Origin of the sequence: Bacteroides sp. AM37-9 (genome assembly GCF_003603455.1) — a bacterium.
Lineage (GTDB): Bacteria > Bacteroidota > Bacteroidia > Bacteroidales > Bacteroidaceae > Bacteroides > Bacteroides xylanisolvens.
Genome location: NZ_QTNF01000016.1, coordinates 1 through 115,343 on the forward strand (window position 1 = coordinate 1; position 115,343 = coordinate 115,343).

Below are 115,343 nucleotides of genomic sequence, written 5' to 3' on the forward strand. Positions count from 1 at the left end.
TGGAAAGCACGTTTTCGCAATCTTTTGCATGCTCCCGGCCATATCCAGTGTAACCAAACTCCAGTCACGACTATATGTCTGCCCAGTGGATGGATCTTCCCAGTGACGACGCTTGATACGTAAATAAACGGCTTTACCACGGATAGGGAAGTCCTGAACTTCAATCTCAGGGAGGAAACCTTTTGAGTGAAGATGTAGATCTGAGTACTCAGAAGGAATAGTGGCTTTCTCCTCTAAATAAAGAATAAAGCAAGTATCCTGAGAAACATGATTGACTAGGGTAAAGTAATCAAGGATTCCTGAAGGCAAGAACAAGCTTAAAGAAGCAACAGGATCAATCGTTTGGGAAGAGGATGTTTTCATGATGCAAAAATAAGAATTTTAACGCAATCCCCCAAGGTTTCAGACTGAGCCTTGCCTACTTGATATTTTTTCACGTACCGGTTACAATCCCATCGGTATTTTCAACAAATACCAGGCAATAAACATCAATGTCCAGGCAACCAGGATACCTAATGAATATCTCCAGGTATATTTAAGCAATGAGCCATACGTAATCTGTTTATCATACTGCCGCATATAAGTCAGTACCAAAGGCATATAAAATAAGAAAGGAGTAATGGCATTCGTCGAACTATCTCCGATACGGAAAGCACATTGTGCTACATCCGGAGCAATTCCCATCTGTGCAAACATCGGAATAAAGATAAAAGACATAAAAGCCCATTTGGAGGTAGCAGATACCATAATCAGGTTTATCAATGCCGTAAATAGAATAAACAGGATGAGAGCAGACAAAGGAGCCGGCTCAAACGAAGAGAGCAAATCAGCTCCCATGATGGCTAAACACTTATCCAGATGGGAATATTCAAAACAGGCAAACATCTGTGCAGCAAAGAAAGCGATAACGAAATACACTCCAAGAAGTTTCATTGGCTGTGTAAGTCCTTCAATCACATCATTGTCAGTGCGATACCGTCCGGAACTGAATCCATAAGCCATCCCCGTAATACCTGCTCCCAAAGAAAGTAAGAACAAAATACCGGCAATAAAAGGCGAATGCATCAAACCTCCGTTCACCCCTCGCAAAATTCCATAAGAAGAAAAAGTAAGCCACAAGATAAGAGCGACATAAACAGCTGCTACAACAATGGAAATCATAATGGCACGCCGCTCTTTGCGAGACAAAGGATGATAAGCCACCACTTTCACACTGCCTTCATACTTTCCTAACGTGGGAAGAAGCCATTTTTGAGTAATCCAATACACAATAGCTGTAATGACTACTGTTGAAGCACTCATAAAGAAGTAGTTACAAAGAGGTTCCGTGTTCCCCTGATAACCCGTTTGCGCCAGTGCCGCCTCTTGGGTGGTATGTGCCAATAACGGGTCCATCGTACTCAATACAATATTGGCACTATACCCGCACGCAACAGAGACATAAGCTGTAACAATCCCTGCAATCGGGTGAAGTCCCACCCACTGGAACAGCATAGCGGCAATAGGCAATAAAATAATATATCCACCATCCCCAATGGCATTCGACAACAAACCGAGCACAATCACCCACAAGATGATTTTCCTCTTTTCCTGCCGGTTCCCTACTCCCATGCGGATGCACGCATCAATAAAACCGGAATGTTGTGCTACTCCCAGTCCGAACATAGCGATAATCACCATGCCCAACGGAGCAAAGCCCGTGAAATTCTTAATAGCGTTCCGCAACCACCAACGGATCCCTTCCGGACTTAACAGACTTTGTACACGGATGTCTTCGCCTGTCTGCGGTAGTGTCACTTTCAACCCATAGATATCACATATCCATGAAAGAAAGACCACTGCCATTGTCAGCAGAAGGAACATCGTAGCGGGATGGGGCATACGCCATTTATTCTTCATTACTTTCCAGAGGTATTACTTGCCATTAATTACTCTTCATCAGGCTCCAGATTATCCAAATCGATAATACGCAATTCCAGTGCACGTACTGCCAATCGGGTAGCATTCACTCCCACCCGTTCTCCATTCGGGAAAAGGCGTCCGATAAGATCATTCTGTCGTTTCTCCAATGATTTTACGCCGAAAGGCATCCCTTTCAGATTGGCAATCATCTCCTTCGTATATCCTAAGGCCAAATGGCGGAGAAAACGTTCGTCATATTCATCAATGTCATAACTGATGACTGCTTCCTGACGCTTGGCATCGTTGGCTACAGATTTCTTGAAACGATCTACAATCTTTTCCAAAATCGGATAGTTGAATACCAGTTTCTTTCCGTCCATCACAGCCTGCACATCTGTTTTCGTCAGTAGTTCTCCCGTTTTGAGGATAATTCCGTCGGCACCGGCATTCAATACATCCACCCACAACTTTTCATTCAGAATCTCACCTGTGAAGATCAGTACCCGGACTCCTTTGTAGCGTTTGAATATATTCCGACAAATGTCAACACCAATGGTCGTAGAACCTCCCAGTCCTAAGTCCAACAATACCAAATCGGGGAGTTGCGCCTCCATCAACGGCCAGAACTCACTTTCCGTCATTGCCGTACCGATCACTTCCGCATTCGGTATTTCATGACGGAATATTTCTTCTGTCCCTTTCAACTCCAGTTTTACATCCTCTACGATAATAACTTTAAACTTCTGTTCTTCCATGTTTCTTATCTAATAACTTTTATGTGTTCTCCTTTTATCGGCGCGGAATGGTGAAATAAACCATAAATCCTCCGCCTTCAGCCGGCTCGGCATTGATACGACATCCTCTACGTCCCGCAAATTCGTCATGATCGCGGATAATCTGCTTGCATACCAGATATTCCGTTCCTCTCAACTCCCCTTTCTCACCGGAAGTCATACGTGCCAGATTCGGATAAAATAATTGGTTCAATTCTTCCACACTCTTTTCACGTCTCGTATCCGTAAAGAGAAAACGAATATATTCATTATCCTGACGTGCTTGCAGACGTATCACCCCATCTTCATGCACAGTCAATGCTTCATCAATCAAATTTTCCAATAGAAAACGCAACTGGCTCACGTCTCCTATCACCTTCGCTTCCATCGGTTTTATCTCCAGTTCTATCCTCTCCGAACGGTTCTTCATTGATTTCTTGAAGTATTTTCCGGCAGCGTCCAAAAGCTCCTGCACCGGAATCACAGTACGCCGGAAAGTGACTTCCTCCAATTGCCGGGAAGCACACGAGCTCAAAATCGTAAAGATTCCCTTATAATATTCAATCAATTCCGTCATGGTCTCCACCGCTTCACGCTCCTCCGTTTCCGAAAGCTTCTGCGTATTCAGCCGTCCTACAATCTGTTTGATTTTATTCGGATAATAGATCGTCTCATGTTTAATCGTCGACAAGCAGTTGTCAAGTACCATATTCTGTACATGCAACATACTGTCTTCCCAGGAAGCTCTGCGTGTTTCTTCATGCGCCGACTCAATATCCCGGTATTTAGTAGCCAGTTTCACCACTGCATTAAATACGACAATAGCCACATAGCGCGCTACCAGTTCAAAAAGGAGCCGGTCTGTTTCCTGTTCTGTTCCCTCCCTGCGTTCCAGATAAAGCACACCGACACATTGATGTTCACCTCCTGCTTCCACCATCAGCGGAATTGCCTGAAGATGCTGTTCAGAAAGATATTCTCCGGAACTAAAACACTGTTCTACCATCTCCGGCATTTCCTGCCCGGGGCGAGAAGCGTATTCCAGCCGATGTGTCGTTTCGTTATAAACGGCAATTCCCATCCGGTCAATTGTCAGTAGTTCATTCACCGAACCGAATGCTTCATCCACAATACGTTGCGGGATTTCTTTAAGCGTACTTTCCTCCCGTTGGAGTGCCTCTGCATTTTCTTGTTCCTGCGGTCTGACCAAAGATGCCGCAAATACCTTTTGATTAATCTCAAGTACCTGTTCGAGATTCAAACGATTCTGCAAACGTTTTCTCATATACAGGAAATAGTATCCGACCAAAGAAACAATCAGTAGAACAAAACATAAAATAATTCCTACTGTCTTATTCGTATTCGACCGTTCCAACTGTCGGCAATATGCTTCAAGAGTCTGATCTTCTCCTTGCAACTTATACAAATCCGTAAATGCCGAATTATTATAACTGTATGCATCCAACTGTTTCAAAGCCAAAAAAGCAACTGCCGCCTCATTCCTGATATCCAGAATCACATGATAATCCGAATCAAACAATTCATTCCACCAACTGATTTCGGCAGGCGTTCCTTCACCCACCAGCTTCATATACCGATGTGGACGATCCGGACGCGCATATTTCTCATAATGCTCGTTCAACAAGAGTATAGCAGAATCTATATATTGCAAAGCAAATTCATAATTTTCATCCACATTAGCAAAATAGGCGGCATTCGCATAATCCGACGCTGCATCCAGCAAATCCTCATAGGCAGAATCCGTAACCACCACTATCGAATCGCCCTCCTGCAACATAGGAGGAATCGGATCATGCAGACAAGAACTCACCCCAAACGGAAGCAACAAGCAAAGCAACAAGACTCCCATCGCTTTACGCACTCCCGAAGGCAAACGGAAATAGAAACGACTCCCTTTCCCCAATTCACTCTCTACATCAAAGACACATCCCCGGAACAATTCATTCGTTTTCTTATATTTCTCAATGATTCCCTTACAATTCATCAGTCCGAAACCACTGCCCTTATTCTCCTTCAGAACTTCCGGGTCGGCTGCATTCTTCATTCCGATGACACGGGAATCATATACTTTCTCACCGATGATACGAGCCACATCTTCTTCGGAAATCCCCCCTCCGTTGTCTTCTACGGAAATCTCGACATACGCATCCGTAGTACGGGCATACACTTTGATTGTTCCTCCTTCCGGAGTATATTTTCGGGCGTTTTCCGCCAACGTGTTAATCATAAACAAAGTCAATGCCCGGTCAGCCTTCACCATAACCGTAGTCGGTTCTATTTCCAACTTCTGATTTTTCATTTCAAAAGCACGTCTCCCTTTGCCTAACAGTTCAAAGAGCTCATTGAGATCGAACGTTTCAATATTCAAGCTAAGCGTCCCCTGCTTCATCTTAATCCAAAGAGCCAAAATATCATTGTATTCATTAATTGTAGTTACGAGCTCGTCAATGTATTGATACTTCTCTTTCTTTATCTTTTCATGATCGATATATCCTCGTTCCGTCAACTTATGCACTTCATTCAAGATACGGTCGATATAAGGATTTATCCCATTCACAATGGCCAGACAAGCCTTCTTAATCAGATTTTGGCGTTTATTTCCCGCGATATGTTGTTCGTAAACATATCGTTGCTTTTCCAATTGCATCCGCTCGTCACTCAACGCTTCTACCATCTGCTCATTGTCCGCAGCCCAAACGATATACGGTTCGAGCACGTGCACCAAAGCTTTTTCATCACGGTTCAACCGATGCAAAGGAACCAGTGCCGCTTTTCCTTCCTCCGGAATTTCCAGTTGAAGACGCCCTTTTCCGAACAGTTGGTCGATGCCTTGTTGAATTAACGGAACATTCATTGGTATAGAAGAAGTGATGTCCCGGCAAAGAGCCAGTATCCGCTGCAGACGTTCCACATCTACTTGATTCCTTATTTTAGATCGCTTATTGAAGAACCACCAAAGAATAACCACCAGTACAAGTCCGGCAATAACCAAAGAAAGTACAAGCGTCATTTGTCGTGAATCGGATTCCAACGAAAGATAACGACTCTCCAACTCTTTATCCTGACGGGTATAATTCAGAATATCCAGATATATATTTCGGTTGTAATCAGAAGCATACTTCATTCCAAGCCCGGCATACGATACACTCAATTGTTCCCGAATCCTCGAAATCCATTCGGGCACCGTCCTTACGTCTTCCTCCATAATCCACGGTACTCCAGTATATGTCGTATCTCCTTCCGCATAAATACGCAGCTTGTCCAACGTATCCACTGCATGATGATAATAAAGCATATGGTGTTGGTTCACACAATCTAACGCTTTTGTAAGCGTATCTAATGCTTCCGAATAACGTCCGTGCTCATTCATATACTTACCGATAGACACATACGCACCGGCAATCTGATACAAATCATTATACTCCCGGAACTTTTCAAGCGCAAGCTGTGCCATTCGCAAAGGCAAAAGCGAATCTACAGGAAAACCAAACTGATCCAGCGCGTATCCCCTCCTTGTTCGAAAGAGTTCGAAGTTGTTGGGAGAAACCATCAGATTAGCCAGCCCTTGCAGACCATTTCCTTCGAAATAAGGATGATTAGTCTGAACCGCAGTCCTCCAGGTTATATATAGTTGGTCGAACTCACGCATTTTCCTATCCTCCGGCTTGGTGGCTTCCACCAATGAAGCCGATCCTTTGATATAATGATAATAAAGCAACTGATTCGTATCTGCCAATACTTCATCTTCCGGGATCTGATTGAGAGATGCGATGGCTTCCTGCCTTTGCTGAAGATAATAGTAATAAATAGAAGAAACAATGAAAAATTCGGTGAAAGCATAATCCAGTCGAAGTGCCTCGTGGCGGTCAGCAAACAAATCACTCTCTTCCCGAATACGTTTCATACGCCGGAGCGCACTGTTACGATAATCATAAAATTCTTTGTTCATAGCTGTCCGCTGACAAATCTTCATCAGTCCGATATCAGCAATCAACAGTTCAAGCTCATTTTTAGTCAGTTTATATACTTCCTTATGTAACGCTTCCGCCCGGTCAAAATCCATCGCCATAAAAGCACAGAATCCGAGATTATTGGATGCTTCCGCTTTCCCCGACTTATAAAAATTTACCTGTTGATAAGCTTCATTGGCATACTTATAAGAAGAATCCAGGCTTCGATAACGATAAGTATACGCTTTCCCGTTTAAAGAATCAATCAGGCGCACCTCTTTGGTCGGCACCATATCAGTGCACGAAAAAAAAGAGGTAAACAACACTATACCTATTATATATAAAGGAAAACGTAAACTCATTTTTGACTATTAACTGTTTTCAGAAAGCAAATCTACAAATATTTCCGATAAGTTGGAGAGAAAAATATTTTTTATACAATAAGTCCTTCTAAATAATAAGAGAAATTCCTACCTTTGCAGGCAAATTAACAAATAGGTAACATCTATTACAAAATGAGCGAAAAAGCACCCTTTATGGTATTCTCGGGAACGAACTCGAGATATCTTGCAGAAAAAATCTGCGCGAGCCTGGATTGTCCTCTGGGAAATATGAACATTACCCATTTTGCCGATGGCGAATTTGCGGTTTCATACGAGGAGTCAATTCGTGGCGCACATGTATTCCTGGTTCAATCCACTTTCCCTAACTCAGACAACTTAATGGAACTTCTCCTGATGATTGATGCTGCTAAACGTGCATCAGCAAAGAGTGTTGTGGCTGTAATCCCCTATTTCGGATGGGCTCGTCAGGATAGAAAAGACAAACCTCGTGTATCTATCGGGGCTAAGTTGGTAGCTGATCTGCTGTCTGTTGCAGGTATCGACCGACTGATTACGATGGATTTGCATGCTGACCAGATCCAGGGATTCTTCAATATCCCGGTAGATCACTTGTACGCATCAGCTGTATTCCTCCCTTACATCCAGTCATTGCAATTGGAAAATCTGGTTATTGCTACACCGGACGTAGGAGGTTCAAAGCGTGCCAGCACTTTCTCCAAATACCTTGGCGTACCATTGGTACTCTGCAACAAATCACGTGAAAAAGCCAATGAAGTAGCATCTATGCAAATCATCGGTGACGTGGAAGGTAAAAACGTTGTCTTGATTGATGATATCGTAGACACAGCAGGAACAATCACTAAAGCAGCCAACATCATGTTGGAAGCCGGTGCCCAATCTGTACGCGCTATCGCCAGTCATTGCGTAATGTCTGATCCGGCTTCTTTCCGTGTGCAAGAGTCTGCCCTGACAGAAATGGTATTTACTGACAGTATCCCTTACGCTAAGAAATGCCCGAAAGTGAAACAGTTGAGCATTGCTGATATGTTTGCTGAAACAATCAAACGAGTGATGAATAACGAATCTATCAGTTCACAATATATCATTTGATTTATGATTTATGAATAAGAGAGCCAGCTAAACTTAAAATTAGCTGGCTCTCTTATTTATCTCAACACACTGAATTTGAATGGGTAATAGTAAGCAACTAAATCATAATTCATAAATCATAAATCTATTGGAGTCTTCCGAATTTATAGGTTCCTTTTTTAATCACTTTTCCATCTTTATCCGTTTCTACAAAAGGACCATCCTTCTTTCCTTGTTTGAAAAAGCCATCGAAGCGATTACCGTCTTTGTCGATTTGTACGCCTTGCCCCTCTTCCAATCCATCAACAAACCCACCTTTATATTGCATACCAGCAACAGTTTTCAGAGTACCCTGTCCATTGGGACGGTTATCTTTCCAGTCACCGTCATAAACATCGCCATTGCTCCATTTATAAACTCCCTTGCCGTCACGCTTATTGTTTTTCCAGCTTCCTTCATACACAGCACCATTCGCCCAGGTAAAAGTACCTTTTCCGTCTTGCATGCCGTTCTTGAAATTACCTACATATTTATCACCGTTAGCATGGTAATAAACTCCTGGACCGGTTCGCTCACCTAAGAGATACGAGCCCTCATAACGGTCGCCCGTGTGAAAGTAATAAGTACCTTTTCCATGTTGAATATCATCCGCCCAGTCACCATCATATTTATCTCCATTGGTATATTCAAAGACCCCTTTTCCGTGACGAACATCATCTTTCCAGTCTCCATCGTATTTACAGCCGTCATCCCAGTTCATGATACCTTTACCGTTCTTCTTATCATTTTTCCAGTGACCGGTATATTTGGCACCGTTTGCCCAAGTATATGTACCTTCGCCTTCACGCTTATCATTTACCCAATGACCTACATACAAATCACCGTTATGATAATACATAGTTCCTTCACCATGCTGATAATCCTGATACCACATACCGTCGTAACGGTTATTATTCATAAAATAATAGATACCTTTTCCGTGCTGCTGGTCCTGGAACCACTGTCCTTCATACTTTTCTCCGTCGGGGAACATATAAATTCCATATCCTTCACGTTTCCCTTTCACATATTCACCTTCAAAGACATCACCGTTTTTAAAAACCGTTTTTCCTTTTCCGTTCGGTTTTCGGCCTTTCATTTCTCCCGTATAGACACTGCCATCCTTAAAAGTATAGTTGCCAATCTTTATTTCAGTGGAGAATGTATCTTTAATTTTTCCGAAAAATCCGCCTTTCTTTCCTTCATTTTCTTGTGCCATTACTCCCTCTTGTGCGAGGAGAGCCAATAAAAGTGTAGTATATAGATATTTCCTCATTGGTTTTAGTCGTTACTCATTTTAGAATTACAATTTGGACAAAGATACAATTTCTATCCCAAACAGCCCACTTTCGGAAAGCAATTTATGACAACTTTTTACCTGCAATGACCTCTTTTAATGTCTCTTTGCACAAATAGCGCTGTGCCAAATCTTGTATTTCCGCAGGAGTAACCTCGTTTACAGCCAGCAGAGAACGTGAAAAGTAGTCATCATCCAGACCGGAAGTAGCAATAAAGATCCATGCATCCGAAAGTGAGAAAGGAGACTCATAACTACGGCACATTTCGCCCAACATATAGTTGCGTACGATAGTCAATTCTTCCATCGACACAGGTTCCTGATGCAGACGGTCAATTTCATGATATACTTCCTGTATCAACGGTTCCACATATTCATTATCCGTTTCTGTCGAGATAGCCAGCAATCCGCTATCCGGATAAAACATGATTCCTGCTGAAATGCCATAAGTATACCCCTTTTCTTCACGGATATTAGACATCAGACGACTGCCGAAATAGCCTCCGAATAAAGTCATCAATACCCGGAGTTTCAGATAATCAGGATGGTTACGAGTGATGGTTGTATATCCCATCTTTACAGCACTCTGCATAGCATCCTCACGTTCTATAAAAATCCTCTTTTCGGGAACGGCAGTAAAAGGAAAACTTAATTTCGATGCCGGCTGTTGATGTTTACCAAAAGAAGTGCCGAATGTATCCGTCACTCGGCTGATAATATCCTCCGTCACCTTGCCGGATAAGAAAATAGAGCAATTGCCCGAATGGTAATACCGTTCATAAAATTCACGAAGCACTTCCGGAGTGATGGCATGATAATCTTCCTCCACCACTATTTTACCACATGGATGCTGTTCGCCATAAAGCGACTTCAACAGACTGCGATGTGCCAGGAAATCAACTTTGGAAGTATTGACCAGATATTGTTGGATATTGGTATCAAGGATAGTATGCAATTCTTTTTCCGGAAAAAGTGGTTCTTTAATCATGGATTCTACCACTTCCAATGTTTTCGCCAAATACTTATTCAACGAATAAACAGTGATGTATGCATACTCCGACGAGCTGGACAGTTCGAGCCACGAACCGTAGTAATCCAGTTTCTCGGCAATGGTAGCAGCCGTATATTTTGTAGTACCTTCGCGCAACATCCGGTTTGTAAACAAGGCTTGCAGTTTCTGCGACTGCTGCCAACGGGCTCCAGCGAAAAGCACATCTATGCGTACTACTTCCTGTTCACCCGCATTAATAACAGTCAATGGAATACCATTTGGCAATGTCATTCGGACGGGAGGAAGTATACGAAAATTTTTCAGGGTTTGTATTTCAGGTTGTATTTTACGATCCATACGATTAGATTCTATTCTTCAAAAACTCTTCTGCCCGTTCCAAATCTTGCGGGGTATCGATTCCGATAGTTTCTACTTCACTAATGCCTACCTTTATCTTATATCCGTTCTCCAGCCAACGGAGCTGCTCCAAAGATTCAGCCAGTTCCAGAGAAGACTGCGGAAGCATGGTTATCTCTTTCAGCACATCTGTACGATAGGCATACAGTCCGATATGCTTGTAGTAGGTATGTCCCTTCAGCCAGTCCTGTTTCTCGGCATTACGTTGATAAGGAATAATGGAACGGCTAAAATAAAGCGCGTTCCAGTTCGTATTGACTACCACTTTCGGTGAATTTACGTTTTCCAGTACAGCAAACGGTTCATCTGCAGTAAAAGGTTTCACCAGCGTGGCAATCTGCGTAGTTACATCTTCGAAACAAGCCTTTACCGCATCCAATTGTGAAGGCTGAATAAAAGGTTCATCTCCTTGTATATTAACCACGACATTAAAGTCACCTCCAATCTTTGTACAAGCTTCATAACAGCGATCCGTACCGCTTTTGTGATGAACAGAAGTCATCACAACCTTACCTCCGAACGCCTTGACAGCAGCTTCAATACGCTCATCGTCCGTGGCTACATAAGCATCATCCAAAACGCCAGCCACTTGCTCATACACACGTTGTATAACAGTTTTTCCACCCAACATAGCCAACGGTTTTGCAGGAAAACGAGTGGATGCATAGCGGGCAGGTATAATTCCAAGAAATTTCATCTACTTAATAAATAATGAAGAATGGAAAGCTGATAATGACTGTTGTATATATCCCCTTTGCCAATCCTCCGGTTTTACTATTTTGTTATCATATAAAAGCATGTCAATGTCCAGACAAACTTTCTCCTCTTTTTTATCTTCCGGACGACGTCCGGACCTTTGTTCTATATCTTTCAGCATTTTCCTCACTACCTCTTCATCCTTATCGGAAAAGAACATAACCACTTGGTTGGAAAACAAGGCCGGATTCTTAAAAAATAAAGGTTCAGTTTCCAATTCGGGCGCAAAACATATAAAAGAGAACGATTCAGTCAGTTCCTGTCTGGCAAAAGTCAAATTCTCTTTCCTGTTGTAATTACTCCCTATGCAAACAATATACCTATGCATTAAAAAATAAGTATTTAAGTATTAGGTATTAAGTATTAAACATTAGATATTAGAGATATTACACCTACAGTTCAGTGCCCCAAACGCCACGGGTTAATACTTAATACTTTATACTTAATACTTATTTCAGACTTAGTTAAAAAGATCGTCCAATCCTCCCTCTTCTATCACCTCTCCGTCCGGAGTTTCCGAACCGGCACACGGATCAAATCCTTCAGGAAGTTTGAATTTCTCCTGCTGGTCATATCCCAAAGTCGGATCATCATACACTTTCTTCATATACAATGCCCAAATAGGCAAAGCAGCGGCAGCTCCCTGTCCATAGGTCATTTTACCGAAGTGGATGTCACGTTCGTCACCACCTACCCAACAACCGGATACCAGCGAAGGAGTGAATCCCATAAACCAGGCATCAGAGTTATCATTGGTTGTACCTGTTTTCCCACCCATATCGGCGGTAATTCCATAACGACGAACACGCCCACCTGTTCCTTCATTAATAACAGCGCGCAGCATAACCAGCATTTTATATGCACTTGAAATACTTATCACCTCCTCCATTTGCGGTGCAAAGGTAGAAAGCACATTACCGTCACTATCTTCAATGCGTGTAACAAACAATGGAGCCACACGAATTCCTTTATTGGCAAAAGCTGTATATGCACTTACCATCTCACCGACAGAAATTTCACAAGGTCCCAGACAAAGCGAAACCACCGGGTCGATTGCTTTATTACGAACCCCAAAACTATGGATCAAACGTACAAGATTATACGGATTCAATTTGCCCATCAGATAAGCAGAAATCCAGTTATCAGAATTAGCCAATCCCCACTTTAGAGTCACCATTTCCCCATAACGTTTATTATTTGCATTACGAGGCGTCCAAGGAGTTCCGTTCTCATCAATCAACGTTTGCTCTACGTGGCGTGTCTGGTCGCAAGGAGAAAATCCATTTTCCATTGCTAATGTATACAAATACGGTTTGATAGTAGATCCCACCTGACGACGTCCCACCATTGCCATATCATACTGGAAATATACATAATTCGGTCCGCCTACATAAGCCTTCACATGCCCTCTTACCGGATCCATCGACATGAATCCTGTTCGCAGGAAAGATTTGTAGTAACGGATGGAATCCATCGGTGTCATAATTGTATCTTTATCTCCCTTCCAGGAAAAGACAGTCATTTCTTCCGGGGTATCGAACGCTTTACGAATCTGCTGTTCCGAAGCTCCCGCCTCTTTCATAAGACGATAACGATCCGTCTGCTTCATAGCTTTTGTCAGCAACTCCTCCACTCGTTTTTCCGGCAGTGATCTTGCGTATGGAGCATTTTTGCTTCCCTCTTTTTCTTTGAAAAACACAGGTTGCAAATAATCACCTAAATGCTCTTTTACTGCATCCTCTGCATATTGCTGCATACGCGAATTGATCGTCGTATAAATCTTCAATCCATCTGTATAGATGTTATAATTCGTACCGTCTTTCTTTTTATTTTTTGCACACCAACCATACAACGGGTTAGTTTCCCACGCGATAGAATCTTCGTAGAATTTCTGCATTTGCCAACCACGATAATCACTTTTTACCGGTTTCGGTGCTGTCATCACACCACGGAGATATTCGCGGAAATAAGTAGCCAATCCCTCTTTGTGGTCAACGCGGTTATATTTTAGTTTCAACGGAAGAGCCTGCAAAGAATCACATTCTGCATCTGTGATATAACCAGCTTTACGCATCTGCTCAAGCACTACATTACGACGGCCACGGGAACGTTCGTTGAAACGGACCGGATTGTAAAGCGACGGATTCTTACACATACCAACCAGCGTAGCCGCTTCTTCAATCTTCAAATCCTTCGGTTCGCATGCGAAGTATGTATGTGCAGCAGTTTTAATACCAACCGCATTATTCAGGAAATCAAACTTATTGAGATACATACTCAATATTTCCTCTTTGGTGTAGTAACGCTCAAGCTTCACCGCAATCACCCATTCAATCGGTTTCTGGAAAAGACGTTGCAGTGTATTTCTCGCCACTTTTTCCGTAAACAACTGTTTGGCAAGCTGTTGCGACAAAGTACTACCTCCACCTGCATTTTTCTGAAACATCAAACCACGTTTCACAAACGCACGGAACAATGCTTTGGCATCAATTCCAGAATGTTTAACAAAACGGACATCTTCCGTCGCAATAAGAGCATTGATAATACTGGGAGACAAATCCTTGTAAGCTGTATACACCCGGTTTTCCTTACTATAAGACCACGTACCAAGCACTTTTTCATCTTCAGAAAAAATCTCCGTTGCAAATTTATAGCTCGGATTCTCAAGTTCCTCCACAGGAGGCATATAGCCAATCCACCCCTTTGAGATAGAGACAAAGATGACAACAATAGCCAACACAATGACTGCCAGAAATATCCAAAGAGCCTTTATTATTTTTCGAATCATGTTTTTTCTTGCTTAAAATGACGCATTAAATTAAGGTGCAAAGGTAGATAAAATCCGCTATTCAGCCAACGAGTTTGATTATAATTTCTATTTTGTTAAAATATGGAGCGGCACTCATAACAAATAGCACGAAACAAAACAAAAAAGAGCATTTTTCAAGAAAGTAATCCTCTATTATATCTAAAACACAAACAGGCGGGATTTTTCCCGCCTGTTATTCATTCATAAATATACCTATTTATAAGATAATCAATTACAAGTTTGCTGCCTGTACACCGACCACTCCGGCAATTGCACCAGCAACAGCAATAATCACTTTCAAAATAATACTCCACGTTTTTTTCATAGACATTTTTCTTTTTTTATTAAACACTAAATAAACACCCTAACCATCAATCGTTAATTGACAATTCATTATGCGGCAGGATCCGGTGCTTCTCCGCTACCGCCACCTTCATTTCCTCCGCCTTCTTCTCCGCCATCATCCGGTTTTTCAGGATCATTAGGAGAAATTGTCATATTAAGCTTCTTCAGATATTCATCCAAGCTAATCAAATCCAACTTCTCATCTGCACGGGTGGCAGTCTTTGTAACGCGCAGCTCTTTATTCGCCTGAAAAAAGATACGAACGCTCTCTACACTTTTTGCATTAATATCCTTCGCCAGTTCGGCACCTTTCGAACGGGCAGTCAACATAAAGACGCCCAGACCTTCAATATTCACAGACTTACCTTCCAACAACTGTTCCTTCATCTTTTCCACAAAATTCTGGATCACACTCTTGATATCACCAACAGACAGCGAAGAACGATCCTGCATTTTCTGTGCAATATATTTCAGGTTGACAGACTGACCTAAAGTGATCAGATGCGGATAATATCTCTTGGGAGAATTGGGAACACGCGGATCTGTTGGGCGCGTAATGACTTTGTAAATTACACTCATACTACGTTTTTTTAAAGATTTAAATTCAAATTATTTATTCACGTTTTGTTGATCAACACTGCAAAGGTGAAGCTTTTATTCCGGATAGAAAAGAAAAAAGCCCCTTGCGGAGCTCTTTATATTTAGACACTATAATAAATCATTATTAATCAATACTTTATTCCCATACCCCACAAACCTTTAAATGTCTTAGAAACCAACAAAACAGTTCCTCCATGTTAGTACAAAAAAAATATCAACGATCTTCACAGACAGTTGATATTATAGAAATCACATCGGATTTACACCGACATGAGGGCGTTGATCAGGAATACACCGCTGTATATTTCCTGACCACAAAATGTAGGGTTCTTCATGTGTGTAGCATAAAGTTAGGGACCTACATGTTTCATCTCACTTTTATGTAAAGTATTATAAACCACTCTATGACATTATTAATTTTAAAATATCTTGGTTATCAATGGATTTATTCTTCCTTACCAGATTGTTCTCCATATCCATAACCATAGCCGTATCGTTTACCATAACCATAATACTTGCCATATTTACCATAGCCGTAATAATAACCGTACTTTCTTTTCTTCAAATCCAAACCATTTATTACTGTACATAGGTTAGGCAACTTATTTCCATCAATAAGTTCATTAATCAAAGTATACTCATTTTTACGGGTATAATCCGCACGACATACATAAACAGATAAATCAGCCACACGTCCTATTAATAAGGTATCAGTTACCATACCGACAGGAGCGGTATCGAGAATCACATATTCAAAATTCTTTTTGAGAGTCTCAATCGCTTTATCCAATCCATCACGTGCTAACAATTCTGTCGGGTTAGGAGGAACTGTTCCACCAGGAAGAATATAGAGATTCTTACTGACATCAGAGAGCTGTACCAAATCCATCAAATTCTTTTCCGGATTAGCCAAATATTGAGTTATACCTTGTTCTCTTTTTGATATATTGAATACCTTATTCAAACCTGGCTTGCGGATATCAAGACCAACTATTACTACTTTCTTCCCTAATAAAGAAAGACTGATAGCAAGATTACCAGAGATAAAAGATTTACCTTCACCACTGACTGTGGAAGTAACTAAAATCACCTTCTTTCCATTTCCAAGCATAAACTGAAGATTCGTTCGGACATTGCGGAAGGTTTCACTCATCAGGTTGTTTTGATTCTCAAATACAGCAATAGCTCCCTGCTTTTCATCTGTCAACGGGATATCACCGACAATAGGTGCACTAGTAAGTTTTTCTACATCTGCACGACCTTCAATCTTAAATTTGGTTAATTCAAGCAAATATATAACCCCTACCGGAATTCCGACTCCTAGTATCAAAGCGATCAAATAAGTAATTTTACTTCTAGGAGCCACAGGAGCATCATCTGCTATAGCTTCATCTATAATCTTCGCATTATTGGCTGTAGCAGCCAGAGTTATAGCATTTTCCTCACGTTTCTGAAGAAGCATCAAATAGAGTCCGGCCTTAATTTCCTGCTGACGCGCAATACTCACAAATTCGCGCTCCTGCCCAGGTGCCTCACTAATGCGACGGGAATAACGGCTCGCTTCACGATCCAGATCTGCCTTTGTGATAAACAATCCACGCAACACCCTGTCTAAAGAAACTTGCACATTCTCTTTCATTGCACTAATGCTGGTATCCAGGTTTATAATGGTAGGATTATTCTCTGTTGACGTACGCAGCAAACGTTTTCTCTCAACAAGCACATCATTATAACGATTAATGGCAGCCGCAAGATTCAAATCCTGCAATCCGATATTACTGGGCAGAACCTCATAACCTTCATTCTGCATATATTTCTGAAGATCCTGCAGCAAATTAATCTGGGTTTGATTCTCTACACGCTTCTTTTCATATTCAGCACTACCAGTTAAAGCGATCTGAGCATCACTGGTCAAATCCGTAATACCTGCCCCACGTTTAAAACTCTCCAAATCCTTTTCCGTGCTACCGAGTTCTTTTGAAATAATTCCAATACGTTCATTGATAAATTCTGCAGTTTTCTGTGCCACTTCATTCTTATCATTATTCGTATTGATATTATACATCTCCAATAATTTATTGATAAAATCTTTGCCTCGCTGCACATTTGAGTTTTTCAATGATATGACAGCTACAGAAGTAGTTTTGGAAGTGGGTTCGATAGTCATATTCTTGCAACACCATTTCGCTACCGTCAAAGGCTTATTAATTGTTGCTGTAATATTACGTGTAGTCTTTTCCAAATTTGTAGTTTCTTCCGATGTTCTTTTAGAAGATAATACCGAGTCCGGCGTCAGGAAAAAAGCCAATGTCCCTTTATCGGTAGGAAAAACCGCCGGCAATTTCTCAAAATGTTTCTGATATTCATCATCGTCAATCTTCACAGTCACATCCATACTTCCCTGTGGTTGTAATGCCATCTTCACTATCATCGGCTCCTCCAACAAATCAGCCTCCTGCGGAGTCAGACTCACTTGTACAGGTGAAGTCTTATACATGTTCCTGGAAGGAAACTCATCCTCATCTGTATAAGAAATATAGAGTCCCAAATCTTCAACCACCTCTTTGACGATAGTCTTTGAACGGAGAACTTCAATCTCGTTATCAATATTCTGCGAAGAAGAGATCATACCATCCAATCCCAGACTCTCCAACCCGGAAAGCATTCCGGCACTCCCCCCTTTCTTATCATCCTTTATTAAAACCGTAGCGGAAATATTATATACGGGAGTGGATACATACAAATAGACCCATGCCGCAATCAAACACGCCACAACCGCCCCCACAAACCAAGGCCAGTGGATCAAATATTTAAACAATAGTTCCTTAACGTCTATATTTTCTTCCTTAGATTCTTGTGCTTCGTTGAAATCTGTTTCTTTCATTACAAATCATTATTTTAAAATATTTACTAATAGACTGACGATGGATACCAAGATAGAGGTGGCAGAGAACCAAAGACTGGTACTGTTACCTACATCTGAATTTCGAGCCTTTGCTTTATTGGGAGTTACATAAACAATATCATTCTGTTGCAACCAATAGTAAGGTGAAAGAATGGTTTCGGCCTTGTTCAAATCCAAAGTTACAATTTGCTGTTTGCCGTTTGCATCTTCACGAATCAACTTTACATTATCACGAAGACCGTATACTGTCATATCACCTGCCATGGCCAATGCCTCCAACAAATTTACCTTCTCATTGGAAATAGTAAAAGTTCCGGGACGGGTAACCTCACCGATAACAGATATCTTATAATTTACCATACGCACCGTTACAATGGGAGTTTCCTTCATGTAAGGCTTCAATTTATCTATAATCAGCTGTTCTGCTTCCCTTTTCGTTAAGCCTCCTAACTTCAATTCTCCTAACACCGGAAAATTTATGTTTCCTTCATTATCTACCAAATAAGGCTGTAATACAGGTTGAGTAGTCACATAAGACGAAGTACTCACCGCTATTCCGGCATTGCTGGCAACTGTCAGATTAAAAGGTATCGCAAGTTCAGGATTAGTACACGATACCACAATAGTCAACAAATCCTTGGGCATGATCTTGGCATCATACAATTTTTCCTGTTGTTCTACTTCGTTCACAACTTCCACATTCTGGAAATAGGGAACCTTTTTATAAGACTGACAGGCAGCCAATAGGAATGGCAACAATAATAGCCACAAATTTCTCTTTTTTAGTCTTCTCATCATAATTCTTAAATTCATAATTAAACGCCCTTTAATTCCTAAGTTTTATTTTTTAATATGCTTCTTTTTCTCCATGTATGGCATTATACACCGTCTTATACATAATATATAAGTCCAATAAAAAAGTCCAATGCTCTATATACCAGATATCACGTTGCACACGTCCCTCCATCTGCCAGAGCTCTTTCGTCTCACCACGAAAGCCCGTCACCTGAGCCCAACCAGTTATTCCAGGTTTAACGAAGTGACGAACCATAAACTTGTTTATCAGATTAGAATATTCCTCCGTATGCTTTAACATGTGAGGACGGGGACCTACAATAGACATATCCCCTTTCAATACATTGATAAATTGAGGCAATTCGTCCACACTCGTCTTTCTCATTATCTCTCCGATACGTGTTTTACGAGGATCATTTTCCGTAGCCTGAAGAGTATCACATTGCGCATTAACCTTCATTGAACGAAACTTGTAACACCAGAATTCACGACCATCCTCACCACTGCGTTTTTGTTTGAAAAAAACAGGACCGGGAGAACTTAACTTGATCGCAATTCCGAAGAATATATAGACGAACGGAAAAACCGTAATAAGAAATAACCCTGAACAAACAACATCAAAAGCACGCTTGATAATACGGTTCTCCAGTGATTCCAATGGCTCACAACGAATGGAAAGTACAGGAACATTCCCCAATAATTCAAAATGCATTCTACGCTTCAAATAATTACGGACATTAGGAACACTAAAAAAACGAACCAAATGGTTTTCACAGTAATTAATGATAGCAACAATCTCCGCACTGCGTACAGAAGGAAGGCTACAATAAAGCTGATTGATCTCTCCCGCATGTTTTTCTAAAAAAAGACTTACTTCATTGGGTTGTCCCAAGTATGGAACATCCTGCGGATATCGGTCCGAAGGAAAATCCTCGAAATAACCCAGTACACGATAACCGGACGTAGGATCATCCGTCATCGCATGATAAAGTTCCTGCATATTCTCATGGCTCCCAACTAATACTACCTTGCGAACATTTCCTCCCTTTTTTCGATAAAGCTCCAAAAAGTGACGGGAAATTAAACGATAGCTGACAATAACAATTATTAAAGCAACATAAAACAGTCCGAAATATCGGGAATGAGAAAAATGAAAATGAAAAACAAGCAATGTACAAACCGAAAAAAAGACAAAAGGAACCATGTTACGTAAGACACGGATCATGATCTGTTCAGGACGCACCACAGGACGATGAAGAATAACACCTGAATGCATGTTACAAAGTAAATAGCATAGAGTGATGAGAGTCATACCCTGAAAGATAGAACCGCAATGGATACACCAGAAACGGGTACCCAGAAACAAATTAAATCCCCATAAAAGCAGGTTCAGCAAAATAAGATCCCCCAAAAGGACCAAAGACTTTAGGACTTTGTTAAAACGTTGAACTTCCTGCATAACAACAAACTTAAATATATAAAAATTAAAACATATTTTTGTATACAGAAACAACCTGTTCTGCTATTCTATCCCAGTTATATTCATCCATTAAATAATGGACAGGACAAAAATCCTGCACTAAATTCTTTTGTAGTTTTTCTTGTAGTTGCTTCTCATTCCCCGTCTGAAAATAGCAATCAAAAGCTAGCCCTACTTCCAGGTTTGCAGGGATATCACTCACAATCACAGGAAGATCATAGCTCATCGCCTCTAATAAAGCAATAGGTAAACCCTCATGAGAAGACGGCAACACAAAACAACGGGCATGAGTTAGCAGTTCATGCAACTTAGCACCTTTAATAAAACCAGTCAGAATTACCCCATTCTCTTTTGCCAAAGACTTCAGTTTCTTTGAATAATCATCCTCAAAATCTGTATCACCTGCAAGCACCAGTTTATAGCTCTGTTGTTTCAGAGCTGCAAAAGCACGAATCAACTGATGAAAGTTCTTTTCTGGAACAAAACGTCCCATGGCAAAAACATACTTCTGCGGTTCTATCCCCAGTTCCGCCAAATAATCTGTATCCTTCACCTTGTCCGATGTCGGCACTCCATTGTATATCAGATGACAATTCTTTCGGTTATACTTACGTACTAAAATATCATTGATAACCTCCGAAATAACGATTACCTCATTGGCAAACATACATCCCATGCGTTCACCCGTTTTCAACATAAATTTGGCAGCCTTCCCCCATTTGTCCCGGTCATAGTCTGGACCATGATGTGTGAATACAACTTTCATACCCAGCAAACGTGCCAAAGGAGTCAATAACGCTGGACCGATAGCATGAATATGTACAATATCCGCATGTAGACTTTTAGCTTTCATAATTGCTTTAAATGTATGGATGATAGCTTCGAATGACTTCTTTTTGGGAGTCTCTATATCTACTAGCTCCACACCTTTATATCTTGTAAGCGAATCATGAACGTAACTTTTACGGCGAATAATAGTTATATCAATGCCTTTTTGTGCAATACGAGGAAAAAGTTCCTCACAGTGTGTTTCGACACCACCAAGAATATTAGGGATTCCACGAGTACCGGTTACTACGATTTTCATTTATAATTCTTTTTGCAGATTACAAACCAAAAAGTATTCTTGTTATCTTATATTTTTTTAAGACCCATCGATGAAGTATCATCGGAATTATTACTCCCATCAGTACAACAGTAATAGATTCGAATACAAACACATACCATAAACCACTATTAAAAGGAATCCTATGAAGCATGGCTTTGGTGATTCCTTCAAAGGTCGTATGAAAAAGATAGATGATATAAGAAGATGCTGACACCAACATCAACCAACTATTCTTATTCACCTCACCCCATCTTTTACTAATACTTTTTGAAGCTTCAATGATAAACCATATTCCAATGAAAGGAAGTACAATGTTTATATTTTCATCCATGTTCAGAAAGTATATAACTTCCATTGATATAAAAAGCAGTACAGCACACACCAACTTACTCCATTTAAAATTTACGATAAAGTAATATAACCACCGATTTTCAAAAGCAAATATACCGAACATGAAGTACACCAACATTCCTCTAAATTGCTCCAAACAAAATAGCGATGTTACCTCTAAAGGAATGAAATGTAATAAAACACTCACTAAGAAGAGTACATCACGGCTCGTCTTTGTTTTGAAGAAAGGAAGAATAACAAACATCCACCACAAAGCCCAAATAAACCAAAGGAAATAGCCTGCTACCGGCAAATACAATATTTCAAAAAAAGATAAAAGGGTTACAGGGTGCTCTACAAGCATAAAATCTTGTGTAAGTAGTTTTATGGTGATTACTATTACTGACGTTGTGAAATAAGGTATCATCAGTCTCTTCACTTTCTTCATTAAAAAAGAACCATAACTTATATCTTTTTTAGTAGCAATGTAGACATATCCACTGACAAACATAAAAAGTGGCATGTGAAATGTATAAATCACCTTATTGAGCATCACATACCACATTGGCGAATTATCAGGCATATAATGTCCGACAACAACCAATATAATACAGATTGCTTTCGCTATATCAAGAAATATTATTCTATTCATTTTTTTAGAACTTATTTCTTAAATCCCCCTGACAAGGATCTTGTCCCACATTATACCAACATTTGTCCAGACACGCAGGCTTACCTTGTATACTCAAGAATTTATTCTTCAATGCCCATTTCAACGGATGCTTAATATATTTATGCATCACCGGAGAAGCAGTACCCACCATCCAGCAGTTTTTCGGACATTTACGTACCATATCACGCACCTGCTGTGCTTGTTCACTTTCCCAAATAGTCATAAAGTTCGGAGTCTCACGGATATTACCCATTTTCTTCATCCAGTATTTTTCTTCCAAACCATTACATGGATACACATCGCCATAAGGCTCAATAAAAAAATTGGCAGAACCGGCTTCGCAAGGCAGCATACGGCGACCTCCTTCTATATAATTGATTAGTCCCATATTGAAGAAAGCACGGAACCAGCTTTTCGGATGATTCTCTTTCAATTGCCATTCTATCAGCTGTTCAAAATTTTTACAAACTTCGTCTTTATTCGTTATCACATTATCATCTTTATGAAAATAATACGAATTATGAAAAGCGGCTGTAGCAAACTCCATTCCCAATGACTTACTCAATTGATAAAGCGAAAGCATGTCTTTTGAGTTATTATTGGATACTGTACATCCAAAACCGATGTCTTTCAGTCCCATACCTTTCAGCGTCAATAACGTACGCAACCCTTTATCAAAGCCACCCGCATGACCACGCAACTCATCATTCTTGCAACTTAATCCCTCGATAGAAATACGAATACCGATATTAGGGAATTTCTTAGCCAATGCTACCACACGGTCTTCAAACCATCCGGAAGTGGAAATCACAATACGATCCGTATGTTTATAGCATTCTTCAACAATCTTATCCAAATCCTCACGAATGAAAGGCTCGCCACCTGTCAGATTTATAAATTTCAGCTTCGGAAGTGTACGTAACTCCTCTGGCTGTATTTCTTTACTCTTTTCTGTGGGATACTGCCACACATTACACATCTTGCAACGCATCGGGCAACGATACGTCAGAATAATGCTCGCGTCCGTAGGACACGGGATATTATTTGTAGTCATAATATAATAAGATTTTAAATATATACGAAAGAAATATGTTTCCTCATCACTTGGTGTAAATCTTCATCAGCTGTTTATAGTAAGTATCAGCAGAGTATCTTTCTTGTGATTTTTTGGCCAATGATTCGTAATCAAACGTATATGTGAACATCATCTCAATTTTCTTTTTTAAGTCCACTATATCTTTTGATTTGAACAACATTCCACTTTTTCCCTCTTCTACCAATTCGGGAATACCTCCAATGCACGCTCCCAAAACTGGAGTTCCTAAACATTGTGCTTCAATCACTGAAAGTGGATTATTTTCATTACATTCCGATGAAATAACACTAAAACGAGCGCATCCTAATAGTTCTTTTATTTCCGGCCATTGTTTATAGCCTACAAGTTCGATATTTGTTCCTTTGCACAGTATTTTCAACTCTTCCATCAGGGGGCCTTCACCAATAATTTTCAATTTATATGGCAACTGACGAGCTGCTTTTACCAATGTAACCACCCCTTTTTCATTAGATAGACGACCTATAAAACAATAATAATCCAACTTATTATACTCTTGCTTCCTTGTTTTTTCTATATCTATAAAATTACAGAGTGTACACATTTTTGTTTTATCAAAGCCTCCTTGTATCATCTTATTCGCTATAAATAAACTTGGGCAAATAAATATATCTGTACATTTCTCCAAACGCTCACGATTCCATGATACTGCTTCCTTATAAGCTAAGAAACTAGCAACAATAGAGTTCTTCATACATTTATACTCAAGCACCTTACGTTTATCCATAAAACATTCTTCACAGGCTATTTTTCCATTACGAAGACAATCATAACGAGGACAAAGAAGCTTCAAATCATGTAGAGTCCATACAACTTTAATTCCTCTTTCATGTGCTAGTTCAGCAATTATGGGAGAAAGTTGCGTATGAATATTATTCAAATGTACTACGTCAGGTTTGAATTCATCTAATAATGCACAGAAATTTCTTTTTACTTCATTTGTTCCCAATGGACGCAGAAAAGCTTCCAACATTCCTAATCCGGGTTTAAACTTCACTTCACTCGGAAAATATTTTCTCCATGGAGTTTCCAAATTATCAGGATAATCCATTGCAAATATCGCTACCTCATGTCCATACTCTCGTAGCAATAACTCCAGGTTAAGCATATAGATACAATCACCGCCACGACGGTAATAAAACTTGTTTGCCAATAATATTTTCATAAGAAATAATTGAGTATTTTTCTAATCATACAATTTAGTTATCTAAACCTCTCCCATTCTTTACTTTCAAAATTGTACCTTTTAAGCACTTTTGCAGGACTACCTGCTGCTACACAATAATCCGGTATATCCTTGGTCACTACAGAGTTTGCCCCTATTACGCATTGCTTGCCAATATGGACATTGCCCACTACGACTACATTTGTTCCAAGCCAAGTGCCATCATCTATCAGTACACGATCATCCTTACCAGCCCTACATCCTTGTTTATAAATATAAACATCCGGATTTCTATATTCATGATTATGGTCTGCTATAAATACATGAGGACCGGTTAGCACTCCTTTTCCTATTATCACAATGTTATGTGCTGATATTGTGGAATGATTGCCTATCTCTGTGTGGTCTCCTATAGACAAAAGAGCATTCCGACTTATATAAACATCCGACGAAGGCCGGAACTTTACATTATCTCTCAATTTAAAATTCCCCTTATTGATTATATTTAAATTAATCCCAAGATAACAGCAATCTCCACACTCGATGTGATTAAATCTGCATTTAAGCCATCCAATCAGATACTTGACTAATAATTTGATTCGCATAAGTCCACGATTTCTTGAATGCCAGAATCAAAATTATCTCTTCCACAAACATCTTTTAGAAACTTGTGGAGCTTGAGTGCCTTATCATTACGTTCTTTCTCATTCAATAAATAATAACGAATAGCACCTTTCCATTGCTTCACATCACGTTCCAAAGCACACCCCCGATCAGAAGTAATATATGCTCTCGTTGTGGCGGTTGAGGTGGTAATAACAAATCTCTTACTTCCCGCTGCTTGAAACAACACCAATAATCCTGCCGGAGCTTCGGTTGTCAGTGGCATTGCTACTATGGCGGAATTAGCCATCTCTTGTAGAAACTGATTAAAGGGCAGATTACATTTCACCTTAATGTTCTCTGTTATATATTCTTTATACATATGATAGTCTAAGCTATTCATTACAAATAAAAATTTCACATCAGACATTTGTTTTGCCACTTCTAGCATAAAAGACCAATCTCTTGAATTTCCTCCACCTACAAATATATCATGATTCAACGATTCACATTTTCTTTCCCATTTTTCATGATAAGGGTCATGAATTACAGTATAATTAAAATCAAGACACAACCACTCTTTCAACAATTCTCCATAATGAGAAGAAGTTACACTGGCATGGAAATATTTCGACATTAAAGCTTTGCGATACATTTTCGACACAATGCGATTTTGTATAGTATCTTTCTTTTTTAAAAGAATATTGAGACAACCAATATTTCTACGCTGGAAAGTCAAAAGACACATCCAATAAAGTAATACAGCTTGAAAATCATACCAACAAAACACTGTTTCCCCCTTTCGGGAACAACATAGAGCTCGAAAACAGCCTATCGTCCAACCCACGATACGTTTCTTAGTACGAGGCGATTCAATATAGTGCACCTCTTGTCGCAAATTTCGGGGCTTAAACTCACTATCCACATTAGAAAAGCCATGTAATATGTGTATCATCTTACTATCCTTATTTTAAAACATTACGCAAAAAGTCAATTGACCGTTCTCTATAAATAGCCAATATACTGTCTACCCTCTCATAATCAATCGGACGCTGAAGCACCTCCATGTTCTTTTCCAACTCCTCCTGTGAAGTAAACACATGATTTTCTAGTCCTACTAAATCAAGCAAATCAAGCAGACGGCTCGATAATCCATTCGCTATAGGAATCACAGCAAACTGACGATGATAAAGCAAGCTAAACACTAATCCATGGAAGGAATCTGTCACTACAACCTCCGCTCCACCAATCTGCTCTATCCATCCTTTTATAGCAGGAGGATAACAATATTCAAACCCTCTCAAAGGATATCCATTAAATATCATACGAGCCGGTATACCCATCTTGTATGAAAGATAACGTGCCATATCAAGCTGACAATCATTACGATTCAAGAGATAACAGACAATGCGATGATTGGGAGTAATAGATGAAGTAATTTCCACATAAGAAGAATGTAACATTGTAGGATCAAGCACTAAGCTACTATCAAGGCTAAATTGCTGCTTTAATATATTTTGGCCCGTAACTTCTCTCACAGATATGCCCGAAAAACGATGAAGAAGTTTATCTATAGTAGGCAGTAGCTCTTTATGGCTCTCCGGCCACATATTCACCCCAAAGCTCGAAGCAAACGACACTCTGCGAACCTGCTCCCCTCCAAAATCAAGAAAATAGGCTAAACATTGTTCACGACTAATTAAAGGATTCCATGTTTGGTCACTTCCTACCAATAAACAATCATAATCCAACTTTGCCTTTTTAAGCTCCTCCACTGTCTTATAATGCCGTGTAAGCGATGGGTAAAACTTTTTGCAAAACCTATAAAATTTAATAAAGCGAGGAATAAAAATCAATTGTCTCAACTTTATAGGTTCTGGCTGCCTAAGGTCTATCAACTCTACTTCATGTCCCAATTCCTTAAGAAGCCGACATGTGGCATAAGTTTGCAACACTGCTCCACAATTATACGACTTATGATATGTTAATAATCCGATTTTCATTGCTTATGTCCTATTCTATCTATAATATTTACTACTATTCCGTAAACTTTCCGAATCACTTTCAACAGTATCCATGGACTTTTATTTGAAAATGTATTTGCATATATTTTTGAAAATGTGCTGTCACTTAATTGTGAAGAAAGGAAAGCCAACAACTTTCGTTCTAAAAAATATTGCTGAATCGAATGTCCTGTTACCAATCTATGATTATGAGATATGGCTAAGTTCATATCAGCCTTATCATAAAATAAAGAATCTCTTAATGACGAAAGGAACTGCCTCGCTTTATCAGTATGAGCTATAATCAACGATATACCATCAAAATGTTCTTCATCATATTTAATACATCCCCAATAATCCCCTATGGTAAAGTCTGATTTGCGATTTTTTCCAACGAAAGGACAGTCATAACAAGAATACCTGTTCGTTAATTCGAGACTAAACCCAGTAGTAATTAAATTATTTTTATTTGCATAATCATAAATTTTACCATTTTCATCTTCGACTTTCAAATTATAACGAAATCCTCTAGGTTTCCATCCTATTTCCTTTGTACGAAATGACAAAACACGCCTCACTTTATACGGTGCCTGACTAATAAATTTATCAATTAAAATTCTAGAAGGAATTCCACCACAAATTAAATCCACCGTAACCAGATTCCCTTTATAGGTTCTATCTTTCAAAAAAGATAATAGTCCAGCAATTTGACAACCTGTGCCCGAGAAAAGAACCATTCGACCTTCCTTCAAATATTTCAAAGCAAGTTTATAATTTCCAGATGCATTGCTATGTGTATATTTTGATCCCTGCAAACAACTCAATTCTTCCTTAGTCTCAATCGCCTGATGATGAACGTAACAAGGTTCTTCTATTTTTGCTCCAAACACAACACCCCCTTGTTCTATTACAGAAGATGCCATTGCATAAAAAGCACCACCTGAAGCACTAGTCTTTCGATGTGTTCTATTTTTTGCCCAAGCTGCATAGAAATCAGAATATTCACTTTGCTGATATTCGAAATTCGAGACGACCGGACAGATTTGTTCACACATGCCACAACCAACACATTTACTTTTATCTATCTCTACATACCGATGCCCATCATAATGTTCAACTATATTTATAGCATTTTTATTGCACACATCTATACAAGCAAAACAGCCTGTACATTGTTTATCTATAGCAAGTCGAGGTACAAAACTCATAAATTTACAATTTAGAAAAGAAGTCTTTATATTTCGCAACAATACTGGTTAGTGAAAGCTCCTTTTCTACAAAATTCTTTTGATTAACAGAAAATTCTTTTAAAAGCACATCCCTGTTTTCTATACACCACTGCATTTTATCCGCTAAATCACCTGCATTTCCAGATTGGAATGCTAATCCCGTCACTCCATCTTCTACAAACTCTTTAAATTGAGGAATGTCAGAGACCAATGTAACGACATTATATCTAAATGCTACCGTTATAGCCCCACTTTGGGCTATATCTTGATAAGGCATAACAAAAACATGACTATCTGCAAACATATTAGCTACATCCTCGTTAGGAATTCGTCTAATCATTAGTTCAAACACATCTGGACACTTTATAAACGATGCATAGTTTTGTTCCCAATTACAATTACAGCTACCAGCAATCCTTACTTTGAAGTTTTCAATACCTCTATCATGCAAAATATTTGCAGCTTCAATCAATAAATCAACCCGCTTATATGCAACAATATTTCCAAAAAATAAAAATCTAAAAGTCCGTTCTTCCTTTTTATTTACTTCAATAGTAGATTCTCCATAATCCTTTAAAGCCAAATGTGCCATTAGAATATTCTTTCCATGAACTTTCTCTTTGAGAATTACTTCCTGACTTCTTGAGAATACCTGAATATTCTTAAAACTACGAATCCACATATTAGTTAGTTTTTTAGCCCATTTTTCCGAATTAGCTCCTCTTGGAGTAGAAACATTGTGACATGCGATAACGACATTTCTTTTAGGAAGCATTAAACGATACATCATAGTGCCATAAGGATGCATAGCTGCTGAAATATAATACAAATTTGGAAGGAATGCTCTAGCTCTTTTAATGATACGTATTAAATCAATTATATTATGAGGGCTCCTAAATCGATGCGTTAAATAGAAAAAATAAACCAGAACATTAGGATTGTCTTTCAGTACAGATTTTACATATAACTCATAATCGATCTCCTGATTATTTTCCACCACTATTTGCCAGTCAATAAAATAATCTTTGGCTAAAAGATTTATAATTGGCAAATCTACATCAATGAAACAACTTGGAGTTATCCAAGATATTTTTTTCTTATTCATATAAAAAAGGGATATATCGTAAGTATCCAACCCCTATAACAATAATCCTTAGATCCAGTATTCCTGGGGTTTTGGAGCTATAGCTTACATTATTTCTCAAATTCTTCACTACTTGACCGTTATTTTTTAAACCATGCGAAGGTTGAACAACCGCCAACTTTTGACAAAACGTGAAACTCATATTTCTTCTATTTTCATTTAGTCTCAATCAATCTCTATATTTTTTTAATATTGGTAACCAACCAATATATATTCGACAGCCACAAACTCTAATATAGGTATAACGATGATAACCTAAAATCATGGGTTTAACCACCAAATTCCAGAATTCACCTACAGAATTTTTCTTCTTTTTTATCCCTTTATAAGGTGTAAGCCGCAAGTATTTATCAAATTCACACACAAACGGATGTATACATAATCTCTCCCAAGGTTTGGGGCGTGAAGCAAAGTGAATTATTGTAGGGTCGATCACATTCGTTTGTTCTTCTTTTTGATATATCTTCAAAACTCTATCCTGTGATAATTGAAAATTTTTCATAAAAAAATAGTTCATAGTATTCCAAGTGTATGACAACATCTTAGTTTTCTTTCCACATACGACATTCAATACATCTTGATCGTGATTAACGATACTCTCACTATTATTCCTTAGAAATTCAATACTTTTTTCATAAATATGCTCCTCTCGCCATTTCTTAAGGTTAATCAGTAGAACCCCCGCATTAAAATAGCCTTGTTCAACCGGTATATGAAGACGCTTGAAAGCACCATTATTCACAGATAGTTTATCATTGTGATAAACTGCTCCCAGCAGATAATCTTCAATGTCAGTATCATATAACTCAGCTATACTATGACGTACTATAATATCACAATCTAAGTAAATTAACTTTTCTACGGATAAAGGAAGAAGTAACGGTATAAAAAGTCGAAAATAAGTGGCCAGACTTATATGGGATAAGCCTGGAGATGACGGCATAGGAAAATCTCCAAACAATCTAGAGTCTACATATATAATCTGAAGAGAACTACCCATATCCTCAGTCATATTTTTAAGTTTTACCGCATTGTCATTGCTAAGATTATCCGTTAACAAATAAAAACAGGTTCCTATATTATGATCTGCAACAGAAGCTATTGTTGTAGCACAATAAGGTGCAAAATTATTATCACAAGCTAATACAATATCCATGAGTTTTCTTTTCCAAATTTGAATTATAAACATATCTCATAAACAACCCCAACCAAGGAAATAGCACTTCCCATGAGTGGGCAGGTTGTGAGGTCATTACAAATAATATTTCAGCAAAAAGCAATGCTATAGCGATAGAACGATGAATATTCAAATTCCGATAAAAATACAAAGCAACTCTAGCCATAAAAGAAATTACAAGTGTAATATAAATAACTCCATAATCTATCAATAAATAAAATGGATAACCTTCTGCTCCTGCCAACAACGAATTATAACGATTATAAAAAAGTCCATCTTCATTAATTAGGTTCATCGTATAATATATACCATGCCCCACCAAAGGAGCTTCCGCAAAATACATTAAGGCCGTCGCCATTTGATAGTTCCTAAGTTCTACAGAACTACCTCCTGTATTTTCACCACCTGTCAACAAAATATCAAGTACACCTTCAACATATGATTGGACAATTGGTATATCTCTCAAAAAATATATAAATACAACCAGAAAAGGCAATCCCAAACACAAAGACTTTAACATTTGCTTTTTATTAATGAGGAATCCATACACAATTAATGAAAGGAGCAATACAACAAAAGGAGCTCGTGTTCCACAAAAGAATATATTCATCAGTAACAAACCTGTGCCTATCAGTTTTACATAATTTTTTCTCTCAAAATGAAAAAGCAATAATATAAGAGTTACATTAATCAAGCCAAAAATATTAGGAGAAAACTGTGTACCTGTACTTCTAAATCCCCTTTCAGATAAAGCTCTCTCAGAACTCCATAATATTTCACCCGATGCTGAATGAGCAAGAGTAACAAAATTCTCTGTCATAAAATAACTCATATAACCAACAAGTACTACGACAAGAAGAATAATATATATATATTTTTTTATATTCTTCCAGATATTCACATTGGATGGAAGAGATGCAAAACCCAAAAAGAAAAGAAAATAGGTTGACAAGAAATCCTGAATTGCCCAATTTACACCTTTAATGCCTGACCATCCCGTAAAAAGAGGTTGAATAAGCAGAAATACAAACATTAGAAGCAACTCTATTTTAAGAGGAAATCTATTTATAACTGAAGAAAATGTATGATCTTTTAACAGTCTTGCTATAAAAGCAAAAATAAGTACTAATCTTGATCCAGCATAAGACATACGAAAAAGTTCCGCGTTCGGATGTATCAAGTACATACCAAGCATAAACCACATAAAGCAATGCAGATAATTTTTGCTATTATATATCTTATAAACACATAGCAATATTAGTGCAATAGAAAGAACCTTAATTATAAGCATAGAATATCATCTATAAACTTTTTCGAACTTTTTATACAGTTTCCCATTTTCAGATTAATTTTTGTCCAATCTATTTCCATTTCAAAAGATGTAGCATTCAACCGCTCTTGAAGAGCAACTAAATTCAACACATCGGAAATTCGTGAAGAAGTTACATTTTTGATGAACACATAAAAAGGAACATTAAATTTTAATGAAAAAGCCGTCGCATGAAATGAATTCGTTACAACATACCTCGCTGCTTTAATGTACCTCACAAATTCTATAGGCCCCGCATTTTCTACAATTTTATCTGCATATTTAATTTTATTACTATCTTCTATGGATAGAATAGACAAATTATGTTTCCGTGCTAATTCTTGTGCACAACTTTTAATAGACTCATCAACTTGCCCTAGATTGTATACTAAAATGTAAGCCGGAACACGTGAATTTCTATCTTGGATTAATATGTCCCAATCCTTTGGAGATAGTAGAAAAACGGGATCAACAACATGTTGGCCTTCTAATATCCCTATATTGGATAATAGCCTTAATCCAGTAGTTTCTCTTACCGATATGGCCGAGAAGCTCTTTAGCCACTCTTTCATTCTTTTTACATCTTGCTCTTCTAAAGTTGATACCCCAAAACTCGCAGCATACGCCACTCTTTTGGTTTCCAAACTACCAAACTGCAAAAAATAAGAAGGATCTCTTCCGTTATTAAATAAAGGATTCCACACTTGATCACTTCCAACAATAAAAACATCAGCCACCCATTGTACATCCTTCAAATCCTTATATTCTACATAATGATCCGTAAGATGCAAATAAGCATGCTTAAACCTGTCAAAAGCCTGCTTCCGCCCTTTCTGCCGTACAATTTTACATAATTGTGGCAAATATTTCCTTATAGCATAAACAATTCTAAAGAATGCATTATCCTTATATTTGTACAAAGGAGACATTTTAGGAATTGACATATATCTATTAAAGTTCGAACTATAAGCTTTATCCATATATGCTGGCAAATAGTCTATAATTTCAACATCGTGTCCCTTTTGTTTCAAATAGGTTTGCAAAGCATACGCTTGCAATGATGCTCCATAATTATAAACGTCATGACATGTTATAATCTTAATATTCATATACTGTTATTTTAAAGTTGGCGCGGTGCATTCAGTTTATTAGAACGCGAACTTGAAAATCTATTAAAAAGATTCACTATTGATTGTTTAGGGTTACCCATCCTTCGAGTCAACTTTTTCAGTTTATTATACAACAACTGTATAGCATACACATCATCGATTGTTGAACTTTCTTTTTTAAGTTCTTTCATCAATATTTTTGTTATCAACGTTCTCTTAGAAGCCTTTTTTATCTGCAATTCCGCTACAACATCAAAAGGTTTTTGTTCTATATGCAAATTAGCCTTTTTGATCCATTCATTTCCTTTTGCAGTAAATGCAATAACAGCACTCACTCCATCCTCATCTTTCTTATAACATGTACCCCAAGCGTCACCGATACGAATATCAGCGGAAGAATGGTCGTATTTATATTTACAATGATCATAACAAGCCTTTCCCAAACAGCCATCACCTAAGAAAAGAGCGTAAAATTTATCACCTTGTGACAATCTAGAATTTACAAATGTTTTTCTGTCCTTTATTAATGAATTATATGGATCACGCCAATTCACCTTTTCGCCATGCTCTTCACCATCTATTCCTATAGCCCAAGAATCATGCCAACCCCACCACTTGTTACGCCAAGAAGCATAAATAACTTTACCTACTACTTTTTCCACATCTTTGATATACTTTTGCCATACAAACATAGAAGGAACACCGTGGCAAAAGAAGTCCATCAGTACAAAATTATCCTCTACTTTAAATCTGCGAATGTATCTTCTGAAAGAACCAATTTGGCAGGGGGTCCCCGTTACCAAATATTTTTCCTTCCGATTAATCCCCTTAAAGCCGTCAACAGTATAACTTTGGATATACTTACTCCCTATGCTTTGGATGAGTTCCTCAAGAGTGGTAGCAATGTAATGCTCTGCACGTGCAACTTCCGCATTATATCGCACTCCGCACACTTTATACCCTTCAGATAACATCACGCGCCCTAATTCAAATCCAGCACCTCCACTGCTACACTTTCGTCGAACCGCATGATCATTACTCCATGCGGCATAACTGTGAATCTCTAAATTTTGAAGACTAATTTCTTCATGTGAATAAGCACACACGTCAAAGCATAAACCACAATCTGTACATTTATTCACATCACTTATCCTAGGCTCATAAAAACCGTTATCGTTTAGCTCTATGCTGATAATATTCTTTGTACAAGAGATAGCACAAACGCCGCAACCATAGCAATTATGTATTTTTGATATGTTCATTGGATATATTTGTCTAAAAACAGACGAGACTTCTCCTGCTCACATTGAAAGATTTTAGAAATTATTTCTTTGCTGGGGATATTTGATGATAACTGCTGATAACTCTCCTCTAAAGATGAACTAAGCAAATGATCACTTAACTCAAAAGTATCTAATAAGTCGGTAATACGTGCCCCCCTCTTATTGGTAGGAGCAATATATGAATAAAAATTGTGAGAACTTAACAAAATAGAAAATACTGTTCCATGAAAAGAATCTGTCAATACTAAATCAGCGTTAGCTATAAGTCCGAGCCATTCGCAAGGACCAGCATCCTTTATCAGAACATAACTTCCTTCTACATTTTTTTTTTGGTCCACAACCACTAACTTTTTTCCACTTTCATGTGCCATACGAATAGCGAACTTAAGCAAGTAAACATCATGCATCAATGGAAAAAGTAAAATGTAAGGCTCTCTATTAGCTGGAACAATTGCCATTTTTTTCCAAAAGTCTCTATCCAACAAAAATGTAGGATCAGAAACCTGAAATACATTCTTCCCTATCAATATTTCATTGAGCATTTTTTGAGCTTGTTTCTCTCTTACAGAAATCGCATTATAGCTCGGCAACCATCTTTTAAAGTCATTCTTCTCTCTATTGGTCAATGAAGAAATCCCGATGCTTGACGCATAAGATATTTTCACAGCATCATTAGGAGCAAAAGTCAAGAAAAAAGGCTCTAAGCAGAATCGCTGAGTTGGATTCCATAATTGATCACTACCTGTTATATAAACATCATACACAGGGGGATCTGCATATATAGCGTCCACACTTTTATATGGTTTTGACATCTTAATTGCAGAATTAAAAACTTTAAATTTCATAAGAGCATCATCATAATACCCCATTGTAAATGCCTTTTTTTTCCCATAAACAATTGTATACAGTAACTTCTTTACCATTATTTTTAGTTGGTTGGCACCACTTTTCTTCTGTAATCGATAGGGTAGATACTTCTTACTTTGAATATAATCAGCATGGGCATTAGGTCTATAAAGATCAATAATTTCCACTTTAGCACCTTGTTGACGAATGTATTCATATAAAGCAAAAGCCTGCAAACTAGCTCCATAATTCGGAGAATTATGAATAGTAATAATACCTATTTTCTTCATCTTTCGATTTTATATATGGATTACTTTTAATAGTTTACGAACAATCCGTTTAGGATAAGATATCATTTTTTTTATTTTTTCATCATGAATATATTGATTTTGAGCCTTCTGAATTGCAATCTCAAAATTTCCTCTAAAGACTTGTATATCCCTCTCGAAATATAGTCTATATTTACTTTTGGTGGAAGGACGGCGTAGTTGTTCATCACCTTGAACAGGCTCATCAACAGGCCTTTCCTCTGCCTTTATTTTTCCAGTAGCTATGAGTGATTCGATAAAGGTTTTGCCTCTATCGGTATTAATTAAAACACTTGATACTTTTTGAGCACTGAAAGTACATGGCGCCATCGTTCCCAATCCTTTATAATCACTCAATGTAACATCTGAAATTCGTTCACTTTTGGCAAACTTACAGTAATAGCAATTTTCTCTATAACTCACCATCCGATGATAACCGAATTGATAAGTATCACCATCCTTTGTCCGCTGCGCATAAAAACGTTTATTATCGGCATTATATAAAGTGAAAGTGAAAGTATAAGTATATAGAGACGGATCACGAAATGACATTCGTTTCGCCACTTCACCATATTTCTTTTCCAACATAGCAATATGTTGCTTTAGGTAGCTGTACGGTGTAGTTCCATGACATACAACATCTATCAACAAAAGATTCTCATTGTCTTTAAAAAGCTTCCGTATAGCAGCTATTTGACAGGGTAAGCCTATAATTACCGCCTTTTTTGCTTCTTTCAGAAGAATACGAAGTTTTGGATAAAGCTCTATTGCACTGCTAAATACGTATTTCGAATTTTTAAAGAGTCCCACATCTTCCATAGAATCTGTCAACTGCATCGATACATAAAAATCATTATTAATGACCGCCCCAGCTGCAAGATAACCGTTCGCAATGGCCATCTTGTATATTTCAGAAGCAATACCTCCAGAGGCACTGGTAGCTCGTTCATTCTCATTACTACTCCATGCTGCATAAGCAGTTAAAGATTTTCGAGAATCCACATTCTCAATTATAGGACAAACTTTTTGGCAACGTTCACATTGTACGCAATTAGACATTTCCAATTCCGGATAAACAATGCCTACTTCATTCTCTTTCATCACAATACAGTTCTTACCACAGACAAAAGCACATGCGCCACATCCCGTACATAGATTTTTAGGGGCGAGTTGAATCATCTTTTTATTTTTTTCTTTACTATAGTCAACAATTGAGACCGTTCAGTAGCATTTAATCCGATGAACCAGATAGTTAAGCCACTTGAGAATAAGGACACGATAGATACCAAGCAAAAAGATAAGAAAGTAGTACCTAATCTAGAAGCTAATAATACTGGAATAATTGCACCCAACAGAGAACAAAGAGTACAACGTCCAAAAACGTCTTTCATATAATCGATAACCGGAAAATCCAAAAGTCTGTTTACAATCCATAATCGAAGAAAAAGACTAATGATAGAAATAACCAGTGATATATAAAACACGGAAACTGCAGAATATCCTAATTCAAGGGCTACATAAGAAATAGGTATATTAAACATTACCAATGTACCAACTACAGATTGATAGAGCTTGATATTTCCAGTTGCGTGCGCCGTGGTCATTAACGGAGTAGCCATTGCGTCCACCGCTGTAATCAAAATAATGAGACGCATAAAAGGTATCACATATTCAGGTATTTGTCCCAACCACAATTTAATAACAAAAGGAGCTTCCACTATAAGTGGCAGCGAAATAAACATGATCAAGAAAAATGAAAATTTTGAGCTACGAAAGACAAGTTTCGTCATATTCTCTATATCGTCTTGTGCATAATACTTTGTAATTTGTGGGCGTACTGCCGTATAAAAATTTGTAAAGAACTGGCTGACAGCAGAATTGATTTGAAAAGCGATGCCCCGTGCCGCATTCACAGAAGGATTAAAAAACAGATTAAGCAAGATATTCAAACCCTGCCCTTTGACTAAACTAGCAATAGAGCCAAACATATTCCATCCTGAATAAGACAATAACTGATTAAATAATTCTTTCTCCCAATAAAACGTATATCTAGCCTCTTCGAATGATCGTACCGAATAAATGAAATAAGTTAGAGTAACCATAAACGATGCTATCAAGAGAAAAAGTCCATAATAAAACAGTCGGTCATCCGCAAGAAACTGGATTAATAGGGCTACAGTCAGCTTCAATATAGCTTCATAAACGCTCACATAAGCATAAATTTTCATTCGTTCGTGAGCTACAATCATTGCATTATAAGGGTTATATAAAAGGGTTATGACAGCTGAAATAATTGAAAACTGATAAACCCAATTTGCTGCTTCCATTTTTTCGGAAGGAATCACCAAATATGTGTTAAGAAACCAAAGACCAATGGTTTCAGCTAAAAGGAGTAATATGATTGCAAATAATATGTATATACTCATAGACATACTAAATACTTGCTTCAGCCGTATCTTATCATTTTTCCCTAATTCAAAAGTGAGAAAACGTTGAGTAGAAACAGACATTGCTCCATTAAGAATCCCCATCATAGCTACCACACCACCAACCACATTATAAATACCAAAATCTTCAACACCCAATGCTGCCAAAACAACTCTACTTGTATAGAGTGTAATCGCCATCATGAAAAACATACGAAAATACAGAAGAAGTGTATTCTTGGCTATACGTTTGTTATTAATTGAGGTATCTGACATAAATTTAAAGATGCGCACATATAAAATCACTAACTTTATTCACAACTCTTGATATAGGAATGAGAAGAACAAATGTGATGGCAAGCACTATGATTACATTCATCTGTACAGTATAAGGTGATATACTTTTAACTAATTTCATAAGCATCAAATGGATAACATACAACTCTAATGAATACTTACCAAACCATACTAAGACCGATTTAATCTTTAAAAAGTATTTTTTAGTTGAAATTAACTCACAAATAATGCACACAAGCGGAATAGAAAGAAGCACCCTAATCATAGCAAAATAATCGTATAAGAAAAAATCATAAAATACCCCCATGAAAATAATGCTACATAGACACAGAATAAGAAAATATTTTAAAGTAGGAACTCTAACTCCTAGCTTTGAAAAGCTACCAATTAAAACGCCAATGATAAAAGAAGGAAATTGCGTAAATGCCGGTTTCACCCCAGAATAGTAGTTTGGCATTGCTATTTTTATATAATATCACACACATTGCCACTCAAGTCACAGATTTCTTTTGCAAAGTCATACCATGAACATACACCTTCCTTACTGAAATAGTAAATACCCTCTTTATAGAATTGATTCTCCTCAATCACTTGATAGATAACATATGGTTGTCATTAACCATTCTACGGATAGCATTACGACTGGTTATATCCAGCTCTGCCACATCGGTAAAAATATAATGGTTGGAGCTGACTGATGAAACACGGCGCATCTCATTACCAAGCTGACCGTTAGCTCCTGTCACTAGAATATTCATTGAACCTAATACAGATTTTCGTTATAATCAAATAACCAGCTAGCTTCTTCCAGACATTCGTGATGTTTGTCTTTCTCGGAAAGAATTATTTTATCAGCAGGAACCTTCCAGTCAATTTTCAATGCAGGATCATCCCAAGCCAGGGCACCTTCACATTGGGGAGCATAGAAGTTGTCACATTTATACTGAAAAATAACCTCTTCCGTCAGGACAACAAAGCCATGGGCAAATCCGCGCGGAATAAAGAACTGACGGTGATTTTCTTCAGTCAATTCCACTGATACATGCTCTCCAAATGTTGGTGAATCTTTACGGATATCGACAGCCACATCAAGGACAGAGCCTTTAATGACACGTACCAGTTTACTCTGCGCATAAGGTGGCTTCTGAAAATGAAGACCACGCAAAACACCATAGCTGGATTTACTTTCATTATCCTGGACAAAATCTACCTTACGGACCTTTTCTGCAAATTCACGTTGAGAGAAAGATTCGAAAAAGTAACCACGGTCATCTTTAAAAAGGCGGGGCTCAATAATTACAACGCCTTCTATAGTAGTTTTGATTATTTCCACTGTGATTAGTGTTAGTTATTAAATTACCGGAAAGAAATATGATATTATTCCAGTCCCAGTTCATTTATTACTTTTAAAAGGTACTGACCATATTGGTTCTTTAACATGGGTTTTGCCAGTTCACGCATTTTATCAGCTGTTATCCAGCCATGACGTAGGGCAATACCTTCAAGACAGGCTACTTTCAATCCCTGACGTTTTTCAATCACTTCAATAAAAGTGCTGGCTTCGGAAAGGGAATCGTGTGTGCCGGTATCAAGCCAGGCAAAACCACGGCCTAATAGTTGAACTTTTAATTGGTGGTTATCAAGAAACTCCTGATTGACAGTCGTGATTTCTAGTTCCCCACGAGAAGAAGGCTTTATATGTTTAGCTACATCTACCACTTTATTGGGATAGAAATAGAGTCCTACTACAGCATAATTGGATTTTGGGTTTGCAGGTTTCTCTTCAATGCTCAAAACATTTCCATCCTTGTCAAAGTCAGCAACTCCATAACGTTCGGGATCAGCAACCCAATAACCGAATACAGTTGCTTTCTGCTCCTCCTCGACTGTACGAACAGCTTCCTGTAACATACGGGTAAAACTTTGACCATAGAAAATATTATCACCTAATACCAGGCAGACGGAATCATTGCCGATGAAGTCTTCACCGATAATAAAGGCTTGTGCCAGACCGTCCGGAGAGGGTTGTTCTGCATATTCAAACCGTACTCCATAGTCGGAGCCATCACCTAAAAGACGCTTGAAGCCCGGAAGATCATAAGGAGTGGAAATAATCAGGATCTCACGAATTCCAGCCAACATAAGGACTGAAATCGGATAATAAATCATAGGCTTGTCAAAGACAGGAAGCAACTGCTTACTCACTCCTTTGGTGATAGGATACAGACGAGTGCCTGAACCACCAGCTAAAACTATTCCTTTCATAAAAGCTTATTTCAATTTCAAAATAAGTAAACTGTTTTGAGATGGACACAAAGTAGCTTTTATTCTGTGCCTATTTAAATGATTCCACATATCCCACCGGCATATCTGCACAAGCACACCCCAGCATATTCAACCGAACAGCAATTTTGCTTCTACCATCTATCGTAACAAGTTCTCCTACAAGACCAGTCAAAGGACCTTTAATAACACGTACTTTTTCACCACGTGCCAAAGGAGCACTATTCATACAGATTGCCTCTTCGGAATAGTCAAGCATAAAACGGAAACGAGCCATTTGTTCATCAGGAATGATAGTCGGACTGCTCTCACCACGCATTACCATATACCGACTAACGGTAGAAAAGGAAAGAACCTCTTTACGTTCTTTAGGATCAGCATGTACAAAAACCATCATAGGAAGCAATACGGATTCAACCACTTTACGGCGGTCGCTCCATTGATGTACTTCTTGCTGGACTGGTACAAAATTTTCAATCCCCATTTTGTCTAAACGTTCGGCTACTTTCTTCTCATGATGCATACGAACCAGAGCAACATACCAGCGTTTAGAGTGTGCTACGCCTTCCCCTGTCCCAATATTAGGCCCAGCACTTAAAGTTTCTTTCGTTAGAATCATACTTTTTTACCCCTTATGTTTCCGTTACTTCTTAGGTAACGGATAAGGTACTCATTCACAGAAAAACAGATGAAAGCAGAAAAACATGGACAGGAGCTGCCTACAAAGATGTTTTTCTAACCTACGCGAAGGGAAAAGCATCTTTGGAAACAGAGTACAAGAATTTCAGGCATGATCAAACAGAATCATCATGTCCTGATATATTTTTGTTGCATATTTCAACAAATCAGAAAAAAAAGAAGATTTTACTTGTTTACTATTTGTATTTTTGCATATCTTTGCACCGAATAATTATCCGTTACCTAAGAAGTAACAGACACATTTCGCCCTTGATTTCTAATACTTTATCGTTAGTTTTCAACCTAAACGATAGTTCTTAATGTAAGATAAATTCCCTTTATTTACCTCTGTGCGTTCTCTTAGCTCAAAACCCTTCAAATAGATTTGCGTGGTTTTTATAGATTTATGTCCCAATGATTCACTAATCATTTCAATTGGCACTCCACGATACTTGGCTGTAGTCGCCCATGAATGACGAAGTGTGTAAGAAGAAACGGGAGATTTCAACCGCAGAGCTCTTGCCAACTCCTTCAAACTATTATTAAAATTCCGAAGAGCAGACTGATATTCACGGTATGCCCTTTCATCTCTCCGTTTTTTGTTACTGCAAAGTATATCAAACAGATAGTCCGGACAATCGGGAATGGGTTCCTGATTACTCCGGAGTTGATTAATCATTCCTCTGGCAGTATCAAGCACTTCGACGCTCATAGGAGTTTTCGTCTTGATTCGATTATAGCGCAACACACTCTGATCTAAAGCTGATTTTTCCAAATGTGCTAAATCAGCAAATGACATTCCACAAAACTGGAACATCAGGGCGGCAATAATTTGTGTGCGACGTAAACGCTCTGATTTGGGATCTTCATACAGGAGTTTGTGTAATTCACCGGCAGGCAAAGCTTTCTTTTGCCGGACATCCACACCTGTATAGACATCATGAAATAATCGGGGAACATAAGGAGCACTTCCCGATTCCACTCCCCGATTGTAAATACTACGAAGCATACGCATATACGTAGAAATCGTATTAGGCTTCAAACCACAATCATAAAGATACTGACCATAACGTCGTAAACGTTCTTTGGTGACTTGTCTGAACGATATATTCAACGTACCACAAAACTTACCGAAAGAATAAAGGGCGTTCTTATAAACGTGCGCCGTAGAATAACGCCCTTCCTTTCGTAAACGATTGATGTAGTTCTCACCACATCGACTAAATCCATTTTTATTCATCATTTGCATCACTAGTTATTTTATATATATACTATTTGGCAAGCGACAAAAGAACAAATCTTTTTGCACGTTCAATTTCACTTTCCAGATATTATTTTTAGAATTAACACATATTTAACCAACATTAAAATTAGTAAATTATGAAAAGTAAAAATGCTAAAAAAGGTAGTAAAAACGACAAGGTAAAAAGAAATGTTCAAACAATGAAAAAAGCCCCCGGAAGACAGTCAAAGGAAGAAATCATCACTGAAGAAGAGCTGGAAAACAGAATAGCAATCACTGGAGATATTCGCCTTTATCTCACCACGCATCTGAAAATCTTTATCGATGGATATTTCCACCATCCTAAGAAAAAAAAGCTGATAAATCTGGCCCAATATATCCATAACCAAAAAGTATTGTACATTCACAAACACAATGGATATAAACTAATGGAACTTAGCAGCATACATGCTGAATTGGGGGCATTGAGAAAGTCTGTCGAAGAAGAGTATATGAGAGAAAAAAAGGAAAAAAGAGAACAAGCTGAAAAGGTCAAAAGCAAGTACTAAGAAAAAATAATGGGACAGTTGAAATATAAGGCTTACCTTCGCCGCCGTTTTCAACCGGTCGAAAACTAACTGATTTTCCCTTAAAAAAATAGTGACGGTATGTTGTTGTCATAGCGTCACTATCCTTTCATTATAGTGACGCTATGACAACAACATACCGTCACTATCTATAAGGGAAGATTTACGCTTAAACAGAAATTTATTTTTCAACAAAAAAAAGAAATAAAATGAGACGAAAAATCAGAAAGGCAAGTTGGAAGCTTGCAAATTAGTATGGAAAAAACGTATTACTGCCGAAAAGGGGATTTCGGATAAATGTGCAGAGAGAATTGTACAGGAGTGCATTAAACTAATAGAACACATGTTGTATGGAAATGCAATGATAGCTTTTCATAAGCAGGATGGTACGTTCTGCCTGGAAAGAGGAACACTGGTAGGATATGAAAAATTCTTTCATAGAGAATTTAATATCACAGCACAACAAGAGTCTATTATCTATTGGAGTGAAGAACAAAAAGGATGGAGAAGATTCATGATCGGAAACCTGATGGAATGGAAAGCTATTGTATAGTTTTTAATAAAAAATACTGAATAATGAATATGATTAATAAAGGGATACCTTACTTCCCGACACCAGCAAACTTTTTTGACGAAGAGGTTATGGAGTTATTAGAAGCAAAATTCGGAGTGTTAGCTTCTTACATGGTCATGAGATTGCTTTGCAAAATCTATAAAGAGGGATATTACATCTCTTGGGGGAAAGAACAAAATCTTATTTTCGTCCGCAAAGTAGGTGGCGGGATCAAAGAGGACATGATGGAAAAGATTGTCGATCTGTTATTGGAAAAAGGATTTTTCCATAAAGAAACCTACGAGAAACACGGTATACTCACTTCGGAACAGATTCAAAGAGTGTGGTTCGAAGCTACGACACGAAGAAAAATAGATTTCTCACAACTACCTTATTTATTAGAGACCAAACAGAGAAAAAGGATACACAAGGATGAGTTGAACAAGGAAAATGCTAACATTTTTCCAACTCAAGAGGAGGTGAGTTCAGAAAATGCAGACATTTCTCGACAAACTAAACTAAAGGAAACTAAACTAAATACTGAAGAAGAAGAAATAAGCGATGCTTCGTTTGAAATTCCGGGGTATGCATACAATCAGGCCACACACAACATGAACGGACTGATAGAAAGCCTGGAACGCCACAAAGTGACTAATTTGAAAGAGAGGCAGACGATTCTCCGGTTATCAGACTATGGTAGGAAAGGCACCCAAGTATGGAAACTACTCTCCAATACGGCCTGGAGCAAAATCGGAGCACCGGGGAAATATATCATTGCAGCACTAGCCAGCGGACGGAAATAAACCGACTGATTAAAAGCTGATAAAAAAGGTACGAAAAATCTGTGCTTTTCACAAATTCTTCGTACCTTTACGCTCCGGTAAAACAAGTTCTATCCACATAAAAGATAACAAAATGGAAAACAGAAGTTTAGTAACCATTGCCGAACATTCTAAAGAAAAAATCCTCTACATGCTCGAAATGGCGAAGCAGTTTGAAATGAACCCCAATCGCCGGTTATTACAAGGAAAGGTAGTAGCAACCCTGTTCTTCGAACCTTCCACCCGTACCCGCTTGAGTTTTGAAACAGCTGCCAACCGTCTCGGTGCACGAGTAATCGGATTCTCTGACCCCAAGGCCACCAGCTCTTCCAAAGGGGAAACACTTAAAGACACGATCATGATGGTGAGTAACTATGCAGATATTATCGTCATGCGACACTATCTCGAAGGAGCTGCACGATATGCCAGCGAAGTAGCCCCGGTGCCCATTGTCAATGCAGGTGACGGAGCTAACCAGCACCCGTCGCAGACGATGCTCGATCTTTACTCTATCTACAAGACGCAAGGAACGCTGGAAAATCTGAATATTTTCCTAGTGGGTGACTTGAAATACGGCCGCACCGTACATTCTTTGCTGATGGCGATGCGACACTTTAATCCGACTTTCCATTTTATCGCTCCTGAAGAATTGAAAATGCCGGAAGAATACAAACTTTACTGCAAAACGCACCAAATAAAATACGTTGAACATACAGACTTTTCCGAAGAGATTATCGCCGACGCCGATATTCTGTATATGACCCGTGTGCAACGCGAACGTTTCACCGACCTGATGGAATATGAACGGGTGAAGAATGTATATATTCTCCGTAACAAAATGTTGGAAAACACACGTCCGAACCTGCGTATCCTGCACCCGCTTCCCCGTGTCAACGAAATTGCTTACGATGTGGATGACAACCCGAAAGCATATTATTTCCAACAGGCACAAAACGGTCTGTATGCCCGCGAAGCAATCCTTTGCGATGTATTAGGTATCACATTAGAGGACGTTAAAAACGATATTTTATTATGAGCGAAAATAAACAAGCATTGCAAGTAGCTGCCCTGAAAAACGGAACAGTGATTGACCATATCCCATCTGAAAAGCTCTTCACCGTAGTGCAACTGCTCGGTGTGGAACAAATGACAAGCAATATCACGATCGGATTCAACCTCGACAGTAAAAAACTAGGCAAAAAAGGGATCATCAAAATTGCAGATAAATTCTTTTGTGACGAAGAGATCAACCGTATTTCGGTAGTAGCACCGCACGTCAAACTGAACATTATCCGCGATTACGAGGTAGTAGAAAAGAAAGAGGTAAAAATGCCGGATGAGCTTCGTGGCATCGTGAAATGTGCCAATCCGAAATGTATTACCAACAATGAACCGATGAGCACCATCTTTCATGTGATAGATAAGGATAATTGCATCGTGAAATGCCATTATTGCGAAAAAGAACAGAAACGAGAAGAAATAACAATCCTCTAACTTCAGCTCACCACAGATTACACGGATTCACACAGATTTTTATTTTATGGAATAATAATATCTATATCTGTGTGAATCTGTGTAATCTGTGGTAAAAAATGACAACTATGAAACAGGACTGGAAACCAGGAACGATGATTTATCCGCTGCCGGCTGTACTAGTCAGTTGCGGAAAAGAGGAAAGCGAATATAATATGTTCACAGTAGCATGGACGGGTACGATTTGCACGAACCCGCCCATGTGTTACATATCCGTACGTCCGGAACGCCATTCATACGATATTATCAAAAAAAATATGGAGTTTGTCATCAACCTGACAACTAAAGATATGGCTTTTGCCACCGACTGGTGCGGAGTTCGTTCGGGACGTGATTATCATAAATTCGAAGAGATGAAACTGACACCCGGACAGTGTACGGTAGTCAGTGCCCCGCTGATTGAAGAATCACCTCTTTGCATTGAATGTCGTGTAAAAGAAATCATCTCTCTTGGTTCACATGATATGTTTATTGCCGACGTGGTAAATGTGCGTGCCGATGAACGGAACCTGAACCCCGAAACCGGAAAGCTGGAACTGGCGGAAGCTAATCCGCTGGTATATGTGCACGGAGGATATTACAATTTGGGAGAGAAAATCGGTAAGTTCGGTTGGAGTGTAGAAAAGAAAAAATCATAAAAGGAACGATACTGTCATGGATATGCTGCGTAAATTCATTTTTTTAGGTTTATTAGTTGCAGCCGGCAGCCCGGTTGTCGGACAGAATTATAACGCAGACAGAGTAGACCGTCCCAACACAAAAAAAATAAATATCGGTATCAAAGCGGGCTTCAACTCTTCCATGTTCATGGTGTCTGAACTGAAAATTAAAGATGTAACTATCGATGAGGTGCAGAATAACTATAAGATTGGTTATTTCGGTGCTCTCTTCATGCGCATCAATATGAAAAAGCATTTCATTCAGCCTGAAGTGTCGTATAATGTAAGCAAATGTGAGATTACGTTCGACAAACTCGGTTCCCAGCATCCTGCCATCGAGCCTGATTACGCATCGGTGCAATCGGTGTTGCACAGTGTCGATTTTCCCGTTCTATATGGCTATAATGTGGTGAAAAAAGGACCTTACGGAATGTCTATCTTCGCAGGTCCCAAGCTTCGCTACCTATGGGGAAAGCACAATGAAATCACTTTTAAAAATTTCGACCAAAAGGGTATTCACGAAAAGTTGTATCCGTTCAATGTCAGCGCAGTGATTGGCGTAGGTGTCAACATCTCACGTATCTTCTTCGATTTCCGCTACGAACAAGGTATAGGAAACATCTCCAAGTCTATCATTTATGACAATATCAACTCCGACGGCAGTACGGGTGTGAGCAACATTATTTTCCGTCGCCGTGACAGCGCGTTAAGTTTTTCATTGGGATTCATTCTTTAAGAATAAAATATCATTAAATCCCGCTTTTTACTAACATTTTTCTTACTGTTCCTTCATTCTTTATTTATTTTCATTAACTTTGTGCGCTTAAAATAGGTATCTCGAATTAGAAATTTAATCTTACTTATAAAAGAATGAAAAGAGACGACATCATTTTCGACATCATCGAAAAAGAGCATCAACGTCAGTTGAAAGGAATCGAGCTGATTGCATCAGAAAACTTTGTGAGTGACCAGGTAATGCAGGCAATGGGTTCTTGCCTGACTAACAAGTACGCAGAAGGTTATCCCGGCAAACGTTACTACGGAGGTTGCGAAGTAGTAGACCAAAGCGAACAAATCGCTATCGACCGCCTGAAAGAAATTTTCGGCGCTGAATGGGCAAACGTACAGCCACACTCGGGAGCACAAGCTAATGCGGCTGTTTTCCTTGCTGTTCTGAATCCGGGCGACAAATTCATGGGATTAAATCTGGCACACGGCGGACACCTGTCTCACGGTTCATTAGTGAACACTTCCGGTATCATCTATACTCCTTGCGAATATAACTTGAATCAGGAAACAGGACGCGTTGATTACGACCAGATGGAAGAAGTCGCTCTTCGTGAGAAACCAAAAATGATTATCGGTGGTGGTTCTGCATACTCTCGTGAATGGGATTACAAACGTATGCGTGAAATCGCTGACAAAGTAGGCGCTATCCTGATGATCGACATGGCTCATCCTGCCGGTCTGATTGCTGCCGGAGTGCTCGAAAATCCGGTTAAATATGCACATATCGTCACTTCTACTACACATAAAACACTTCGCGGACCTCGTGGTGGTGTCATCATGATGGGTAAGGATTTCCCCAATCCATGGGGTAAGAAAACTCCGAAAGGTGAGATCAAGATGATGTCTCAATTACTGGATTCTGCCGTTTTCCCGGGTATCCAAGGCGGACCGTTGGAACATGTAATTGCTGCTAAAGCAGTTGCTTTCGGTGAAATCCTGCAACCTGAATTTAAGGAATATGCTAAACAAGTACAGAAGAATGCTGCCGTACTTGCACAGGCTTTGATCGACCGTGGCTTTACCATCGTTTCCGGTGGTACAGACAATCACTCTATGTTGGTCGACCTGCGTAGCAAATATCCTGATCTGACAGGTAAAGTGGCAGAAAAAGCATTGGTTTCTGCTGATATTACCGTTAACAAGAACATGGTTCCGTTCGACAGCCGTTCGGCTTTCCAGACTTCCGGTATCCGTTTAGGTACTCCTGCTATCACAACTCGTGGTGCAAAAGAAGACTTGATGCTCGAAATTGCAGAAATGATCGAAACTGTATTGTCTAACGTAGAAAATGAGGAAGTTATTGCACAAGTACGTGCACGCGTCAATGAGACAATGAAAAAATATCCTCTTTTCGCTTACTAAAACACAATTTTAAAGCTAGTAATTGTAAACTGTTATTAGCTTAATCCCATTTAAGGTCTGCTCTTTACGAAAGGAGCAGGCCTTTTTTTATTTATTAACGGTCCCGTTCGAACCATCTTTCCGGAATTTCGTTTTTCTTACTATAAAAGAAATATATGATGTCATATATCACCCACAACAAGTACGAATTCAACCGTACAGTGTGCATGAAGAGAAAAGAGAAGCACACTGGACTCTATATACAGTCATCCCCGTCTTTCCACATTCATTTTATAGGGAAAGACGGGGATTTATTTTTACCGGCATAGCGCCAGAACAAGTGTTCTTTAAGTGTATATCAGCTCAATCCTTCTATTTCTCCATCCACAATATCGATATGCAATGCTTGCGGTTCTTTAGGCAATCCCGGCATACGAAGAATTTCTCCGGCAATGGCTACAATCATTTCAGCTCCGTTATTGATTACAATATCTTTAATATGGAACTCGAAGTTGTTCACCGCACCATAAATCTTAGGGTCGGCAGAGAATGAATACTGTGTTTTAGCAATACAAACCGGGTAATGAGTGATGCCCATTTTCTCGATCAGTTTGATACGGTTGCGTGCAATACTGCTGTAAGTAATTACACTGGCTCCGTAAATATTAGTAGCCACCTTTTCAATCTTCTGCTGTATATTATCTTCTTCCTTATATGTATAACGCAAAGGTTCGGACGGATTATTTTCGATTGTATCTACCACCAGGCGGGCCATGTCTACTGCCCCCTCTCCTCCTTCACTGAACGCATTGTTGATAGCAAAACCGACTCCCAACTGTTCGCAATGCTCACGCAGCAATTCCATTTCTTCATCGGTGTCGGACGCAAACTTATTGAAAGCTACAATAACCGTCTGACCGAATGAACGAAGATTACGAACATGTTTGTCCAGATTACGCAATCCTTCTTTCAGTCCTTCCATATTCGGTTCTTTGATACGGTCGAGACTGACACCTCCGTGCATCTTCAATCCTTGTGCCGTAGCGACAATCACCGTGAGACGCGGTTGGAGTCCACTCTTGCGGCACTTGATATTGTAGAACTTCTCTGCACCAAGATCAGCACCGAATCCGGCTTCTGTGATTACATAATCGCCGAAAGACATTGCCAATTTAGTGGCCAGAATAGAGTTACAACCATGCGCAATATTAGCGAACGGACCGCCGTGTACAAAAGCAGCGGTTCCTTCCGTAGTCTGCACCAGATTAGGATGGATGGCATCTTTCAGCAACACAGTGATAGCTCCTGCCACTCCCAGATCTTTTACGGTAAAAGGCTGGTCATCATAAGTGAAGCCCAACAGGATGTTTTCGATACGACGACGCAAATCACTCACATCTTTGGAAAGACAAAGAATCGCCATAATTTCCGAAGCAGGAGTAATATCGAAACCGGACTCTTGGGTAATCCCATTGGATTTAGGTCCGAGACCGACAACGATGCTGCGCAACGAACGGTCGTTCACATCAAGCACTCTCCGCCAAAGGATTTCTTTCAATCCGAAACCTTTTGCCTGGTTCTGATAGAGATAATTGTCGAGCAAAGCCGAAATCATGTTATGAGCAGAGGTGATGGCGTGAAAATCCCCTGTGAAATGAAGGTTAATCTTATCCATCGGAAGCACTTGTGCATATCCTCCACCGGCCGCTCCTCCCTTCATTCCGAAACAAGGACCGAGAGACGGTTCACGAAGAGCGACAATCGCATTCTTTCCAATTTTATTCAGTCCCAAAGCAAGACCGATAGATACGGTAGTTTTGCCAATGCCCGCTTTGGTTGCCGTGATAGCAGTGACCAGGATGAGATTGCTTTTCTTCACTTTCTCTTCATCAATCAGTTGTTCAGGGATCTTTGCGATGTAGCGGCCATAATTCTCCACTTCCTCGCGAGGAATTCCGACACTTTCGGCAACTTGCTTAATCTTCTTCAGCTCAATGCTGCGAGCAATTTCTATGTCTGATTTCATACAGAATATGATTAGTTTTATTTTTGAAAGAACAAAAGTATAACAAAAAAGCGAAATAGAGAAATTTAAAGTTCATCGGATATTTATATATCTATTTATCATAAACACTATAAACTCTTTTCACGCAATAACTGTTGTAAATGACATAACCTAAAACAACAACTTAATTATGGAATGGATTATTAATCAACTAAGGGTACACCCTGAACTTGCTATTTTCCTGACGCTCTTTGCCGGATTCTGGCTGGGCAGACTCAAAATAGGGAAATTCTCATTGGGGACAGTCACCAGTGTTCTGCTAGTCGGAGTGTTGGTCGGGCAACTGAATATCACTGTGGATGGCCCGATGAAAGCTGTGTTCTTTCTGCTTTTCCTGTTTGCCGTCGGCTATAAGGTAGGTCCGCAGTTTTTCCGCGGATTGAAAAAGGATGGGCTGCCACAGGTGGGATTCGCTGTACTGATGTGTATTGTCAGCCTGGTGGCACCGTGGATACTCGCCAAAATCATGGGATACCATGTAGGGGAAGCTGCCGGACTTTTGGCAGGCTCACAGACCATATCCGCCGTGATCGGCGTGGCAAGCGATACAATCAACCAATTGGGAATCAGCGATGAGCAAAAAGCAACATTCATCAATGCGATTCCGGTAGCTTACGCTGTAACTTATATCTTCGGTACAGCCGGTTCTGCATGGATTCTGGCTTCTCTCGGCCCTAAAATGCTGGGCGGACTGGATAAGGTGAAAGCTGACTGCAAAGAACTGGAGGCTCAAATGGGAACATCGGAAGCTGATGAACCCGGATTTTCCCCGGCTCTTCGTCCGGTGGTATTCCGTGCCTATAAAATCACCAATGAATGGTTCGGCAAAGGAAAGAAAGTCAGTGAACTCGAAACATATTTATGCAAGAATGATAAACGGCTGTTTGTAGAGCGGATTCGTCAAAGAGGAGTGGTGAAAGATGTTGATCCGAACCTGATTCTTCGCAAAAACGACGAAGTGGTACTAAGCGGACGCCGTGAGTTTGTAATCGGAGAAGAAGACTGGATCGGTCCGGAAGTGATCGACGCACAATTATTGGATTTTCCGGCGGAAACTCTTCCCGTAATGGTGACTCACCGGACGTTTGCCGGGGAAACGGTAGCCAAAATCCGGGCACAGAAATTTATGCACGGAGTCAGTATCCGTAACATCAAGCGTGCCGGAATCAATGTTCCGGTATTATCCAAAACAGTTGTGGATTCGGGAGATATTCTCGAGCTCACCGGTCTTAAACATGAAGTGGAAGGCGCTGCCAAACAAATGGGTTACATTGACCGTCCGACCAATCAGACGGATATGATTTTCGTCGGCCTGGGCATTTTGCTCGGTGGTCTTTTCGGCGCACTGGCTATCCATCTGGGAGGTGTTCCTATCAGTCTTTCTACCAGTGGCGGCGCATTGATTGCCGGACTTCTGTTCGGTTGGTTACGCAGCAAGCATCCTACTTTCGGAGGTATCCCCGAACCCTCTTTATGGGTATTGAATAATGTAGGACTGAATATGTTTATCGCAGTGGTCGGCATTGCTGCAGGCCCCAGTTTTATAGCCGGATTCAAGGAAGTCGGAGTCAGTCTGTTTATTGTCGGTGCACTGGCAACTGCCATCCCTCTTCTCGCAGGATTGCTGATGGCGAGATACCTGTTCAAATTCCACCCTGCCCTTTCATTGGGATGCACGGCAGGAGCACGTACCACAACAGCGGCACTGGGAGCTATTCAGGATGCAGTGGAAAGTGATACACCCGCATTAGGGTATACAGTGACGTATGCAGTCGGCAATACGCTACTGATTATCTGGGGAGTCGTCATCGTGTTACTTATGTAAAACTATAAAATAAATATCATTATGGAAAAGAAAACAAATAACCCTGCCATTACGAAAAGTTATGCCAAGAAAATGGAAACGATCAGCCCGTTCGAGCTGAAAAACAAACTGATCGATATGGCAGATGAAAGCATTAAGAAAATAGCACATACCATGCTGAATGCGGGAAGAGGTAATCCGAACTGGATTGCTACCGAACCACGCGAAGCATTTTTTCTGTTGGGACAATTCGGACTTTGCGAATGTCGCCATGCGTTTTCACTGGAAGAAGGAATAGCAGGTATTCCGCAAAAGGCTGGATAGCCGCCCGTTTCGAGGCTTTCCTGAAAGAGAATGAAAAAGCTCCGGGGGCTAATCTGCTGAAAGAGGGCTACAATTATATGTTGATGGAGCATGCTGCCGATCCAGATACGCTGATTCACGAATGGGCGGAATCGGTCATCGGCGACCAGTATCCTGTGCCCGACCGTATTTTACATTTTACAGAGTTAATCGTGCAGGATTACTTGGCACAAGAGATGTGTGACCGCCGTCCGCCGAAAGGGACTTTTGATCTTTTCGCCACCGAAGGAGGTACAGCAGCCATGTGTTATCTGTTCGATTCTTTGCAAGAGAATTTCCTGTTGAATCAGGGAGATGCCATTGCTTTGATGATTCCCGTGTTCACTCCTTATATAGAAATCCCGGAATTGCGACGCTATCAGTTTGACGTTACCGAAATTTCCGCCGACCAGATGACTCCTGACGGATTGCACACCTGGCAGTATAAGGATGAAGATATAGACAAGTTGAAAGACCCGCGGATCAAAGCGTTATTTATCACCAATCCGAGTAATCCGCCCAGTTACGCACTTAGCAGGGAGACTACCGAACGTATCATCAACATTGTGAAGAATGACAATCCGAACCTGATGATTATTACGGATGATGTGTATGGAACGTTTATCCCTCATTTCCGTTCATTGATGGCAGAATTGCCACACAATACGCTTTGCGTTTATTCGTTCTCCAAATATTTCGGAGCTACGGGATGGAGAACCGCAGTGATTGCTTTACACGAAGACAACATCTACGACAAAATGATTGCCCGCCTGTCGGAGGAGCAGAAATCAATATTGAACAAACGTTATTCCAGTCTTAGCCTGCAACCGGAAAAGATGAAATTTATCGACCGCATGGTGGCTGACAGCCGGCAGATTGCGCTGAATCATACCGCAGGGCTTTCTCTGCCTCAACAAATGCAAATGAGTTTGTTTGCCATCTTCTCGCTTCTGGATAAAGAAGACAGTTATAAAACCAAGATGCAGGAAATTATTCATCGACGCCTGCATGCGTTGTGGGATAACACGGGGTTCACACTGGTAGAGGATCCGCTGCGTGCCGGATATTATTCGGAGATTGATATGCTGGTATGGGCGAAGAAATTCTACGGAGATGACTTCGTTGCTTATCTGCAAAAGACATACAATCCGCTGGATGTGGTTTTCCGTCTGGCAAACGAAACTTCACTCGTGCTGTTGAATGGCGGTGGCTTTGCCGGACCGAAATGGAGCGTGCGTGTGTCACTAGCTAATCTGAATGAAGCCGATTATGTGAAAATCGGGCAAAGCATCAAGTGTGTGTTGGAAGAATATGCCCAAACATGGAAAGCATCAAAATAATTAACTGATTAGACGATTTACGATCGTATGATTGAGGATAGTAACCTCAATCGTACATTGTAAATCGCCTAATCGTAAATAACTGAAAAGATAGTTTTTTTCTAAGAAAACATAACGGAAGCGAATAGTCAGGTTGAAAATCTCTATCTTTGTGGTAAATCAACCTTTACGAAGATGAAAAAACTGATTCTATTTCTTTCGCTGATATTATCGGTCGGTTTTGCATCCGCACAGTCGGAAATTCCTTCCGATAGTATTCGTCGTGCTCCATCCACCAATATTAAAGAGTTTGGTGGCTTTCTGCTGGATATGGGGTTAATGAATGTAGCGACTCCCGAACTTCCCAAGTTTAATTTAGAGATGCCTAATATGACGAAAGATTATAATCAGCTCTTTCGTTTAAATACAGACGTTACTTATTCGCAAGGATTCACTGACTCTTTTTCTTCGTCTTCTTTCTCTGGTTTTTCTGGCTTTGGCTACGGATATGGTTGGGGATTGTCCTCTTCTCCACAGTTTATACAGATGGGGTCTTTCAAACTGAAAAACGGAATGAGAATCAATACCTACGGAGATTATGATAAGGATGGCTGGCGGGTGCCTAACCGCAGCGCTATGCCTTGGGAAAGAAATAATTTCCGGGGAGCATTCGAACTGAAATCGGCAAATGGTAATTTCGGAATACGAATCGAAGTACAACAAGGACGAAACGCGCCTTATTAAATAAGGTACTTCAATATACAACCCCGGAAGTCTGAAATAAAACCAAGTAGTCCTATAGATTAGATCAGACAGTCCGGAATTAAATTAAGTAAGTTCGGCACAGAATTAGGAAAGCTCGAAGGCCTTATCTGCCGCACTTATTGCGTTGGCAATACGATCACACCATGAATCAAATTCCGGATCGGGTATTTGTGATTCCGGATGGGAAAGCATATAGTGTACGGCTTGTCGTAATCCGTCTGCCATGGAAGTATTGCATATAAAATCAGGAACCAACCGCTTTATCTTCGAGTTATCAAAGACTACCGTAGCTGCTTTATCTCCTAACAGTTCACCTCTGAAATCATAATGATCGCTATGCTTGGCAAGGAAATCGGAGGCTACGTGTAATGCATTCAGAGGTTTACCCAACGCGTCGGCAATGGTTTGATAAATCTGATTCCAGGTCATGCTTTCATCGATAGTGATATGAAAAGCGTTCCCAATGGCATGAGGGTTCGCCATCAGTCCTACATAACCTTTGGCAAAATCTTTAGAGTGAGTCAATGTCCACAAAGAAGAACCGTCGCCGGGGATAATAACAGGTTTACCTTCAAGGATTCGTTTTAGGATCTGCCAGTTTCCCTTATCGCCATGTACAGATACGGGAGGTTTTGTTCCGTTGTAGGTATGGCTGGGACGAACGATTGTAACGGGGAAACCGTTTGTGCGATAGGCTGCCATCAGCACTTCTTCCGCTTCTATCTTGTTACGGGAATACTGCCAATAGGGATTGACCAAAGGGGTGCTTTCGGTTATGCGGTAATCGGCCAATGGCTTTTGGTAGGCAGAGGCACTGCTGATAAAGATATATTGCCGCGTTTTATTCTGGAACAGGCGGATATCACGCTTCACGTCTTCTGCCGTATATCCGATGAACTGCGCAACCACATCGTAATGTTCGGACACGATGGCTTTTGCCACAGCTTCTTCATCATTAATATCCGCAATGATACTGTGAATTCCCTCCGGCATCTTTTTCGAACCACGATTTAGGAGAGTAATCTCCCACCCTTTTTGTTGCGCCAATGCCACTACATCTGTACTAATCGTACCTGTTCCTCCAATAAATAATGCTTTCATAAAACCTGTTTTTTATATTCTCCGGAACAAATATATCAATTCCATCACTTACTTCCAGCAATCATTGCCATTTATTTTTCTGCCCGAAAGTTTATGTAGTATACAGATTACTGATTCTTATACCCATATTACTGATTTGCTGAATGAAATTAAAAAGATACCTTCAAATGTTTTATCTTTGTATCAGATTAATAACAGAAGCATATGGATGAAATAACAAAAATTGAAACCGTCGATCAGTATGACCAATTGTTTGGACTGGAAACATTGCACCCTTTGGTGAATGTAATCGACTTCTCAAAAGCCACCAGGTCAGTTGAATATATCCGTATGAATATCGGATTCTACTGCTTGTTCCTGAAGGATGCAAAATGTGGCGACCTCACTTATGGACGTAAGAATTACGATTATCAGGAAGGAACGGTTGTTTGTATGGCACCGGGACAAGTGAGCGGAATAGACAACCGCAACAGGCCTGCTCCCCGCACCAAGTCAATCGGCGTTTTGTTTCATCCCGATTTAATCCGCGGAACTTCATTAGGACAGCATATCAAGAACTATACTTTTTTCTCTTACGAGGTAAATGAAGCATTGCATCTTTCAGACCAGGAAAGAGAAATCGTAACTGATTGCATACATAAAATCAGGATCGAGCTGGAACACCCTATCGACAAACACAGCAAGCAACTCATCGTGCGAAACATCGAACTGCTGCTGGATTACTGTATGCGTTTCTACGAACGGCAGTTTATTACACGTAATCAGGCGAACAAAGATATTATCGTAAAATTCGAGCAATTGCTGGACGAATACTTCCAGAATCAGGTGGCAATAACCGAAGGACTGCCATCCGTGAAATATTTTGCAGACAAGGCATGTCTCTCTCCTAATTATTTCGGAGACTTGATAAAGAAGGAAACAGGAAAAACTGCACAGGAATATATCCAGTGCCGGATTATCGAACTGGCAAAAGAAAGAATACTGGAAGGTGTTCAAACTGTCAGCCAGGTGGCTTATGAACTGGGATTTCAATATCCACAACACTTCAGCCGATTGTTTAAAAAGCATGTCGGTTGCACCCCGAACGAATATAAACAAAGAAACTAAGCATTTTTTAGCTACAGGAGTCTCAACATCATGGGAGATAAAGTACTCAAAATAGGAACCGTGCATCAATGCAATTGTTGTCTGGGAAGCAAAACACTACATCCACTAGTGAGTGTCATTGATCTCTCAAAGGCTGACTTGTCGCCTCATACGGACATCAAGTTCGACTTTTATACGATTCTATTGAGTGAGTGTAAATGTGAGGCCTATGTGTATGGTCACCAGTATTATGATTTCTCGGACGGTACTTTGATCTGCCTGACTCCCGGAGAGTCTATCAGCATGAAAGAAAAGAATAAAAGATTTCCTTCCAAAGGATGGATATTGGCTTTTCATCCCGATCTGATTTGTGGTACTCCGCTCGGGCTTAATATAGATAACTATACTTTCTTCTCTTATCAGCCTGAAGAGGCACTGCATATATCATTGCGCGAGAAACAGATCATTCTGGAATTTATGGACAGAATCAACCAGGAACTCGAACGTTGTATTGATCGCCACAGCAAAAAAATAGTTTCCAAATATATAGAGCTATTGCTGGATTACTGTGTACGTTTCTACGAACGCCAATTCATTACACGTAACGAAGTGAATAAAAAGATTATCAAGCAATTTGATAAAATCATAAATAACCATTTCGAAACGAAGCCGGTACCGGGTGTCGATGTGCTTTCAAATGAGTATTGCGCTAACGTGCTTCATTTATCTCCTGAATATTTCAACGACTTGCTGAAGCACGAAACGGGGAAATCTTTTAAAGAATACATCGAGTTCAAACGTTTCGAGATTGCCAAAGACTGGTTGCTGAATACTGATAAAACAGTTAATCAGATAACACGAGAACTGGGTTTCCAGAATCCGCAGTATTTCAGCCGGCTATTCAAGAAAGTTACCGGTTGCTCTCCGAATGATTTCAGAGTACCTAACTAGAAATGAAATCTAAAAGGATTGGAGGACGATAAAGCAACAAAAAAGTCTTAATAAAATTTGAATTGAAATATCCAATTCTTAATCTATGTTATGAAACATACTTTTTTGCTTGGATTATTTGCTAATTTCCCAAGAGTCCGTATCTTTGCAATGTGTTTTTCATAGTATTAGATTTAAGGTTAACAAAGGTTGGAGCAAGGCGTTGCTCCTTTTTTTATGTCCATACGTCAACTCTCCTCTTTAACTTCCTAAGTTACCATTTCCCGGACAGCTGTTCTTTCTTATGAATGACGGTATTGGAATTACGCTATTTTTCAGTAACTTTGCAAAGAGAGATGTATCAATTATGTCCCGGTAAAGCAAATCAAAAAGTTCTCTTTTTACGTTATATATAAAAAGAAAATTTAATCCTTAGTAGAATAATGGAAACAATGCAACAATATTATCGTCTGATGAAATCAATCCTCTTCGTATTATTTCTTTCTTTCGGCATGATTTCGTGTGAGAAAGAAGATCCGGTTTCTACATCTCCCAACACAAGGCAGACGGACAACACTGATCCGACAGATCCTGATCCTACCGACCCGGTGGTTCGTTCGGATAATGAACAAACTGTATTTATGTATCTGCCTTGGTCGACTGACCTGACTTCCTTTTTCTATCAAAATATTGCTGATCTGAAAAGTATTATCGGACAGAATATATTGAAAAACGAGCGGGTTCTCGTATTTATGTGCACAACGGCTACAAAAGCCACTCTCTATGAGCTTTCTTACGAAAAAGGCGCAGCTGTGCAGAAGGCTTTAAAAAGCTATAATTATCCGACTCCCAGCTATACAACGGCCGAGGGTATCACTTCTATCCTGAATGATGTACAGACCTACTCTCCCGCCAAACGATATGCAATGATTATCGGATGCCACGGGATGGGATGGATCCCCGTATCAAGAACGCAATCACGCAGTAGCCTGCAAACAGTTAAAAAACATTGGGAATATGGGAATACACCTATGACACGTCTCTTCGGAGGCAGAGAATCCAAGTATCAGACAGATATTACTACACTTGCCGAAGGAATATCGAGCGCAGGATTGAAAATGGAGTATATCCTTTTCGACGACTGCTATATGTCGACAGTAGAGGTTGCTTATGACCTTAAAAACGTAACAAGTCACCTGATAGCATCCACAAGTGAAATCATGGCTTATGGCATGCCATACGACAAGATCGGCCAGTACTTAATCGGAAACATAGATTATGAAAAGATTTGTGATGTTTTTTATTCTTTTTATTCAAATTATGTCACTCCCTGCGGAACAATCAGTGTCACAGATTGCTCGGAAGTGGATAATCTGGCGGCCATTATGAAAGAAATAAATCAACGTTATACGTTTAACGAAGAATTAATTTCTTCTTTGCAGAGTTTAGACGGATATAAACCTTCCATATTCTTTGATTGTGGTGATTATGTTGCAAAGCTATGCTCCGATCCTGATTTATTGGAGCAATTCAACGAACAACTGAAACGCACAGTTCCATATAAAAGGAATACGGAGTATTATTTTACAGCAATATCCTCCTATTATGGAGAACGAAAAAAAATCAATACTTTCTCCGGTATCACTATTTCTGATCCAAGCACTAGTGCAGCTGCTTTGAAAAAGAACGAAACAGCGTGGTATGTTGCCACTCATTAAGGCTACTAAAAGAAATAGTACGATAATGGAGCTTTACTCTTGTCTGTGATCGGTCAAATCTCTTAATAAAAATAGATTCGAGAATACAAATTCTTAATCAATGTTATAAAACATACTTTTTTTCTTGGATTATTTGCTAATTTCCCAAGAGTCCGTATCTTTGCAATGTGTTTTTCATAGTATTAGATTTAAGGTTAACAAAGGTTGGAGCAAGGCGTTGCTCCTTTTTTTATGCCTATACTCCAAATTGCCTTTGTTTTCCTCTTCTTGGTACATCTGTCGATCACCCTTTAATAACTGCCATTGGAGCAAGTTCCACCAATGGTTTCACCAAATCCCGCTCATTCGCTATCACTTGCGCAATATCTTTATAAGCTCCCGGCGCTTCATCCAGTTCATCCTGCGAACGGAGTCCGTGAATGATTCCTTGCTGGTTCATTCGCTCTTTCTCTTCATCCAGTGACAAACGGCGACAGGCATCTTTTCTTCCCATCAATCGGCCGGCACCATGCGAACAGCTTTTGAAGCTCTCCGGATTACCCAGTCCTTCAACGATATAGGATTTAGTACCCATAGATCCGGGGATAATACCAATCTCACCTTCATAGGCACGCGTAGCTCCTTTTCGGTGCACAATCACATCCTGATCGAAATGGTTCTCCCAGGCTGCATAGTTGTGGGCAATATTAATCATAGGCTCAAAGTCCGCTTCAGGTTTCACTGCCTGAATGGCTTCACAGATACGGGTCATCATCAACTGACGGTTGGCAAAGGCAAAGGCCACACAGTAGTTCATTTCACGGAAATAATCCTTTGCCATCTGCGTCTCCATTGGCAGGTAAGCCAGTCCCGATACCATTTCAGAATACCATTTCTCATTCCAATATTGCGCAATCTTATTATAGTGATTGGCAACCTTCAAACCAATGTTACGGCTTCCGGAGTGAATCATCACCCACACATCAGACGTTTCGGTATCTTTCTGAATCTCAATAAAGTGGTTTCCTCCTCCCAAGGTTCCTATCTGCTTCAAACAAGCCTCGTACTGATTCTTCAATATAGGCATCTCCTCAAGGTCGAATCCTTGTGGAAGTAACTCCTGGTCTTGCTTTTTAGTATGATGATCGAATCCCAAGGGAATGGCCGCACGAATCTTCGACATGATGGAAGTCAAATCCGTATAACTAAAATCTTCCGCTTTTCGATTGGTCTTAATCGCACACATTCCACAACCGATATCTACTCCCACAGCATTGGGAACAATCACACCCTTCGTAGCCAACACACCGCCAATTGGCATTCCTTTTCCTGCATGGGCATCAGGCATGATGGCGATATGTTTAAATGCAAAAGGAAGTGAAGTCAAATCCATAATCTGCGACATACAAGAGTCTTCTACTTCATTCAACCAAAGCTTAGCGGGCAAACGTGTTCCCATAATTACTTTTTCCATACTTCTTTTCTTTTATCCATTCATATAAATCTCGTTATCGGGAGCAAAGTAAGATGGGAAGTACGAAATCTATTTGCGCAATGGATATTATTTTCTATTTTTGTAGAAATATGTGCAAAAAAGTCGTGTCTCCGCAATGATTGTATCATCAAAAAGTCCGGATATGGCGCCTTGATATCTATAACACTATATATAAATAGAACCTAATGAAGAAGATATTGATTATCGGCGCCAATGGATTCACCGGACGCCAAATATTGAATGATTTGTCTGTTCATGCACAATATAAGGTAACGGGGTGCTTCTCTGCATCCGGATATTCTTCCGAATGATGCAGGGAAATATCGTTTCATTGAAACAGATATACGGAATGAAGCGGACATTAAGCGTCTTTTTGAGGAGGTTCAGCCTGATGTGGTCATTAATTGTTCCGCCCTGTCCGTACCGGATTATTGCGAGACGCATCATGAAGAGGCTTATCTTACTAATGTGACCGCAGTGAGCCGACTGGCTGTTTTTTGCGAAGAATATAAAAGCCGGTTCATTCATCTATCGACGGACTTTGTTTTCGAGGGAAAGATGTTTGTTTTCGATGAAAAGATAAATGAAGATGCCGGACTGTTGTACACAGAAGAAGACATCCCCACTCCCGTCAACTATTACGGATATACCAAGTGGAAAGGAGAAGAGAAAGTGGCAGAAACTTGCAGCAGTTTTGCCATTATCCGTGTAGCAATCGTTTATGGCAGAGCGCTGCCGGGACAACACGGTAATATTGTCCAGTTGGTAATGAAGCGTTTGAAAGCCGGGCAAGAAATCCGTGTCGTATCCGATCAATGGAGGACACCGACTTATGTTGGAGACGTATCGGATGGTGTACAACGTTTGATAGCACATACAACGAACGGTATCTTTCACATTTGCGGCGATGAGTGTATGAGCATTGCGGAGATTGCTTATCAGGTAGCAGATTATATGGGACTGGATCATTCTCTTATCCATCCTGTCACGACAGAGGAAATGAATGAAACCACTCCCCGTCCCCGTTTTAGTGGAATGAGTATCGATAAAGCACGGACAATGCTTGGATACGAGCCACAGAAGCTAAAAGAGGTTCTTGCGAACTGGGAACATTTATAAGGAAGAGGACAGATTACCAATTATTCAAGGATTATCCATCATTTTACGTAAACAGAAAACTACAAGAGGAATTCTGTGGTTTCTATTTATATAATAAGAGAATCCTCAAATGGTGAACAGTGGCTATTTACACAAAATGCGGGATAGTGCCCAAATTGAAGACAGTGGCAGAATTGGAGACAATACTACTTTTTACAACAATCTATTTCATTCCGAATAATTCTTTCGCTTTATTTATTGCATATTTATTTTGAAAATATGCAATAAGTTATTATCTTTGCACCAAAATCAAAAAAGACCAATGATGAATCAAACATTACAACTACATAACGCTAATCTTTTTCTTGCAGGAATACCGACTTTCTGTAAGTCTTGCTGCGTGCATGTACATTGGTTCAGTGGATTCATCTAAATTACCCTATTATTTCTTAACTGGAACTATCTGCTGACTTGTTTCACTATTCACAGCAGTATTCCTTTCCGATTTTCAAGCAGATGTATCATCTTCTTTGAAAATTCTCTTGTGTGTTGTCAATAATCAGTTTAACCTAACCAAAAATATATACATTATGTTCTCTATTATATCTACTATGTTTTTAGGAATCGGCATCGGTTATGTATTACGTAACTGGAGTATCTTGCAAAAAACAGAAAAGACAATTTCTCTTACAATATTCTTGTTGCTCTTCATTCTCGGTGTGTCTATCGGTTCTAATAGCCTGATTGTAAACAATCTCGGTAAATTCGGATGGCAGGCAATTGTTCTTGCCGTGTCCGGTGTATTGGGAAGCCTGATCGCTGCCCGTCTGGTACTGCAATTGTTTTTTAGAAAAGGAGGCGAATAATAAAAAAGGAGTCTGATTTCTTTTAAGAGGAAAAAAGACGCGTTTATTCAAGAAGGAGGTGAACAATGAAAGGAAGTTTGATCGTTATATTATTCTTTTGTGTAGGTTGTGTCATGGGAGCTTTCAATAAGTTCCAGTTTGATACGCACACTGTTTCGATGTATATACTTTATGCACTAATGCTGCAAGTGGGAATCAGTATCGGTTCTAATAAGAACCTGAAAGCGATTGTTTCACATTTGCATCCTAAAATGCTGTTGATTCCGTTGGGAACGATTATCGGTACGTTGCTGTTTTCTGCTTTAGCAAGCCTGCTATTGCGCCAATGGAGCGTGTTCGACTGTATGGCAGTGGGAAGCGGATTCGCATACTATTCGCTCTCTTCTATCCTTATTACCCAGTTCAAAGAGCCTTCTATCGGGCTGCAACTGGCTACGGAATTAGGAACTATCGCACTGTTGACTAATATTTTCCGTGAGATGATGGCACTTCTCGGTACTCCAATCATCAAGAAGTATTTCGGGAAACTGGCTCCTATTTCAGCGGCAGGAGTCAATTCGATGGATGTACTCCTGCCCTCCATCAGCAGATATTCGGGAAAAGAAATGATCCCCATCGCTATCTTACACGGTATTCTGATTGATATCAGTGTTCCTGTTTTCGTTTCTTTTTTCTGTAATCTCTGATATTGCTTGCGATGGTTTGACAAGAGCAAGAATGAGCATTGTGAACGAAAGACTGAGATATTTTTATGTTTGGGGCTAGGTCCAGAGATAATTAGTTAATGCCCGGAAACAGCCAATACAAACTTTATATCAGCATAGGAGACATCGTCTCCTAATGCTGCCTTAATGGCAAATATTCCCATGTATTCATGTTCTTCCAGATGCTTACGAATCTTCGCCAGATTTTCAGCTTTCACTACTTTCTCCACTTTAATCTTTCCTAAACGGACATAATATTCCAAATGACCGGCAATGGTTCCCGATACCAATTCGCGAGCTTTGGCTATTTCATCTATGCTCATTCCCTGGCAGAACATTTCATAGCTGACTAATTTTGTATCTTTTTTCTTCTCCTTCTCCGCTTCTTTTTTCTGTTTCTCTGCTTCCTTCTTCTGTTTTTCTTCCTCTTTCCGTTGCTTCTGTTCTTCTTTCCGTTGCTTCAGCTCTTCCCGTCGGCTTGCGGCTTCCCTATTATCAGAGATGAGCATATCCATTATTTCCGGTCTTTCCAATTGATTTTCCGCCATATACTTACGGACAATGCCTAATATTTCAAGTCCATACCTTTCCACCCCTTTTGCTCCGAAATAGGGTATCGCTTCCAGAGCTCTTGGATTATCCGGTAGCAGATTCACAATTCCCATCAACGCTTTCTGCTGCATAATAACATACGCAGGAAGATTCACCTCACGTGTTTTGGCTGTCCTCCATTCAGACAGGGCGCGATAAAGCTCCGGATGCAAAATATCCGTAGGCACTTCCACTTTCACCTTTTCAGCACCGCTACGTGTACGCTCTTTCCGTTCCTTCCGCTCTTTCTTTTCTTTCAACGCTTTCGAAGAACCGGAAGAAGAAGAATCATCCTCAAGACTCAACATTACTTTAGCCTTCAACTTCAAATAATCCGTAATAGCGAATCTCTCTCTTGCAGACACAGCCTCCAACAAAGACTCTTTAATCCACAACGCATCATCCAACGCCTGCATACGTTCCGCCAACAGCTTTCTCAACTCTTTATTATCAAGAGGCATATTAGTCTTATTATACAAAGCCCGAATCGGCGCCAACTCTTTATGAAAATATCTGGCCCCGGAACGAATCCGCTCCTGTAACTCCTGATTCGTCGCATAGTCTTCACTCTCATGTATCAACCGGGTATACTGGTTACGAAAACGCTGGGACACTTCCACTATTTTCTCTTTGATGCGAGGTTCCAATGCCTTATATTCTGCCAACTGCTTCGGAAAGAGCTTATACAAATCTTCATCTATCAAACGAAGCAATCGTTTATAAGCCTGATCGATCGAATAGAAATTAAACAAATCACTCAACAAATCAAAGAAATACGCCTTTTGCATATCGTTCAACTGCTGACTGCCCGGCTTATTCTGCTCTACCGCTTTGGTGAAATTATCCACCGTAGCATCACTAATAATGGCTTCCCTCCGCAAAGGAGACTCCAACACCATCCCTTCCAAAGTCTTGCAACGGCTCAACGCTACATAAGTCTGTCCGTGCGCAAAAGAGTTACGCGCATCAATAATGGCACGCTCAAACGTCAACCCCTGACTTTTATGTATCGTAATGGCCCATGCCAGACGGATAGGATATTGACGGAACGTTCCTTCTATCACTTCCGTGATTTCCTTTGTTTCCTCATTCAGTACGTACTTATAATTTCCCCACTCTTCCGGCAACAACTGAAATTCTGATTTATTCCCCTTCCCCCGCACAATAATACCTGCATCATTAACAGTGACCACCTCACCAATCATACCGTTATAATATCGTTTCTCGGACGATGGATCATTCTTCAGGAACATAATTTGCGCTCCTTCCTTTATTGTCAGGAGTTCATCCGCAGGATAGGAATATTCGGGGAAATCTCCTTCTATCTCGGCACGAAAATGATACGCCTTGCCGGACAAAGATGCCAATTCACGGTCATTTACTTTCTGTGCCTGATAATTATGTGTCGTCAGCCGAATATATCCTTCTTCTTTTTGTGGCTGGAAACCGGGCTGATAACGACGGTTCAGTTCATTCAGCACTTCATCGTCAGCCTTATTTTCCCGGATTTTATTTAATAAAGACAGGAAGAATGTGTCACTCTGCCGGTAGACTTTTTTAAGTTCAATGGTCATATATACCGTTTCTTTCAACGCATGGCTCGCAAAGAAATAAGGGGTTTCGTAATGCTTCCTCAACAGTTCCCACTCATTATCTTTCACGACGGGAGCCAATTGCTGCAAATCTCCAATCATCAACAGTTGCACCCCGCCAAACGGTTTCTCTCTATCGCGATACCGCCGCAGAGTTGCATCCACCGCGTCCAACAAATCGGCACGCACCATACTGATCTCATCAATAACGAGCAAATCCATGCTACGAATTATGTTCCGCTTTTCTTTACTGTAACGGTAATGTGTTTGGGAAGAATTAAAGGTAGTTTCCGGCACAAAAGGGGCAAAAGACAACTGAAAGAAAGAATGAATCGTTACTCCTCCCGCATTGATGGCTGCGATCCCTGTCGGTGCTAATACAACCATGCGCTTAGGGGTGTGTTCTTTCAATCGTCTAAGAAATGTCGTTTTTCCGGTTCCGGCTTTTCCGGTAAGAAATAAATGTGTGCCTGTATTTTCTATGAACTGCCAAGCTAGCTGCAGTTCCGGGTTATTTTCCATGAAAGTTATATTGTTTTGTGCAAAGGTACAGAAAACTATATAGAGATTGAAATAAAAGTAGCAAACTTTTTCTGGTAGAGATGAGAAGCAATCGGATAAAAGAAAGTCCCGGTCGTTTTCATTAAATAACGACCGGGACGAGAGAACAATAAAAACACCAAATGTTGTGTTATATGCTTTGAGAGTTAATTTACATGATTGTTATACCAATCCGTATATTTTTCTCCTTTAGAATCTGCCCAAGCTTTAAAGTTAGGATATTCGGTATCAATACTCTTTTTTTCAGTTACTGAAATAAAGTTCAAGATAGGAATATCAATAGCAAACGGATAAGCTCCTTCTTTATCTATGTAATAAGCATCCTTTTGAGTACCTGCTAAAGACAAGTCCGCAAGAGATGTTGCCTCATGCTTAGGCAGATGCACTTCTGTACGACCTTTTTGCCCTTCGGCATACTTCACTATGATATAAGGATTATATGACTTTAAATCTTTCTTATTGAAAGAACCGCCTGTAAATTCACGGGTTATAGTATATACCTTTTGAATAGCTTGCTTCACATTCGGACAAACAATAATAGAAGATGTTGCAGATTCCGTATGTATCCCTTCCGTAGTAGCGGAAAAAGTCATTTTACCGAATTGTCCCTTATCTACCTGATAAGCAAAAGCATTCGCAAACACTGCACCATCATGTACAGGAGTAAATGTATCTACAATTTTAGTTACCTGGTTCTTTTTATCAAAAGATACGGTACGATTATATTCTACGATTACGTCATTCATATCATAATCTCCACCGCCAGGCCATATATCTTCAAAAGCTAATGTACCGGTCTTCGTTTCAGTTACATCCGGTTTTTCTGGTTCATTTCCATCATCCGGAGTTATAACAGGTCTGTCATTGGGTTCCTCAATAGTTTTTGATGCATTTACATAGAATAAAAGATCACAATAACTATTATTTGCCCCATCTTCTACTCCGATAATAACCTTGCCGCTTGTCTCGTCCTTTACAGATACAAAATTCTGTCGCTGCTGTCCCAACACCTGATTAGAAGCTAATAAATTAGAGAAACCTGATGCAACTTGTTTTGTTATATCAATTTCATTCTCACTCTGATTATATCCATCAGCATACATAAACCATCCTACCGTATAACCGGCTGGAAATTCCTCTTTAGCATTACCTTGTTCATCAAAATAGAGCAAACGTACTTTACTGCCACATTTCAAAATAGGCAACTGACCTCCATATACAGAGAAAGAAACATTTGGAAATATGATATACTTCTTCATATCTGACATTCCGCACATATCAGGTTCCTTAGATGTTTTATAATAATAATACCCGAACGAATTATTATACATGGCATCCCGATTCAGGAAAATAACATCCAATGCAGTCCCATCTTGTGTTACCGTAATATTTGTAGTTCTGGATTGGGTGACTAAATTCATATTATCAACATTCGCTATTCCATCAGGATTAAAGAAATTCTTCAAACGTTGCGTCAAACTTCCAACCGTTTCATCACCAACGTTCTCTTCAAATGACATATATTTACTGTCAAGACTTCCTCCCTCTCCCCATTTACATAAGGAATACAGTTTATTATTTCCATTCAAGACATAAGGAACCGTCCCTTGAAAACCATAAGACCGTGTATTATTTTTTGCTTTTACAGTAGAAGCTCCTATATTTGACATATCAAAACTAACCATACCATCCTTTATTTCCAATGGCATACACCTTGGTAATCCCCAACTTTCCGTATATAGGTATATCGATTTTACAGAAGTAGGAATATTCATCTTTCCATTAAACTTTCCGCTTTCATCTGTGTAAATCTTGAATAAAGCTTCCACTCCTTGTTTTTTTACAGGTGTATTATCCACAATTTCCATCGGATCAATGTCATAGACTTCAATAAGAGCCGCAAATCCGGGTAATGCATAATTCACATCAAGCGACACATCTCCACGTGTTTCGAATCCAAAATATTCTTCAGGACCTTTTACAGGTTCTTTCCCATAATTAGGATCATACAAATCCTTTTCTGCACATCCTACTGCCACACCGATAAATACCGTTGCAACGAAAAAGTTCAATAAATGCTTAATTCTCATAATCTATATATATTTTTAAGTTTGTTTTGTCTAGGCATAAACCCATAATCAAGCCTAATTATGCCACAAATATATATACAAATATCCCATTTTTAAGGCTTATCTTAAAAATGGGATACCGAATCAAAAAATATTGTTATTAATCCTTGGAATCTATTTCATTGTCCCCCCTACAATATCCAGCAACTCATTCGTAATTGCTTGCTGACGACTCTTATTGTACTGCTTTGTCAAATCCTGAATCAGCTCGTTTGCATTGTCCGTAGCCACTTGCATAGCTAGGGTACGTGCAGCATGTTCCGATGCATTAGAGTCGACGGCAGCGGTAAAAATCTTCTGGCTCAATACTGTTGGTATTAAGCTGGCGATCAATTCTTCCGCGTTCGGTTCGATGATATAATCATTGGCAATTTCATGCTCCTCTACCTCCTCCTTATTCATTCTGTCCTCTTCACTTACCACATTCGTCATATCAATGGGGAGATACGTCTCCCGGAGAAGAATCTGTACCCCCATTGACTTGAAGTGATGATAGATTATTTCCACGCGGTCTACTTCTCCTGCCACATACATATCCATCAGTCGGTGAGCCAATTCGGCAGCCTCCTGATACGTCGGTTTGTCGGAGAGCGTCGGAGAAGTCTCCTGCGGTTTGAATCCCATTCGTTTGACCGCTTCATCCACCTTCTTGCCAATTGGGAATATCAAGATATTATCCTGTCCCAGGGTGCGGAACTCTCCGATCGTTTGCATCATCATTTTGATGACGTTGGCGTTGAAAGCACCACAAAGAGAAGTGTTTGAAGAAAAGACGACGATTGCTACACGTTTCACTTCACGCTCCTGCACATAAGGAGATTCGATGGGCAGGTCAGCGCTTAGGAAGTTGGTCAGAATCTTGTTCAACTTCTTCTGATAAGGCAGCATATTCTCAATGGCTCCTTGTGCCTTGTGTAATTTGGCAGAAGCCACCATCTTCATTGCTGAAGTGATTTTTCGGGTACTTTTTACCGAATTTATTCTGGTTTTTACTTCTTTCAGTGAAGCCATTTTTTTTAGTGGTTAGTGGTTAATTATTAATAGTTGGTGATAGTGATTAATAATTGGCGGTTAGTGGTTGGTGACAGTAAGCTAATCACTTATCACTAACCAACTAATCACTATTATAAGTACTGTTTCGCCACCATAGCGGCAGTCTCTTCGATAGCTTTAATCACGTTATCGTCGATCACGCCCGTTTTCAGTATGTCCAATACATCCTCCTGGTGGTTCAGTTGCAGAGATTCGATGAAACTGCGTTCAAAGTCCTGCACCTTATCCAATGGGACATCATGTAGAAGTCCGTGCGTACCACAGTAGAGGATAGCAATCTGCTGCTCTACGGGCATCGGGCTGTATTGCGGTTGAATCAATAATTGTCCGTTCTTACGTCCTTTATCAATAGTCAGGGCAGTAATCGGGTCCATGTCGCTGCTGAACTTAGAGAAGGCTTCCAACTCGCGATATTGCGCCTGGTCAATCTTCAATGTTCCGGCCACCTTCTTCATAGCCTTAATCTGCGCGTTACCACCTACACGGGATACGGAGATACCGACGTTGATAGCCGGACGCGTACCCTGGTTGAACAAGTCAGTCTCAAGGAATATCTGTCCGTCGGTGATAGAAATCACGTTCGTCGGGATATAAGCCGATACGTCACCTGCTTGCGTTTCGATGATAGGCAATGCTGTGAGCGAGCCGCCACCTTTCACAATCCCCTTCAGACTTTCCGGGAGATCGTTCATTTCGCGTGCCACTTCTTCCTGACTGATAATCTTGGCAGCACGTTCCAACAGACGGGAGTGCAGATAGAAGATATCACCCGGATAAGCCTCACGACCGGACGGACGGCGAAGAATCAGCGAAACCTCACGATAAGCCACCGCCTGTTTGGAAAGGTCATCATAAACCACCAACGCATGACGGCCGGTATCACGGAAATACTCGCCGATGGCAGCACCTGCAAACGGAGCGTAATACTGCAACGCAGCCGGGTCACCAGCCGTGGCAGCTACAACCACCGTGTAGTCCAGTGCTCCATACTCACGAAGCGTATTAACGATAGAAGCAACGGTAGAACCCTTCTGACCGATAGCTACATAGATACAATATACAGGGTCGCCTGCCAGGAAGTTAGTGCGTTGGTTGATAATCGTATCAATCGCAATGGCAGTCTTTCCCGTCTGGCGGTCGCCGATAATCAACTCACGCTGTCCGCGGCCGATAGGAATCATGGCGTCCACAGCCTTCAATCCGGTCTGCAACGGCTGGTTCACAGGCTGACGATAGATTACTCCCGGAGCTTTCCGTTCCAAAGGCATATCATACAGTTCGCCGCCAATCAATCCTTTGCCGTCGAGCGGTTCGCCCAGCGGGTCAATCACACGTCCCAGCATGCCCTCTCCTACACGGATGGAGGCGATACGTTTGGTACGCTTCACGACGAATCCTTCTTTGATTTTGTCCGTCGGGCCCAACAGTACAGCACCCACGTTGTCCTCTTCGAGGTTCATCACGATTGCTTTGATACCATTGTCAAACTCCAGCAATTCATTGGCCTCGGCGTTCCGTAGTCCATAGATACGCACTACGCCGTCACTCACCTGGAGCACCGTACCGATTTCGTCAAGTTGCACATTGGCATTGATTCCTTCGAGCTGCTTGCGCAATATATCGGATACTTCGCTTACTCTTATATTTTCAGACATTATACAATTCTCCTATTCTTATCAATAAATTGTTGTTTCACTCGCTTCAACTGCGTGGCAACGCTTGCATCCAACCGATAGTCGTTGATATCAAAGATAAACCCACCTTCGATAGAAGGATCTATCACCGTTTCCAGCTCCATCTGGGCATGCAGGATATGTGCGGCAGCCGACCGGATCCGGTCTTCCGTCTCTTTATCGACGGGAACGGCCGTAATCAATTTGCCGGTTCCGATATGTTTCAGCTTCCGGTAGAGATCCAGATACATCAGGCTGATAAATTGCAGATAGCCTTCACGCCTGTTTCGCAGTACCAAAGTGATAAAACGGACAAACTCTCTGGTCGATTTACCGTCACCATCGGCAGCTGTGCAGACTAACGCCAACTTTTCCTTGGTCGTGATGACGGGATTATCAAGCGCTTCGCGCAGACCGGGCTGTTCACAAAAGCTGTGCGACAGGGTCAGAAACTCCTGATACAACCTGTCTTCCAGACCTTTTTCCTGTGCGTATTCAATGATAGCTTTTGCATAACGCATTGAGAGTATTCCGACTTCCATCTTCCTTAGTTCTTATTCGGGGTTAGTACTTCATCCAGCATGCGGTCGATCATGCCCATCTGTGCATCCTTGTCCTCAAGACTCTTGCGGAGCACTTTCTCGGCGATGTCAACAGAAAGCACGGCCACCTGGCGACGGATGTCGCGGATTGCTTCGTCTTTCTCCATCTGGATTTGTTGTTTCACCGCATCAAGTTCTTTTTGTGCGGCAATTTCGGCTTGTTTACGGGCCTCGTGAACAATCTTGTCACGTTCTTCCATTGCTTCCCTCAAGATGCGTCCTTGCTCTTTGTTGGCGGCTGCCACCAATGCGTCGCCTTCTTGTTTCAGTTTAGACAACTGGGCATTAGCTTCCCTCGCCACCTCCAAAGACTGGTCGATATAGGTCTTACGGCCTTCCACCATCTTGATGATGACGGGGAAGCCGTATTTCGCCAATATCACGAACACAATCCCGAATGAGAGAAACATCCAGAACAGCAGGCCACTATCAGGTAATAGTAATGACATAATCTTTATTTACGATTTTACGATTTACAATTTACGATTTCGCGGCTGCCCATTGCATGAGGATCTCCCCCATTTAGAAACAGGGTTTTACGCCTGCGAAATCCGCTTGTTATATACCTGATTAGAGGAAGAACACCAACAGACAAACTACTACCGCCAACAGGGCCACACCTTCAATCAAGGCGGCGGCGATAATCATGTTCATACGAATGTCTCCCGATGCTTCCGGCTGGCGTGCGATAGCTTCCATTGCCGAACCACCAATCTTACCAATACCCAAACCAGCTCCGATTACTGCAAGACCTGCACCGATAGCTGCACCTAATTTACTAACTCCTACTGCTGCTGCAGTGGCTTGTAACAATACTGATAGTAACATAATTTTCAGTTTTAAAATGGTTTATATTTTCTCTTGTTTTTATTATTTAATTCCTCATTCCGCGCGTTTATTCCGTATTCGTTCAGTCACGTTTTCACCGCGTTTCATTGATTATTCTTCTGTTTTCACTCTGGCTCCTTCCTGTGCCAGTCCGATAAACACTGCCGACAACATCGTAAATACGTAAGCCTGGATGAAAGCCACCAGCAGTTCAAGCGCATTCATAAAGATGTTGAACAATACGGAAGCCACCGTGAGCGTGCCGTTCAGCGCAGGCCCCATGCTTGCCGAGATAAAGATCAGGCAGGTGAGCACCAGCATCGCCATGTGTCCGGCCAGCATATTGGCAAAAAGACGGATCATCAAAGCAAACGGTTTCGTAAAGATTCCGAAGAACTCGATGAACGGCATCATCGGCACAGGCACTTTCAGCCACCAGGGTACATCGGGCCAGAAAATATCTTTCCAGTAATGTTTCGTACCGAAGATATTGACTGCGAGGAACGTGCAGACTGCCAGCACCATCGTGATAGCGATATTTCCCGTCACATTCGCGCCTCCGGGAAAGAACGGAATCAATCCCATCATGTTATTGATAAAGATGAAAAAGAACGCTGTCAGCAGATATGGCGCAAACTTCCGGTAGTTGGGTCCGACACAACTCTTGATGATGTCGTCGTTCACCATCATGATGAACATCTCCATGAATCCGATAAATCCTCCCGGTGCTTTGGCTCCTTGCGGACGTTTCCTGTACCAATGTGCCACACACAACACGATAACGAGCAGCAATACGCTGTTGAACAACAAGGCAAACGTCACTTTCGTAATGGAAATATCCCAAGGGCGAACCTGTTCGCCTGCGGCGTCATACTCTACCAGTTTGCCTTCATATTTGCTTCCTGCGGGAGCGATGGAAAGTCCTTCATACGTACCTCCATTCTCTTCGAGACGGGAAGAAAGGAACGTGTGCCAACCTGAAGTGCTACTATAAACAATAATAGGTAACGGTATAGTAATATGCGTGTTACCCCATGTTGTAATATGCCATTCGTAGGAGTCGCCGATATGACCGAACACAATTTCTTTCACATCAACCGTGTTCTCCTGTTCCTCCTTCGGAGTAATTTCGTCCTGCGTCTGCTGCGCCACCGTTTCCCCCTCTTGCTCTTGCGCAAGAACCGGCAAACTGACCGCTGCCATCAGACAGAACAGAATCAACGGAGCTACTATGTTATGCAACTGTTTCATGTTTCTTCTTATTTTTCTTTTTCCGTTTCTGGTTCATCTCAAAAGAGAAGAAAAACCAGGTTTCGAATATCAGATATATCAAATAGAACGAGATAAACGTCAGTAAAAAAGCTCTGGCTTCTTCGCGTACAGCAAGGCAATAAATCAAGACCAGAATCAGCGAAAGAATCATCTTTATCATCTTCATTGCCAAATACAACAGTAACAATCTCTGCGGAGCGTGCCGCCGGCAAGCGTCGAACATATAGATGCTGGCCAACCCGAAGAAGTAAAAATAAACCGGTATAAACGGATACCCTCCGAAATAATGCCCCGGCAGAGCGAAGTGTAGGATAACAGCTCCGAGCGCCGCACTAATCACTGCAAATAAGGTATGCCAACAGATAAAGTTCCGTTTAGTTTTACTAATATTCATCATGTTACTGTGTTTTTCTGTAAGGTTATTATCTCGTTTTTTTCAATCTTTAGATACTTGGTCTTTGTGCCGGAAGGCTTCCGTCAGGAAACACAGGCAGAAACCGTGCCGTCACTCATTTCAACAAAACCGCCCTGAATATCCATCGTGTGCTCTTCTCCCTCCATCGTCGTATAACTCAACGTTCCCGCTTTCAGCGACGATACAATGGGCGCATGCCCCGGCAGAATAGAAAACGAACCGATCATGCCCGGCAATGTGACAATCTTCACATCTCCGTCGAATATGCTCTTTTCGGGCGATACTATACTCAAATGCAGTTCTTTCATCACTCTATATTTTTATTTTTTCGCCTGTTCCAGCAATTTCTTACCTTTCTCTATTGCTTCCTCAATCGTGCCGACATTCAGGAAAGCCTGTTCGGGAAGATAATCCACTTCTCCGTCCAGAATCATCTTGAATCCCTTGATGGTATCTTCAATACCCACCATCACACCCGGAACGCCTGTAAACTGTTCGGCTACGGCAAACGGTTGCGAAAGGAAACGCTGCACACGGCGGGCGCGGTTCACTACCATCTTGTCTTCTTCCGAGAGTTCTTCCATACCGAGGATAGAGATAATATCCTGCAATTCCTTGTTACGCTGCAAGATTTGTTTCACTCGCTGCGCTATGTCGTAATGTTCCTGGCCTACAATGTGCGGGTCGAGGATACGTGACGTAGACGCCAACGGGTCGACAGCCGGATAGATACCCAGCTCGGTGATCTTACGGTCGAGTACGGTAGTTGCGTCCAAGTGGCTGAAAGTCGTTGCAGGAGCCGGGTCGGTCAAGTCATCGGCAGGCACATACACCGCTTGTACGGAGGTGATAGAACCTTTGCGGGTAGACGTGATACGTTCCTGCATCGCACCCATTTCCGTGGCCAGCGTAGGCTGGTAACCAACAGCGGAGGGCATACGTCCCAAAAGGGCGGACACTTCCGAACCTGCTTGCGTGAAACGGAAGATATTATCGATAAAGAACAGGATATCGCGTTTCTCACCTTCTTTACCGGCGTCGCGGAAAGATTCCGCTACCGTCAGTCCGGACAGTGCCACAGAAGCACGTGCGCCCGGAGGTTCGTTCATCTGACCGAAAATCAGCGATACTTGCGATTTCTCCAGTTCGTTATAATCTACTTTCGAAAGATCCCAGTGGCCTTTCTCCATGCTTTCCTTGAATGCTTCGCCGTAGCGGATAACGCCGGATTCGATCATTTCGCGCAGCAAGTCGTTACCTTCACGGGTACGTTCACCTACTCCGGCAAATACGGAGAATCCGTTATGTTTCTTGGCGATATTATTGATAAGTTCCTGGATCAATACGGTTTTTCCCACACCGGCGCCGCCGAACAAACCGATTTTACCACCTTTGGCATACGGTTCGAGCAGGTCGATCACTTTGATACCCGTGAAGAGCACCTCTTGCACAGTTGTCAAATCCTCAAATTTAGGGGGATCTCGGTGAATGGAATACGCACCGTCGCGGTTGAGCCCTTTCATACCGTCGATCGAATCACCGACTACGTTCATCAGTCGTCCTTTAATCTGTTCGCCTATCGGCATAGTGATCGGGCCTCCGGTGGGATACACTTTCATGCCTCTCTGAAGTCCGTCGGTACTATCCATCGCTACGGTACGCACCGTATTTTCGCCGATATGTTGCTGAACTTCTATAACCAGTATTTTGCCGTTTGGCCTCTTTATCTCCAGTGCGTCGTGGATGCTTGGCAGCACCAGTTCCGCATCCGTACCTTCAAAGTACACATCGACCACAGGGCCGATGACCTGCGAGATATGTCCGATAATCTGTGACATAAGCAATCTCTTTTATTTATATTATTCTTTTCTCTCCTTTTTGACCTTATAATATGATAAGGAATAAACATTTTCGCGTTTTACCTAATTTCAATATTATAATAAACAGTTGAATTAATTTTTTGTTCAACTATTTTCTATATCCTAGAAACTTCTACCACTAGAAATAGTTAAAGAAACAACTGCACAAATGTAGAAACAATTCTGTATCATTGTTACTCCTTTTTTATAATTTGTCGTTCGATAACACTTATTAGACTAATAATAGCTACAGATTGACCAATTTAGGCGAATTTAGACTACAAATCAATAGCAAAATAGATTTTGAGATAATAATATATCAATAAACTAAATTTCCGTATCCAGTTTCCTTTCTCATTGTTTAAAATCAAGGATTTAGCCATGACACAAAATAGTAGCACAAACAACTAGTTTTGTGTTCGAGCACAGCGAACATTGTTTTTCCACGCTTTCCTTAAGAAAGTTTAAAGCCATATTTCCTATTTTCTCACTATCCATTTCTCTATATTACACGTTTACACACTAAAATTCACACCAATCTTTAATAAAAGAAAAATATAATCAACGCATATACAATTATAATCTCGTTTTTTTGCTGTAATTTTGCACCACTAATATAAAACACTCAAAATGATGAAGAAAATACTGTTACTCGGTTCCGGAGAACTAGGAAAAGAATTTGTAATTTCAGCTCAACGTAAAGGTCAACACATCATTGCCTGCGACTCATACGCGGGAGCACCTGCTATGCAAGTGGCTGATGAATTTGAAGTATTCGATATGCTGAACGGTGAAGAACTGGAGCGCGCCGTAAAGAAACACCAGCCGGACATTATCGTTCCGGAGATTGAAGCGATCCGCACAGAACGTTTGTATGACTTCGAAAAAGAAGGCATTCAGGTAGTGCCCAGCGCCCGTGCCGTGAACTTCACAATGAATCGTAAAGCTATCCGCGACCTTGCCGCCAAAGAGCTCGGACTGAAAACAGCCAGATACTTCTACGCCAAAACATTGGACGAACTGAAAGAAGCTGCCGCTAAAATCGGTTTCCCTTGTGTCGTTAAACCGTTGATGTCATCCTCCGGTAAAGGACAGTCGCTGGTGAAGAGTGCCGACGAACTTGAACACGCCTGGGAATACGGATGCAGCGGAAGCCGTGGCGATATCCGCGAGCTTATCATTGAAGAATTTATCAAATTCGACAGCGAAATCACCCTGCTCACCGTTACTCAAAAGAACGGTCCCACCCTGTTCTGCCCTCCTATCGGACACGTGCAGAAAGGTGGCGACTATCGCGAAAGTTTCCAGCCTGCACACATCGATCCTGCTCATTTGAAAGAAGCGGAAGAGATGGCAGAAAAAGTAACCCGCGCGCTGACAGGCGCAGGACTTTGGGGAGTTGAGTTCTTCCTAAGCCATGAAAACGGAGTCTATTTCTCCGAACTTTCTCCACGTCCGCACGATACCGGCATGGTGACTTTGGCAGGAACACAAAATCTGAATGAATTTGAATTGCACCTGCGTGCCGTGCTCGGTCTGCCTATTCCGGGCATCAAGCAAGAACGGATAGGCGTAAGTGCCGTCATCCTCTCTCCGATTGCCAGTCAGGAACGCCCTCAATATCGTGGACTGGAAGAAGTGACCAAAGAAGAAGATACCTATCTACGTATATTCGGCAAACCGTTTACACGCGTCAACCGTCGTATGGGTGTGGTGCTTTGCTACGCTACGCTCGATGCTGATTTGGATGCGTTGCGCGACAAGGCTAAGAGAATTGCAGAGAAAGTAGAAGTTTACTAAATAAGAAATTTAGAGATAAGATGAATAGAATCCGCCAAGTAAACCTGTCTGATATTCCAGCACTACAAGAGCTATATCAGCACACAGTTCTGACTGTGAACCAAAAAGATTATACAGCCGAAGAAGTAGCAGACTGGGCTTCGTGCGGAGACGATACATCACATTGGGGTGAGCTTTTCGAAGAGCAACATTATGTGGTTGCAGAAAATGAAGAAGGTGTGATTGTAGGCTTCGGCTCTGTCAACGATGACGGATATATGCACACGCTGTTTGTCCATAAGGACTTTCAGCATCAAGGCATTGCGACATCTTTGTATAAATATCTCGAAGCATACGCACGAGAAAGAGGTGCGAAAAGATTAACATCGGAGGTTAGCATCACGGCAAAACCGTTTTTCGAGAAACAAGGTTTTCAAGTTGATGAAGAACAAAAACGAAAAGCTAATCAATTACGTCTTATCAACTATAAGATGAGTAAACAGCTCTATTAGAAAATACGAGATAAAAAAGCCTACCAAAGAGGCCGTCTAACAAGTCTCTTTTTAACGATTTCACCCCTATCAGAATTTGAACTGACAGGGGTGATTTCTTTTTTCCGAACCTGTTAAGACAGCCTCTTTTCCTTTCAGACTTGGTTCCATCCGGTTTCAGCATCGAAGCAAGGACAAGCCTTGATCCATTCCTCCGGCTCTATCTCACCGTTCCCGTTCAGGTCAGGACTTAAATCCCGATGCCCGCATACCCGGCAACCCGGATAATCACGCAGCAACGTAAGAATCAGTACGCGCAGAGAGTGTTTCTGCCACTCTGTACGGGTATCTTTGGGCTGCCCTTCACAATCGAGTCCACCCTCATAACAGATACCTATACTTTCACTATTGAAGCCACGGACGTGCGCACCAATCTTCTCTATCGGCCGGGTAGATTTTATATCACCGTTCTTACGGATATAAAAATGATACCCCGTTCCATTAAATCCCCGCCTGCGATGGCAGACGTCCAAATCGTACTCCGTAAAACTCTTGTCCTCGCGTGTGGCGGAACAATGGATCACTATCAGGTTTATAGATCGCATCATACTATATGACATCTACCCCCCTTCAGGCTTCCAGCGCATTACGCTGTACACATTCCTTCTTGACGCACTGCAAAGCAGAAGCCTGCGCAAGTTGACCTCTCAACGAGAAAATCTCCGTATGCATCTCTTTCACTCTCGAACTAAGGTCGAAATAATCCTTCAACACCTTTTCCAATTGTTCCATTAGAAAAGAATATTGATCTTTCACCAGTTCGCTGAACTCTTTGACTTCCTGCGCCATTTCTTTGCGCTTCTTACGATTACCACCCAAGAAAGGCAAAATCGTCATTATAATATCGAGAATTTTATCTAACATGATTTTTTCTATTAAATGAAGAATGAAACATAAAAACGAATGAAACGAACGAAAAAAGAGAATTGAAAAAGAAGAAATCCCAATGAGGACAATAAAGCCTATGAAATCAATTAAGCCCATCAAGATAACAAAAAACAATAAAGACAACAAAGCCTACAAAACCCAAGAATCAAACCCATAAAGAAAGAGAACCGGAAACCATCCCCAAGCCTTTCATCCCTGGTTCCCAGTTCCCGATTCTCAATTCTTCATCCAGCCTTATGCCGCCGGGTCCGGGGCCTCTCCGCTTCCGCCGCCACCGGGATTTCCACTGCCGCCGGGATTTCCGCCCCCGTTCTCATCATCGGAGCCGTCCACCCCTTTTCCTGCAAGAACGAAATCCACATTATTCTCCCCCCGGGTCGTGGTATGACTGGTATTCACCAGACGAAGCGCCTTATCAGCGACGAAACGCACATTCACCCGGCGAATACTGCGCACCGTGCAATCCTTCTCCTTTTCTGTCCCCTCGCTGCTTAACGTGATATGAAAGGTTCCCAACCCATCAATCTTCACCTTATCACCTTGTGTGAGCGACAAACGCAACTGCTCCACAAAAGCCTCGATGGAATGTTTCACATCTCCTGCCGTCAGCGAAGAATTCGCCTCGATGGCATCCGCCAGCTTATTGACATCCATCACTCTCACTGTACCCGATTTCTGGCGTACATAATACAACATCTGCGAATCTTCCTGATTCACATACTTTCTGCGCTGATAGCGCTCCACCAATACATTCATAATTTAAAAAAGTTAAGGTTTAAGTAATAATATTTTCTCTTCTTTCGACATCACAAAGATACAAAATCAAACATCAAAAGTCAAGTTTTTACCCGTTTATTTTCTTCCTGATCACAACTAAAAATAGAAAGATAATTCTAAAATAATAGCGTATAAATATGCATCCTATTAGTCAAACAAAAGCACCAATCACTTGGCATGTTTCAGCAAATACTCCAAAGGCGGCACATAATCACCGATTTTCGTCATTTCCGGATTATGGTGAAAGTAGGCATTTCCTGTCTCCCCGTTGCGCTGCTTGGCCACAATCACCACGCCCAGTCCCTCCGTCGGGTAACCGCTATCCTTGTCCGTCGTGATACGAGCCTGTGCAGGACGATAGAGCAACATCACCACGTCCGCATCCTGCTCGATGGCGCCACTCTCGCGCAACTGGCTCAACTCCGGCCGCCGGTCGATATGCCCCTCTGCCAAACGATTCAACTGGCTCAACAGCACCACCGGCACATTCAACTCCTTAGCCAGCATCTTCGCTTTCCGAGTGGCTTGTGCCACCTCCTGCTCACGGTTACGGTTACTTTGCCCCGTCGTCATATCGCAAAGCTGCAAATAATCAACAAAAATCACGTCACACTCCCCCCGGCTTTTCAGCAACCGCGCGCTTGAGCGCACATGATCCATACTCACCACCGTACTGTCATCCACGTGTATCCGCAAGCGCGAAAGTTCTGCAGCCGCCGCACGTGCCTCCGACATCTCCTGCTCGCTGGGCACTCCTGTCCGCCAATGTCGCTGGTTGACTTCGCTCGCCGCCATCAACCACCGGTCTGCCAACCTCTCCCCCTGCATTTCCAAACTGTACACTACCACGGCACGCCCCGCCATCGCCGCGCTACGTGCCAAATGCAACGCTAAAGCCGTTTTCCCCACCGAGGGACGGGCGGCGAGAACCACCAGATCACCGTCCTGCCATCCGGAGGTCATACGATCCAAATCCGTCAGCCCCGTCGGAACACCTGTCACGCCGTTCACACTCCTGATGATACGCCGCTCGGCATCCTTCATCGTGTCCGCCATCAGCGTATCCATATCGCGCATACAGTCGTTATGCCCGAACTCACCCTCCAGACGGTCGAGCAAATTATGAGCATCTACCAGCGTATCGGCAATATCCAGCGTATCGTCCAGCGAACAGGCAAGCAACTTATTCAACCCCACAATCATCTCACGACGCAAATATTTCTCGTGCACGATCTGCGCATGATACTCGATATGCGCGGAGCTTGCCACCCTGCTGCTAAGCAAAGTGACCTGATACGCCCCGCCCGCTTCTTCGAGCGTCCCCCTGCGGAGAAGCTCTTCTTTTACAGTCAGAATATCCACCTTCGTACCCGCCTGGTACATTGCCAGCAAAGCCGAGAAAATCAGTCGATGGCGCTCCACGTAGAACATTTCCGGACGGAGCTTGTCCGCTACCAGCGGCAGAGCCTCCTGCTTTATCATACAAGCTCCTATGATGGCTTCCTCTATTTCGGGAGCCTGTGGCGAAACTCTATTTTCCGTATCCATCTTCCACCTCAATATTCGTTCAAGAATGCCTTGTTTGCCAAGTAAGAAGAGGCGTGCAAGAGAAAGTTGGCGTTCGTCTGATGGAAGTAATATTCCTCGATGTGCCCGACGGCCAGTTCCCGTTCCTTGTCGCTCAACTTCTTCCATTCGCGCTGCGCCTTGGCAATGTTCTCTTTGGGAAGCTGGGTGACGTTGTGATACTCGTTCCAAAAGAGGAGAAACTTCTCTTTAGCTTCCTTCTTCTGCCGCTTCACACTGTCGGGTTCGGCCTTAGGCACGCTCACCCAGCTCTCATAATCCACCACCCGGATATGCAGGGCGGAAGTGTCGTCGTGCGAAATAATTTCAATCACTCCTTTCGACTTCAAACCCTGCATGAAACGGTACGTCCTGCTGACAGACCAATGAAAAACATCGCTCCAACTCCGGTAGCTGCGCAGGCTTTCGCCTCTTTTACACACACTCTTCTTGCACCAGTAATCGGTATATTCCGTTTCGGAATAGTTCACTTTCATAAGCAATTTCAAGAAAGCCTCTATGTCGCCTTCATGGTTGTCGCAATTCTTCATATACTCTGCGAACATCAGTTTGGGAATAATAATATAACCGTTTCCGGACATTTGTTGAAGATTGAAATTCTGCATATCTAATGTTTTAAAATTTTCGGCAAAGGTATTCCATCCGGCATCAATCCCCTAATCGGATAGACGGTATCAGAGGTATTTGAATGTAAATCGTATGTTCGGAACTGTAAATATCTTCTTTACCAGACTTATACAAGCTCCCGGGAAGCGAAGGAAAAAAACAGAGACTCCGTTTGCCTGAAACGGAGTCTCTGTAAGTATCAAACGAAAGCTCTATCCGACAGATTCGGAGCCTCTGTCCGAAGGCTGAAAAACGACTTTTTAACGGAACGCATAGCGGAACACTTTCAAACAGCAGATAACTCACTATATCACAACCCGTTACCTACCATTTCCAAAAGACGTCCCGAACGCTATGCGGAACTATTATAAATATATAAATAATAAACTATATATTTAAAAATATATAGTTCGATTTTCCATTTTTGAAGATTAAAGTTTCTTTTCGTCAAACAGGGTCAGATAAATATGGGGCACTACAATATAGGGAGGTCCCAGGTACAGGACAATGATCTCCTGCATCTTCGGACTTAAATATGTGGTATGAGAAGTATAACCCAAAGCACTCAATTTTGCGGCGAGAGCTAAATCTTCATCAATTCTTTCACGCATTCTTTTTCTGGACAAATCAATTCCCGGATTGCCGGGAAAGTATTCCATTGCCAACTGGGAAAATGGTTTGAAACCATTAATAACGTAGCCCTCCTGGGCTATCTTTCTTTCATTCATTGTGTAAATGTTTAATTAATACATGACTCCTGTTCATCAGGTTCATATTTTTCGCAAAATTATAAAATTATTCCCATTAATTATAGATAAAATATTTTTATTTTTATACTTTAAATTGCAGATGTCCGATTATATTTACATTTTTGTTTTACTAATTTAAACAAATATGATAATTCGTAAATAATAATTATTAAAAAAAAACTGAATGAAGAAAGAAAATCTATTCTCGTTTATGAGGCAAGTGACTGCCGAATTGCAAGGAAGGGGAAATTTGGGGACTGCTCATGTATATAAAAGCACCTTGAATGCGATTCTCACTTTTCAGGGGTCCGAGAAGTTAATGTTCCGTCAGCTGACGTCCGAATGGGTGAAACGTTTTGAAATCAGTCTGCGCGAACGCGGATGCAGTTGGAACACGGTGTCTACGTATCTCCGAACGCTGCGGGCAGTTTACAACCGTGCCGTAGACCGGCGGAAAGCTGTGTATGTACCTCATTTGTTCCGATCGGTCTATACGGGTACACGTGCCGACCGCCAACGTGCGTTGGATGGTGAAGATATGAGAAAAGTATTCACCCGGCTGCCCCAGTCCCGCATCCCTCCTATGGTGGAGAAAGCACGCGATTGGTTTATCCTGATGTTTCTGCTTCGCGGATTGCCGTTTGTCGATCTGGCCTATCTCCGCAAGAATGATTTGCAAGGAAATGTGATTACTTACCGCCGCCGCAAAACAGGCCGTTCCTTGTCCGTGACGCTGACACCGGAAGCAATGTCCTTGTTGCAAAAACACATGAACCGCAACTCTGAATCGCCCTATCTCTTTCCCATCCTGCGAAGCAAAGAGGGAACGGAAGAAGCATATCGTGAATATCAGCTGGCATTGCGCAACTTTAACCATCAATTGGCATCATTGGGAAAAATGTTGGGACTTGAAGACAAGTTGAGTTCTTACGCCGCCCGCCACACGTGGGCTACCACAGCTTATTACTGCGAAATCCATCCGGGAATCATTTCCGAAGCAATGGGACATTCATCTATCACCGTGACGGAGACATACTTGAAGCCCTTTCATAGTAAAAAAATAGACGAAGCAAACAGACAGATTATAGATTTCGTGAAGCAGTTAACAGGCCACGCAATACACTAAGGAACAGACCGTTACTTTGTAGGTAACGAAAGAAATCGATGCCGCAAAGATGAGCACATTTCTTAAAATATCCAAATTAAATCGAACATTTTTTCTAATAAAACACTCAAAAACGGAATAATACAATCAGAACACGAGACTTCTTTGTATCAAGGCTTCATTAATGTCTGAATTTTAGCAAAAGAATCCCTCTCCTCTGCCGCTTGTCAGAAGCAGGGGTAAGATATTTTATTATCAAAATCGTCTTTCAGCATCGCGGCTACTCCCGAAAGAGCAGACACGAAGACTCTTCCGTTACCTACAAAGTAACGGATGTGGGAAATAGCTATATGTAGGTTGAACTAGAGGTACAATAATCTCAAAATACAATAAGATGCTAATGCGCAAATTTTATCTTTTACTTTTGTTTTTGCCGTTTCTACTGCCTGTCAGTTCTATGGCACAGAATCAGATTCCTGATACCGTTTATGTTTTTCGCTTTGTTTCCCATAAGGATATGTTCTATGTCCCGTGGAAAGATAACGAAACACAGTTGGATCATCTTTTGGCTGTGGTTGAAACCCACAAAGCTACCATTCTTAGTGGTGAAGTCCCTTTATTGATAGACGGCTATTGCGCTTCCGAGCCCACATCTGTCGAAAATCTAAAACTCGCCAGAGTCAGCAGCAACCGTGTGAAATCCGAACTGATCCTCGAAAAAGGCTTGAATGAATCCTGTTTTATCACTCACAACCACACTGCACCTTATGGGGATTTACGACATGTTGTTATCGTTCGTCTGCGTTTTCCTCAAGAAGAAGTAGAAGAAAAACCAATTGTCGAAGAAAAAGAAACGTTCATCATCGCACCGGAAAAACCGAAGCAGGAAACGCCCGCAGATTCAACATCCCCGACGGATACATCTTCGGAAATGACTGAAACTCCGTTGAAGGCATCCGACTTTCATCATCTCACTCTGCGTGCCAACCTGCTTCATTGGGCTACTCTTACTCCGGATTTAGGATTCGAATGGCGGATGAACCGTCATTTCGGTCTCTTGCTCAACGGTAGTTGGACCACATGGAGCTGGGACCATAAGAACCGTCGCTATGCCCTTTGGAAAGTCTCTCCCGAAGTGCGTTATTACCTGGGCAAACAAGGCAAAGGCTTTTTAGGTGTCATGTATCATACGGGCGAGTTTCATTATAAATTGGGCAAGACCGGCAAGCAAGGCAATTATCAAGGCGGAGGACTGACAGGCGGTTATATCTTCAACCTGAACCGTTCGCTTTCTCTCGACTTCCACGCCGGAGCAGGCTACACTTACGCTGACTATGACGAATACGCACTCATCAATGATGTCCGCGTCCACAAAGGCAGTAAGACAAAAAATTATTGGGGTATTAACCAACTAGGAATCACACTGATATGGAAACTAATAAAATAACCTCCCGCGCAGCCCTTTTTTGCGGGGTCGCCTTGATGCTGACCTCTTGCGTTAAAGACGATATTGATAACACGCCCCATCCTTCACAGGGAGCGATAGTGATTACAACAGATTGGAGCAGCCGTGCAGACCAGGCCGTGCAGCCTGTATCGTATACGCTTCGTGTGTCCGGCCAGTCCGGGCAAAGCGACGAACAGCCCGTGAAGGGAAACACGAATATTTTTCATTCTTTGCTTGCTCCGGCAGCTTACGAATTATTGGTTTATAACACCCCCGAAGCCATAACCGTCACCGGTGATGTTGCCACGATAGCTTCGACAGACGAAAATAACATAGAAGCTCTTCCCGGTTATCTCTTTTCCGCTACGCAGACATTGGACGTAGTAAAAGATGACACCTTATTTGTAACAGTGGGAATGTTGCAACATATTCGTCAGCTGACGTTGGTGCTGAAACTCAAAGAAGGAGATCACGACCGCATCACCAGTTTAAATGCCACATTGAGCGGCATTGCCTCCAGTATAAATCTCGCGACCGGAGCATGGGTTTCCCCGACAGGAGTATCCCTTTCTCCTGTTTTTGAAAAAACAGAAGAAAAGGACGGAACGCCGACACTGACCGCCACGATCCGTTTGTTGGGAATTATCGCGGAAGAAAAACAGGAGCTTAGAATAGCTGTTGCATTAAACAACCAATCGGTGTACACGATAAAGACAGACCTTACCGAAGTATTGCAGAAATGTTTCGACGGTTCGATGACTCCGCTGGTATTGGGGGCCAACTTTGACTTGCCTTCCCAAGGAGATTTTTCCGGTAATATAAATAGTTGGAATTCGGTAGAAGGCGGACATGTGGATATTCATTGATTGCACGTGTTGTAAACAGAACAGAATAATAACAACAAATAGATTGAAAGACAATGGTGAAAAAGAAATTAGTACTTTATGTTGCGTTGGCTGCCTTATGGGGAGCTTGCGGCAATGACAACGAATCTCAACCGACCGCTGCGCCCGACGGACGTACGGCATTGACTGTAAAGGGCGAGATCGGCACAAAAGGGGCTTCCGTAAGCCGTGCCATAGATACGGACTGGGGCAGCAATGATAAAATTGGAATTTTTATGGTGTATTCCGGAAACGGTGTAGGGCTTACGTCGGAGAATATTTGCGACGGAGCAGACAATAAATGTTACATAACCCCCAATGGCAATGGCAAATTTGAACCTTCTGTCACGCCGGAAGAACCGGGAGAAGTGAATACAAATAGAATCTATTTTCCGATTATCGGTACAGTGGATTTTTATGCTTATTATCCATTTGTCACTCCGTTGACGGATTATACTTGTTCTCTGAATATTGCCGACCAAAGTAATCAGGAGGCTATTGATTTCATGTATGCCGACAAAGCGGAAGGGTATACAAAAAATAATCCGGTAGTATCGTTCAATTTTAGCCATCAACTTTCCAAACTGGTGTTGACTATTACACCGGGAGACGGATTGACTGCTGCTGATTTAGAAAACCTTAGTGTCACTGTGGGCGGACAACACACCACAGCCACATTTAATCTTTCCGATGGTACTCTGACGGCGGGTGCGGAAACAACAGACATCACACTACTTACAACAAAGTCCGGTGCTTTGTGTGAAGCAATTTTATTACCCGACGCGACTACATCGCGCACGTTGACTTTCGATTTGAACAATGACAATGATCTTCCTTTCACTTGGGAAATGGATAAAGCATTGGCAGCAGGCAGTAAGTATACGTATGACGTGAAGTTGCATCGTACAAAAATAGAGATCACAGGAGCTACTATTACCGAATGGACTCCGGTGAACGGCGGCGGAGTAGATGCGCATTAATTAAGTAGATTAATAATAAATATAAACTAAAAAAAATACAGTTATGAGAAAAGTCTATTTTTTTGCAGCTGCCTTGGTTGCAACATTGACAGGGTGTGATAATAGTGAAATGAACAATATCACCGATAGCAAACAGGTGGCAGTGGAAGTGACAGCCGGAATTGAAGGAGTAACAACGCGTATGAAAAATACGACATGGCAGTCTGGAGACGAGATCGGCGTTTTTGGAACGAGCGGTAAAATGAGTTATTCGAATTACCGTTATCAGTGGACGAGTGGAAATGCTTTTAAACCATATTCGAATGTTATTTATTATGGTGATGAGGAAGGTCAGTTTACGGCATATTATCCGTATGCTGCTGCCAAGGATATTACAGATAATAAGATTACAAGGAAGCTGCTAGAACAGTATTCTACGTATTTGGACGACCAGATAGATTTCCTGTATGCTGAAGCAACAGGTACAAAAGACGATCCTCAAGTTGATTTTCAATTTAAACATAAAATGAGTAAGGTGGTCTTAAAGTTAGTGCCAGGAAATGGTTATAATTCCGCGAGTGGTTTTGCGTCGTGGTGGAACATCGTTTTTTCGAATTTACATTCTCAAGTTTCATTTAATATTAAGACAGGCGAGGTGGAACCGATTGGAAGTGCAGAAGAATTGAATTTTGCTTATTCTGCTGTTTGGGGATTTAGTGGAAATTATGTTGCGGCAGATAATGCGACTTATTATACTTTTATAGTATGTCCCGGCGAACGTGTTGATGGAGGTATGAAGGTGGATTTAGTGTATAATAACAAGTACGACGGATATACTCTTCATACAACATTATTTACTGGCAGTCAGGTTTTTGAAACCGAAGCCGGAAAGGAATATACGTATACTGTAACCGTAAACAAGACGGATCTAAAAGTGGAAAATGCTATTATTTCTCCTTGGGATCCTGTAACTTTACCTAATGATGGAAAAGTGGATACAACTCTGTAAAAAACATCTCCGGAGCAAAAATCCCCTAGTAATATGCTAGTATGCTGAAGATGTAATACAAGTTCCCTAGTCCTCCTATTATATTAAAAGAGAAAGTAGAAAGCTCGGACTTTCCCGGACTTTCTACTTTCTCTTTGTCTTTAAACATCTTAGGACTGTAAATGTGGTATATCAAATTAAGTAAGAGACCATAGGTAGAAGAAAACATTGTTCATAATCGATTGAGTAACAGAAATAATGATTATCTTTGTAGGTACGTTCATTATATAAAATCAAAAGATGGAAACAACTGATCGCTATATCAGATTTGATTGGGCCATAAAACGCCTTTTACGCCAGAAAGCCAACTTCGGGGTGCTCGAAGGGCTTCTCACTGTACTCCTGAACGAGAAAGTAGAAATCATCGAACTACTGGAAAGCGAAAGCAACCAGCAGACTATTGACGATAAATTCAACCGGGTAGATATTAAAGCAAAAAATAGTAAAGGGGAAATCATTATTGTAGAAATTCAAAATACCCGTGAGCTGTATTATCTGGAACGCATCCTGTATGGAGTTGCCAAAGCAATCACCGAGCATATTTCGCTAGGCGAACGATACTATGAGGTGAAGAAAATCTACTCCGTGAGTATTCTTTATTTCGACATCGGTATAGGTGATGATTATCTGTACCACGGACAGAATACGTTTTTAGGCGTACATACGGGAGATCAATTATTGGTCAGCACCAAAGAAAAGAATGCGATAGTGAGCAAGCTCCCCAGCGAAATCTTTCCCGAATATTTCCTTATTCGGGTGAACGAATTCGACAAGGTAGCTGTCACTCCCCTTGAAGAGTGGATAGAATACCTGAAAACAGGCCGCATCCGACCCGATACGCAAGCCCCCGGTCTTGCAGAAGCTCGCCGGAAACTCGTTTATTATAATATGAATCCCAAAGAACGTCATGCTTACGACGAACATCTGAATGCTATCATGATTCAAAATGATGTACTGGATGGAGCCAAACTGGAAGGACGAATGGAAGGATTGGCAGAAGGACTTGCAGAAGGTAAAGCAGAAGGTAAAGCAGAAGGACTAGCAGAAGGCGAAAAGAATAAGCAAATCGAGATAGCCCGTAAGTTCAAAGAAATAGGACTTAGCACTGAAATGATTATTCAAGGTACCGGATTATCTGCAGAAGAAATTAACGCCTTATAATACATTCATAAAATAAAGCCCTACCAAGAAACGGTAGCGGATTATAAATTTAAAAGCCCCGTTTTGTCTTTTGATAAAACGGGGCTTTAAGATATAATAGATCAATGAAAACTATCGTTTCTTACCCAAGAAACGTTTTGCCAAATATTTACGTATCGGTTCGTCATACAGTTTCAGACACAGATAAGCAAGCACGATACTCAAGACAAAGACGCACACGGCTACGTGCCAAGTCTCGCCCAACGTATAGAGCTTATTCTCAATCAGCCATGCATAGAACAGGTACATCAACGGATAATGGATCACATAAACCGGATAGGATATATCCCCCAGAAATTTGCATACTTTTGTCGATTGCACGTCCGTAGTGGTGCCCGACGCTCCTATCCAAAGAATGATAGGGAAAGCCACAATCACACAAAACGCTTCATAAATACCATTCATGCAAAGCGGCTCCATTCCTTCGAGATAAGGAACAGAGAACAGGGCAATCAGCGCAATGGTACAGATCCAAAACGCACCCTTCACCTTCATAGGCTTGAAGTTGCGCGACATCAGCATACCCAGTGAGAAAGGGAAAAGCATACGCAACGAGCCGCCCAGGAAGTTAACCCCGTCCAGCGTCCAGCCCACTCCTATGTTTCCATAAGTGGAGACATTGAAAACGGCAAACGCTGCCAATGCTGCACCCAGCAACACCACAAATACCGTCAGCGTCTTGTTGGACAAGCGGCGGATGAACAACGCATACAGGATATTACCGATATACTCGAAAAATAACGACCAGCAAGGGCCGTTCAACGGAAACATCTCACCATTGCCACGAACTTCATATCCCACACCCGGCATGGCAGGAATGAAGAATATCGTGCAAAGAAGAGACAACATAATCATGGAGATGGCTACATGCGTTCCATCCCATTGCACACAACCCTGAATACAGAATGTGATAACACCCAATACGGCACCCATAACGACCATCGGATGAAGACGTATCAAACGGCGTTTAAAGAAATCTTTCATGGTGAGACTCTTGCCCCAACGGTCGTCATAAGCGTAACCGATCACGAAACCCGAAAGGATAAAGAAGAAATCCACGGCAAGATAACCGTGGTTGAGAGTCTCGATATTGCCACCACCGGCAAAAGCGTAACCCTCGAATACATGATACCATATCACCATAAGAGCCGCTACCCCGCGAAGTCCGTCAAGAAGATCATAATGTGCTTTGGTGTCTGCAAAGGCTGAAGAAGAAATGTTCGACATCTGTTTTTCTATTAGTTAGTTAGTATTTTCAGATGGCAAAGATACGGTTTGCGAAACGAAGTTCTTTTGCTTAAAAGCAAAAAAGCCCTGCCGAAAACTATTTTTTAGCACGTACCCGGCTAAGCGTGTAGATGGAAATGCCCAAAAAGGCAGCCACATACTTCAGCTTCACCCGGTTTATCAGTCCGGGATAGCGACGGTTGAACTGTTCGTACCGCTCTTTGGGCGAAAGCTGGAGCCGTTCCACAAACATGTGGCTAAGCTCTTTGTTGACATTCTGATGCAGGATGCGCCCCCAGTTGGCTATATCGATATAGGTTTCGTAGAGCATATTCAGCTTGTCGATATGGATGACGTAGATTTTGCAATCGGAAAGCGTTTCAATGCTCTCCACCGACGGTTGCTGATAGTAGAGCGAATCCATGCCGAACGTAATGTCGCCTTCCAGCGTGAACCACGTAGTAGTATCCTGTCCGTTGTGATGGAATACGGAACGGGCAATGCCCTCTTCAATGAAATAAACCAGGCGGTCTGTTACCCCCGACTGGACGATATAGGTATCTTTAGGATAATATCGCAGTTCCATATTCGCCTGAAGCGCCTGAAGCGCTTCATCGGATACCGGATAGATTTCTCTGATTTTTTGAATAATGTTTTCCATTTTGAGATTCCTTACTTGATATTCGACAGGCCACCGGACGGACATTTCTAATGACGCACCTTAGGATACTTATTATTGAAACGGAATCCCAAGCCGAGCATCAGATAATTAGGTGTCTGAAAGTTTTGGAGATTGTAACCGATGTGAAGGAAAGAGCTACGTGTCACGTCTATCTTCAACGCAAAGACCTGATACAGCCCCCGCAAATCGCCACGCCCCAGCACATTCGTTCCCAAACCGACATTGATGGTGAAAAACGGCATTACATACTCCGCCCGTCCCGAAAGTCCGAGAGCAAGCTGATGCTGAATGCCCGGCACAAGAAACCTGCGTCCGGAAGTGCCGCTGCCTCCATCGTAATCGTACTCCACAATCCGGTCTTCGGTGTACACATTGGCACTACCGTCATAAACACCGTCCAGCGAGACGCCGAATCGCAGCTTATAGTTGAGGTTGTACATCGGGGCAAAGTTGAATCCCGCCACGGGGTAACTGCCCGGTGAAGCTATCTGCTTCCCGCTTTCTACATACACGCCTTTCCGTCTCCACGAGCCGAACAACACAAGGTCGTAACTGATATGACGGGGAAAACGGGGAATATACGGCTTGACCAAAGACTTGGTCAGGTCGGATTCTTCACGGTTGAAGTTGTACACCAGACCGATTTTCGCTCCGGTGGTGTTCACTCCTGCGTTGGGGAATTTGGTGTTGCCGTTGGAGAAATGCGTAAAATCTCCGCCGATGATAAAATCGAAATAACGGGAAAGCGACCAATTGAGGTAGATACCTGCATTGAGATACGCATTCACCCGTGAACCTACCGCTCCGTTGTAGGAGTTGTAATCGTTATCGTATGGTTCCCATCCGGCGGAAAGACCGAAATTCCACTCGTAATTGAGCGAAAGACGGGGATTGAAACGGGCGATGCATGCGCCCTGAAAGACGTAGAACGTCACCGGATCACCGAGTTGCTTACGGTCGCCAAAGGTGGTGACGGCCAAGCCGAAGCCTTGGTAGGCTCCGCCGTAGATACGGTCGGCACAGGTGTTGGGACGAAACTTGAAGGAATATTTCAGATGAGCAGCAAAGGAACTTTGGATGGGCTTCCACCGTTCGTTCTCTCCTTGCAGGAAAGGATTGGTGGGGAACACGTATTGCGGCCGGGCTTCTATCCCCAATCGGTGAATGAACCGATGGGGAACGTAAGGAGCTACCGTGTCCATGCCACATTGCGGGAAACTGTTGCGCCGGAATCCATGAAGTTCTTCCTGCAATCTACGCACTTCTTCACGAAGTTCGCGGACGTCCTGCTGGAGTTGTTCCACGTCTTGCCTGACCTCTTTCACCTCCTGCCCCACTTCTTGCGCGCACAGCGAAGCAACGGGGAAAAGCAAGGCGGAACAGAATAGGATGATTTCCCGTCTGGGTATCTTTACTCTCATATCATAGTCTGGTTAGTCTTTTTCAGAACGAAGTTTATAAATGGAGCTTCTCGATAAACTGCGCTACATGATAGCCATCCATCAATCCATGATGGCAAGTGACGGAAACGGGCATCATCAGTCTTTCTCCTTCGCGAAAGTATTTACCGGTGGAGATTTTGGGAACGCTGTCGCCCGAACGCATATTGGTGGGATGCTTCATATCGGTGAAAGAGAGCCACGGCACAGCCGAATAATGAATGGCGTTAGGATGAAACGTACCTCCTTTGTTGAGTCCCGTAGTGGCTTGCAGGCGTTCCATCTCGGCTTTTGCCCGACGAATAAAGACAAGTTCGTCCGGATCGTATTCAAAAGCGGCAAAAGAAAAGGTGTGGTCGGCACGGCCCACAGTAGCTTCGGGCAGAAGACTGTCATAACACACCACTCGATTGCCTTCGATGCGGTAACGGAACTCTTCCACGGCAGCCGCGGCAGTCACGATGCGGTGAAGGACGAGCAGGGAAAAGGAAACGCCTTTGTCTTTGGCTTCCTGATACGCGCGCGTACAGTCTACGTTGACCGTCACTCCAAAAAACGGATCGTCAAAAGCACTGAAATGTTCGTAATGTTCTCTTCTGTTCCAAGTAGCAATATCAATGATCTTCTCTATCTGATTCATTCTAAACACTCTTTTTTAAGTTTCACCACAGATTAACACAGATTGAATTCGGACGCATCCTTTTTTCTTTTGTATCTCAACCATTATCGGTAATTAAGAATCTGTGTTAATCCGTGTAATCTGTGGTGAACAATAGATATACAATTACTGATGTTGCTCACGCAACAAGTCATTCACTGTCTTCACCGGGTTAAAGGTAGAAAGAGGAACTTCTACAAAGACGGTATTCCAGTCGCTCATCGCACCATTCCACAAGCCGGGAAGTTCGAGGGCTTTCAGGTCTTTACCGTTCTTCGATTTGTAGGAGATGAAGCCGGTAGCTTTATCTACATATTTCACCAGGTCGAATTTATGTCCTTTATAATCACGCACAGCGCATACGAGGTCTACCGGATTGAAGTGCGTACCCTTCTCGAACATTTCTTTCTTCTCCGGATCGTCCATGTCGATCTGCGAGCTTTCGAGAATTTGCAGGGAGATGGTTCCGTCGCTGTTGTAAGCAAGGAACGGACCGCCGCCGGGTTCGCCTACGTTCTTCACCATTCCGCAGACACGCATCGGGCGGTTGAACTTGTTTTTGAGGTAGATAGCCAGTACGGAGTCTTCGAGATCTTTTGTTTCCGGATTCTTGCAGAAGAGTTTCTTTTGCAGGAATTGAAGCATTTCCATCATCTGGTCGTGCGTATACTTGCCGCTGTCGAGCAGCGTGAGGTATTCGAATACTTGTTTTTGCAGGGTCACGAGCACTCCGGCAATCAGTTTCTTATACGTAACGGTGTCGTCTTTCAAACGGTCGGGCACTACGTTGTCGATGTTCTTGATGAAGATGATGTCTGCGTCCAAGTCGTTCAGGTTCTCAATCAGCGCGCCGTGACCACCGGGACGGAACAGTAGTTTGCCGTTGTCGCGGAACGGTTGGTTGTCCATATCGGCAGCAATGGTGTCGGTACTTGGCTTCTGCTCGGAGAAGGTGATGTAATAGTCTACGCCGTAACGTTTGGCGAAGTCGTCCACTTTTTCCGTCACGAGCTTCTTAAAAAGTTCGCGGTGTTCGGTAGACACGGTGAAGTGTACGTTCACTTTGCCGCTCTTGCCGGCTGCATACAGAGCACCTTCGGCAAGATGTTCCTCCATCGGAGTACGGGAGCCTTCGGGATATTTATGGAATTTGAGCAGACCTTTCGGTAGTGCGCCATAATTCAGTCCGGCAGTCTCCAACAAGGCGGACACCACTGCTTTATAGTTGCCTTCTTCCATCAGTCCGGGAATGTCTTTTCCGGAGATACGCTGGCAGGCCACATTCAGATCGTCATAGAAAGCAAAATTCTTGATTCCGTCAAAGAAAGACTGTTCGAACTTGGTAGTCGGCTGGTCATAATCGGCGGACAGAAACTCGAATAGATTCTTAAACATACGACTTGCAGCACCGGAGGCAGGCACGAACTTCACAACAGTCTTATCTGTGTTTGTATATGCATCCCAGGCGGCCAGATAAGCCTTCTGTTCTTCTGCGTCGGGAGCTAATATGCCCTTTTCGATGGAAGCTGCCGCATCCAGTTTTAAAAAGGGAAATCCCGTCTGGAAGCATGCTAATTGTTCTGCAATTTGCTCTTCCGTGATGCCTTTCTTGGCAAGCAACTCTTTGTCCTGTGTCGTTATCATAATATCTAATTTTATTAATTGATGCCCAAAAATACAAAATGTTATTTACTTCTTGCCGAATAACCGGAAAAAAAACTACTTTTACATCGAATTAACAAGATTGAATATGGACGACTTTTTTACATTGGAGGAAAAAAAGGAGCTTTTTTCACTCTATCGACATTTATTGCAGTCTGCCGGAGACAGTATTTTCTGGAGAGATTGCCAAAAGTTAAAGAAACATCTTATCAAGGCGGCCCAATGTAACGGTCTGCAACGCAATAACTTCGGGATGAATCCCGTTATCAGAGATTTACAAACAGCAGTGATCGTTGCCGAGGAAATCGGTATGAAAGGTTCGTGCCTGATCGGGATCATGTTGCACGAAATCGTGAAAGGTCATGTATTATCTATCGACGAGGTGAACGCCGAATATGGTGAAGACGTGGCAAGCATCATCAAGGGATTGGTGAAGACGAACGAGCTGTATGCCAAAAGCCCTGCCATCGAGTCGGAGAATTTCCGTAATCTGCTGCTGTCGTTTGCGGAGGATATGCGCGTAATCCTGATTATGATTGCCGACCGCGTGAACGTGATGCGCAAAATAAAGGATACAGGCAACGAGGAGGACCGGATCAAGGTGGCAAACGAAGCAGCGTATCTGTATGCTCCGCTGGCCCACAAGCTGGGATTGTATAAGCTGAAATCAGAACTGGAGGATTTGTCTCTCAAATATACGCAGAAAGAGACATATTATTTCATCAAGGATAAGCTGAACGAAACGAAGGCTTCCCGCGACAAGTATATCGCCGCTTTTATCGAACCGATCCAAAAGAAGGTGGCGGAAGCGGGACTGAAGTTCGACATCAAGGGACGCACGAAGTCGATTCATTCGATATGGAACAAGATTCAGAAGCAAAAGACTCCTTTTGAGGGGATTTATGACTTGTTCGCCATCCGTATCATCCTGGATTCGGAACCGGACCCGGCGAAGGAGAAGCAGGAGTGCTGGCAGGTGTATTCGATTGTGACGGATATGTACCAGCCGAACCCGAAGCGTCTGCGCGACTGGCTTTCAATACCGAAGAGTAATGGTTACGAGTCGTTGCACATCACCGTGATGGGCCCGGAAGGGAAATGGGTGGAAGTGCAGATACGTACCCGACGGATGGACGAGATCGCGGAACGCGGACTGGCTGCGCACTGGAGATATAAAGGTATCAAAGGAGAAACGGGCTTGGACGAGTGGTTGACTTCCGTGCGGGAGGCGTTGGAGAACGCGGACAACGACTCGATGAAGGTAATGGATCAGTTTAAGATGGATCTCTACGAGGATGAAGTGTTTGTCTTTACGCCCAAGGGGGATTTGTTCAAGCTGGCTAAAGGGGCTACGGTGCTCGATTTTGCTTTCCATATACATAGTAAGTTGGGATGCAAGTGTATCGGCGCGAAAGTGAACGGCAAGAATGTGCAGTTGAAGCAGAAGTTGAACAGCGGCGACCAGGTGGAGATCATGACTTCAAACACCCAGACTCCGAAACAGGACTGGCTGAACATCGTGACGACTTCCAAAGCACGCACCAAGATACGCCAGGCGCTCAAAGAGATGGTGGCACGCCAACATGCGTTTGCCAAAGAGACGCTGGAACGGAAATTCAAGAACCGCAAACTGGAGTATGATGAAGCGACCATGATGCGCCTCATCAAGCGTTTGGGATTCAAGAACGTGACGGAATTTTATCAACGGATTGCCGATGGCGGACTGGATGTGAACGAGATTCTGGATAAATACATCGAACAGCAGAAACGGGACAGCGATACACACGATGAAATTGTTTATCGGAGTGCCGAAGGGTATAATTTGCAAACCGCGCAGGAGGAAACGACATCTAAAGAGGATGTACTGGTGATTGACCAGAATCTGAAAGGACTGGAGTTTAAACTGGCTAAATGTTGTAACCCGATTTATGGCGATGATGTGTTCGGGTTCGTAACGGTGAGCGGCGGTATCAAGATACACCGGTCGGATTGTCCGAACGCGAACCAGATGCGCGAACGCTTCGGCTACCGCATCGTGAAGGCTCGCTGGGCGGGCAAGTCGGAAGGTACGCAATATCCGATCACGCTGCGCGTTGTAGGACATGATGATATTGGTATCGTGACAAATATTACTTCGATCATCTCGAAAGAGAATGGTATCACGCTACGTTCTATCGGTATTGATTCGAACGATGGGTTGTTCTCTGGCACACTGACGGTAATGGTGGGTGATACGGGGCGTTTGGAGGCTCTTATCAAGAAATTACGGACGGTGAAGGGAGTAAAACAGGTGAGCAGGAATTAAAATTAAGACAGAAGAACAAAAGAACATATTTTTGGACACGTATGATGAAAATCAAAAAACAATCATCACTCCTGAAATATGTTCTTTTGTTCTTCTGTCTATTTTATCTTACCTTCTTCTTTATATAATAAGGATAAGTGACCAATACGAAGAACAGCAAAGCGATAGAAGCTACCATCTGTCCGGTATGGAGCATCTTGTCTGTATCCAATTCCATGTAGCACGCAGTAGCGATACCCAGGGAGATACCAACTTCGCTTGCCAACAAATGGGTAGTGTTGGCTGTTCCGCGTTGGCAATGATGGGATAGTTTCACAAATATCATCAGGAATTCCGGCATGGTTAAACCTAAACCCAATCCCAAGAGTACGGAAGAGATGCCTATCGAAAGGTCTGTGTTCAATAAGGACATGGCTACCATTTCCAACCCGATTCCTATAATGACCAAGCGCAGTGTCTTCTCTTTAAAAAAGAACAGGCGCGCGATGAACAGGGAGATAATGTATCCGAGGGTTGTGCCGACAAAGAACGGTACGGGGATTCCCACGTTTCCGAGTACGAAATCGTTTAGGAAAGGGTGTACCATTGGAATCAGTAAGCCCGGAACAAATGTTATCAAAATCAGGTTGATAGCGGGAACCCATCCACGAAGCAATAAGAAGCGGTCGAAGGAATAGAGTTTAGTGACAATCGGCGCACGGAAAGGTACATATACCCCCGATAGCATGAGAATTCCTACAGCTCCGGTTATGACAGATACAGTGAGCAGGTTTTGGAATGAGTGGCTTTGATAGAGCCACACTCCGAGGATAATCCCCAAAAGCATTCCCAAACGTACCGTCCACGAGAAGCTGACATTTCCCGCGCTCCGCAGTGTGGAGTGGGTGATGTCGATAGCCAAGGTGATACCGGCAGTAGTGCCTATGCCAAAGGCCAGTCCTTGCACGGTACTCAACAGGATTAGTTCTGTGAAGTTCGTCACAAAGGCGTACCCAATCGTCGCCACTACCATCAGGGCAGCGGCAAACATACATACGTATTTACGTTTATAGGCATCTACCAGGTAAGCATGGAAAGGACCGATGAGGAACATCCCCAAGGTGAAAAAAAGAAAGATTACTCCTGTCTGTGCGGCCGGCACTCCGAGACGGTCGGCCATCTCTACGGAAAGTACCGGAAATAACACATACAAGGATATAAACAACAGCAAATTAGCTACACATATCCGCATAAAATGAACTGTCCACAATTTAACTGCCATATACTATCTTAATATTGTTCCTTCTCGTTGGGGAAGTAGCAATTCTTCACGTCGGAAACGTAACGGCTGATGGCGTCGGTCATCACCGTGTACAAGTCAGCATAACGACGTAAGAAACGCGGACGGAATCCGTTGTTCATGCCAAGCATGTCCTGAATAACCAATACCTGACCGTCTACGTGGCCGCCGGCACCGATTCCGATGATAGGAATAGTGAGTTCGGAAGCTACACGCTCTGCAAGGGTAGCGGGGATTTTTTCGAGTACAATGGCAAAACAGCCTGCTTCTTCCAATAAATGGGCGTCGCGAATCAGTTTGTCGGCTTCGGCTTCGTCTTTGGCACGTACGGTATAGGTTCCGTATTTGTTAATGGATTGAGGCATGAGTCCCAAATGTCCCATCACAGGGATACCGGCGCATACGATACGTTTCACCGTGTCAATGATTTCTTCACCGCCTTCGAGCTTCAATGCGTCAGCGTGACTTTCTTTCATGATGCGGATAGCGGAAGCAAGTCCCTCCATCTCATTGCCTTGGTAAGATCCGAAAGGCATATCAACTACCACCATCGCACGCTTTACACCACGTACTACGGATTTGGCATGATAAATCATTTGGTCGAGCGTGATAGGTAATGTAGTCACGTTACCTGCCATTACGTTAGAAGCGGAGTCGCCTACCAGGATTACGTCCATTCCCGCACCGTCTACAATCTGTGCCATTGTGTAATCATACGCAGTCAGCATAGATATTTTTTCGCCTCTCTGTTTCATTTCAACCAAGCGATGAGTAGTCACCTTTCTTGTGTCATCTGATATATAACCAGCCATGTCTTTTTAATTTATGATTTATGAATTATGATTTATGTCATTGATGTCTGCGCATTTGAACGCTTTCAAAAATTGCGGCAAAGTTATAACATTTAATTCATAACTGGGAAAGAAAAGCAAAAAATCCTTTCAAATGCTTCGCTTGGATAGTTGGAAGGCATTTGAAAGGATGGGTGGGTCTCACTATTTTTATTTATCTCGGTTATTTTTCTTATTTCATTTATTAATATAATATAAGTGAGGTAACTATTTAAAAATAATGCCGTTATTTATGGAGAGAGAGCATTTTTTCGTATGTCATGCTGGTGAAGTCGTCTATTATATAATGGGCTTTTCCGGTGATGGCTTCGCGTGAGTTGGTGGTGGCAAGTCCGATCACGGTTGCCCCGGAAGTCATGCCGGCTTGCAGGCCGTGGAAAGAATCCTCAAAGACGTAGGAGTTTTCGGGGGTGGCTTCAAAGATTTCCATTCCCAACAGGAAACAGTCGGGAGCGGGTTTTGAACGGGCAAACATTTCTCCTGTCAGGATGCGGTCTACCATTCCTTTAAATTCGGGATGGGCATTGTAGACGTTTGCCATCTTCTCTTCGTTGGAGCTGGTGACTACGGCTATCTTTGCACCGTTCCGACGAAGATCGGCTATGAAGGCTTCTACTCCGGGGATGTATTCGTAGGACATCTTTTTCTCGTAAACATTGAGTTCAGCGCTTATTTCGAGCTGTGCTTCGGGTTTGTCCGCGAAATGCTTTTCATAGATTTGTAATAGCGTCTGTCCCTTGATACGGCGTCCGAAATCTTCTTCATTCAGATATTTCCGTCCTTGCTCGTCCCAAAAAACAGTGTACTGCGTTTCTGTATCCATGATGACACCGTCAAAGTCGAAAAGTGCTGCAATTGTTTTCGTTGTATTCATATTAAACTGTCTTTTTACCTAAAACGTTAAACCTTGTGTATCTATCGCCGCAAAGTTCCGAATAATCATCGAATCAGGCAAATAATTCGTACCTTTGCAAAGCTAAAAAAAACGTAACATACGTTTTTATCCAACAAAATCTACTGGCGCATGAGCAAGAACGACCCGCACATTTTAGGCAAAGAACGTATCGGCAAATTGCTGTTACAATATTCCATTCCTGCGATTATCGGAATGACGATTACTTCTATCTATAACATCATTGATAGTATCTTCATCGGACATGGCGTAGGACCGATGGCTATTGCCGGACTGGCTATCAGCTTCCCGCTGATGAATCTTGTTGTCGCTTTCTGTACACTGGTTTCGGCTGGTGGGTCTACCCTCGCCTCTATCCGTTTGGGACAGAAGGATATGAAAGGGGCTACGGAAATTTTGTCACATACGCTGATGCTTTGTATCACAAATTCTCTTTTCTTCGGTATTCTATCTTTTATCTTCCTGGATGATATACTGACTTTTTTCGGAGCCAGCGCCGACACCCTTCCGTATGCACGCAGCTTTATGCAGGTGATTTTGCTGGGAACTCCCATCACTTACACAATGATCGGGCTGAACAACGTGATGCGCGCTACCGGATACCCCAAAAAGGCTATGCTTACTTCAATGGTAACGGTGGTGGCTAACATCATCCTCGCTCCTATCTTTATCTTCCACTTCGAATGGGGAATGAGGGGTGCGGCTACGGCAACGGTTATCTCGCAGTTAATCGGTATGGTGTGGGTGGTGAGCCACTTCACCAAGAAAGACAGTACGGTGCATTTTGAAGGGAATATCTGGAAAATGAAACCGAGGATTGTAGAAAGTATCTTCGCCATCGGTATGTCTCCATTCCTGATGAATGTGTGTGCGTGTGCCATCGTGATTATCATCAATAACAGTCTGCAAGACTATGGGGGCGATATGGCTATCGGCGCGTATGGCATCATCAACCGGTTGCTGACGCTTTATGTAATGATTGTGTTGGGGCTGACTATGGGTATGCAGCCAATCGTAGGCTACAACTTCGGCGCACAAAAGATAGACCGGGTGAAACAAACGCTGCGACTGGGGATTATCTCCGGGGTAGTGATTACGAGCAGCGGGTTCGTGATTTGTGAGTTCTTCCCTCATGCCGTATCGGCTCTCTTCACCGATAGTGATGAATTGATTGATTTGGCGGTAGGCGGTATCCGGCTGACTGTGTTGATGTTCCCGTTTGTAGGGGCACAGATTGTAATCGGTAACTTCTTCCAAAGTATCGGCAAGGCAAAAGTCAGTATTTTCCTTTCGCTGACGCGTCAGTTGCTTTATCTTTTGCCTTGCTTATTACTGTTCCCTAACTGGTGGGGATTGGAAGGAATTTGGATCAGTATGCCGGTATCGGATGCGCTGGCGTTTATTACAGCCGTTGTCAGTCTGATGATTTACATCAAGAAGGTTTCCAAACAGCATCCGGTAATAGCAGAATAAGGCGGTGTCTGCCCTATTCTGCCATTTATTCTATTCGGCCTATTCTGCCTTAATGCTATTGACCGGATTCTCGTTCGCGATATGCCATGCTTTCAGAACAACACAGATTACAATCAGTAATTGGACGAACAAGGCAGTAGCAGCAAAAAGCAATGGATTCAAATCAATCTGCTCGGCAAATTGGTCGAGCCATGCCTGTCCTGCAAAATAAGAAACGGTAGTGCCTACTAGGATAGAAATCACTGAAACGTATAAAATGTCACGTGTCAGTAATCCGAGGATATGAGATGCTTCGGCTCCATTCACTTTCCGGATAGCTATCTCTTTGCTCCGGCGCTGGGTTTCATCGTTCACATAGCCAATCAATCCCATGATAACGATCAGTAGGATAAAGGCGGAAGTGATCCAGACGGAATTGCGGAAGCGGTATACGTCTTTATAGATATTTTTCACCATTTGATCTACCAGGATAAAACGCAAGGATATATTCGGATAGGTGTTTTCTACAAACTCATTCAGACGTTTCAGATTCTCATTATATGGTTCTTTCAAGCGGACATCAAAGGCGTGGTTGGCATTTTCATCTCCAATCAGGACAATAGGAGATTGCGCCCCATAAAAGCTGTTATTGCGAATGTCACGAAATACACCTACAATCGTTCCTTGAATGTCATTCACTGTTTTACCTACTGCTCCGTCGATCCATTTCATCAGACGCACCAGTTCTTCGTTTACCAATAAGTCGTTCTGCTTTTTCAGTGTAGTACCTTCTATAATCTTAATACCCATTACTTCAGGATAGTTGTAATGGCAGGAGTTGTAATTTAGGGTAGCAATCCGCTTACCGTCATTTCCCATCAGTCCGCGTGTCCAGTACTCGCCCAACACCCCATTCACGGCAACGGTCACTCCTTCTACCATCGGCTGGCGGTTCAAATCGTCTTTGATATGCTCTACCGATTCTTTAGGCAACCATGTCTGCGCTTGAGCTAATCCGGGCACGACGATACCCATATCACGGCTCATCAGATGACTGTACTGCAACAGAGTGACCAGCAACAATCCCAAGACGAAAGAAACTCCCGTAAACTGCACAAACAATAACGAACGTTTCCACCCTTTCTTCCCATCTGTATACCGGCGGAATACCTGCGTGACAGGGATACGGGAGAATAATCGTCCCGGTATGCCACCTGCCAGTATGAAGAGAACAAGGATAGTGAGCAACGGTACCCACAACGTTTCCCAAGTGAAAAGTGAGGAAAGACGGACGGAAAGTAAATCTTCAATCAGACCACGCGCATTGATTATCAGTAAGAAACTAAGCAATACGGAAAGAATGACAAGGATTCCCGTCTCTGCCATAAACATTCTGAAAATATGGGTGGAACTGGCTCCATTGCACTTATGTACTCCCACTCCTTTTGCACGACGGCTTAAAGTAGCAATGGATATCAGCATATAGTTCATGATAGCCACAAAGAAGATAGCAAAACCCAAAAATCCGTAAATGACCAAACGCTTTTGTACATCGGGAGAAGCCAGATGACGTTTCACCAATGGAAGGACGCTAAATTCAATTTTCCAGCCATCATACTCTAAATCTGTATATTTCCCGATCACCCGCTGAATGTCAGCATTCACTTTGTCAATGTCCGAAGCATGGCGCAAACGAAGGAAAGCGTAAAAGACATCATTTCCTCTCCAGCCGGCTCCTGCATGATACCCTCCATTCTGATGAACAGATATCACGAAATCATGGGTGAGCATCGTATTTTCCGGTACATCTTTGTAGATCCCACGTATGGTCAGTGTGTTTTGTTTTTCAACAGAAAGCACTTTACCAACAGGGCTTTCATCTCCAAACGTCTCACGGGCAAAATGCTCCGAAACAAAAACGCTTCCGGGCATAATCATATCCTTGGGATTGCCTTCCAACACCGGTATGCCGAAAGTCTGAAAGAAACAAGTATCCGCAAAGATGTAATCTGCATCGGGCAACAGTTTATCTTCATAATAAATATTGGCACTTCCCATCGAAAGGACACTACTGGCTACTTCTATTTCTTTCGGCATCTCTTCTGCCAAAGTAGGTGCCACCACATCGAAAACAGTATAGTCATAACCGATCTCTCCATCATCACCTGCGGTTTCGCCTGTACTAAGATTAGTCATCTGACAACGTACGAGTGCCAAGCGTTCCGCCTCCGGATAGCATTTCTCATAACTTAGTTCGAAGGCTATCTGCGAGAAAAGCAGAATACCGATAGTAAGCCCTAAAGAAAGGGAAATGATTCGTATGATATTCGATCCGCGTTCACGCAATAAGGTACGTATAGTATAATAGATTTGTCTCATGGTTGGTTCTCTGTTTATGCCTTTACACTTGCTACAATACTTCCATCGAATAAATGTACGGTACGATGTGCGAAACTGGCATCGTGCTGTGAGTGGGTCACCATGATAATGGTTGTCCCCTCTCTATTCAGTTCCGTCAACAGATTCATCACTTCCGCTCCGTTCTTTGAGTCAAGGTTACCTGTAGGCTCATCGGCAAGGATGAATTGAGGATTGGTAACAACCGCGCGGGCTATCGCCACCCGTTGTTGTTGTCCGCCGGAAAGCTGTTGAGGAAAATGTTTAGCACGGTGGTTGATATTCATTCTTTTTAGAATGTCTTCCACCATTCGGCGGCGTTCGGAAGATTTAAGACCTAAATAAGTGAGCGGAAGTTCCACATTCTCATAGACGTTCAATTCGTCTATCAGATTAAAGCTCTGGAATACAAAGCCCAGTTTACCTTTACGGACACGGGTACGCTCCTTTTCTTTCAGACCAGCTACTTCTTCTCCCATCAGCAGGTAAGAGCCTTCAGTGGGGTTATCTAATAGGCCGAGGATGTTTAATAAGGTGGATTTCCCACAACCAGACGGTCCCATGATAGCAACAAATTCTCCTTCTTTTACTTCAAGGTTTACATGATTTAATGCGACCGTCTCCACTTCGGTAGTACGGAATACTTTACTAATATTTTCAATCTGTATCATCTTGTTTATTTATGATGTTGTTCTACATAGATTTATTTCCAGTTTTACTATTGACGTTTTTAGTCATGCAGAAAGTATGCCAAACAAGAATAGCTATTCATTTTCAATCATTTATCTTTTCCTAGTTTCCCAAGCATTGTCTAATAATTAGACAGGACCGTCTAATTATTAGACAAATCGATACTGTTCCATATCTCCCATTTATTGTTCAAAGAGTCCTATTTGCCTGTTAGCCGATTGTCCATCCAAATAGAAAACTTTATCTTTGTATTTAGTTTTCTAGACTATAAACAAAATAATTATGATGAGAAAGAGTGTATATGTATTCTTATCGTGCTTTTTACTTTCCGGATGCGGCATGATAGATTACCATCCATACGACGTCCGTATCAGCGGCGAAACAGAGGTCAACGCACATAATATCGAAAGAATAGAGGCAAACTGCCAAGGTAAAACGACCATACGCTTTGTGACTATGGGCGACTCACAACGATGGTACGATGAAACGGAAGATTTCGTGAAAGAGATTAATAAACGGAATGATATCGACTTCGTTATTCACGGAGGGGATATGAGTGACTTCGGACTAACCAAAGAGTTTCTCTGGCAAAGGGATATCATGAACGGACTTAACGTGCCTTATGTAGTCCTTATCGGCAACCATGATTGTTTGGGGACGGGAGCAGAAACATACAAGGCGGTATTCGGTCCCACCAACTTTTCTTTCATCGCAGGTAATGTGAAATTTGTCTGCCTGAACACCAATGCGCTGGAGTATGACTACTCTGAACCTGTGCCGAACTTTACCTTTATGGAACAAGAGATTACGAGCAGGCTGGACGAGTTTGAAAAGACTGTCATTAGTATGCACGCACGCCCTTACACGGATGTATTCAACGATAATGTGGCTAAAGTATTTCAACATTATATCAGACAATACCCGGGAATACAAGTTTGCACTGCTGCTCACACACACCATTATCAAGACGATGTGATCTTTGATGATGGAATACATTATGTTACCAGTGATTGTATGGATTACCGTACTTATCTGGTATTTACAATAACCCCGGAAAAATATGAATATGAACTGGTTAAATACTAACTATATCTTGCGCGCAGGAGTATTATCCGTACTTCTGTTACTTCCCGGTCTGATTTCAGCTACTTGTAAAGCAGATACAATCATCAACTCGTACAAGGCTGATTCACTCCGTTTCATTATCAAAGATGATTCAATTATCACTTTTCGCACAGGAGATTCTATATTTACGATCATCAGAGCGGACTCTGTATTGCCGGTTACACCGAAGCAGGTGAAACACAGTCGTTACGATAACCGGATTCACCGTTTCCGCAGTCACTGGGAACGGATTATCCCGACGCACTCCAAAATACAGTATGCCGGAAACATGGGATTGCTTTCTTTCGGTACGGGATGGGACTACGGGAAACGTAATCAGTGGGAAACGGATATATTGCTCGGATTTATACCGAAATATTCGTCAAAGAAGGCCAAAGTAACCATGACGCTCAAGCAGAACTATATGCCCTGGAGCATTAATATCGGAAAGGGCTTCTCTACGGAACCTCTTACCTGCGGGCTTTATGTGAATACCGTGTTTGGCGACCAGTTTTGGGTAAATGAGCCGGAACGTTATCCGAAAGGTTACTATGGTTTCTCCAGCAAAGTACGTTTTCATGTTTTCATGGGACAACGGTTGACATACGATATTGATCCGCAACGTAGATTTTTAGCCAAGTCGGTGACTTTTTTCTATGAAATAAGTACGTGCGACCTGTATGTTATCAGTGCAGTAAACAATAGCTATCTCCGTCCCCGTGATTATCTTAGTTTATCATTCGGATTGAAGTTCCAGTGGTTATAAAAGAATTTATGATTTATGAATTATGATTTATAACTCACTTTTTCGTAAGTTTGCGCTTTACAAACTTAAACGAAAATGAGTAAATCAGGAACAATCATCATTGTAGACGATAATAAAGGAGTATTGACTGCCGTACAAATCCTTCTGAAAAGTTATTTTTCCAAGATTGTCACACTCTCCTCTCCTGTCACCCTGTCCAGTGTCATAAGGGAAGAAACACCGGAAGTAATTTTGTTGGATATGAATTTCACATCAGGCATCAACACCGGTAATGAGGGTTTATTCTGGTTGCATGAAATAAAGAAAGTACGTCCGGAACTTCCGGTCGTACTTTTTACAGCTTATGCCGACATCGAACTGGCTATCCGGGGGATTAAAGAAGGAGCAACCGACTTTATCGTCAAGCCTTGGAATAACCAAAAACTGGTGGAAACCCTGCAAACCGCAGCAGCTTCTACGCACAACGACAAGAAAACAGACAACAAAGAAGAAACGACTCACTCACCTATGTACTGGGGAGAAAGCAAAGTGATGCAGCAACTCCGCTCATTGATTGAAAAGGTAGCCATCACCGACGCCAATATCCTGATAACAGGCGAAAACGGAACGGGGAAAGAAATGCTGGCACGGGAGATTCATCTCCTTTCCAACCGCAAATACAAAGAAATGATTGCAGTGGATATGGGGACTATCACAGAGTCTTTATTTGAAAGTGAGCTTTTCGGACACGTTAAAGGTTCTTTCACCGACGCACACGCCGACCGGACCGGCAAATTTGAGGCTGCCGATAATAGTACGCTGTTTCTCGATGAAATAGGCAACCTGCCTTACCACCTGCAAGCAAAGCTACTGACCGTCCTCCAACGACGAAGCATTGTGAGAGTGGGAAGCAACACGCCGATTCCCATTCATATCCGACTGATATGCGCAACCAACCGGAATCTGCAAGAGATGGTAGTGAAAGGTGAATTCCGGGAAGATTTGCTCTATCGCATCAATACCATTCATGTAGAGATTCCTCCTTTGCGGGAACGGAAAGAAGATATTATTCCATTGGCCGAAAGGTTCATGGTACGCTTTTGCAAACAATATGACAAGGCATTGATGAAGTTCACTCCCGACGCTAAAGATAAATTGAAAGCACACCTTTGGTATGGTAATATCCGTGAACTGGAACACGTGATTGAAAAGACCGTTATCATCAATGACAGTCCGCTCGTTCCCGCCGAATTGTTCCAATTATCCATTCCACGGACGGAGAGTCAGGAGAAAAGTATTTCTACGCTGGAAGAGATGGAAATGCAGATGATACGGAAAGCGCTCGCCACTTGTGCAGGAAACTTATCGGCAGTAGCCGCCCAACTGGGAATAACCAGGCAGACTCTTTATAACAAGATGAAAAAGTTCGGATTATGACAGTGCAGCTTCAACAAGTAGGTGTTCAATATTGGTTCAGAGTCTTACTGACGGTACTTTTCTGTATATCGTCCGTGTGGTTCGGTATACATCAATCATACAGCTGGTTAGGAGTCAGTCTTTGTCTATTGGTTCTTAGCATACTTTGGCAAATCCGCCTTTATCGCCTCCACACCAAACAAGTGCTTTTTATGATTGATGCGCTCGAGAATAATGATAATACATTTCATTTTACCGAAGAAAACGGTACTCCCGAAAGCAAAGAAATAAACCGGGCGCTCAACCGCGTGGGACATATCTTATATAGCGTGAAAGCTGAAACAGCCCAGCAAGAGAAATACTACGAACTAATTCTCGACTTTGTCAGTACAGGATTAGTAGTGCTCAATGACAATGGAGCCGTTTATCAGAAGAACAAAGAAGCACTCCGTATTTTAGGGCTGAATGTGTTTACACATATCCGCCAATTGAGTCAGGTGGATGCGCAGCTTATGGAAAAAATAGAGAACTGTCGCCCGGGTGACAAACTACAAGTCATATTTCACAATGAACGGGGAACGATTAACTTATCCATCCGTGTATCGGAAATCAATGTACGCAAAGAGCATCTGCGCATCCTTGCCCTGAATGATATCAATACCGAACTGGATGAAAAAGAAATAGATTCATGGATCCGGCTGACACGGGTACTGACACATGAAATCATGAACTCTGTGACTCCCATCACTTCCCTTTGCGATACGCTTCTTTCAATATCAGCGAATAAAGACGAAGAAATAAATCACGGATTGCAAACAATCAGTACGACCGGAAAAGGGTTGCTTGCCTTTGTAGAATCATACCGGCAATTCACACGTATACCGACACCGGAACCCTCCTTGTTCTATGTGAAAGCATTCATAGAAAGAATGGTTGAACTTGCCTGTCATCAGCATCCATGTGAGCATATCCGTTTCCACACAGAGATTACTCCTGCGGACTTAATCGTATATGCAGATGAGAATCTTATTTCACAGGTAGTTATCAATCTTTTAAAGAACGCAATTCAAGCAATCGGCAATCAGCCGGATGGGAGAATTGAGTTGAAGGCGTCCTGCAATGACATGGAAGAAATATGGATTGAGATAAAGAACAATGGCCCCGAAATCCCAGCGGAAATAGCAGAACATATCTTCATTCCTTTCTTTACGACCAAAGAAGGCGGTAGCGGAATCGGACTTAGTATCTCCCGCCAAATCATGCGCCTTTCGGGAGGAAGCCTTACGTTACTACGAGAGAAAGAGACAACGTTTATTTTAAAATTCAAATAACGATTGATATATGATACCTACACTAGCCAATAATCCGTTATTCCGTGGAATCACTCCGGAAAGACTTCTTGCCGATCTGGAAGAGATCAGTTTTCATACACGTTCTTATAAGAAAGGAGAAATCCTGGCGCGACAGGAAGATGTGTGCAACCGTCTTGTCATCCTGACCAAAGGAAGTGTGCGTGGGGAAATGATTGACTATTCGGGACGTCTTATCAAGGTGGAAGATATAACTGCTCCCAGAGCGATTGCCCCCCTGTTCCTGTTTGGTGAGCAGAACCGCTATCCGGTGGAGGTAACTGCCAATGAACCGACAGAGGTGATCGAGCTTCCTAAACCAAGTGTTTTGAGTTTGTTCCGCAAGAACGAGCTGTTTTTGGAAAACTATATGAATCTCTCCGCCAATTATGCACGGACTTTATCAGATAAACTTTTCTTCATGTCATTCAAGACCATTCGTCAGAAACTTGCCTCCTACCTGCTCCGCCTGTACAAACAACAGCAACAGACACATATCACCCTCGACCGTTCGCAACAGGAGTTGAGTGATTACTTCGGAGTCTCCCGCCCTTCCCTCGCCCGCGAACTGGCACACATGCAGGAAGACGGACTATTGATAGCAGATCGTAAACATATCACTATCTTACAGAAAGAAGAACTGGTCCGGCTCATCCAATAATGCTCCGATTTAAAAATCATTTATCTAATTGTGAGTATTTGAGATAAAAATATTCATTGTTGTAACATTGGTTACAGAATCACCTGAAACCTTTCCTCTACTTTTGCGTTCAATAAATAAACTGTTGGACTAATTAAAAACGTAAAAGTTATGAGTATGTTCTGTTATCAATGTCAAGAAACCGCAATGGGTACGGGTTGTACCTTAAAAGGTGTATGCGGTAAAACTTCCGAAGTGGCTAACCTGCAAGACCTGCTGCTTTTTGTAGTACGTGGAATTGCTGTCTACAACGAACATCTGCGTAAAGAGGGACAGTCTTCCGAACAAGCAGACAAATTTATCTATGATGCTTTGTTCATCACCATCACTAACGCCAATTTTGATAAAGTAGCGATCACCGAAAAAATCAAAGAAGGACTGAAACTGAAAAAGGAACTTGCCGGTAAGGTAAAGATCGAGAATGCTCCTGACGAATGTCTTTGGGATGGAAACGAAGAGGAATTTGAAGAAAAATCAAAAACGGTCGGTGTGCTTCGCACGCCCAACGAGGATATACGCTCACTAAAAGAACTCGTACACTATGGCCTGAAAGGAATGGCTGCCTACGTAGAGCATGCGCATAACCTGGGTTATCAGTCACCGGAGATATTTGCATTCATGCAGCATGCATTGTCCGAATTGACCCGCAATGATATTACTGTGGAAGAATTGGTTCAATTAACGCTGGAAACAGGAAAACATGGAGTATCGGCAATGGCACAGCTGGACAAGGCAAATACGAGCAGTTACGGTAATCCGGAAATCTCACAAGTGAATCTTGGTGTCCGCAATCATCCGGGTATATTGATAAGCGGACATGATTTAAAAGACCTCGAAGAGTTGCTGGAGCAAACGGAAGGTACAGGGATAGATGTATATACGCACAGTGAAATGCTGCCTGCGCACTATTATCCTCAACTAAAGAAGTATAAGCATCTGGCAGGAAACTACGGAAATGCCTGGTGGAAACAAAAAGAGGAATTTGAAAGTTTCAACGGTCCGATCCTGTTTACAAGTAACTGTATTGTTCCGCCACGTGCGAATGCCAGCTACAAAGACCGCATTTACATCACAGGAGCCTGTGGGCTGGAAGGCGCGCATTATATCCCCGAGCGCAAGGATGGAAAACCGAAAGATTTTTCTGCCCTGATTGCTCATGCTAAACAATGCCAGCCACCCGTAGCCATCGAAAACGGAACACTCATCGGTGGATTCGCTCATGCACAGGTGACGGCTTTAGCGGATAAAGTGGTGGATGCCGTGAAAAGTGGAGCCATCCGTAAGTTCTTTGTAATGGCAGGATGCGACGGACGTATGAAGAGCCGTGAATATTATACGGAATTTGCTCAAAAGCTACCCGGTGATACAGTGATTCTTACGGCAGGTTGCGCCAAGTACAGATACAATAAATTAGCTTTAGGTGATATCAACGGTATTCCGAGAGTATTGGATGCGGGACAATGTAACGACAGTTACTCACTGGCTGTAATCGCTCTAAAACTGAAAGAAATCTTCGGGTTAGATGATGTGAATCAGTTACCTATCGTATACAACATTGCATGGTACGAACAAAAGGCGGTCATTGTTTTATTGGCATTGCTGGCTTTAGGAGTGAAACATATTCATTTAGGACCTACTCTTCCAGCTTTCCTTTCACCGAATGTAAAGAACGTATTGATCGAGCAATTTGGAATCGGAGGTATCAGTACAGTGGATGAAGATATTGTGAAGTTTCTATCATAAATGATAAGGGAACAGAAGGGTATTTTACAGGCAAATTTCCTTCTAAAAGATAGTGACGGTATATGATAAGGATAGTGACGCTATACGGCAATGATACCGTCACTATTTCCATCATATACCGTCACTATCTTTTTTATATATAATCGGGAATCCTGCGTTTATTCTTTCTTCTCGAATACCGGCTTCCTTTTATAGTGATTTCCTTTTTTAATCTTCTTTGGGCAATATCAAATTGAGAACTACTCCTACCAAAGCTGCCAATCCGATACCGGACAAAGAAAAATCACCCCAGCTAAAAGCAGCGCCACCAATCCCGACAGTCAGTGTCAAAGACACGATAACGATATTTCTTGTACGGCTCAAATCAATACAGTTATTCACAAGATTACCAATACCCGCACAGGCAATCGTCCCGAAAAGCAACAGCATAATGCCACCCAGTACCGCACTAGGTATGGATCTTAGTAATGCGCTGATTTTACCGATAACGGAGAATAAGATAGCAGAGATGGCAGCTATTCGGATCACTTGCGGATTGGTAATCTTTGTCAATGACATGGCTCCTGTCACTTCCGAATAGGTAGTCACAGGAGGCCCACCCAGCAATCCGGCACAGAAACAAGCCAGACCATCACCCAATAAGGTGCGGTGCAATCCCGGGTCTTTCACGAAATCTTTTCCCGTAACCGTATTCACCACATAGACATCACCAATATGCTCTATCACCGGAGCAATAGCTACCGGAATCATAAATAACACCGGCTCCCATGAGAATTTAGGAAAGACAAACTGCGGCAATCCAATCCAAGCGGCATCTCTGACGCCGGACAAATCCAAACCATAGAAGAGCCATGCAGCCAGATACCCCACTACAATTCCACAGAAAATAGGTATCAGCTTCAAAAGTCCTTTAGCTTTCATCGAAACAACAACCGCAGTCACCAATGAAAGCAGAGCCAGCACCCAGTTCTCTTTTGCCATATTCACTCCCGTTCCTGCCAATGACAAACCTATCAGAATAATGACAGGTCCTATGACAACAGGAGGAAACAACCGTTCAATCACCCGCACTCCCTGCCATTTGACAAGCGCACTCATCACAAAGTAAACTAATGCAACTCCAACCATGCCGGATAAGGCGCCGGGCAGCCCATAAAGTTCTGTCGCTTTAATGATAGGCGCAATAAATGCGAAACTACTTCCCAAAAAGATAGGAACCTTTCCACGCGTAACGGCATGAAAGATAAGCGTACCAATACCTGCTGTAAACAGAGCTGTCGAAGGATCGAGTCCCACCAATAACGGCACGAGTACCGTAGCTCCGAAAGCCACAAACAAGAATTGTACCCCCACCACCCCTTTCCTCAAAGGTGTAAGATTATTTGAATCCATAAGTATAATGTAGATTAATCTCTGCAAAATTAGTCTTTTTAGACAATTTAACTCCCTTTTTTCACAAAAATACATCTAAAAAGAGGTTTTATTTGTTGTTAATAATGTGTAACTTCGCACGGTGAGAATTAAAACGACAATTTTATAACTTTATAATATATTGCCTATGATATTTACAGCAGAAAACACCCTACTTATCGGTTCTATCTTACTTTTCGTCAGCATTGTTGTTGGAAAAACCGGATATCGCTTTGGAGTACCTACCTTATTATTGTTCCTCGTAGTAGGAATGTTGTTTGGAAGTGACGGCCTCGGCCTGCAATTCCACGACGCGAAAGACGCGCAGTTTATCGGTATGGTCGCCCTAAGCATTATCCTTTTCTCGGGAGGTATGGATACGAAATTCAGAGAAATCAAACCTATTTTAGGTCCCGGTATCGTGCTTTCCACTGTCGGAGTACTACTCACAGCTCTTTTCACCGGGCTCTTTATCTGGTGGATATCAGGTATGAGCTGGTCTAATATTTATTTGCCTATCACCACTTCCCTGCTTTTGGCTTCTACCATGTCGTCTACGGACTCGGCTTCGGTGTTCGCCATTCTCCGTTCACAGAAAATGAACTTAAAACATAACCTCCGCCCCATGCTGGAGTTGGAGAGCGGAAGTAATGACCCGATGGCTTATATGCTTACCATTGTCCTGATACAGTTCATTCAGTCGTCTGGTATGGGAGCCGGAGCCATAGTCGGTTCTTTTGCCATCCAGTTTATCGTCGGTGCGGCTGCCGGATATGTACTTGGAAAGCTCG

99 protein-coding genes and 3 pseudogenes (1 of these 102 running past the window's edge) are annotated in these 115,343 nt (G+C 41.8%); 35 read left to right on the plus strand and 67 right to left on the minus strand.

Features of this window, described 5'->3' with window-relative positions; all coding sequences use genetic code 11:
• The 4 genes from DW862_RS12480 to DW862_RS12495 all read right to left on the minus strand — a co-directional run.
• On the minus strand, positions 1-363 hold a 363-nt coding region (locus DW862_RS12480; protein ID WP_120068550.1), incomplete at its 3' end, for a hypothetical protein.
• Between the two features lie 81 nt (positions 364-444).
• Positions 445-1,899 (minus strand): AbgT family transporter, encoded by a 1,455-nt coding sequence (locus tag DW862_RS12485; RefSeq protein WP_120068554.1) that lies wholly within the window; start codon positions 1,897-1,899, stop codon positions 445-447.
• A gap of 29 nt (positions 1,900-1,928) precedes the next feature.
• Complete coding sequence (locus DW862_RS12490; RefSeq protein ID WP_004317459.1) at positions 1,929-2,657, minus strand: DUF5932 domain-containing protein; 729 nt, start codon at positions 2,655-2,657, stop codon at positions 1,929-1,931.
• Between the two features lie 34 nt (positions 2,658-2,691).
• A complete protein-coding gene (locus DW862_RS12495) occupies positions 2,692-7,008 on the minus strand; it encodes a DUF5113 domain-containing protein (RefSeq protein WP_120068557.1) in 4,317 nt (1,438 codons plus the stop codon).
• A 153-nt stretch (positions 7,009-7,161) separates the two neighbouring features.
• Here DW862_RS12495 and DW862_RS12500 point away from each other — a divergent pair, with 153 nt between their 5' ends.
• Positions 7,162-8,100, plus strand: coding sequence for a ribose-phosphate pyrophosphokinase (locus DW862_RS12500; RefSeq protein ID WP_008022499.1), 939 nt, complete (start codon positions 7,162-7,164; stop codon positions 8,098-8,100).
• A 124-nt stretch (positions 8,101-8,224) separates the two neighbouring features.
• Here the strand turns inward: DW862_RS12500 and DW862_RS12505 are convergent, their stop codons facing one another.
• The 32 genes and pseudogenes from DW862_RS12505 to DW862_RS12660 all read right to left on the minus strand — a co-directional run bounded on the left by DW862_RS12505 (position 8,225) and on the right by DW862_RS12660 (position 42,847).
• Positions 8,225-9,394, minus strand: a complete 1,170-nt coding sequence (locus DW862_RS12505; RefSeq protein WP_008022501.1) for a phosphatidylinositol-4-phosphate 5-kinase — start codon at positions 9,392-9,394, stop codon at positions 8,225-8,227.
• An 85-nt stretch (positions 9,395-9,479) separates the two neighbouring features.
• On the minus strand, positions 9,480-10,763 hold the full coding sequence (locus DW862_RS12510) for a pitrilysin family protein (RefSeq protein WP_074708677.1): 1,284 nt from the start codon (positions 10,761-10,763) through the stop codon (positions 9,480-9,482).
• A gap of 4 nt (positions 10,764-10,767) precedes the next feature.
• Complete coding sequence (gene kdsB / locus DW862_RS12515; protein WP_120068561.1) at positions 10,768-11,520, minus strand: 3-deoxy-manno-octulosonate cytidylyltransferase; 753 nt, start codon at positions 11,518-11,520, stop codon at positions 10,768-10,770.
• Positions 11,521-11,907 carry a 2-amino-4-hydroxy-6-hydroxymethyldihydropteridine diphosphokinase gene (locus DW862_RS12520; RefSeq protein WP_120068565.1) on the minus strand — a complete coding sequence of 129 codons (387 nt, stop codon included), beginning with the start codon at positions 11,905-11,907 and terminating at the stop codon, positions 11,521-11,523.
• A gap of 132 nt (positions 11,908-12,039) precedes the next feature.
• Positions 12,040-14,367: a transglycosylase domain-containing protein gene (locus tag DW862_RS12525; protein WP_120068568.1), complete on the minus strand. Its 2,328-nt coding sequence runs from the start codon at positions 14,365-14,367 to the stop codon at positions 12,040-12,042.
• Positions 14,368-14,620: 253 nt separating this feature from the next.
• Positions 14,621-14,713 (minus strand): smalltalk protein, encoded by a 93-nt coding sequence (locus tag DW862_RS25920; protein ID WP_151433315.1) that lies wholly within the window; start codon positions 14,711-14,713, stop codon positions 14,621-14,623.
• Between the two features lie 68 nt (positions 14,714-14,781).
• Positions 14,782-15,312, minus strand: coding sequence for an HU family DNA-binding protein (locus tag DW862_RS12530; protein WP_008022512.1), 531 nt, complete (start codon positions 15,310-15,312; stop codon positions 14,782-14,784).
• Positions 15,313-15,778: 466 nt separating this feature from the next.
• Positions 15,779-18,217 (minus strand): polysaccharide biosynthesis tyrosine autokinase, encoded by a 2,439-nt coding sequence (locus tag DW862_RS12535; RefSeq protein ID WP_049702722.1) that lies wholly within the window; start codon positions 18,215-18,217, stop codon positions 15,779-15,781.
• A 9-nt stretch (positions 18,218-18,226) separates the two neighbouring features.
• Positions 18,227-19,051 (minus strand): polysaccharide biosynthesis/export family protein, encoded by an 825-nt coding sequence (locus DW862_RS12540; RefSeq protein WP_207895152.1) that lies wholly within the window; start codon positions 19,049-19,051, stop codon positions 18,227-18,229.
• Between the two features lie 34 nt (positions 19,052-19,085).
• Positions 19,086-20,492: an undecaprenyl-phosphate glucose phosphotransferase gene (locus DW862_RS12545; protein WP_120068696.1), complete on the minus strand. Its 1,407-nt coding sequence runs from the start codon at positions 20,490-20,492 to the stop codon at positions 19,086-19,088.
• 25 nt (positions 20,493-20,517) lie between these two features.
• Positions 20,518-21,600: a glycosyltransferase family 4 protein gene (locus tag DW862_RS12550; RefSeq protein WP_120068572.1), complete on the minus strand. Its 1,083-nt coding sequence runs from the start codon at positions 21,598-21,600 to the stop codon at positions 20,518-20,520.
• A gap of 19 nt (positions 21,601-21,619) precedes the next feature.
• Positions 21,620-22,603, minus strand: a complete 984-nt coding sequence (locus tag DW862_RS12555) for an acyltransferase family protein (protein WP_120068575.1) — start codon at positions 22,601-22,603, stop codon at positions 21,620-21,622.
• 4 nt (positions 22,604-22,607) lie between these two features.
• A complete protein-coding gene (locus DW862_RS12560; protein ID WP_120068578.1) occupies positions 22,608-23,678 on the minus strand; it encodes a radical SAM/SPASM domain-containing protein in 1,071 nt (356 codons plus the stop codon).
• Positions 23,679-23,724: 46 nt separating this feature from the next.
• On the minus strand, positions 23,725-24,903 hold the full coding sequence (locus DW862_RS12565) for a glycosyltransferase (protein ID WP_008998395.1): 1,179 nt from the start codon (positions 24,901-24,903) through the stop codon (positions 23,725-23,727).
• Positions 24,904-24,941: 38 nt separating this feature from the next.
• Positions 24,942-25,382, minus strand: coding sequence for an acyltransferase (locus DW862_RS12570; protein ID WP_243636484.1), 441 nt, complete (start codon positions 25,380-25,382; stop codon positions 24,942-24,944).
• Between the two features lie 107 nt (positions 25,383-25,489).
• On the minus strand, positions 25,490-26,461 hold the full coding sequence (locus tag DW862_RS12575) for a glycosyltransferase (RefSeq protein ID WP_120068584.1): 972 nt from the start codon (positions 26,459-26,461) through the stop codon (positions 25,490-25,492).
• Between the two features lie 10 nt (positions 26,462-26,471).
• Positions 26,472-27,509, minus strand: coding sequence for a polysaccharide pyruvyl transferase family protein (locus DW862_RS12580; RefSeq protein ID WP_008998400.1), 1,038 nt, complete (start codon positions 27,507-27,509; stop codon positions 26,472-26,474).
• The gene (locus DW862_RS12585) at positions 27,506-28,717 is read right to left on the minus strand and encodes a Coenzyme F420 hydrogenase/dehydrogenase, beta subunit C-terminal domain (RefSeq protein ID WP_133304321.1); all 1,212 of its coding nucleotides are present in this window, start codon (positions 28,715-28,717) and stop codon (positions 27,506-27,508) included. Before DW862_RS12585 ends, DW862_RS12580 begins: the two co-directional genes overlap by 4 nt.
• Positions 28,718-28,721: 4 nt before the next feature.
• Positions 28,722-29,843 (minus strand): glycosyltransferase family 4 protein, encoded by a 1,122-nt coding sequence (locus DW862_RS12590; protein WP_133304322.1) that lies wholly within the window; start codon positions 29,841-29,843, stop codon positions 28,722-28,724.
• Between the two features lie 208 nt (positions 29,844-30,051).
• Complete coding sequence (locus tag DW862_RS12595; RefSeq protein ID WP_165861532.1) at positions 30,052-31,038, minus strand: glycosyltransferase family 8 protein; 987 nt, start codon at positions 31,036-31,038, stop codon at positions 30,052-30,054.
• On the minus strand, positions 31,016-32,350 hold the full coding sequence (locus DW862_RS12600) for an O-antigen ligase family protein (RefSeq protein ID WP_120068599.1): 1,335 nt from the start codon (positions 32,348-32,350) through the stop codon (positions 31,016-31,018). The genes DW862_RS12595 and DW862_RS12600 overlap by 23 nt, the downstream gene beginning before the upstream one ends.
• Entirely contained in the window at positions 32,341-33,477 is a 1,137-nt protein-coding gene (locus DW862_RS12605) for a polysaccharide pyruvyl transferase family protein (protein ID WP_120068603.1), read from the minus strand. The genes DW862_RS12600 and DW862_RS12605 overlap by 10 nt, the downstream gene beginning before the upstream one ends.
• A gap of 11 nt (positions 33,478-33,488) precedes the next feature.
• Complete coding sequence (locus DW862_RS12610) at positions 33,489-34,739, minus strand: Coenzyme F420 hydrogenase/dehydrogenase, beta subunit C-terminal domain (protein WP_120068606.1); 1,251 nt, start codon at positions 34,737-34,739, stop codon at positions 33,489-33,491.
• Positions 34,736-35,896, minus strand: coding sequence for a polysaccharide pyruvyl transferase family protein (locus DW862_RS12615; protein ID WP_120068609.1), 1,161 nt, complete (start codon positions 35,894-35,896; stop codon positions 34,736-34,738). The genes DW862_RS12610 and DW862_RS12615 overlap by 4 nt, the downstream gene beginning before the upstream one ends.
• 9 nt (positions 35,897-35,905) lie before the next feature.
• Entirely contained in the window at positions 35,906-37,093 is a 1,188-nt protein-coding gene (locus DW862_RS12620) for a Coenzyme F420 hydrogenase/dehydrogenase, beta subunit C-terminal domain (RefSeq protein WP_120068612.1), read from the minus strand.
• Positions 37,090-38,616: a lipopolysaccharide biosynthesis protein gene (locus tag DW862_RS12625; RefSeq protein ID WP_120068616.1), complete on the minus strand. Its 1,527-nt coding sequence runs from the start codon at positions 38,614-38,616 to the stop codon at positions 37,090-37,092. The genes DW862_RS12620 and DW862_RS12625 overlap by 4 nt, the downstream gene beginning before the upstream one ends.
• Positions 38,617-38,620: 4 nt before the next feature.
• The gene (locus DW862_RS12630) at positions 38,621-39,094 is read right to left on the minus strand and encodes an acyltransferase family protein (RefSeq protein ID WP_120068620.1); all 474 of its coding nucleotides are present in this window, start codon (positions 39,092-39,094) and stop codon (positions 38,621-38,623) included.
• Positions 39,095-39,108: 14 nt separating this feature from the next.
• Positions 39,109-39,395: pseudogene (locus tag DW862_RS26355) on the minus strand (sugar nucleotide-binding protein); the annotation flags it as partial.
• A gap of 5 nt (positions 39,396-39,400) precedes the next feature.
• On the minus strand, positions 39,401-39,970 hold the full coding sequence (gene rfbC, locus DW862_RS12645) for a dTDP-4-dehydrorhamnose 3,5-epimerase (protein ID WP_087321143.1): 570 nt from the start codon (positions 39,968-39,970) through the stop codon (positions 39,401-39,403).
• Between the two features lie 44 nt (positions 39,971-40,014).
• Entirely contained in the window at positions 40,015-40,902 is an 888-nt protein-coding gene (rfbA, locus tag DW862_RS12650) for a glucose-1-phosphate thymidylyltransferase RfbA (protein ID WP_087321147.1), read from the minus strand.
• Positions 40,903-40,972: 70 nt separating this feature from the next.
• Entirely contained in the window at positions 40,973-41,539 is a 567-nt protein-coding gene (locus tag DW862_RS12655) for a UpxY family transcription antiterminator (protein ID WP_087321150.1), read from the minus strand.
• A gap of 357 nt (positions 41,540-41,896) precedes the next feature.
• Positions 41,897-42,847, minus strand: a complete 951-nt coding sequence (locus tag DW862_RS12660; protein ID WP_087321152.1) for a tyrosine-type DNA invertase cluster 3b — start codon at positions 42,845-42,847, stop codon at positions 41,897-41,899.
• A gap of 131 nt (positions 42,848-42,978) precedes the next feature.
• Here DW862_RS12660 and DW862_RS12665 point away from each other — a divergent pair, with 131 nt between their 5' ends.
• From DW862_RS12665 to glyA, 8 genes are all read left to right on the plus strand, one after another.
• Positions 42,979-43,389: a DUF4119 family protein gene (locus DW862_RS12665; RefSeq protein WP_087321154.1), complete on the plus strand. Its 411-nt coding sequence runs from the start codon at positions 42,979-42,981 to the stop codon at positions 43,387-43,389.
• 253 nt (positions 43,390-43,642) lie between these two features.
• A complete protein-coding gene (locus DW862_RS12670) occupies positions 43,643-43,960 on the plus strand; it encodes an SH3 beta-barrel fold-containing protein (RefSeq protein ID WP_120068626.1) in 318 nt (105 codons plus the stop codon).
• A 23-nt stretch (positions 43,961-43,983) separates the two neighbouring features.
• Positions 43,984-44,763 (plus strand): DUF4373 domain-containing protein, encoded by a 780-nt coding sequence (locus tag DW862_RS12675; protein ID WP_008022568.1) that lies wholly within the window; start codon positions 43,984-43,986, stop codon positions 44,761-44,763.
• A 112-nt stretch (positions 44,764-44,875) separates the two neighbouring features.
• Positions 44,876-45,817, plus strand: coding sequence for an aspartate carbamoyltransferase (gene pyrB / locus DW862_RS12680; RefSeq protein WP_009039538.1), 942 nt, complete (start codon positions 44,876-44,878; stop codon positions 45,815-45,817).
• Positions 45,814-46,275, plus strand: coding sequence for an aspartate carbamoyltransferase regulatory subunit (gene pyrI / locus DW862_RS12685; protein WP_004303448.1), 462 nt, complete (start codon positions 45,814-45,816; stop codon positions 46,273-46,275). Before pyrB ends, pyrI begins: the two co-directional genes overlap by 4 nt.
• 107 nt (positions 46,276-46,382) lie before the next feature.
• The gene (locus DW862_RS12690; protein ID WP_004303449.1) at positions 46,383-46,952 is read left to right on the plus strand and encodes a flavin reductase family protein; all 570 of its coding nucleotides are present in this window, start codon (positions 46,383-46,385) and stop codon (positions 46,950-46,952) included.
• 16 nt (positions 46,953-46,968) lie between these two features.
• Positions 46,969-47,709, plus strand: a complete 741-nt coding sequence (locus DW862_RS12695) for a porin family protein (protein WP_008019436.1) — start codon at positions 46,969-46,971, stop codon at positions 47,707-47,709.
• A gap of 134 nt (positions 47,710-47,843) precedes the next feature.
• Positions 47,844-49,124: a serine hydroxymethyltransferase gene (glyA, locus tag DW862_RS12700; protein ID WP_004303451.1), complete on the plus strand. Its 1,281-nt coding sequence runs from the start codon at positions 47,844-47,846 to the stop codon at positions 49,122-49,124.
• A gap of 337 nt (positions 49,125-49,461) precedes the next feature.
• On the opposite strand, the gene DW862_RS12705 is transcribed toward glyA, so the two are convergent.
• Positions 49,462-51,129 carry a formate--tetrahydrofolate ligase gene (locus tag DW862_RS12705; protein WP_004315284.1) on the minus strand — a complete coding sequence of 556 codons (1,668 nt, stop codon included), beginning with the start codon at positions 51,127-51,129 and terminating at the stop codon, positions 49,462-49,464.
• Positions 51,130-51,298: 169 nt separating this feature from the next.
• Here DW862_RS12705 and aspT point away from each other — a divergent pair, with 169 nt between their 5' ends.
• From aspT to DW862_RS12720, 3 genes and pseudogenes are all read left to right on the plus strand, one after another.
• A complete protein-coding gene (gene aspT / locus DW862_RS12710; protein WP_120068629.1) occupies positions 51,299-52,993 on the plus strand; it encodes an aspartate-alanine antiporter in 1,695 nt (564 codons plus the stop codon).
• Between the two features lie 21 nt (positions 52,994-53,014).
• A pseudogene (aspD, locus tag DW862_RS12715) lies at positions 53,015-54,654 on the plus strand (aspartate 4-decarboxylase).
• Positions 54,655-54,828: 174 nt separating this feature from the next.
• Entirely contained in the window at positions 54,829-55,377 is a 549-nt protein-coding gene (locus DW862_RS12720; RefSeq protein WP_008640013.1) for a hypothetical protein, read from the plus strand.
• Positions 55,378-55,482: 105 nt separating this feature from the next.
• Here DW862_RS12720 and DW862_RS12725 read toward each other — a convergent pair whose 3' ends face one another.
• Positions 55,483-56,499, minus strand: coding sequence for an SDR family oxidoreductase (locus DW862_RS12725; protein WP_087318113.1), 1,017 nt, complete (start codon positions 56,497-56,499; stop codon positions 55,483-55,485).
• 204 nt (positions 56,500-56,703) lie between these two features.
• Here DW862_RS12725 and DW862_RS12730 point away from each other — a divergent pair, with 204 nt between their 5' ends.
• The 3 genes from DW862_RS12730 (at position 56,704) to DW862_RS12745 (ending at position 60,233) form a co-directional block, all read left to right on the plus strand.
• Positions 56,704-57,606, plus strand: coding sequence for an AraC family transcriptional regulator (locus DW862_RS12730; protein ID WP_008022585.1), 903 nt, complete (start codon positions 56,704-56,706; stop codon positions 57,604-57,606).
• A 30-nt stretch (positions 57,607-57,636) separates the two neighbouring features.
• Positions 57,637-58,536, plus strand: coding sequence for an AraC family transcriptional regulator (locus DW862_RS12735; protein ID WP_008022588.1), 900 nt, complete (start codon positions 57,637-57,639; stop codon positions 58,534-58,536).
• A 422-nt stretch (positions 58,537-58,958) separates the two neighbouring features.
• Complete coding sequence (locus DW862_RS12745; RefSeq protein ID WP_087318716.1) at positions 58,959-60,233, plus strand: clostripain-related cysteine peptidase; 1,275 nt, start codon at positions 58,959-58,961, stop codon at positions 60,231-60,233.
• 283 nt (positions 60,234-60,516) lie between these two features.
• Here DW862_RS12745 and DW862_RS12750 read toward each other — a convergent pair whose 3' ends face one another.
• Positions 60,517-61,686 (minus strand): RtcB family protein, encoded by a 1,170-nt coding sequence (locus DW862_RS12750; RefSeq protein ID WP_087318717.1) that lies wholly within the window; start codon positions 61,684-61,686, stop codon positions 60,517-60,519.
• 206 nt (positions 61,687-61,892) lie between these two features.
• Here DW862_RS12750 and DW862_RS12755 point away from each other — a divergent pair.
• From DW862_RS12755 to DW862_RS12765, 3 genes and pseudogenes are all read left to right on the plus strand, one after another.
• A pseudogene (locus DW862_RS12755) lies at positions 61,893-62,826 on the plus strand (NAD(P)-dependent oxidoreductase).
• A gap of 569 nt (positions 62,827-63,395) precedes the next feature.
• The gene (locus DW862_RS12760; protein WP_004315294.1) at positions 63,396-63,671 is read left to right on the plus strand and encodes a LysO family transporter; all 276 of its coding nucleotides are present in this window, start codon (positions 63,396-63,398) and stop codon (positions 63,669-63,671) included.
• Positions 63,672-63,736: 65 nt separating this feature from the next.
• Positions 63,737-64,357 (plus strand): lysine exporter LysO family protein, encoded by a 621-nt coding sequence (locus DW862_RS12765; RefSeq protein WP_004315295.1) that lies wholly within the window; start codon positions 63,737-63,739, stop codon positions 64,355-64,357.
• Between the two features lie 95 nt (positions 64,358-64,452).
• Here DW862_RS12765 and DW862_RS12770 read toward each other — a convergent pair whose 3' ends face one another.
• From DW862_RS12770 to atpD, 11 genes are all read right to left on the minus strand, one after another.
• Complete coding sequence (locus tag DW862_RS12770) at positions 64,453-67,080, minus strand: helix-turn-helix domain-containing protein (protein WP_008022599.1); 2,628 nt, start codon at positions 67,078-67,080, stop codon at positions 64,453-64,455.
• A 185-nt stretch (positions 67,081-67,265) separates the two neighbouring features.
• Positions 67,266-69,209 (minus strand): LruC domain-containing protein, encoded by a 1,944-nt coding sequence (locus DW862_RS12775; protein ID WP_120068632.1) that lies wholly within the window; start codon positions 69,207-69,209, stop codon positions 67,266-67,268.
• A gap of 153 nt (positions 69,210-69,362) precedes the next feature.
• Positions 69,363-70,259 carry a F0F1 ATP synthase subunit gamma gene (locus DW862_RS12780; protein ID WP_008022604.1) on the minus strand — a complete coding sequence of 299 codons (897 nt, stop codon included), beginning with the start codon at positions 70,257-70,259 and terminating at the stop codon, positions 69,363-69,365.
• 113 nt (positions 70,260-70,372) lie between these two features.
• The gene (atpA, locus tag DW862_RS12785) at positions 70,373-71,956 is read right to left on the minus strand and encodes a F0F1 ATP synthase subunit alpha (RefSeq protein ID WP_004315299.1); all 1,584 of its coding nucleotides are present in this window, start codon (positions 71,954-71,956) and stop codon (positions 70,373-70,375) included.
• Complete coding sequence (locus tag DW862_RS12790; protein WP_004315300.1) at positions 71,956-72,516, minus strand: F0F1 ATP synthase subunit delta; 561 nt, start codon at positions 72,514-72,516, stop codon at positions 71,956-71,958. Before DW862_RS12790 ends, atpA begins: the two co-directional genes overlap by 1 nt.
• Positions 72,517-72,521: 5 nt before the next feature.
• Positions 72,522-73,025 (minus strand): F0F1 ATP synthase subunit B, encoded by a 504-nt coding sequence (gene atpF / locus DW862_RS12795; protein ID WP_004315301.1) that lies wholly within the window; start codon positions 73,023-73,025, stop codon positions 72,522-72,524.
• A 121-nt stretch (positions 73,026-73,146) separates the two neighbouring features.
• Positions 73,147-73,404 (minus strand): ATP synthase F0 subunit C, encoded by a 258-nt coding sequence (atpE, locus tag DW862_RS12800; protein WP_004295758.1) that lies wholly within the window; start codon positions 73,402-73,404, stop codon positions 73,147-73,149.
• Positions 73,405-73,515: 111 nt separating this feature from the next.
• Positions 73,516-74,655, minus strand: a complete 1,140-nt coding sequence (atpB, locus tag DW862_RS12805) for a F0F1 ATP synthase subunit A (protein ID WP_008022608.1) — start codon at positions 74,653-74,655, stop codon at positions 73,516-73,518.
• Positions 74,639-75,073, minus strand: coding sequence for a hypothetical protein (locus DW862_RS12810; RefSeq protein WP_008022610.1), 435 nt, complete (start codon positions 75,071-75,073; stop codon positions 74,639-74,641). The genes atpB and DW862_RS12810 overlap by 17 nt, the downstream gene beginning before the upstream one ends.
• An 80-nt stretch (positions 75,074-75,153) precedes the next feature.
• Positions 75,154-75,399 (minus strand): ATP synthase F1 subunit epsilon, encoded by a 246-nt coding sequence (gene atpC, locus DW862_RS12815; RefSeq protein ID WP_004315304.1) that lies wholly within the window; start codon positions 75,397-75,399, stop codon positions 75,154-75,156.
• A 12-nt stretch (positions 75,400-75,411) separates the two neighbouring features.
• Entirely contained in the window at positions 75,412-76,929 is a 1,518-nt protein-coding gene (gene atpD, locus DW862_RS12820; RefSeq protein WP_008022611.1) for a F0F1 ATP synthase subunit beta, read from the minus strand.
• Between the two features lie 654 nt (positions 76,930-77,583).
• Between atpD and purT the strand changes: the two genes are divergently transcribed.
• Both purT and DW862_RS12830 read left to right on the plus strand, forming a co-directional pair.
• Entirely contained in the window at positions 77,584-78,750 is a 1,167-nt protein-coding gene (purT, locus tag DW862_RS12825) for a formate-dependent phosphoribosylglycinamide formyltransferase (RefSeq protein WP_120068699.1), read from the plus strand.
• 20 nt (positions 78,751-78,770) lie between these two features.
• Complete coding sequence (locus DW862_RS12830; RefSeq protein ID WP_120068635.1) at positions 78,771-79,241, plus strand: GNAT family N-acetyltransferase; 471 nt, start codon at positions 78,771-78,773, stop codon at positions 79,239-79,241.
• A gap of 134 nt (positions 79,242-79,375) precedes the next feature.
• Here the strand turns inward: DW862_RS12830 and DW862_RS12835 are convergent, their stop codons facing one another.
• The 6 genes from DW862_RS12835 to DW862_RS12860 form a co-directional block, all read right to left on the minus strand.
• Complete coding sequence (locus DW862_RS12835) at positions 79,376-79,825, minus strand: N-acetylmuramoyl-L-alanine amidase (RefSeq protein ID WP_120068638.1); 450 nt, start codon at positions 79,823-79,825, stop codon at positions 79,376-79,378.
• A gap of 25 nt (positions 79,826-79,850) precedes the next feature.
• Complete coding sequence (locus DW862_RS12840; protein ID WP_049702687.1) at positions 79,851-80,144, minus strand: hypothetical protein; 294 nt, start codon at positions 80,142-80,144, stop codon at positions 79,851-79,853.
• Positions 80,145-80,402: 258 nt separating this feature from the next.
• On the minus strand, positions 80,403-80,924 hold the full coding sequence (locus DW862_RS12845) for an HU family DNA-binding protein (RefSeq protein ID WP_120068640.1): 522 nt from the start codon (positions 80,922-80,924) through the stop codon (positions 80,403-80,405).
• A 189-nt stretch (positions 80,925-81,113) separates the two neighbouring features.
• Complete coding sequence (gene dnaB, locus DW862_RS12850; protein ID WP_120068643.1) at positions 81,114-82,493, minus strand: replicative DNA helicase; 1,380 nt, start codon at positions 82,491-82,493, stop codon at positions 81,114-81,116.
• A gap of 8 nt (positions 82,494-82,501) precedes the next feature.
• Positions 82,502-83,137, minus strand: a complete 636-nt coding sequence (locus DW862_RS12855; protein WP_049702686.1) for a hypothetical protein — start codon at positions 83,135-83,137, stop codon at positions 82,502-82,504.
• A gap of 432 nt (positions 83,138-83,569) precedes the next feature.
• Positions 83,570-83,866 (minus strand): DUF4248 domain-containing protein, encoded by a 297-nt coding sequence (locus tag DW862_RS12860; RefSeq protein WP_049702685.1) that lies wholly within the window; start codon positions 83,864-83,866, stop codon positions 83,570-83,572.
• Between the two features lie 205 nt (positions 83,867-84,071).
• On the opposite strand from DW862_RS12860, the gene DW862_RS12865 reads away from it, so the two are divergent.
• From DW862_RS12865 to DW862_RS12890, 6 genes are all read left to right on the plus strand, one after another.
• Positions 84,072-85,013 (plus strand): site-specific integrase, encoded by a 942-nt coding sequence (locus tag DW862_RS12865; protein ID WP_120068647.1) that lies wholly within the window; start codon positions 84,072-84,074, stop codon positions 85,011-85,013.
• A 436-nt stretch (positions 85,014-85,449) separates the two neighbouring features.
• A complete protein-coding gene (locus DW862_RS12870) occupies positions 85,450-86,439 on the plus strand; it encodes a DUF3575 domain-containing protein (protein WP_243636485.1) in 990 nt (329 codons plus the stop codon).
• Positions 86,421-87,305 (plus strand): FimB/Mfa2 family fimbrial subunit, encoded by an 885-nt coding sequence (locus DW862_RS12875; protein WP_120068653.1) that lies wholly within the window; start codon positions 86,421-86,423, stop codon positions 87,303-87,305. The genes DW862_RS12870 and DW862_RS12875 overlap by 19 nt, the downstream gene beginning before the upstream one ends.
• A gap of 53 nt (positions 87,306-87,358) precedes the next feature.
• Positions 87,359-88,303: a fimbrillin family protein gene (locus DW862_RS12880; RefSeq protein ID WP_120068657.1), complete on the plus strand. Its 945-nt coding sequence runs from the start codon at positions 87,359-87,361 to the stop codon at positions 88,301-88,303.
• A gap of 43 nt (positions 88,304-88,346) precedes the next feature.
• Positions 88,347-89,291 (plus strand): fimbrillin family protein, encoded by a 945-nt coding sequence (locus DW862_RS12885; protein ID WP_049702681.1) that lies wholly within the window; start codon positions 88,347-88,349, stop codon positions 89,289-89,291.
• A gap of 279 nt (positions 89,292-89,570) precedes the next feature.
• Positions 89,571-90,491 carry an Rpn family recombination-promoting nuclease/putative transposase gene (locus DW862_RS12890; protein ID WP_120068660.1) on the plus strand — a complete coding sequence of 307 codons (921 nt, stop codon included), beginning with the start codon at positions 89,571-89,573 and terminating at the stop codon, positions 90,489-90,491.
• Between the two features lie 111 nt (positions 90,492-90,602).
• Here the strand turns inward: DW862_RS12890 and DW862_RS12895 are convergent, their stop codons facing one another.
• The 5 genes from DW862_RS12895 to DW862_RS12915 all read right to left on the minus strand — a co-directional run bounded on the left by DW862_RS12895 (position 90,603) and on the right by DW862_RS12915 (position 96,180).
• Positions 90,603-91,757: an acyltransferase gene (locus DW862_RS12895; RefSeq protein ID WP_120068663.1), complete on the minus strand. Its 1,155-nt coding sequence runs from the start codon at positions 91,755-91,757 to the stop codon at positions 90,603-90,605.
• A gap of 97 nt (positions 91,758-91,854) precedes the next feature.
• Positions 91,855-92,418: a Crp/Fnr family transcriptional regulator gene (locus tag DW862_RS12900; RefSeq protein ID WP_004315309.1), complete on the minus strand. Its 564-nt coding sequence runs from the start codon at positions 92,416-92,418 to the stop codon at positions 91,855-91,857.
• A gap of 47 nt (positions 92,419-92,465) precedes the next feature.
• Complete coding sequence (locus DW862_RS12905; RefSeq protein ID WP_008022621.1) at positions 92,466-93,860, minus strand: acyloxyacyl hydrolase; 1,395 nt, start codon at positions 93,858-93,860, stop codon at positions 92,466-92,468.
• Between the two features lie 34 nt (positions 93,861-93,894).
• Positions 93,895-94,518, minus strand: coding sequence for a chloramphenicol acetyltransferase (locus DW862_RS12910; protein ID WP_004315311.1), 624 nt, complete (start codon positions 94,516-94,518; stop codon positions 93,895-93,897).
• 144 nt (positions 94,519-94,662) lie between these two features.
• The gene (locus tag DW862_RS12915; RefSeq protein WP_008022623.1) at positions 94,663-96,180 is read right to left on the minus strand and encodes a DUF4301 family protein; all 1,518 of its coding nucleotides are present in this window, start codon (positions 96,178-96,180) and stop codon (positions 94,663-94,665) included.
• Between the two features lie 106 nt (positions 96,181-96,286).
• On the opposite strand from DW862_RS12915, the gene DW862_RS12920 reads away from it, so the two are divergent.
• Positions 96,287-98,503: a bifunctional (p)ppGpp synthetase/guanosine-3',5'-bis(diphosphate) 3'-pyrophosphohydrolase gene (locus tag DW862_RS12920; RefSeq protein ID WP_004316962.1), complete on the plus strand. Its 2,217-nt coding sequence runs from the start codon at positions 96,287-96,289 to the stop codon at positions 98,501-98,503.
• 103 nt (positions 98,504-98,606) lie between these two features.
• Here DW862_RS12920 and DW862_RS12925 read toward each other — a convergent pair whose 3' ends face one another.
• The 3 genes from DW862_RS12925 to DW862_RS12935 form a co-directional block, all read right to left on the minus strand.
• Entirely contained in the window at positions 98,607-99,764 is a 1,158-nt protein-coding gene (locus tag DW862_RS12925) for an MFS transporter (RefSeq protein WP_008022625.1), read from the minus strand.
• A gap of 8 nt (positions 99,765-99,772) precedes the next feature.
• On the minus strand, positions 99,773-100,594 hold the full coding sequence (gene panB, locus DW862_RS12930; RefSeq protein ID WP_004316964.1) for a 3-methyl-2-oxobutanoate hydroxymethyltransferase: 822 nt from the start codon (positions 100,592-100,594) through the stop codon (positions 99,773-99,775).
• A 265-nt stretch (positions 100,595-100,859) separates the two neighbouring features.
• Positions 100,860-101,507 carry an HAD family phosphatase gene (locus DW862_RS12935; protein WP_120068666.1) on the minus strand — a complete coding sequence of 216 codons (648 nt, stop codon included), beginning with the start codon at positions 101,505-101,507 and terminating at the stop codon, positions 100,860-100,862.
• 150 nt (positions 101,508-101,657) lie between these two features.
• On the opposite strand from DW862_RS12935, the gene DW862_RS12940 reads away from it, so the two are divergent.
• The gene (locus DW862_RS12940) at positions 101,658-103,019 is read left to right on the plus strand and encodes an MATE family efflux transporter (protein ID WP_120068669.1); all 1,362 of its coding nucleotides are present in this window, start codon (positions 101,658-101,660) and stop codon (positions 103,017-103,019) included.
• A 39-nt stretch (positions 103,020-103,058) separates the two neighbouring features.
• Here DW862_RS12940 and DW862_RS12945 read toward each other — a convergent pair whose 3' ends face one another.
• Complete coding sequence (locus DW862_RS12945; RefSeq protein ID WP_120068672.1) at positions 103,059-105,377, minus strand: ABC transporter permease; 2,319 nt, start codon at positions 105,375-105,377, stop codon at positions 103,059-103,061.
• A gap of 14 nt (positions 105,378-105,391) precedes the next feature.
• Positions 105,392-106,066, minus strand: a complete 675-nt coding sequence (locus DW862_RS12950) for an ABC transporter ATP-binding protein (protein ID WP_120068675.1) — start codon at positions 106,064-106,066, stop codon at positions 105,392-105,394.
• A gap of 301 nt (positions 106,067-106,367) precedes the next feature.
• Between DW862_RS12950 and DW862_RS12955 the strand changes: the two genes are divergently transcribed.
• From DW862_RS12955 to hcp, 6 genes are all read left to right on the plus strand, one after another.
• Positions 106,368-107,171, plus strand: a complete 804-nt coding sequence (locus DW862_RS12955; protein WP_087321174.1) for a metallophosphoesterase — start codon at positions 106,368-106,370, stop codon at positions 107,169-107,171.
• A complete protein-coding gene (locus DW862_RS12960; protein WP_083823390.1) occupies positions 107,152-107,955 on the plus strand; it encodes a hypothetical protein in 804 nt (267 codons plus the stop codon). Before DW862_RS12955 ends, DW862_RS12960 begins: the two co-directional genes overlap by 20 nt.
• A 75-nt stretch (positions 107,956-108,030) precedes the next feature.
• Positions 108,031-109,371, plus strand: coding sequence for a sigma-54 dependent transcriptional regulator (locus DW862_RS12965; protein WP_087321176.1), 1,341 nt, complete (start codon positions 108,031-108,033; stop codon positions 109,369-109,371).
• Positions 109,368-110,681: a PAS domain-containing sensor histidine kinase gene (locus DW862_RS12970; protein ID WP_008022633.1), complete on the plus strand. Its 1,314-nt coding sequence runs from the start codon at positions 109,368-109,370 to the stop codon at positions 110,679-110,681. Before DW862_RS12965 ends, DW862_RS12970 begins: the two co-directional genes overlap by 4 nt.
• A gap of 10 nt (positions 110,682-110,691) precedes the next feature.
• A complete protein-coding gene (locus DW862_RS12975) occupies positions 110,692-111,360 on the plus strand; it encodes a Crp/Fnr family transcriptional regulator (RefSeq protein WP_120068678.1) in 669 nt (222 codons plus the stop codon).
• Between the two features lie 150 nt (positions 111,361-111,510).
• Entirely contained in the window at positions 111,511-113,142 is a 1,632-nt protein-coding gene (hcp, locus tag DW862_RS12980) for a hydroxylamine reductase (protein ID WP_162613001.1), read from the plus strand.
• Between the two features lie 207 nt (positions 113,143-113,349).
• Here the strand turns inward: hcp and DW862_RS12985 are convergent, their stop codons facing one another.
• On the minus strand, positions 113,350-114,534 hold the full coding sequence (locus DW862_RS12985) for a uracil-xanthine permease family protein (protein WP_117809602.1): 1,185 nt from the start codon (positions 114,532-114,534) through the stop codon (positions 113,350-113,352).
• 166 nt (positions 114,535-114,700) lie between these two features.
• Between DW862_RS12985 and DW862_RS12990 the strand changes: the two genes are divergently transcribed.
• Positions 114,701-115,343, plus strand: partial view of a potassium/proton antiporter gene (locus DW862_RS12990; protein ID WP_074705139.1) — the 5' end (the start) only. It continues 824 nt past the right edge of the window; only the first 643 of its 1,467 coding nucleotides appear in the window; its start codon is at positions 114,701-114,703; its stop codon lies beyond the right edge, outside the window.

Excerpts from the sequence above, each read along its gene's own strand:
- DW862_RS12485 (WP_120068554.1), bottom strand. The coding sequence starts at position 1,899 with ATGAAGAATAAATGGCGTATGCCCCATCCCGCTACGATGTTCCTTCTG.
- DW862_RS12490 (WP_004317459.1), bottom strand. The coding sequence starts at position 2,657 with ATGGAAGAACAGAAGTTTAAAGTTATTATCGTAGAGGATGTAAAACTG.
- DW862_RS12495 (WP_120068557.1), bottom strand. The coding sequence starts at position 7,008 with ATGAGTTTACGTTTTCCTTTATATATAATAGGTATAGTGTTGTTTACC.
- DW862_RS12500 (WP_008022499.1), top strand. The coding sequence starts at position 7,162 with ATGAGCGAAAAAGCACCCTTTATGGTATTCTCGGGAACGAACTCGAGA.
- DW862_RS12505 (WP_008022501.1), bottom strand. The coding sequence starts at position 9,394 with ATGAGGAAATATCTATATACTACACTTTTATTGGCTCTCCTCGCACAA.
- DW862_RS12510 (WP_074708677.1), bottom strand. The coding sequence starts at position 10,763 with ATGGATCGTAAAATACAACCTGAAATACAAACCCTGAAAAATTTTCGT.
- kdsB (WP_120068561.1), bottom strand. The coding sequence starts at position 11,520 with ATGAAATTTCTTGGAATTATACCTGCCCGCTATGCATCCACTCGTTTT.
- DW862_RS12520 (WP_120068565.1), bottom strand. The coding sequence starts at position 11,907 with ATGCATAGGTATATTGTTTGCATAGGGAGTAATTACAACAGGAAAGAG.
- DW862_RS12525 (WP_120068568.1), bottom strand. The coding sequence starts at position 14,367 with ATGATTCGAAAAATAATAAAGGCTCTTTGGATATTTCTGGCAGTCATT.
- DW862_RS25920 (WP_151433315.1), bottom strand. The coding sequence starts at position 14,713 with ATGAAAAAAACGTGGAGTATTATTTTGAAAGTGATTATTGCTGTTGCT.
- DW862_RS12530 (WP_008022512.1), bottom strand. The coding sequence starts at position 15,312 with ATGAGTGTAATTTACAAAGTCATTACGCGCCCAACAGATCCGCGTGTT.
- DW862_RS12535 (WP_049702722.1), bottom strand. The coding sequence starts at position 18,217 with ATGAAAGAAACAGATTTCAACGAAGCACAAGAATCTAAGGAAGAAAAT.
- DW862_RS12540 (WP_207895152.1), bottom strand. The coding sequence starts at position 19,051 with ATGAATTTAAGAATTATGATGAGAAGACTAAAAAAGAGAAATTTGTGG.
- DW862_RS12545 (WP_120068696.1), bottom strand. The coding sequence starts at position 20,492 with ATGCAGGAAGTTCAACGTTTTAACAAAGTCCTAAAGTCTTTGGTCCTT.
- DW862_RS12550 (WP_120068572.1), bottom strand. The coding sequence starts at position 21,600 with ATGAAAATCGTAGTAACCGGTACTCGTGGAATCCCTAATATTCTTGGT.
- DW862_RS12555 (WP_120068575.1), bottom strand. The coding sequence starts at position 22,603 with ATGAATAGAATAATATTTCTTGATATAGCGAAAGCAATCTGTATTATA.
- DW862_RS12560 (WP_120068578.1), bottom strand. The coding sequence starts at position 23,678 with ATGACTACAAATAATATCCCGTGTCCTACGGACGCGAGCATTATTCTG.
- DW862_RS12565 (WP_008998395.1), bottom strand. The coding sequence starts at position 24,903 with ATGAAAATATTATTGGCAAACAAGTTTTATTACCGTCGTGGCGGTGAT.
- DW862_RS12575 (WP_120068584.1), bottom strand. The coding sequence starts at position 26,461 with ATGATACACATATTACATGGCTTTTCTAATGTGGATAGTGAGTTTAAG.
- DW862_RS12580 (WP_008998400.1), bottom strand. The coding sequence starts at position 27,509 with ATGAAAATCGGATTATTAACATATCATAAGTCGTATAATTGTGGAGCA.
- DW862_RS12585 (WP_133304321.1), bottom strand. The coding sequence starts at position 28,717 with ATGAGTTTTGTACCTCGACTTGCTATAGATAAACAATGTACAGGCTGT.
- DW862_RS12590 (WP_133304322.1), bottom strand. The coding sequence starts at position 29,843 with ATGAATAAGAAAAAAATATCTTGGATAACTCCAAGTTGTTTCATTGAT.
- DW862_RS12595 (WP_165861532.1), bottom strand. The coding sequence starts at position 31,038 with ATGGATATTGTATTAGCTTGTGATAATAATTTTGCACCTTATTGTGCT.
- DW862_RS12600 (WP_120068599.1), bottom strand. The coding sequence starts at position 32,350 with ATGCTTATAATTAAGGTTCTTTCTATTGCACTAATATTGCTATGTGTT.
- DW862_RS12605 (WP_120068603.1), bottom strand. The coding sequence starts at position 33,477 with ATGAATATTAAGATTATAACATGTCATGACGTTTATAATTATGGAGCA.
- DW862_RS12610 (WP_120068606.1), bottom strand. The coding sequence starts at position 34,739 with ATGAACATATCAAAAATACATAATTGCTATGGTTGCGGCGTTTGTGCT.
- DW862_RS12615 (WP_120068609.1), bottom strand. The coding sequence starts at position 35,896 with ATGAAGAAAATAGGTATTATTACTATTCATAATTCTCCGAATTATGGA.
- DW862_RS12620 (WP_120068612.1), bottom strand. The coding sequence starts at position 37,093 with ATGATTCAACTCGCCCCTAAAAATCTATGTACGGGATGTGGCGCATGT.
- DW862_RS12625 (WP_120068616.1), bottom strand. The coding sequence starts at position 38,616 with ATGTCAGATACCTCAATTAATAACAAACGTATAGCCAAGAATACACTT.
- DW862_RS12630 (WP_120068620.1), bottom strand. The coding sequence starts at position 39,094 with ATGCCAAACTACTATTCTGGGGTGAAACCGGCATTTACGCAATTTCCT.
- rfbA (WP_087321147.1), bottom strand. The coding sequence starts at position 40,902 with ATGAAAGGAATAGTTTTAGCTGGTGGTTCAGGCACTCGTCTGTATCCT.
- DW862_RS12655 (WP_087321150.1), bottom strand. The coding sequence starts at position 41,539 with ATGATTCTAACGAAAGAAACTTTAAGTGCTGGGCCTAATATTGGGACA.
- DW862_RS12660 (WP_087321152.1), bottom strand. The coding sequence starts at position 42,847 with ATGCAAATGATGAATAAAAATGGATTTAGTCGATGTGGTGAGAACTAC.
- DW862_RS12665 (WP_087321154.1), top strand. The coding sequence starts at position 42,979 with ATGAAAAGTAAAAATGCTAAAAAAGGTAGTAAAAACGACAAGGTAAAA.
- DW862_RS12675 (WP_008022568.1), top strand. The coding sequence starts at position 43,984 with ATGAATATGATTAATAAAGGGATACCTTACTTCCCGACACCAGCAAAC.
- pyrB (WP_009039538.1), top strand. The coding sequence starts at position 44,876 with ATGGAAAACAGAAGTTTAGTAACCATTGCCGAACATTCTAAAGAAAAA.
- pyrI (WP_004303448.1), top strand. The coding sequence starts at position 45,814 with ATGAGCGAAAATAAACAAGCATTGCAAGTAGCTGCCCTGAAAAACGGA.
- DW862_RS12690 (WP_004303449.1), top strand. The coding sequence starts at position 46,383 with ATGAAACAGGACTGGAAACCAGGAACGATGATTTATCCGCTGCCGGCT.
- DW862_RS12695 (WP_008019436.1), top strand. The coding sequence starts at position 46,969 with ATGGATATGCTGCGTAAATTCATTTTTTTAGGTTTATTAGTTGCAGCC.
- glyA (WP_004303451.1), top strand. The coding sequence starts at position 47,844 with ATGAAAAGAGACGACATCATTTTCGACATCATCGAAAAAGAGCATCAA.
- DW862_RS12705 (WP_004315284.1), bottom strand. The coding sequence starts at position 51,129 with ATGAAATCAGACATAGAAATTGCTCGCAGCATTGAGCTGAAGAAGATT.
- aspT (WP_120068629.1), top strand. The coding sequence starts at position 51,299 with ATGGAATGGATTATTAATCAACTAAGGGTACACCCTGAACTTGCTATT.
- DW862_RS12720 (WP_008640013.1), top strand. The coding sequence starts at position 54,829 with ATGAAAAAACTGATTCTATTTCTTTCGCTGATATTATCGGTCGGTTTT.
- DW862_RS12725 (WP_087318113.1), bottom strand. The coding sequence starts at position 56,499 with ATGAAAGCATTATTTATTGGAGGAACAGGTACGATTAGTACAGATGTA.
- DW862_RS12730 (WP_008022585.1), top strand. The coding sequence starts at position 56,704 with ATGGATGAAATAACAAAAATTGAAACCGTCGATCAGTATGACCAATTG.
- DW862_RS12735 (WP_008022588.1), top strand. The coding sequence starts at position 57,637 with ATGGGAGATAAAGTACTCAAAATAGGAACCGTGCATCAATGCAATTGT.
- DW862_RS12745 (WP_087318716.1), top strand. The coding sequence starts at position 58,959 with ATGGAAACAATGCAACAATATTATCGTCTGATGAAATCAATCCTCTTC.
- DW862_RS12750 (WP_087318717.1), bottom strand. The coding sequence starts at position 61,686 with ATGGAAAAAGTAATTATGGGAACACGTTTGCCCGCTAAGCTTTGGTTG.
- DW862_RS12760 (WP_004315294.1), top strand. The coding sequence starts at position 63,396 with ATGTTCTCTATTATATCTACTATGTTTTTAGGAATCGGCATCGGTTAT.
- DW862_RS12765 (WP_004315295.1), top strand. The coding sequence starts at position 63,737 with ATGAAAGGAAGTTTGATCGTTATATTATTCTTTTGTGTAGGTTGTGTC.
- DW862_RS12770 (WP_008022599.1), bottom strand. The coding sequence starts at position 67,080 with ATGGAAAATAACCCGGAACTGCAGCTAGCTTGGCAGTTCATAGAAAAT.
- DW862_RS12775 (WP_120068632.1), bottom strand. The coding sequence starts at position 69,209 with ATGAGAATTAAGCATTTATTGAACTTTTTCGTTGCAACGGTATTTATC.
- DW862_RS12780 (WP_008022604.1), bottom strand. The coding sequence starts at position 70,259 with ATGGCTTCACTGAAAGAAGTAAAAACCAGAATAAATTCGGTAAAAAGT.
- atpA (WP_004315299.1), bottom strand. The coding sequence starts at position 71,956 with ATGTCTGAAAATATAAGAGTAAGCGAAGTATCCGATATATTGCGCAAG.
- DW862_RS12790 (WP_004315300.1), bottom strand. The coding sequence starts at position 72,516 with ATGGAAGTCGGAATACTCTCAATGCGTTATGCAAAAGCTATCATTGAA.
- atpF (WP_004315301.1), bottom strand. The coding sequence starts at position 73,025 with ATGTCATTACTATTACCTGATAGTGGCCTGCTGTTCTGGATGTTTCTC.
- atpE (WP_004295758.1), bottom strand. The coding sequence starts at position 73,404 with ATGTTACTATCAGTATTGTTACAAGCCACTGCAGCAGCAGTAGGAGTT.
- atpB (WP_008022608.1), bottom strand. The coding sequence starts at position 74,655 with ATGAAACAGTTGCATAACATAGTAGCTCCGTTGATTCTGTTCTGTCTG.
- DW862_RS12810 (WP_008022610.1), bottom strand. The coding sequence starts at position 75,073 with ATGATGAATATTAGTAAAACTAAACGGAACTTTATCTGTTGGCATACC.
- atpC (WP_004315304.1), bottom strand. The coding sequence starts at position 75,399 with ATGAAAGAACTGCATTTGAGTATAGTATCGCCCGAAAAGAGCATATTC.
- atpD (WP_008022611.1), bottom strand. The coding sequence starts at position 76,929 with ATGTCACAGATTATCGGACATATCTCGCAGGTCATCGGCCCTGTGGTC.
- purT (WP_120068699.1), top strand. The coding sequence starts at position 77,584 with ATGAAGAAAATACTGTTACTCGGTTCCGGAGAACTAGGAAAAGAATTT.
- DW862_RS12830 (WP_120068635.1), top strand. The coding sequence starts at position 78,771 with ATGAATAGAATCCGCCAAGTAAACCTGTCTGATATTCCAGCACTACAA.
- DW862_RS12835 (WP_120068638.1), bottom strand. The coding sequence starts at position 79,825 with ATGCGATCTATAAACCTGATAGTGATCCATTGTTCCGCCACACGCGAG.
- DW862_RS12840 (WP_049702687.1), bottom strand. The coding sequence starts at position 80,144 with ATGTTAGATAAAATTCTCGATATTATAATGACGATTTTGCCTTTCTTG.
- DW862_RS12845 (WP_120068640.1), bottom strand. The coding sequence starts at position 80,924 with ATGAATGTATTGGTGGAGCGCTATCAGCGCAGAAAGTATGTGAATCAG.
- dnaB (WP_120068643.1), bottom strand. The coding sequence starts at position 82,493 with ATGGATACGGAAAATAGAGTTTCGCCACAGGCTCCCGAAATAGAGGAA.
- DW862_RS12855 (WP_049702686.1), bottom strand. The coding sequence starts at position 83,137 with ATGCAGAATTTCAATCTTCAACAAATGTCCGGAAACGGTTATATTATT.
- DW862_RS12860 (WP_049702685.1), bottom strand. The coding sequence starts at position 83,866 with ATGAATGAAAGAAAGATAGCCCAGGAGGGCTACGTTATTAATGGTTTC.
- DW862_RS12865 (WP_120068647.1), top strand. The coding sequence starts at position 84,072 with ATGAAGAAAGAAAATCTATTCTCGTTTATGAGGCAAGTGACTGCCGAA.
- DW862_RS12870 (WP_243636485.1), top strand. The coding sequence starts at position 85,450 with ATGGCACAGAATCAGATTCCTGATACCGTTTATGTTTTTCGCTTTGTT.
- DW862_RS12875 (WP_120068653.1), top strand. The coding sequence starts at position 86,421 with ATGGAAACTAATAAAATAACCTCCCGCGCAGCCCTTTTTTGCGGGGTC.
- DW862_RS12880 (WP_120068657.1), top strand. The coding sequence starts at position 87,359 with ATGGTGAAAAAGAAATTAGTACTTTATGTTGCGTTGGCTGCCTTATGG.
- DW862_RS12885 (WP_049702681.1), top strand. The coding sequence starts at position 88,347 with ATGAGAAAAGTCTATTTTTTTGCAGCTGCCTTGGTTGCAACATTGACA.
- DW862_RS12890 (WP_120068660.1), top strand. The coding sequence starts at position 89,571 with ATGGAAACAACTGATCGCTATATCAGATTTGATTGGGCCATAAAACGC.
- DW862_RS12895 (WP_120068663.1), bottom strand. The coding sequence starts at position 91,757 with ATGTCGAACATTTCTTCTTCAGCCTTTGCAGACACCAAAGCACATTAT.
- DW862_RS12900 (WP_004315309.1), bottom strand. The coding sequence starts at position 92,418 with ATGGAAAACATTATTCAAAAAATCAGAGAAATCTATCCGGTATCCGAT.
- DW862_RS12905 (WP_008022621.1), bottom strand. The coding sequence starts at position 93,860 with ATGAGAGTAAAGATACCCAGACGGGAAATCATCCTATTCTGTTCCGCC.
- DW862_RS12910 (WP_004315311.1), bottom strand. The coding sequence starts at position 94,518 with ATGAATCAGATAGAGAAGATCATTGATATTGCTACTTGGAACAGAAGA.
- DW862_RS12915 (WP_008022623.1), bottom strand. The coding sequence starts at position 96,180 with ATGATAACGACACAGGACAAAGAGTTGCTTGCCAAGAAAGGCATCACG.
- DW862_RS12920 (WP_004316962.1), top strand. The coding sequence starts at position 96,287 with ATGGACGACTTTTTTACATTGGAGGAAAAAAAGGAGCTTTTTTCACTC.
- DW862_RS12925 (WP_008022625.1), bottom strand. The coding sequence starts at position 99,764 with ATGGCAGTTAAATTGTGGACAGTTCATTTTATGCGGATATGTGTAGCT.
- panB (WP_004316964.1), bottom strand. The coding sequence starts at position 100,594 with ATGGCTGGTTATATATCAGATGACACAAGAAAGGTGACTACTCATCGC.
- DW862_RS12935 (WP_120068666.1), bottom strand. The coding sequence starts at position 101,507 with ATGAATACAACGAAAACAATTGCAGCACTTTTCGACTTTGACGGTGTC.
- DW862_RS12940 (WP_120068669.1), top strand. The coding sequence starts at position 101,658 with ATGAGCAAGAACGACCCGCACATTTTAGGCAAAGAACGTATCGGCAAA.
- DW862_RS12945 (WP_120068672.1), bottom strand. The coding sequence starts at position 105,377 with ATGAGACAAATCTATTATACTATACGTACCTTATTGCGTGAACGCGGA.
- DW862_RS12950 (WP_120068675.1), bottom strand. The coding sequence starts at position 106,066 with ATGATACAGATTGAAAATATTAGTAAAGTATTCCGTACTACCGAAGTG.
- DW862_RS12955 (WP_087321174.1), top strand. The coding sequence starts at position 106,368 with ATGATGAGAAAGAGTGTATATGTATTCTTATCGTGCTTTTTACTTTCC.
- DW862_RS12960 (WP_083823390.1), top strand. The coding sequence starts at position 107,152 with ATGAACTGGTTAAATACTAACTATATCTTGCGCGCAGGAGTATTATCC.
- DW862_RS12965 (WP_087321176.1), top strand. The coding sequence starts at position 108,031 with ATGAGTAAATCAGGAACAATCATCATTGTAGACGATAATAAAGGAGTA.
- DW862_RS12970 (WP_008022633.1), top strand. The coding sequence starts at position 109,368 with ATGACAGTGCAGCTTCAACAAGTAGGTGTTCAATATTGGTTCAGAGTC.
- DW862_RS12975 (WP_120068678.1), top strand. The coding sequence starts at position 110,692 with ATGATACCTACACTAGCCAATAATCCGTTATTCCGTGGAATCACTCCG.
- hcp (WP_162613001.1), top strand. The coding sequence starts at position 111,511 with ATGAGTATGTTCTGTTATCAATGTCAAGAAACCGCAATGGGTACGGGT.
- DW862_RS12985 (WP_117809602.1), bottom strand. The coding sequence starts at position 114,534 with ATGGATTCAAATAATCTTACACCTTTGAGGAAAGGGGTGGTGGGGGTA.